This is a genomic window from Sphingopyxis sp. PET50, assembly GCF_025244705.1.
Lineage (GTDB): Bacteria > Pseudomonadota > Alphaproteobacteria > Sphingomonadales > Sphingomonadaceae > Sphingopyxis.
The window spans coordinates 905159-1016293 of sequence record NZ_CP104207.1 but is presented as its reverse complement, the minus strand read 5'-3'; the positions used below and the strand labels follow the sequence as shown (position 1 = coordinate 1016293).

The window sequence follows — 111135 nt, the reverse complement described above, 5'->3', positions numbered from 1 at the left end:
GCGATCGGCTATGACGAGCGGGTAGCAGGGCTGCCCGACCGGTCGGTGCTCGACGAATGGCTGCCCGGCCATCCGCTGCGGGTGCAGGACCGGACTGGCGGTTACTGGCTACTCAACAGTGCGGGGGTAGCGAAACTAGGCGAGCCGCCCTTCTCCGATTGCGTGGAACTGAGCACCGACAGGCAGCCGAACGGGCGCATCTGGCGCGGCGATGCCTGGTTGCGCGAGCGGATCGGCGGAGCGCCGCCGTCGCTGGCGGCACTGGGTGCGACGCTGGCGCGCTGGGGCGTCACCGGTGTGACCGACGCCGGGGCTTCCAACGGCGCGGCGGAAGCAAAGCTGCTGTCGGGCGCGATGCCGCAGCGGCTGGTGCTGATGGGGACCGAGGATTTGCCAGCGGGCGACGGCTATGCGCTCGGGCCGGTGAAGCTGTTGCTCGACGAGAATGACCTGCCGCCGGTCGAAGCCGTTGCCGCGCGGATCGCGGCGGCGCGGGCCTTGGAACGCAATGTCGCGGCGCATTGCGTGACGCTGGGCGAACTGGTGTTCTTTCTGGAGGCGCTTGTGGCGGCGGGCGGCGCCAGGCCCGGCGACCGAATCGAGCATGGCGGGATGATCGCCGAAAGCCTGATCGGCGATATCGCGGCGGCGGGGCTGACGGTGGTGACGCAGCCCAACTTCATCCACGACCGGGGGGATCGGTATCGGGCGCAGATGGAGGCGGACGAGCTGGGCGACCTGTATCGGCTCGGGTCGCTGCTGCGCGGCGGGGTGCGGATGCTCGGGGGGTCGGATGCGCCTTATGGGGATGCGAACCCGTGGGTGGCCTTGCGCGCGGCGACCGACAGGCGGACGCGTGCGGGCGATGCGATCGGGGCAAGCGAGGCGGTCGGGCGGGCGGACGCTTTGGCCCTGTATCAGGCGCCGCTTGCGATCGGGGATCCGGCTGACCTCATTCTGTACGACTGGCCGGAGGATGCGGGAGCCCTCGGAACGGTGGCGCTGACGCTGATCGACGGCGAGATTGTCTGGCAGCGATAAACGTCGCGATTCCCGCGAAAGCAGGAATCGAGCATTTTACCTTCTTCGTGCCTTTGTGCTTTTGTGCGAGACAGAAAAATCTCGCACAAAGGCACGAAGAAAAGACAAAGAAAAAGCCGGATTCCCACCTTCGCGGAAAGGGCGGAAAGGGGTGGGATCAGTCGCGCACCAGCAGCATCGCCCCCGCCAGCGGCCCGCCCGAGGTCGAGGTGGCGCACACCTGCGGATCGCCCTTCACCTGACGCGCGCCCGCCCTGCCCCAGAGCTGGGTGCAGGCCTCATGCACCGCGCCATAGGCGTGGAGGCGTCCGCCCGACATCGCGCCGCCGCCGGTGTTGACCGGCAGCTCGCCGTCGAGGGCGATGCGCTTTCCTCCCTCAATGAAGTCCTTTGCGCCATAACGCTCGCAGAAGCCGAAATTTTCGAGCCAGTTGATCGTGTGGAAGCTGAAGCCGTCGTAGAGCTGCGCGATATCGACGTCGGCGGGCTTGAGGTCGGTGCGGCTCCACATCATCTCGGCGACCTTCGGCTGTGCCTGGGTGTCGAGCGCGTCGAGCTGGGTCCAGCTGTTGCGGTAGCGCATCGACGAGCCGATCGCCTCGATACGGATCGGCGGGTTCCGCAAGGTGCGCGCGACGTCCATCCGCGACACGACGATCGCGGCGGCGCCGTCGATCGGCACGTCGCAGTCGTAGAGGCGCAGCGGGGTCGCGATGATCGGCGACGCGAGATAATCGTCGATGCTCATCGGGGTCTTGTAGATCGCCTTGGGGTTGAGTGCGGCGTTACGGCGCTGGTTGACCGCGATCTGGCCCACCTGCTCCGGGCGGATGCCGCTCTTGTGGACATAGAGGTTGAAGAAGAGCGCCTGCTGGAGCGCCGCGGCATAGGTGTAATAGGGCGCGTACCAGGAAAAGGGCCCCGCCTGCCGCTGGCCTTCGCGGAGCAGCGAATTGGCGTAAGCCGTCTTGCGCGCGGTCGCCTCGTACATGGTGCGGAAGATCAGGATATTGCGGCAGAGGCCCGCCGCGATCGCGCCGATGGCGTTGAAAACCGCGCCATATTGGCCGGGCGCCTCGCCGCCGCCGCCGTACCAGCCGACCTCGAGCCGCAGCGCATCCTGCAGCGCCGCGCAGCCGACCGGCGAGAAGCCCGATCCGTCTGCTTTCTCGCCGGGCCAGGTCGCGATGCCGTCGATGTCGGCGCGGGTCAGCCCCGCGTCGGCGATCGCTTCGAGCGCGGCATCGAGAGTCAGCGCCAGTGCGGATTGGGTGGCGCCGCGCGATACGTCGGACATGCCGACGCCGGTGATCGCGGTGTCCTTCTCGGCGAAGAGCGTCATGCGGTCACCGGGCGGAACAGCGGGATCCACAGATCCTCGACGGGTTCGAAGACGACCTCGACCTCCATGTTGAAATCGACCGCGTCGGGCGCGCAGTCGACGATGTTGCAGGGGATGCGCACATCGTCCTGCTCCTCGATGGCGACGAGCGCGAGCACATAAGGATCGGCGAGATCGGGCACCCACGCCTTGTGGTTGATCGTAAAGGTCACCACCCTGCCGCGCCCCGACACCGCCTGGGGCGCGACGTCGCGACTCTCGCAGCGCGGGCAGAAGGGCACCGGCGGATGGACGAAATATTCGCAATCGGCACAGCGATGGATCGCGAGCTTCCCCTCGCCTCCCCATGTCCAATAGGCCTGATTGTCGCGGTCGATGACGGGCAAGGTTCGGGCGGCCATATTTCTCTCCCACTTATTTAACCAGGTCATAATCCAAGAGTTGACACATCGTCAATTTTTGCGATGATGAGCCCAACAACAAATCATTCGAGAGGAGAGTCGCCATGCAGATGGACGACATGATCATCATCAGCGTCGACGACCATGCGATCGAGCCGCCCGAGGCGTTCATCCGCCATTATCCCGAGGGCAAAAAGGATCGCGCGCCGCGCATCGTCAACGACAATGGCAAGGATATCTGGCTGTGGAACGGCCAGCGTTTCCCGACCATCGGCCTCAACGCCGTCGTCGGCCGCCCGCGCAGCGAATATGGCATGGAACCGAGCGCGTTCGACCAGCTGCGCCCCGGCACCTTCGATCCGAAGCTGCGCGTCGACGACATGAACGCGAACGGCGTGCTCGCCTCGCTGAATTTTCCCACCATGCCGCAGTTCGCGGGCGGGACCTTCGTCGCCATGGCCCAGAAGGACCCCGACGAGGCTCTGCTCGCCTGCCGCGCATGGAACGACTGGCACGTCCAGGAATGGTGCGCGAGCGCGCCGGGCCGGTTCATCCCGATGTGCCTGATCCCGATGTGGAACATGGAGGACACGCTCGCCGAGTTGAAGCGGATGAGCGAGCTTGGCGTCCACGCCGTGAGCTTCTCCGACAATCCCGCGAACATCGGCCTGCCGAGCATCCACAATGAATATTGGGAGCCCTTCTGGGCCGCCTGCTCGGATTACAGGATGGTGATCAACTGCCATATTGGCACCGGCGCGCGGGCGATGCACCCGTCGAGCGAAAGCCCGATCGACGCCTGGATCACCGCGATGCCGATCTCGATCGCCAATTCGGCAGCCGACTGGACCTTCGCCAGCTTCTGGCAGCGCTACCCCGACCTGCGCATGGCGCTTTCCGAGGGCGGCATCGGCTGGATTCCCTATTTCCTCGAGCGCGCCGACTTCACGCACGAGCATCACCACGAATGGACCTACACCGACTTCCACGGCGAGCGGCCGTCGGACCTGTTCAAGCGGCACATCATCTGCTGTTTCATCGACGACCAGTTCGGGGTGAAGAACCTCGAATATATGAACACCGACATGGTCGCCTATGAATGCGACTATCCGCATTCGGACACGGTGTGGCCCAATGTGCCCGAATATCTGTGGGCGTCGGTCAACGGGCTGAGCAAGGGGACGATCGACAAGATCACCCACCTCAACGTGATGCGCGAATACAGCTTCGACGCCTTCGCGCTCAACGGTGGGCGGGAGAATTGCACGGTCGGGCATCTGCGCGAACTGGGCAAGGACGTGGATGTCAGCCCGCGGCATAACCTCGGCGGGCTCAAGACCGACAGCATGGACGCGATCGGCAAGGCGAGGCGTCCAGTGACGTCGGGCGATATCGAGCGCATGTTCGCTTCGGCCTGACCGATGACAAGCCTAGTCGATCGCTGCCCGGTCGCGCGGGCGGGCGCCGATGCCCCGCCGGTGCCCGCGCACGTGCCGCCCGAGCTGGTGCTCGATACCCGCTTCGCCGCGGGCATCGTGCCCAACGATCTGGTGGAGCCCTATACGCCGATGGACGTGGTGCGCGAGGAGGCCTTTCCGCGCATCCATTATTATCCCTGGCCGATCAGCGGCAACCAGCACGGCGCGTGGGTCGTCACGCGGTACGAGGATATCCGGCGCGTCTATGAGGACAACGACATCTTCTCGTCCGACACGGTGGCGCAGTTCCAGGCGCTGGCGGGCGAGACCTTCCCTTCGATCCCGCTCGGCATCGACCCGCCCGAGCATGGCAAGTACCGCAAGTTCCTGAACCCCTGGTTCACCCCCGTCGCGATGAACGACCGCGAGCCGCGCATCCGCGAGATCATCGGCGGGATGATCGACCAGTTCGCCGACAAGGGCGAGGTCGATATCGCCTATGATTTCGGACGCGTGTTCCCGGTGCGCGTCTTCCTCGACCTGATGGGTTTCCCCTTCACCATGTTCGAGCAGTTCCTCGACTGGGAATGGGCCATCCTGCACGACGACCGGATCGAGAAGAAGGCCGAGGCTGTGCGCGGCGTGCTCGCCTATCTGCGCGGCTTCATCGCCGAGAAACAGGCCAATCCCGACGAGACGCTGGGCAGCTATATCGCCAACGGGTCGATCGACGGCCAGCCGCTGACCGACGACGAGCTGATCGGGATCACCTGGTTCCTGTGGCTCGGCGGGCTCGACACGGTCGCTTCGACCGTCAGCCAGATGTTCCGCCGCCTCGCGATGCACCCCGATCTTCAGAAACAGCTTCGCGAGGACAAGTCGCTGATCAATTCGGCGGTCGAGGAATTCCTGCGCACCCAGCCGCTCGTCAATTCGGGGCGCAAGGTGAAGCGCGATTTCGAATGGCACGGGGTGCAGATCAAGGCGGGCGACTGGGTCAGCTGCTTCAACACCTCGGGCAATTTCGATCCGCAGCAGTTCGAATGCCCGCACCGCTTCGATCCGGCGCGCAGGAACAACCGCCATTTCACGCTGGCGGGCGGGGTGCACATCTGCCTCGGCGCGCATCTGGCGCGGCGCGAGTTGCGCGTGCTGCTCGACCTGTGGTTCGACCGGATTCCGCACGAATTCCGGGTGAAGGAGGGCGCCGACACGACCGTTGTGCCGAGCCTGCTGTCGATCCGCAACCTGCCGATCGTCTGGGACGCCAAATAAGGACAAGACCATGGCATTTCTGAAATATGCCGACGCCATCTATGTGGGCGGCGAATGGGAGAAGACCGACCAGCGCGAGGCGGTGATCAACCCCGCCGACGAAAGCCTTCTCATCGAGGCGCCGGTCGGCAGCGCGGCGCAGGTCGACGCGGCGATCGGCGCGGCGCGTACCGCCTTCGACAAGGGCGACTGGCCGCACCTGCCGGTTGCGGAGCGGCAGGCGGTGCTGACGCGTTTTCTGAACGCGCTTGACGCGCGCAAGGGCGCGATCGTCGACATGATCGTCGCCGAGGCGGGGGCGACGCGGATGCTCGCCGAATATCTGCAATATGGCATTCCGATGAAGCATGCGCGGCGGACGGTCGAGGTCGCGTCGCGTCCCGCCGTCACCCCGCTGCCGGTCGAGCTGACCCCCAATGCGCAGGGGCGCACGACGCTGGGCACCGGGGTGGTGAGCCGCGAGCCGGTCGGCGTGGTCGCCGCGATCTCGCCCTATAATTTCCCCTTCTTCCTCAATATCGGCAAGGTGATCCCCGCGCTCGCGGTCGGCTGCACGGTGGTGCTCAAGCCCTCGCCCTATACGCCGATGGAGGCGCTGATCCTGGGCGAGGTCGCCGACGAGGTCGGGCTGCCCAAGGGCGTGCTGAGCATCGTCACCGGCGATATCGAGACGGGCAAATTGCTGACCACCGACCCGCGCGTCGACCTGGTCCACTTCACCGGATCGGACAAGGTGGGCGCGATGATCCAGGCGCAGGCGGCGCCGACGCTGAAGCGCATCGTGATGGAGCTCGGCGGCAAGTCGGCGCTGATCGTGCGCGCCGACGCCGATATCGCGAAGGCCGCGGCGGCGGGCATCATGGGCTTCACGACGCACGGGGGCCAGGGCTGTGCGCTGACCACGCGCCATCTCGTCCACAACAGCATCCGCCCGCAGTTCGTCGCGGCGATGAAGGCGATGCTCGGGCATCTGAAGATCGGCAATCCGGCCGACCCTACGGTCAATTACGGCCCGCTGATCCGCGAAGTCGCCCGGAAACGCACCGAGGATTATGTCGCGATCGCACAGGACGAGGGTGCGACGCTCGTCGCGGGCGGCAAGCGGCCCGAGGGCTTCGACAAGGGCTTTTTCTATGAGCCCACGCTGTTCGACAATGTGAAGAACGACAGCCGCCTCGCGCAGGAGGAGGTGTTCGGGCCGATCGGCGCGGTGATCGGCTTCGACGACGATGCCGAGGCCGTCGCCCTCGCCAATGCCAGCGATTTCGGCCTGTCGGGCGCGATCTATTCGGCCGACGCGGGCGAGGCCTATCGCATGGCGCTGAAGATCCGCACCGGCGGGGTGTCGATCAACGGCGGCGCGGGGACGATGCAGTCCGACGCGCCCTTCGGCGGCATCAAGCGCTCGGGTTACGGCCGGGAATATGGCGAGGATGGCCTCAACGAATTCACCTATCAAAAGGTGATCGGCTTCCACGCCGAATAGGGAGAGACGGCGATGACAAAGGTCATGGAGGGCATCCGCGTCCTCGAGGTTGCGCAATTCACTTTCGTTCCGGCCGCCGGGGGCGTGATGACCGACTGGGGCGCCGACGTGATCAAGATCGAGCATCCGGTGCGCGGCGACGCGCAGCGCGGCATCCAGATGCTCCAGCGGCTGGCCGTCAACCCGCAGCGCTCGTCGCTGATGCAGCATCCCAATCGCGGCAAGCGCAGCGTCGGCATCGACATTTCGACCGAGGAAGGGCGCGAACTGCTCTACGAGATCGCGAAGACCGCCGATGTCTTCCTGACCAATTACCTGCCCTCGGCGCGGCAGAAATTGAAGATCGATATCGAGCATATCCGCGCCGCCAACCCCGACATCATTTACGTGCGCGGCAGCGCCTTCGGCGACAAGGGGCCCGAGCGCGACAAGGGCGGGTTCGACAGCACCGCCTATTGGGCACGCGGCGGATCGGCGGTGCTGGTGACGCCGAAGGAACTCGACGGCCCGCTGACGCAGCCTGGGCCGGCCTATGGCGACACGATCGGGGGCATGAACATCGCGGGCGGGATCGCCGCGGCGCTGTTCCACCGCGAGCGCACCGGCGAGGCGACCGAGGTCGATGTGTCCTTGCTGTCGTCGGGCATCTGGGCGACCGCCTGTTCGGTCGACGTCGCGATGGAGTTGGGCAAGGACCCGTTCGAGAATCTGATGCCCGGCGGCGGGCAGTCGGTCGGCACCAATCCCTTCATGGGGGTGTTCAAGACATCCGACGGCAAGTTCATCAACCTGACCGTGCTGTCGCCGGGACCCTATATCGAGGATGTATTCGGCCATCTTGGCATCCCCGAGGCGGCCAAGGACGAACGCTTCGCGACCGCCGAGGCGATCATGGCGAATGCGGCCGAGGCCTATCCGCTGGTCAGGGCAGCGATCGCGGCAAAGCCTTTCGATTACTGGACCCAGCATCTCAAGACGATGAAGGGGCAATGGGCGGCCTATCAGTCGGTGCACGATGTCGCGAGCGACGAGCAGGTGCTGGCGAACGATTTGATCTTCGAGGTCGAGAGCGCCGACGGCGGGCCGCCGATCCGGCTCGTCGCGAACCCGGTGCAGTTCAACCATGCGGGGGTCGAGAACACGCGCGCGCCGGAGGCGTCGGAGCATACCGAATTGTTCCTGATGGAACTCGGGCTCGAATGGGACCGCATCGAGGACCTGAAGAACAGGAAGGCGATCGCCTGAAGGCGGAGCGCGCAATGTCCCCTCCCCTTCGCGTCGGCATCATCAGCGCGGCCTGGGGCGCAAAGGCGCACCTGCCCGCGTGGCGCAGCCTCGACGGGGTTAAGGTGACGGCGATCTGCACCTCGCGCCCCGAGACGGCGGCGAAGGCGGCGGAGGAGTATCGCGTCGCGCGCGCCTTTCACGATTTCCGCGCCATGGCCGCCGATCCCGAGATCGACATCGTCGATTGCGGGACGCGCCCACCGCTCCGCCATGCGATGGTGATGGCGGCGCTGGGCGCGGGTAAGCATGTCTATAACGGCATTCCCTTCGCGAAGGACCTGCGCGACGCGCGCGACATGGCCGGCGCATGGCGCAAGGCCGGGACGGTCGCGGTGGTCGACGCCTTCATGCAGGCGGTGCCCGCGATGGCGCAGATGAAGGCGATGATCGACGCCGGCTGGATCGGCGAGGTCTTCGGCGCCGATGTCGCGTTCGAGGTGCCGCTGTTCAGCGCGGCGCGGACCAATGTTCCCGGCTATGTCTGGTTCGCCGACCCCGCGAACGGCGCGAGCGCGGGGCGCAACCTCGGTAGCCATATGCTGCATTTGCTGGTGCATGTCTTCGGGCCGGTGGCGTCGGTGACGGCGGATCAGTCGCTGGCGCTGAAGGAATGGCCGCTCGACGGCGAGATCATCCGGCCCGCGGTGCCCGACCGCGCGTCGCTGCTGCTGCGCCATGCCTCGGGACTGCCGACGCGGCTGGAGGCCAACTGGTGCAAGATCGGCGGCGAGGGTTTCCGCTTTTCGGTCTGGGGGTCGAAGGGGCGGCTCGAGGCGCGGGCGCCGGTCTTCCCGATGGCGCATGACACGCGGCTGTCCGGGACGCAGGACCCGGCGCTGGGGAGTGCGCGGATGGAAGAAATTGCGGTGGAGGCGGAGTATCTGGCGGTGCCGGGATGCCATGCCGTCGCCGACCGGCCCGAGACGGGGTTGCTGGCGCTGGCGTCGATCTTTGCGAAGATGCGCGATGCCATCAACGGCAAAGGGTCGGCGGCGCCCGATTTCGCGCAGGCGCTGCATGTGCAGGAAGTAGTCGAGGCGGCGGCGCGGGCTTTGGATGAAAGATGCTGGGTGGATCTTTGACTCCCCTCCCGCAGGCGGGAGGGGGATTCAATCCCGCCTGATCAGCATCGACCCCGCGATGAAGCCGCCGCCCATGCCGCAGGCGGCGACCCTGGCGTCGGCGACCTGGCGTCCTCCGCCCTGCCCCCACAATTGCGTGCACGCCTCGTGCAGCAGGCCGAAGCCGTGGAGCCGCCCACCCGACAATTGTCCGCCGCCGGTGTTCACGGGGAAGCGCCCGCCGGGGCCGATATTCCCTTCCGCGATGAAATCCTTTGCCTCGCCATGGCCGCAGAAGCCGAAGGCTTCGAGCCAATAGGGCACGAAAATGCTGAACCCGTCATAGAGCGCGAGCACATCGACGTCGGCGGGCTTGAGATCGGTGCGCGTCCACAAGTCGGCGCAGGCGTCGTGCGCGCCCATCGTCGTGAGGTCGGCGCGCTGGTCCCATGTTTCCTGCGAGCCGAGCGCGGCACCCATCGCCTCGATCGTCAGCGGGGCCTGCGCGCAATCCTTCGCGGCATCGGCGGCCGAGACGATCACGACGCAGGCGCCGTCGATCGGCACGTCGCAGTCGAACAGGCCGAGCGGCGACGAGATCATCCGCGCGCCGAGATAATCCTCCATCGTCAGCGGCGTGCGCATCACCGCCGCGGGATTGTGCTGCGCGAAGGCGCGCTGGCCGGTCGCGACGAGCCCGAGATGCTCACGCGTCATGCCATATTCGTGGAAATAGCGCGTCGCCATCCAGCCCGCCCAGTTCGACGCCGACATGGCGTTGGCGGGGACGAGATAGGAGTACCAGCCGCCGAGCCGCGCGCGGCCGGCGCCGGGGATGCTCGCGCGCCGCGTCGCGGTCTGCGACGAGCTTTCGGTGAGCGCGCGGAAGCAGAGGACATGGCGCGCCTGCCCGGTCGCGACCGCCATGGCCGCGACCTGGATGGGCGCCATCTGCGACGGGCCGTCGGGGACCGCGCTGTGCCAGCGCGTCTTGAGCCCGAGCGCATTGCGCACCTCGCCGGTGCCGAGCGGCGACATGCCGGGCGAATTGTCGGCCTTGCCCGGATAGGTCGAGATGCCGTCGATATCGTCCTTGGTCAGCCCGGCGCTGTCGAGCGCGCGGCGCGCGGCCTCCGCCAGGTGGAGGATCGCGGGGCGGTTCGTCTTGCGGCCGATGTCGGACATGCCGACGCCGGTGATGGCGGCATTCAGGGTCATTGCGCGGGCTCCCACCGCGGGAACCAGACATCGTCGATGTTGAGGAAGCCGACCTTCATCGTCTGTCCGATCGCCACGCTGTCCGGATCGGCGTTGACCACTTCGGCGGTGACGCGGACGCCGGGGGCGCCGTCGAGGTCGACCACCGCGAGGGCGAAGGGCACGGGCATGTCGGGCATCCAGGGCTGGTGGTTGACGGTGCAGGTGTAGACGGTGCCCGTGCCGGGGACCGCTTTGAACTCGACGGCTTCGGACCAGCATTTGGGACAGACGAGCTGGGGCGGGTGGATCGCGTGGGCGCAGTCGGTGCAGAAGGCGATCATCAGCCTGCCCTCGGCGCCGCCGGTCCAGAAGACGGTGTTTTCGGGGGTGAGTTCGGGGAGCGGTCTCATGCTTCTCTTTCGGTCGGATGTTGGCGCGGCAGCGCGAAAGCGGTCAGCACCGCGGCGAAACACAGCGCGGCGATGACGGCGACGGTGAGGTCGTAGGCGAAGGGCGACGGGTAGACCTCGTCGCCGCGGCGGACGATGTCGGCGGCGAGCAAGGTCGTCACCATCTGCGCGCCGATGCCCATGAAAAGCTGGCGGATGACGGTGAGCAGACCCGAAATCTCGCTGATCCGCTCGGGCGGCGAGGCCTGCGCGATGATCGTCGGCGCGACCGAGAAGAGCATCGTGGTGCCGAAGCTGATGACGACGAGCTGCGCGACAATTTTCGCGAAGCTGTCGACGTCGATGACGAACCACAGCAGCCAGCCGAGCGATGGTGACGACGCCGCCCGCGATCAACGCGAAGCGCCCGCCGCCGCGCGCCGCGAGCCAGCCGCCGAGCGGCCCGGCGAAGACCGAGCTGACGTTCGACGGCAGCTTGGCGAGCCCCGCGAGCGTCGCGGTGAAGCCGAGCCCGGCGAGGGTCCAGACCGGCGCCTGCATCAGCAGCGAGAAGAAGACGGTGATCTGGAGCGTGCTCATCGCGACAAGCGCGCTCACCAGACAGCCGATCGCGATGGTGCGGTTCGAGAAGCTGCGCACCGCGATCAGCGGATTAGGATGCGCGAGGCTGGCGCGCCACCACCAGAGGGTGAGAAGCAGCCCGGCGCCGAGCGCCGCGAGCGGCAGCGGCGCGGCCCAGCCCCAGTCCTTGCCCATCGAGAAATAGACGAGGATGAGCGCGACGCCGGGCGCGAAGGCGAGGCCCGAGAGCCAGTCGACGGGCTCGCGCGCCGACTGGCGCGGCGAGCGCGGCAGCAGCGCGAAGATCGCGAGCGCCGAGACGGCGCACAGCGCGGCGCTGGCGAAGAAGACGCCGTGCCAGCTGAAATTGTCGACGATCATGCCGCCGACGACGAGCCCCGCCGCGGTGCCGATCGACGCGCCCGAGATCATCAGCCCGATCGCCATCGGCGCGCGATCCCGGCCGGCTGTTCTCGTGCACGAGGCCGATGCAGAGCGGCAGGATCGCGCCGGTGACCCCCTGCATCAGGCGCCCGGCGAGCAGCACCGGGAAATTGGTCGACAGCGCGCTGATCAGCGAGCCGGCGGCGCCGATCAGGAGCACCGCGACGAGCACCTGCCGCCGCCCGAACAGGTCGCCGAGGCGGCCGACGACGGCGGCGATCGCGGCGCCGACGATCAGGTAGCCGGTGATCAGCCAGCCGACCATCGCGGGGTTGCCGAAATCCTCGATCAACTTCTTGAGCGCGGCGAGGATCATCGCGGTCTCGAACGAGCCGGTGACCTCGGCGATCCAGAGGGCGCCGATGATGAGCGGGAGGTTGCGGCGGGCGGTCATCTGCGCCGCTCAGACCTGCGTCGATTCCCCGAGCGAAGACGAGGGGCCATGCCGAGCGCAGTCGAGGCAGCAAGGGTGCAGGTTCTCGCTCCGCTCGAACGAGCCCCTCGCCTTCGCTCGGGGATTCGGATGTTTTCCGGCGGGTTGCGACGAGTTTCGGACATCGGATGCAATCGGCTCAACCCGCAACCGCCTTCGCGCCCTCGGGCACGCCGACCTGCGCGGCGCGGACTTCGATCAGGTCGACGCCGATGTCGGCGGGCAAGCCGATCACCGACAGCAGCGCCTGCGCCATGGACTCGGGCGTCGCCCCCTCGCCGGTCATCGACGCATGGCCCGTTTCGACGATCTTCCTGTAGAAGGCGGCGACGGTCTCCTGCGACCAGCTCTTGCCGCCCGAACCGCCCTTGACCGAACCCGAGCGCAGCACCGTGAAGCGGATGTCCTCGCTGCGCAGTTCGTCGCGCAGGCCGTGGCAGAGGGTTTCGACCGCCGCCTTGGTCGCGGCGTAGAGCGCGAGCATCGGGAAGGGCATGTTCACCGACTCGCTGCTGATCGCGATCACCTGCCCCTTGGTCCGGCGCAGGTGCGGGATCGCGGCGCGGACGAGCCAGGCGACGCCGAGGATGTTGATGTCGATATGGCTGCGGATCATCGCGTCGCTGCCATGTTCAAAGGCGAAAGGGTGGAAGATCGCGGCGTTTGCCACGACGACGTCGATGCGGCCGAAATGGTCGGCGGTCCGCGCGATGGCGGCGTTCACGGCATCCGACGAGGCGACGTCGCAGGCGATCGGCAGCACCGCATCGCCGAAATCGGCGGCGAGCGTGTCATACTCTTCGGACGGGCGCGCGAGGCAGGCGACGCGCGCGCCCGCCGCGACCAGCGCGGCGACGAAATGCCGCCCCATTCCCTTCGATGCGCCGGTGACGACCGCGACCTTGCCGCTCAGCCTTTCCATCCCGAATCCCCTGATTTCCGTTCTTTTCGTTTCATTTTTGACGATACGTCAATTTTTTGCCATATCGCAAGCCCGCTGTTAGGATGGCGGACGAAAACCGGGGCAGGATCATCTATTTGGCGCAGACACAGGCAATCAAGACGGCGGAAATCGCTCCCGACGCGGGCGGGCGCAAGCTGGGCGCGAAGGGGCAGCGGACCCGGCAGCAGCTGATCGAGGCGACGGTGGCGCTGCTCGAAACGCATGGCCTGCGCGACGTGTCGGTGGTCGATGTCGCGCGCGCGGCGCAGACCTCGCCCGCGACCTTCTATGTCTATTTCAAGGGAGTGCCCGAGGCGGTGCTGGCGGCGCTCGAACATGCGAGCCAGACCTCGCTCGGCGCTGGAGGCGATCATCGCGCGCGACTGGCTGGCGCCGGGCGCCGAGAAGGCCGCGGCGGCGTTCGTCGAGGAATATACCGGCATCTGGAACCGCAACCGGACGATCTTCGTCGTGCGCAACCTGGCGGCCGAGGAAGGCGACAAGCGTTTCTATGAAGCGCGGATGACGCAGGCGCGGCCGATGATGGACGCGATCAGCGAGCAAGTGATCCGCGCGCAGGCGGCGGGGCGCACGCCCGCGAACCTGTCGCCGCGGTCGTGCGCGGGCACGATATTGATGATCCTCGAGCGCTTGTCGGCGATCGGGCCGATGAGCAGCCATTCGGACGGGGTCGGCTATGCGGATCTGAAGGCGGCGGCGGCGCATAGTATCGCGATGATGCTGGGGGCGCGGGGCTGATCCCTCCTCCCTCCCGCAGGCGGGAGGGGTCGGAGGTGGGCCGGCTGACGGTGCAATGGCCCACCCCGCTGCGACTAGCGAGCAAGCTCGCAAGTCTCGCTGCCCCTCCCGCTTGCGGAAGGGGGATATTCACGCGCCCGCCGCCTCGGCGATCATCTTCTGGATGTCGAGCACGCCCGTCGCGAGGCCGCCCGCGAGGCCGGCTGTCGACCGGCAGGCACACCCCGCTGATGAAGCTCGCCGCATCGCTGTTGAGCAGGATCAGCGGCAGCGCCTGTTCCTCGGCGGTCGAATAGCGCCCCTTGGCCTTGGCGAAGGCGCCGAGCACCGCGTCGCCCGCGACCTTGCGGAACTCGCCGAGCATCGGGGTGTCGATCGGGCTGGGCATGGTGCAGTTGATGCGGATGTCGCGGGCGATCAGGTCGGGCGCGCGCACCTGCGTCCAGGTGTTGATCGCTTCCTTGGCGAGGCTGTAGGGGTCGCCGACCTCTTCGGCGCGGTCCAGATACCATTGGCGCGCCGCGGCGAAATCCTCGATCGCGATGAATTCGCGAAGCAGCGGCTGGCGCGTCAGCCATTTCATGCCGCCGAGCGACGAGACCGAAACGATCGCGGCGCCGGGGTTGAGGTGCGGAATCCAGCCCTCGGTCCAGGCGCGGATGCCGAGGAAGTTGACGGTGACGACATCCTCGCCGGGAAAGGTCTGCGGCAGGCCCGAGACGTTGAACACGGCGTCGATCGTGCCGCCGATGCTCGCGATGCCCGCGGCGATCGCGTCGGGATCCTTGAGGTCGACGGTGGTGAAGCTCGCGAGGTTCACCGGCGAGGGCTTGATGTCGGCGCCATGGACCTCCGCGCCGAGGTCGACGAGCGCGCGCGCGCACGCCTCGCCGGTGCCCGAGAAGCAGCCCATCACGACGACGCGCTTGCCCTTGTAGCCCAGAATATCCTTTGCCATGTCTCTCAACCTTTCCCGATTTCTATTGCAGCGGTGCGAATTTCGTCGGTGCGAGGCCGCCCATCGCATCGGCCATCAGCGCCGCCTCGCGCACCTCGTGCGCGTTGCAGAGGATGATCGCGGCGTCGGTCGCGATGCGGCCCTCCGCGACAGCGTCGCGGAAGGCGGCCCAGGCGGTGCGACAGTCCGGAAAAACGAGCGCCAGCGCGGCTTCGATCTCGGCCTTTTCAGCGGCGTGGAAACCGGGCTCGAAGCGTTCGATCGCGCGCCACCATTTGATGAGGCGCGCCATGCCCTTCGCCTTCACCGCCGCCTGCTGGTCGGCGAGGCGCGGGACGATGGTGTCCTTGATGTCGTCGAGCGCGATCGCGAAGCTCCTGTCGTGCGCGCCCGGCGGCGCGTCGGGAAGCGCGACGGCCGTGCAGCCGGACGCCCGCCGCGTCGGCGAGCGCCTCCGACAGGACGCGGCGGTGGATCGTCGAATAAACGAGGTTCATGCCGAGGTTCGGCGGCGGCGGCGCGTCGGGATCGTCGTAGCGCGAGCGGCGCGCGAAGCCGGTCTGGAAGAGCAGGCGCCAGTAGCGCAGCCGCGCGAGATCGACCGGATGCCCGCCCGCCGCCTCATAGGCCGCGAACGCCTGCGGAAGCGGCACGAAGCCCTGGAAGAGCATCCGCAGGCAGAGCATCGCGAGATCGGCCATCGGGTCGCCGTAATGGACGAGTTCCCAGTCGAGCAGCGCGGTGACGCGGCCCTCTTCGTAGAGGAAATTGCCGGGGCTGGCTGTCGCCGTGGACGATGACCGGCGCGGGCATGTTCGCGGGGATGTTCGCCTCCAGCCAGTTCAGCGACAGGTGGATCAGCGGGTCCCACGCCTTGCCTTCGTTGCCCGCGCGCAGCCCGGCGATGCGGCGGCGGATGAAGATGTCGGCGGATTCCACCGGCCCCATGCCCTCGACCGGGTTCGCCGCGACGTCGATGCGGTGGAGCGCGGCGAGCTGGCCCATGAAATCGGCGGCGAGCGTGTCGCGCTGCCCGGAGTCGGCGATGGCACCGAAGCGGTCCTTGCCGGACATCATGCCGCAGACGAGCGCGCGCTGATCGGGGACCGCGGCGTAGAAGGGCGCGACACGGACGCCAGCATGCCGGCGAGCGGTCCCGAAAGCGCGCGCAGCACCGCGGCCTCGCGCAGGAAGGCGGCATCATCGCCCGCCCCCGCCTTGTGGACGTCGTAGTTCATATAAGCGCTGGCGGCGCGGCCGTCGGGCCATAGGAGGTCGAGCTCAGCGCCCTCGCGCGAGGCGCCGCCGCCGCCGCGCGGGCGGACCGCGACGATATGCGCGCCGCTGGCGGTTTCGACCGCAGCGGCGAGGCCGGGGGGAGGAGATGGTGCGGATTGGTCACGCTGATCGCGCCTTCCCACCCCTGTCCGATTCCCCGAGCGAAGACGAGGGGCTTTGCCGAGCGAAGTCGAGGCCGCGACGCGGCGGTTCTCGCTGCGCTCGAACGGGCCCCTCGTCTTCGCTCGGGGAATCGGAACTGTTAAATGTCACGGCTAGCCCACGATCTTCGCTTCGCGGAACCCGGCGATCTCTTCGTCCGAATAGCCGATCTCGCGCAGTATCTCGTCGCTATGCTCGCCGACGGCGGGGCAGCAGCGCTTGAAGACGACCGGCGTCTCGCCGAAATTCCAGAAGGCGCCGGGCTGCTCGACGATGCCGTAGAGCGGCTGCGGCAGGACCGAGATCAGGTTGAGTTCGCGGTTCAGCGGATCGTCGAAGAAGCGGTGCATCGCATTTTCGAAATTGACCGCATCGGCGGGAGCGCCCGCGGCTTCGAGAGCGGCGAGCAGATCGGCGGCGTTACGCGCCTTCGCGCCGGCCTCGAAATCCTCGCCGAGCAGATTGGCGAGCGCGGCCTGCTGCTCGGGCTTGTGCGCGGCGACCGCCACCCAAGCACCATCGGCGCATTGGTAGATGCGGTGCCAGGGTGAAAAGCCCGTCTGGTCGCTGGTCAGGTGCCAGGTTTCGGTGAGCTCGCCGTCGGCGCCGATCAGCCGCTCGCCCTGGGTGAAGGCGGCCATGCCGAGCAGCGAGGTCTGCGTCGTGTAGCCGCGGCCGCTGGTGCGTTTCGCATAGAGCGAGGCCATCAGCGCGACGAGGCAGCTTTGCGCGGTCGAGACATCCATCGTGCCGGGGCGGTTGAACACCGGGCGGTTGCCCTCGCCCGCATTCTCGAACTCCCAGCCGACGAGCGCGTTGAAGATCGAGTCATAGCCCGGCCAGTTGCCGCGATTGCCGCGCTGGCCATAGGCGCTGGCATAGTTGAAGGCGACGTCGGGCTTGGCGGCGCGGATGCCCGCTTCGCTGAGGCCGAGCTTCGCGGCGCCCTTGAAGCGCATATTATGGTGGACGAGCTCGGCCCACTGGATGAGGCGTTCGAGGATCGGCTGCGCCTCGGGCCGGGTGAGGTCGAGCGCGAGGCTGCGCTTGCTGCGCGCCGCGGCCTGATAATAGCGGTGCATGAAGCGGATGCGGTCGCCGGTCAGCGCCTCGACCTTGATCACGTTCGCGCCCATGTCGCCCATCATCGACGGGCCCATCGGCCCGGCGAGGAACATGCCGAGGTCGAGGATGCGGACGCCCGCGAGGACTTCGGCGGGTGCGGTTCCGGGCGCGGGTGCGGCCTTGGCGGGCCAGGCCGCGTCGCTGCCTTCGCCAAGGCGCGGCGCCGGGCGGCCCTGCGGCAGGTCGGCGTCGCTGTGGAAGGGGGTGTTGGGCTGGCGCGTCGGGCCGAGGTCGGGATCGTCGACCTCGATGACATAGGCGTTCGCCTCGACATCCTCGTGGCGCAGAACTTCGCCCATCGGAAAGGCGGGTTCGGCGGCGATGTCGGCGGCGCGCAGGTCGGCGAGCCAGTTTGCGAGCGGGCGGCGTTTGAAGGCGGCCGCCTGGCCGGCCTCGGTTTCGAGATCGACCTCGGTTTCGGCCATCACGTCCCACATGGTGGGCATGGTGGCGTAGTCGAACTGGCGGGTCGGATCCATGATCTGGAGCCAGTCGCCGTCCTTGCACTGGAAAAGCTGCTGCGCGATCGCGCGCGGCTTGTCGGGCGGATAGGTGACCGGGTTCGGCATCGGTCCTTCGCTGTTGCGCGCCCAGACGAGCGGCAGCGTCGCGAGGAAACCCTGGAAGATCGAGGTATGCGCGGCCCCGCCCTTCCCGCTTTGCAGCCGCATGACGAGGCGCGCGAGCAGGCCGGCGGCGGCGAGGTGGGCGGCGGACCAGCTGCCCTGGCGGTAGCGGTAGACGATCGGGCTAGGCGCGATGGCCGTCATTCTCGTATAGCGCGCCGACGCGCGCGGCGACGAGCAGGTCGTCGTCGCTGCGTTCGACGTCGGGATGGTTCGCGGGCGATCCGGTGATCGCGGTGACGACGAGGTGCGGGTGGCGCGCCGCGAGGCTCGCGTCGTCGAGGCCGAGCGCGCTGGCCCGCGACGGGGTGAACTGGTGGAGCAGCGCGTCGGCGCCGGCGAGACGATCGTCGAGCGCGGCCAGCCCCCCGGGCGTGTCGAGATCGAGGACGACGCTTTTCTTGCCGCGGTTCCAGTTGGCGAAGGGCGCGGTGCCGCGCGCGGGGTCGCCGCCCGGACGCTCGACCTTCAGCACATCGGCACCGAGTTCGGACAGCATCAGCCCGGCGACCTGGACCGCCATGCCCTGCCCGATCTCGACGATGCGAAGGTCGCCCAGCACCCGCGTCAGGCCTTGAAGTTGGGGAGGACCCAGCCGTCCTGGATCGGGGTCCAGTCGACGCTGACCTTCATCCCGATATGGACCTGCTCGGCATCGCAGCCCGAAACGTTCGCGTTGAGGCGCGTGCCCGGCGCGCCGTCGAGATCGACGACGACGGGGACATAGACATAATCCTCGCCATTCTTCGGATTCTTGTTGCAGATCGCGAAGCTGAAGATCGTCGCGGTGCCGGGGAGCGTCGGCCAGTTCTTGGCGCGGCTGCCGCATTCGGGGCAGACCGCGGTCGGCGGCATGCGGAAATGACCGCATTCGCTGCACTGGCAGGCGGTCAGCCGGCCCTCCTTCGCCGCCTGCCAGAAGGGCTCGGTATCGGGGTTGGTGGTGATGCGGATCTGGTCGCCGGGGAGCGCGCGGGCGGGGCCATAGGTCATGTCGGTCAGTCCTTGCGCAGGATGAGGCTGGAGACGGGGAGCGACGCCGGACCGCCCGAGACGAGCGCGAATTCGGCGTCCCGGACCTGGTTGATCGCGGTGCCGCGCACCTGTTCGACGCCCTCGACGATGTGGGTCATGCCGATGATATAGGCTTCGTTGAGATTGCCGCCGTGGGTGTTCACCGGCACGCCGCCGTTCACGCCCCTGCCGGTCGCGGGATCGTAGCGCAGCTTGCCCGCGAGGACATAGTCGTTGCCCTCGCCCTTTTCGCAGAAGCCGTAATCCTCGAGCTGCATCAGCACCATCGGGCTGAAATGATCGTAGATCAGCGCGACATCCATGTCCTTCGCGGTCAGGCCCGATTGCGCCCAGACGCGGTCGGCGGTGAACTTGTGGCCCGAGCTCGCGAAGTGCGGGTCGGGCATGCCCATCCAGGCGAAGGCGCGGCCCCATTCGCGCTGGCCGCCATGCGCGGCGGCGTGGACGATGGCGGGCTTGTGGCGGCAGTCGCGAGCGCGGTCCATCGTCGTCGTGATGACCGCGACCGCGCCGTCGGTTTCGAGGCAGAAATCGAGGCGGCGCAACGGATCGGCGAGCATCACCGAGGCGTCGTACTGTTCCTTGGTCAGCGGCTCCTTGCGCACCGCCTTGGGGCGGTTGTGGGTGTTGGCGCGCGTCGCCATCACCACCTCGCCGAAGGCGTCCTGCGTGGTGCCGTAGAGGTGCATGTGACGGCGCGCGAGCACCGACATCAGATGGCCGGGACCGACGAGGCCCGAAGGCTGGAGGAAGCTGTTTTCGGGATTGGGCGCCGCCGCGCCGAAGACGACGCCGAGGCGATGCTGCGGCAATTGCTGCAGCGCCATCAGCGTCACCGAATAAGTGCAATCCTCGTTCATCAGCCCTGCGGTCGCGAGGCCGATCGCGCCGGGGCAGCCGCCGCCGCCGCTGGTCAGCGTCGCCGACCAGTTGATGTGCGGCATACCCAATGTTTCCATCAGCGACGCCGTGTCGAACTTGTCGAGATAGCCCGCGCCCGCGGTCGAATAATAGGAGAAACCGTCGATCTGCTTGTGGCTGATCCCCGCATCGGCGCAGGCGTTCATGATCGCCTCGGCCGCCATGTCGTTGATCGTGCGCGGCCAGCTTTTGCCCCGCACATAATAGTCGGTCGCCCCGACCCCCACGATCGCGCATTTGTCCTGATTGACCCAGGCCATCCGCCTCTCCTCCGATTCTAGTTATATAACTAGGTTGGATATGATGCTGGCGGCTGCTTGTCCAGCCGTCAAGCGAAATGGAGTTTGCGATATTTGCCGCGGAAGTAGAGCAAGGGGTCGCGGCGCGGCTCGAAGATGGCTTTCAGGACGCGGCCGACGAGGATGAAATGGTCGCCGCCGTCGTGCACCGCGTCGCGCGCGCATTCGAAGCTCGACAGCGAACCGGTGAGCACCGGCGTGCCATATTCGCCGACCTCCCACGGGGTGAGGCCGAAGCGGTCCTCGCCCTTGCCCGCGAAGCGGTTCGAGGTCGGCTGCTGGCCGATCTGCAGCACATTGACCGCGAAGCGTTCGGCGGTGCGCAGATAGTCGGCGCTGCCCGAACTGTTGGCGATGCAGACGAGCAGCAGGGGCGGGTCGAGCGACACCGAGGTGAAGCTGTTCGCGGTCAGCCCCACCGGGCTGCCGTCAGGGCAGATGGCGGTGACGACGGTGACGCCGGTCGCGAAGCAGCCGAGCGCGTCGCGGAAGGTGCGCGCGTCGCTGCCCGCGCGAAACTCGGGCGAGCCGCGCGGCGCGCGGCGTTCGAGAAAGTCGATGAGGTAACCGCCGAGCGCGTCGGCGCGGTCGTCGGTGACGACGAGCGCGCTGTTCTCGACCTCGACCAGCTCGCCATCGGGAAGCTGGGCGACGAAGGCGGCGGCATCGCCTTGCGAGACGAGTTCGCTGATCGCGCCGCGCACGTAAAGCGTCGGCAGCGCGATCTTGGCGGCGACGCCGTCGAGCCGGTCGGCCATGGCGGCCGTATCGAGCGTGTCGAACAGGCGCACGTCCCATTGCGCCTGTCCCGGCGCGAGGGTGGCGGCTTCGCGCAGCCGATCGCCGACGCGCCGCGCGAGCGCGGGATCGACCTGCACCGGCAGATCGACGAGCACGAGGCCCGAGGCGAGCACGGCGGCGTCGCGTTCGAGCGCGGCGCTGGCGATCCAGCCGCCCAATGTCGAGGCGACGACGACCGGGCGCGTCCCCATCTGCGCGAGCACGGCGCGCAGATCCTCGACCAAAGCCTCGAAATCGTAGCGCGCATCCTCGGGCCATTCGCTGCCGCCGTGGCCGCGCAGGTCGAGGCTGATGACGCGGCGGCCCGCCTGTTCGAGCGCATTGGCGACGCCGCTCCACACCGCGCGGGTCTGGCTAGGCGCCGTGGACGAGCAGCACCGCGGGATCGTTTTCGGCGCCGATCACCTCGGCCTCGAGCCGGACACCCGCGAAACCCCGATATTCGACGATGCTCATGCCTGATCCCTCTTCGCCGCATCGCCGGGATGCAGCCATATATCGAACTGGTCCGACCGCCGCCGCATCATCAGCCGCGCGATGTCGGGATCGCCGTCGATGATGGCCGTACACAGGCTGCGCTGCAGGGCGCGCGTGCGTTCGCGGCGGTCGGGATCGGCGTAAAGGTCGCTGCCCTCCTCGTCGAGCCCGAAGCTGTAGCCGATCTCCATGATCAGTTCGATCACCGGATTACCGCTCATCGCCGAGATCAGCCGCGCCATCTCGACCTCGGCGGCGATCAGCTCGCGCGGGGTATCGCGCGCGTCGATCGCGGCGACGAAGGCCCGCAGCCGCTCGCGGTCGTCGGCGCTCCGGCGCTCGGCCGCCGCGACCGCCGCCTCTTCCCATATCGGGCGCGTGACCTGGACGACGTCGCTCAGCCGGGCGCCCTTGATGCGCAGGAAGCGCGCGAGCGACTGGATCGCGTCGCGCGCGTCGGGACGCTCGGCATAATAGCCGCCCTGCGCGCCACGGCGGATGCTGATCAGGCGATCGCGTTCGACGAGCTTCGCAGCCTGGCGCAGCGTCGGACGGCTGACCCCGAAGCGCGCGATGAGGTCGTCCTCGGCGCCAAGGTGCGTGCCGGGATCGACCGCGAGGCTGAGCTGCGAGAGCTGGCGGGCAGTACGGCTGGCCAGCGTTTCCGAACCCTCTCCCCTCACCCGTTCGTGCTGAGCTTGTCGAAGCACCGTTCTTCCTTTCGAGGCCCAAAGACAGGACGGCCCTTCGACAAGCTCAGGGCGAACGGAAATTGGGCATTTGCGTTCAATTAGATATCTATTTATGCGCCAAGATGTACATTGTCCATCCCATACAGCTCTTGACTTATATAACTAGGTATCTTTTAATCGCGCAAAGACCGACAGCGAGTCGAGAGGAGACTGCCATGAAGCCCTTTGTGTTCAGCGCCGACAGCCACATCATGGAACCGGCCGACATCTTTCTCGACGGCCTGCCCGCATCGCTCAAGGACCATGCGATCCACGCCCGCAAGGAGGGCGAATATCTGATCACCGGCACCAAGGACAAGATCATCTATCGCCTGCGCGTCGGGCAGCATCGCGAGAAGGAACTGGGCGACGCGCAGCGCCGCGGCATCCGCGAAATCCCCGGCAGGCTCGAGGATATGGAGCTGGAAGGAATCGACGCCGAAATCTGTTTCCCCTCGCTCGGCCTGTGGCTCTATTGCCTCGACGATCCCGAGGCCGAAGCGGCGTCGGCGCGGCTCTACAACGACTGGAACGACAGCTTCCTGGGCGGGCATCCGAACCGCTTCGTGCGCTGCGGGATGCTGCCGGTGCTCGATTTCTCGAACACGCTCGCCGAACTCGAGTATCTGGCGGCGAAGGGCTTTACCGCGGCGATGCTGCCGGCCACGACCCCGCCGGGACTGCCCAAGTACAACAACGAAGCCTGGGATCCGATCTTCGCCAGGGCGGCGGCGCTGGGCATCGTGTTCGTGATGCACACCGGCACCGGCCTCGAAAGCGTCATCGTCGAGCGCGGACCGGGTGCGGGGATCATCAACTACACCAACCAGATGAACGACGCGCAGCACAGCGTCATGTATCTGACCGTCGGCGGGGTACTCGACCGCAATCCGGGCGCGAAGGTCGCCTTCATCGAGAGCGGCGCGAGCTGGCTCGTCGCGCTCGCCGAGCGGATGGACGAGGTGTCGGTCGCGCATGCGAACTTCGTCTTCCCGAAACTGACGCGTTCGCCGAGCCAGATCGTCGACGACCAGATATGGGCCAGCTTCCAGCACGACCGCGCGTGCATCGCCTCGGCGGCGGCGGGGCTGCCGGGGGCGAAGAATGTGATGTGGGGGTCGGACTATCCGCACGCCGAGGGCACCTTCCCGATCAGTCGGCGGATCGTCGACGAGCTGTTCGAGGGGATGGAGGTTAGCGACGAGGTACGGCGGAATATCCTGGGGCTGAACGCCGCGCGGCTGTTCGGGGTGACGCCCGAGGTGGCGACGAGCGAGCGGGTGGCGGCCTGACCCCCTCCCGTAAACGGGAGGGGTTGTGAGACCTGGTCCGGCGTAGCCGGGCCTTTGGTCGAGCGGGGTGGGCATTTGCCAACCTTGCGGACCAGCCCACCCCGCTGCAACTAGCGAACAAGTTCGCAAGTTTCGCTGCCCCTCCCGCTTGCGGGAGGGGTTTTGCGTTACTCCTCCAGCGGTTTCGCGGTCCTACCCGCCATGATCGCCGCAATGCCGCCGACGAGCAGGCAGCAGGACAGGATCGCCAGCGACGGCTGCAGCGACAATTCGCCATAGCCGGGCGTGAAGGCCTTGCTGAGATAGCCGGCGACCGTGCCGCCGAGCCCGACCCCCGCCAGCCCGATGAACATGTTGATCGTCGCCGACATCATCGCGCGCATCTGCACCGGCACCTGCGCGAAGCAGAGCGCGATGATCGGGCCGAGGTGCAATGTCATCATGAACTTCACGACGACGAAGCAGGCGAGCGCGACATAGGCGTTGTCCGCGAGCGCGAAGCCGACCCCGAAGGGGAAACTGACCAGCAGGCCGAGTCCCGCGAACCAGCCGTTGAAGCCGGGCTTCGCCTGGCCGTAGCGGTCGCTGACCCAGCCCGCGACGAGATTGCCGATGACGAGCCCCGCCGCCATCGCGCCGCCGAGCCAGAAGCCGGTTTCGGTCTTGTCCATGCCGTGGACACGCTGGAAGAAGGAGGCGCCCCACAGGATGAAGGCGAAACCGGTGAGCGGCACCATGCAGAGCAGCAGCCCGACCCAGCGCAGCGAGGCGCTGGAGGCCATGGTGCGGAGGACCTCGCCGAGGCTGGTCTGCGGCGGCGCGACCGGTTCGGCGACGCCGCGGCGGCGCGGTTCGGCGGCGAGCAGATAGACGGCGAGCCCGACCGCGATGCCCGGCAGGCCGACGATCAGGAAGACGCTGCGCCAGCCATACCATTGCGACAGCCACCCCGCGAGCGCGAGCCCGCCCGACAGCCCGACGGCATTGGCGGCGAGCATCACCGAGATGATCGTCGTGCGGCGGTCCCTGGGAAAGATGTCGGTGAGCAGCGACATGCCCGCCGGACCCGCCCCGGCTTCGGCCGCCGCCAGGCCGATGCGCGCGAGCAGCATCTGCCAGAAGCTGTGCGCGAAGGCCGAGAGCGCCGTCGCGGCGCTCCAGATCGCGACGCACACCGCGATGACGAGGCGGCGGTCGCCGCGGTCGGCGTAGCGCGCGATCGGAAAGGCGGCGATCGCATAGAAGGCGGCAAAGGCGATGCCGGTGAGCAGCCCGAGCTGGCCGTCGTCGAGCCCGAGTTCGGCCTTGATGTCGTCCTGGAACAGCGTGAAGACTTGGCGGTCGACGTAGCTGAGGATCGCGACGACGACGAGCAGGCCGAGCGTCAGGCCGCGGCGGCTGGAGATTTCCGGAGACATGTGCTTCCTTTCGCGGGGGAACGAAGGTCAAAAAAGAGGGAGGTCCGGCAAGCCGTCCCTCCCCCAATGCTCCAGTGGAGCGCCCTGTGGTCCTCAGAATTTGAAGGTTCCCGTCACACCGTAGCTGCGCGGTTCGTTGTACGAGGTGCCGACGTAGATGTTGCTGAGCAAAAGCGTGTATTGCTGTTCCTGATCGTTGGTCAGGTTCTTGCCCCACAGCGCCAGCTCGAAGTTCTTTTCCGGTCCGAAGCTCAGCGCGACGCGCGCGTTGAGGATGCCGAGCGAACCCGATTGCGCGACAGCCGCGAGCTGTTCCGCCTGCGCGGGGGTGAGGCCGAGGCCGCCCGGCCCGGTCGAGGTAAACATGTTCACCGGAATGTCGATCTGCGGCATCTTGCCCTGCCAAGCATACACGATGTTCGCGTCGAGGCCGACGCCGCCGAAATCCTGGCGGTAATTCGCGCCAACCGAGAATTGCTTCTTGACGATGTCGGCGAGCAGATAGTCGCTCTTGTCGACCGTCACGATCGTCTGGTTCGGCGGCACGCCGTCGAGCGCCTTGCCCTCGTAGCGGGTATATTTGGGATCGGTCAGCGCGCCCGAAGCGAAGAGGGTGAAGCCGTCCACGACCTCGATCGACGCATCGGCCTCCACACCCCAGGTTTCGGTGTCGGCATTTTCGATCACCGTCTGGCTGATGCCGTTGGGGGCGAGCACCGGGCTGCGCTGCGCACCCTTCACCTTGTTGTGATAACCCGCGATGTTGAAGGTGCCGCGCCTGTCGAGGAAGCTGGTCTTGATGCCGACTTCCTGTTCATAGACGATTTCGGGATCCGACGGGATAGAATCCTCAAGCGTCACCGTGCGCAGCTGCATCGCGCCCGAGCGATAGCCCTTGCTGTGCTTCGCATAGACGAGGATGTCCTCGGTCAGGTCATAGTCGAGCCCGATCGTATAGGAGAGGTTGGTGAAGGTCTTTTGCCGCGAGCGCAGGCAGGGCAGCGCCACCGTCGCCGGGGTGCAGCGCGCGAAGACGTCGCTGTTGTCGACGACGTCGCCGGTCTGGGTGATCACGCGCCGGTCGTCGATCGAATAGCGCAGGCCCGCGGTGATGCGGAAGGCGTCGGTCAGTTCGTAGTTGCCCTGGCCGTAGATGCCGAAACTGTCGTTATCGAGCGTGCCCGAGAAGTTCGACCAGTTGGTCAGCCCGACGAATTCGGGCGGCACCGTCGGACCCGCGGCGAATTTGCCGTTGAACAGGTTCGAGCGCGACTGGTCGAAGCCGGTTTCGCGGAAATAGGTGAGGCCCCCGGCGAAGTTGAAGCGGTCGGCGAAGGCGGTGCCGGTCACCTGAAGTTCGGTCGAATACTGTTTCAGATCCTGCGTGCCTTCGGTGAAGTGGTCGGCGAAGCTCGACCCGTCGAGGTCGATGATATTCTCGCTCTGGACACCGCGATAGCCGTTGATCCAGCGGACCTGGCCAAAGCTGGTGTCGAGGATGAATTTGGCGAGATAGGTCTGCGTCTGCGTCTTGTTGAACGGCCCGCGCGGATCGGCGCCGACCACGGCCGACGGCGGCGTCAGCGCGGCGAGATTCGGATTGCCGCCGAAGGCCGCGCGTTCGGCCGCGGCGATCCCGTCGACCACCGGCTTGGCGGGACCGAAGGCGGCAGGCGCATTGAAGAACAGGTTCTGGCGAACCGGACCGTCGATATAGGTGTCGTACCATTCGCCCGACAGGATGATTTCGAGCGTGTCGGTGGGTTTCCAGCCGAGCTTGACGCGGCCGTTCCACGTCTCGCGCCCTTCATATTTGGCGCCGGTGTTGATGTCGGTCTTGTAGCCGTCGCGCTTCTGATAATAGAGCGCGCCGCGGATCGCGAGGCTGTCCGACAGGCCGAGGTTGAGCACCGCCTGGCCGGTGCGCTCGTCGAAGCGGCCATAGGTCGCGCTCACCCGGCCCGAGATCTGGTCGTAGCGCGGGTTGGCGGTCTGGATCAGCACCGCGCCGGCGGAGGTGTTGCGGCCGAAAAGCGTGCCCTGCGGCCCCTTCAGCACCTGCACGCTTTCGACGTCGACCAGTTCGACGTTGAGGCCATAGGCGCGCGCGATGTACATTTCGTCGAGATAGGTGCCGACCGAGGGTTCGAGCGTCGCGATATTGTCGTTCTGGACCTGGCCGCGCATCGCGAGCGAAAAGGCGGTCGGGTTGTTGCCAGCGCCGCGGATGTTGAAGCCGGGGGTGAAGGTCGCGATATCCTCGACCTTGTCGATGCCCTGCTCGGTCAGATTTTCGCCGCTGAAGGCGGTGATCGCGATCGGCGTGTCCTGGATGTTGGCGTTCTGCTTGGTCACGCCGATGACGACGATATCGTCATTCTGATATTCGGTTTCGTCGGCGGGTGCCTTGTCCTGCGCGAAGGCCGGCACCGACGACAGCGCCAACGCGCCGATCGAAACCGCGACGAGCAGCCGGGACGAATCGCGCTTTTGCTTGAAAATCATGGTCAACATCCTCCCCGCGAGGCTTCCTGGCGTCCTCGCTTGGTCAGTTATATAACTAAGTCTAACACGTCAGACAAGTGGATTGCGTCACTTTGCCGCGGAACGCTGAGGAAACCGCGTCAATCGTTGCTTTTCGGCAACATCGCGGCGAGCAGCCGGCACATCGGCCAGCGCGCGCAGCACGTCGTTGAGGTGGGTGCAGCCGATCGTGCCGGCGAGCGTGTCGAGCACCGCCTGGCGGAATTCCGCGACATTCTGCCCCACCATGCGCGCCGCCTTCATCGACGCGCCGGGGCATTCGCGGAACGGGAGGATCAGCGGCAGCGCCTGCAGCGACAGCAGGGTGCCGCTCGCCTCGTCGATTTCGGCATAGACGCGATATTCGTGGATCGCGGTGCGCGTGCCTCCCGGATTGGGGCCGCTGTCCTGGAACCCCGCGTCGACCTTCAGCACCCCCTCGGCGCGCCAGAGGTCGATGCGGCGGGCGCGGCGCGCGAGCGGCCGGCCTTCCTGTTCCGGCATGTCGTGCCATCCGGCGGGGTCGTCGGGATTCACCAGCGGACCGACCTCGGTCGCGGACTGGTCGCTGTGATCGACGCTGCCGTCCTCGGTCAGCGAGCTGCCGCCCTCGGTGAAGCCGGTGCAGATATTGACCATGCGGCCCTTGTTGCCCGCGGTCGACTGGGTGCGGCTCGCGCGCATGCGATCGTGCCAGTCGGGGGTCCAGCGCGACCAGATCCACCCCGCGACGAGGCTGGCCCCGGCGAAATCGTCGAGCAGCTGGAACAGCGGCGTGCCGCGCAGGTCGCCGAGCGTCGCCGCGAGCGCCTGCCGGCTTGCCCCCCCTGCCCGCACGCCCACCATCTCTTGCGCGCGCGCATGATAGGGCGCGACGTCGATTTCCATGATCTCGCGGATCGGCGAGGTGCGGATGCGGAACTCTCCGCCGTCGAGCACGACGGGCTCCCCCGCGACCGGCGTGAGCAGGTCGCGCACGCGGCCCGTCATCATCCACGGCTGGCCGAAACCCTCGGGCCAGTCGGAATCGATCGAACTGGTGCGGCGGATCGACCCCGGGCGGCGGAGCGGCGCGGGGCCCGCCGACTGGCGCGCGAAGGGAAATTGCTGGGGAGCGTTCAAATCAAAGTCCTATTTGGGCGGCATGCGGATCGCGCCGTCGAGGCGCAGGTTCTGGCCGTTGAAATAGCCGTTGCGCGCGAGTTCGAGCACGAGGCTGCCGAATTCGTGCGGATGGCCGAGGCGTTTCGGGAAGGGCACCGATGCGGCCAGCCCTTCGAAGATCGCCGGCGCCTTGTCCTTGACGGCAAGCATCGGCGGGGTCGCGAAGATGCCGGGCATGATCGAATTGACGCGGATGCCGAGGTCCATCAGATCGCGTGCCATCGGCAGCACGAGCCCGTTCACCCCGGCCTTCAGCGAGCCGTAGCCGACCTGCCCGATCTGCGCGTCCTGCGCCGCCGCGGAAGCCGTCAGCACGATCGCGCCGCGCTCGCCGTCCTCGTTGAGCGGCTCGGCATTCGCCATGCCGAGCGCGGCGAGCGACGCGAGGCGATAGCTGGCGATGAGGATGCCCTGCGCCGAAAAGGCGTAATCGTCGGTCGCATAGCGGACGTATCCGCCGCTCGCCTTGTCGTAGCGGACGGTCTTGCCGCCCTTCGAGATCTGCGCGCAATGGACGAGGATGCGTTCCTGTCCGTGCGCGGCGCGCGCGGCTTCGTAACCCGCGACGACGCTGTCCTCGCTGGTGATGTCGACCTTGCAGAAAATACCGCCGATGGCGTCGGCGACCGCCTTGCCGCCTTCCTCGTTGACGTCGAAGATGGCGACCTTCACCCCCTCGCCCGCCAGCGCCTCGGCGCTCGCGCGGCCAAGGCCCGAGGCGCCGCCCGTCACCACCGCGGCAATGTCACTTCCCAGTTTCATGTCGTTTCCCTTTGGTTGCTATCATTGCAGAACTTCGAGGTTGCCGCCATCGACGACGAGCACCTGCCCGGTGATGTAGCCGGCGCGGCCGGAGCAGAGGAAGGCGGCGGCGGCCGCCATGTCCTTTGGCGTGCCCATGCGGCGGACCGGCCATTGGCCGACGCGCTCCGCGATATGCTCCTCATAGGTCTGGCCCTGCGCCTCGGCGATCTTGGTGAACACTTCCCTGAACTGCGGCGTCGCGATCGCGCCGGTGCCGAGCGTGTTGACGGTGATACCCATCGGGCCGAGCTCGGCCGACAGCGTCTTCGACAGCGCGAGCGCGCCGACGCGGTAGGTGTTCTGCGCCGCGCGCGCGAGCTTGCGGTGTGGCGCCTTCACCGAATTGGTGCCGATGGTGAGGATGCGGCCCCAGCCCTGTTTTTGCATATGCGGGACGACCGCCTGCACCGCCCAGCGGAAGGCCATGACATTATTGTTGTTCGCAGCGGCGAAGGTGTCGTCGTCGACCTCGAGGAAACTGCCCTTCGGGCCGGAATCGACGTTGAAGATCAATATGTCGGGCGGGCCGAAGGCATCGGTCGCGGCCTTTACGGCTTTGGCGATACCGTCCTTCGTCGTACAGTCGGCGGAGACGCCGATGGCGTCGCCGCCCGCCGCTTGCACCTCTGTCACCGCATCGTCGATCGTCGCTTGGGTGCGCGCCGCGATCACCGTCCGGCACCCCTCACGCGCGAACTCGTGTGCGCAGCCGAGGCCGATGCCCTTCGACCCGCCGAAGACGAGCGCGACCTTGCCCGATATCCCAAGGTCCATCAGGGCGCCTTTCCGTGCTGCAGCTTCAGCCGTTCCTGCAATATGTCATTGCGGCCCGGCGACGCCGCGACGGTCGAGCCGCCGTCCATCTTGATCGTCGTGCCGGTGATGTAATCCGAGCGCGCGGAAGCGAGGAACAGGGCGGCGTGCGCGATATCGGCGGGGGTTCCCGCGCGTCCGACCGGGACCGTCGCGCCATAGGCGGCGAGGCCCTCGTCGCCGAGCACCGCCTTCGCCCGGTCGCTCGCGACAAGGCCGGGGTTGATCGCGTTGACGGTGATCCGGTCGCCGACGACGTCGCCCGCCGCGGCGCGGACGAAGGCGTCGAGCGCGGCCTTCGCCATGCCATAGGCGGTCATGTTGGGGACGACGTTGAAGGTGCCGTTGACCGAGCCGATCGCGATGAAGCGCCCGCCGTCGCGGGCCTGCGCCAGATAAGGGCGCGCGGCGTCGAGCAGCCACCAGGCCGCCTTGGCGATGCTCGCGAAGCCCGCCTCGAGCCGCTCGTCGTCGACCTGGCCGAGCCCGCCGTGCGGGATGTCGGCGGCGGCGTGGACGACGATGTCGACCCCGCCAAAGGCCTCGACCGCGGCCGCGACGAGCGCGCGGCAATCGGCGTGCTTCGCGATGTCGGCGGCGCAGCATTCGGCGATGCCGTCGGCCTTTTCGATCCCGGCCTTTACATCCTCGGCAAAGGAGATGGTCCGGGCGCCGAGCATCACTTCGGCGCCCGCCGCCGCGAAGGCCTCCGCGATGCCGCGCCCGACGCCCTTGCCGCCGCCGGTGACGATGACCGATTTTCCGGCAAAGCTTTCCATCAGCCTTCTCCTGCAAAGAGCGCGCGCAGGCCCGGCGCCGAGGGTTTCATCGACGGGGTGCGCGGAAAATCGTCGACGATGCGGATATGGACCGGCACCTGATAGGCGATCAGCCGCTCCTTGAGCCACGCCTTGAGGTCGTCGTCCTGCGGCGCGGTCGCGCCCTCCTTGAGGATGATCGCGGCGGCGGGGACGGCGCCGAGGCGTTCGTCGGGGACGCCGACGACGGCGGCCTCGCGGATGGCGGGATGGTCGCCCAGCACGGCGGCGACGTCGTCGGGATGGACCTTGAAGCCGCCGCGGATGATCGCATTGTCGGCGCGGCCCTTGATGAACAGGAAGCGGTCGGCGTCGAGTATGGCGCGGTCGGTGGTGCGCAGCCATTCCATGCCGTTGCCGAGCTGCCCGCCCTTGAGTTCGAGCAGGCCCTCGGTTCCGGGCGGCAGTTCGGCGCCGCTATCGGGATCGACGACGCGCGCCTCCATATTGGCGTGCACGCGGCCGACCGCGCCGCGCTTTTCCGCCCAGTGGCGATGGAAATCGTCGATCGTCCAGCCCGCGACGGCGCCGGCAAATTCGGTCGCGCCGTAATTGCTGCAGATCGGAATGCCATATCTGGCGTAGAAGGCGTCGACCAGATCGGGCGCGAGCGGCGCGGTGCCCGATATCAGCGATTTGAGGCTGGAAAGATCGGCCGGATCGACATCGGCGTCGAGCAGCATGCGCACCGCCGAGGGCACGGCCGAGGCGACGGCGGGCCGGTGGCGGCGCACGGTGGCGACCCAGGCATCGACGCTGAACCGTTCGAGCAGCGCGATCTTGCGCCCCGCCATCAGCGCCCCGATGCAGCCATAGATGCCGCCGATATGAGTGAGCGGGTTGACCACCATGGTGCAGCCCGTCGCCAGCCGGGGTGGGTCGTCGAAGCTCTTGCCGCGCTCATATTTGGCGAAGCCGCGAAAGCTCGCGTCGAAGGCGGCGCGGCTGAGCGGTACGCGCTTCGGCGTCCCGGTGGTGCCGCTGGTCAGCATCTCGATCGCGACGCCGGGCGAGGTCTGCATCGCGGTGCGCACCTGCCCCTCGATCACGCGCGCACCTTCGAGGCGCGGGCCGATCTCGATCACCGCCGAACCGGCGCGCGCCAGCGCCTCGGCGAGGCCGGGCCGCGCGAGATCGGTGGCGTCGGCGATCACCGCCGGCAGGCCCAGACCCTCGACATCGGCGAACAGCCTCGCGTCGGGCAGGATCGGATTCAGCGTGACGAGGCAGCGGTCGGTCGAGAGCACCGCAGCGATCGCCGCGACATGGCCGGGACGGTTGCGCAGCATGATGCCGACGCGCGCATCCTGCGGCAGGCCCATGGCATCGAGCGCTGCCTCGATCGCGCGGACATTGTCGGCGATCCGGCGCCAGCTATAGTCGACGCCCTCGAAGTCGATCTGCGTCCGCTCGGGATCGAGCGCCATGATCGCGCGCAGCTTTTCGGTCATCAGGGCCATCAGAGCGCGAGCCCCCCGCTCGCCTCGATCACCTGCCCCGTCACCCAGCGCGCATCGTCGCCGAGCAGCATCATGACCGCCCCCGCGATATCCTCGGGCTCGCCGAGGCGGCCCATCGGGGTGTGCTTCGCGGTCGTCTCGTCCCATCCCTCCTTCGCGCGCAGTTCGGCGATGAAGTCGGTCGCGACCGCGCCGGGGGCGATGCAGCTGCAGGTGATCCGGCGCCGCGCGACCGCGAGCGCGGTCGAAAAGGTCAGGCTCTGCACCGCGCGCTTGGTCATCGCATAGCTCGCCGCGAAGGGCTGGCCGACCTTGCCCGACATCGAGCCGATGTTGACGATGCGCCCGCCGTCGCGCAGCCGCGGCAGCGCGGCCTGCGTGACGAAATGCGGCCCCTTCACATTGACCGCGAACAGCTTGTCGAACAGCGCCTCGTCCGCGCCCTTCAGCGACCCATCGCGCCCGCCGCGGCCGACGCCGGCATTGTTGATCAGAATGTCGAGGTTGGGCGTCCCGCCGAAGGCCGCGTCGCAGGCCGCGAACAATGCGTCGATGCCGGCGAGCGTCGAGACGTCGGCCCGCACGGCGAAGGCCTTGCCGCCCGCGCCCTCGATCTCGGCGACCAGCGCGTCGGCGGCATCCTTGCTACCGGCATAGTTGATCGCGACATGCGCGCCCGCCTGCCCCAGCCGCCGCACGATCGCCGCGCCGATGCCGCGCGAGCCGCCGGTGACGAGGGCGGTCTTTTGGGCAAGCTGGCTCACAGGAACAGCCCCCCGCTCGCCTCGACGATCTGGCCGGTGACCCAGTGCGCCTCATCGCGGCAGAGCATCATCACCGCGCCCGCGATATCCTCGGGCACGCCCAGGCGCTTCATCGGGGTGAGCTTCGCGGTCGCTTCGGCCCAGCCGGGCTTTTCGGCGAGCGTCTTGTTGAACTCGGTATCGACCGCGCCGGGCGCGACGAGGTTGCAGGTGATGCCGCGCGGGCCGACGACGACCGCGGTCGATAGGGTGAGGCTCTGCAACGCGCGCTTGGTCGCGGCATAGGCGGCGAAGGGCGGCAGCGCCGAGCGCCCGCCGAGCGAGCCGATATTGACGATGCGGCCCTTGTCGCGCAGGCGCGGCAGGCAGAGCTGGGTGATGAAGTGCGGCGCCTTCTGGTTCACCGCGATCATGCGGTCGAACAATTCTTCGCTGCACTTGGTCAGGCTGCCCGTATCGCCCTCGCCGCCGACCCCGGCGTTGTTGACGAGGATGTCGAGATTGGGGGCGCCGCCGAACGCATCGTCGCACGCGGCGAGCATCGATTCGATGCCCGCCATGGTGCCGACGTCGGCCCGCACCGCGAAGGCCCGGCCGCCGGCAGCGGCGATTTCGGCGACCAGCGCCTCCGCCGCCGGTTGGCTGCCCGCATAATTGACCGCGACATGCGCGCCAGCGTAGCCGACGAGTCGCCGCGCGATCGCGGCGCCGATGCCGCGCGAAGCGCCGGTGACGAGCGCCGTTTTCCCGCCCAGTTCCATCGTCTATGCTCTCCCGATATCGTTCAACATAATTGACTTAGTTATATAGGTGGTGCAAGCCCCACGGCAAAGAAAATGGGAGTGGAAATGGCGGAAACGATCCTGAGCGAGCGCGATGGGGCCCTGCGCATCCTGACGCTGAACCGGCCCGAGCGGCACAATGCGCTGGACGACGAGACGTCGGCGCTGTTCCAGAAACGGCTCGGCGCGGCGCTCGAGGAAACGGAGAGCAGCGCGATCCTGATCCGCGCGGCGGGCAAGAGCTTCTGCTCGGGCCGCGACACCAATGTGCTGGGGCATCGGGCACGCGACGAGAGCGACTTCCATTTCGTCCGCCGCGCGCAGGAAGGGCGCCTGCGCATGCAGGAATCGACCAAGCCGATCGTCGCGGCGCTGAAAGGGGGCGCAATCGGCGGCGGGTGCGAACTCGCGCTCGCCGCCGATATCCGCATCAGCGACACGACGCTGAAGATGGCGCTGCCCGAGATATTGTACGGCGTGCTGCCCGACACGGGGGGCACGCAGATGATGACCGCGCTGATCGGCCCGTCGCGGACCAAATATATGGTGATGTCCGGTCAAGTCATCGACGCCGCGACGGCGCTCGAATGGGGCGCGGTCGATTTCGTCGTGCCGCCCGAGGAGCTGGATGCGAAGGCGCTGGAGATCGCCCGCGACATCGCCGCCAGGCCGCCGATCCACCTCGCTATGGCGAAGGAGATGATCAACCTGATGCACGGCCCGACGATCCGCACCGGCACCCGCGCCGAGCTTTATGCGCAATCCTATCTGTTCCAGACCGAGGATTATCAGGAAGCCCGCGCCGCGCTCCGCGAGAAGCGCGCGCCTAGCTACAAGGGGAAATAAGGATGGGGATGCAAGCGATCCTCCCCCGCAGGGGGAGGGGGACCATGCGAAGCATGGTGGAGGGGCACGTGCGGTCGAACGCCTCGCCGACACGTCGCGCAAACCGATGGTACCCCTCCACCACCCTTCGGGTGGTCCCCCTCCCCGTTCCGGGGAGGATCTAAATGGGCCTTCCTTCCCCTCCGCCTTTGGGCGCCAAGGCGCTGCCCGACGGCACCTACGATGGCCAGGTCGTCGCGGTGACCGGCGGCGGCACCGGGCTCGGCAAGGGCATGGCGGTCGAATTCGCGCGGCTCGGCGCGAAGATCGCGGTGCTGAGCCGCAAGCCCGAGCATCTCGACGCGGGACTTGCCGCGATCCACGCGGTCGGCGCCGAGGCCATCGCCGTCGCCTGCGACGTTCGCGACCCCGACGCCATCGCGCGCGCCTTCGACGAAATCGAGGCAAAGCTCGGCCCGATCGACGTGCTGATCAACAATGCCGCGGGCAATTTCCCGGCCCCCGCCGAGGAGATGACGCCGAACGGATTCCGCACCGTCGTCGATATCGTGCTGAACGGCACATACAACTGCAGCCGCGAATTCGCGGTGCGGCGGCTTGCGGCGGGAAAGCCCGGCGCGATCCTCAACATCGGCGCGACCTACAGCTGGACCGGCGGTCCCGGCACCGCGCATTCGGCGGCGGCCAAGGCGGGGGTCACCAACCTCACCCAGAGCCTGGCGGTCGAGTGGGCGCCCGACGGCATCCGCGTCAACTGCATCGCGCCGGGGCGCTTTCCGCACGACGACCTGCCCGCGCATATGACGCGCCACCGCGAGGGCGAGCGCGGCGACAATACGATACCGGGGCAGCGCGTCGGCGAGGTACGCGAGTTGGGCTGGGCGGCGACCTTCCTCTGCTCGCCCTATGCGAGTTACATCAGCGGCCACACTTTGGTCGTCGATGCCGCCAACTGGCTGCGCCGGTCGCTGGTGATGCCCGAGTTCGTGCCGATCCGCGAGCAATTCGGCCGCCGCGCGGTCGAGAGCGGCAGCGCGAAAGATGCGATCGCCCGCACGCGCGGGGACGGTTGATGGACATCGGATTCTCGCCCGAGGAGACGCGCTTTCGCGAGCAATGCCGCGACTGGCTGCACGACAATGTGCCGAAGGAAAAACGGCCGCTCCACGCCGCCGACGCGATCGGTTTCGACAAGGCGTGGCAGCGGCAATTGTTCGACAGCCGGCTGGGCGGGGATCAACTGGCTAGGCCGACTATGGCGGGCGCGGGCTGTCGATCGTCCAGCAGGTCATCTGGCTGGAGGAATATGCAAAGGCGCACGGGCCGTGGATCGGCGCGAACTTCGTCGGCATCAATCACGGCGGCCCGACGCTGATCCTCAACGCCAGCGAGGAGCAGAAGGCGTATCACCTGCCGCGCATCCTGTCGGGCGAGGCGATCTGGTGCCAGGGCTTTTCGGAACCCGGCGCGGGGTCCGACCTTGCGGGGATTCGGACGCGCGGGCGGATCGAGGGCGACGAACTGGTCATCAACGGGTCGAAGATCTGGACGAGCTTCGCGCATGTCGCCGACTGGCAGGAGTTGGTGCTGCGCACCGAGGAAGGATCGCGGCGGCACAGCGGGCTGTCGTGGGTGATCTGCGACATGCACGCGCCGGGGATCGACATCCGCCCGATCCGCAAGATGTCGGGACAGGTCGAGTTCGCGCAGGTCTTCTACGACGACGTCCGCATTCCGCTGTCCAACGTCGTCGGCGGGCTCGGCAACGGGTGGAAGGTCGCGATGTCGACGCTGGGCTTCGAGCGCGGCACCGGCTTCATCGCCGACCAGGTCAAGCAGAGCCAGGAGATAGAGGATCTGATCGGTCGCGCGCGGGCGAACGGCATGATCCGCGACCACCGCATCGCGCACGATCTGGCGCAGATGCGCGCCGAGGTCGCGGCGCTGCGCGCGATGACCTATCGCAACATTTCGATCGTGGTGCGCACCGGACAGCCCGGCGCCGAAGCCTCGCTGATCCGCCTGTTCACCGCCGAACTCGGCCAGCGGCTCGACCGCATGGCGGTGGCGCTGATGGGCCCCGAGATGCTCGATTTCACCTATGGCGAGGACAATGCGGTCGGCGACTATCTGCGCGGCTTCGCCGAGCACCATCGCGGGCGGCAGCGCGCAGATCCAGCGCGATATCATCGGCGAGCGGCTGCTCGGCCTTCCCAAGTCGCGATGATCGCGCAGCGGGCATCGCGCCCCGGCGCAGGCCGGGGCCCAGGAACGAAAGACGTCCCATGGACCTGACCCCGAACGACGACCAGAGCGCCTTCGTCACCGCGACCATCGACTGGTGCCGCGACACCATGCCGCTGGAGGGCGCGCGCGAGCGGCCAGCGAACCTGTGGGACCAGCTCGAAGCGATGGGCCTGTCGCGCATCACCGCGCCCGAGGCGAGCGGCGGGCTCGCGCTCGACCATGCGACCGAGGCGCTGGTGTTCGCCGAACTCGGGCGTTTCCTCGCGCCGATCGGCCTGCTTTCCTCCGCGGTCGCCAACCGCTGGTTCGACGAACCGTTCGACGGCAAGGTCGCGCTGGCGGTGACCGTCGAGGAGCCCGGCCCGCTACGCGTGCTCGACCCCCTGGATTCGGCGGCGGTGCTGATGCTCCAGCCGGGGTCGGTGCGGGTGTTCGACATTCCCGACAGCTTCACCAACCAACGGACCGGCGAGCGTCACGTCACCGAACATCGACCGTCGCTCGATCCCTCCACGACACAGGCGTGGCAGGAATGGACGACAACCGCGGTGTGGACCGAGGGCGATCCGCGCCCGCCGCTGCACCTGCAACTGCTCGCCGCCGCCTTCGCGGTCGGATGCGCCGACGCGGCGCGCGATATGGCGGTGGACTATGCCAAGGTGCGCGAGCAGTTCGAGCGGCCGATCGGATCGTTCCAGGCGATCAAGCATATGTGCGCCGACATGGCGGTGCGCGCCGCGGTCGCGCGCTCGCAGCTCTATTATGCCGCCTGCGCGCTCGACGCGGCGGACGCCGAGATGGCGTTCCACGTCGCGGCGGCGAAGCGGCTCGCGGACCAGGCGGCGCTCGACAATGGGCGGGTCAATATCCAGGTGCATGGCGGTATCGGCATGACCGACGAGGCTTACCCGCATTTCTGCCTCAAGCGCGCGCACCTGCTGCAATTCGTCGCGCCCGCCGATCCGGCGGCACTGCTTGCGGGGTAAACGAGCCGGTGCCTCACCTCGCGACCATAACGACCGCAAGGACATATAGCCGTGTGCTCCCGCGAAGGCGGGAGCACATCTCCGGTCGGTGCTATCTTGAACCCACCGGAGATGGGTTCCCGCCTTCGCGGGGACACAGGCTCTATAGGACCGGCGAGTGCACGGCTTCCGGTTCAGTCGTCGACGATGGCCTGGAACGCGTCTTCCAGCCATTGACGCAGGCGCGGTTCGACCGGCCCGGAAAATTCAGCGAGCGGCAACAGGTCGCGATAGGTGAAGAAACCGGTCGAGACGATCATGAAGCGCGCCGCGCGCGCGTCCGCCTCCGCTCCGCCCAGCCATCCGGACAGCGGCGCGAGCACCCGGTCGCGGAGCAGCCGCAACGCGATCGCGCGCGCCTCGCTGTCGGCCGTGGCGCCGAGCAGCACCGACAGCGGCTGCGCCCGGTCGCGGCGCGGATCGGTGAAGATCGCGACGATGCGCCTGCCGAAATCCTTTCGCGACAGGTCGGTCATCAGCCGCGCGTCGAGCAGGTCGGCCAGTGCCGCCTCGAACAGCTTGAGCTTGCCGCCGAAATAGCGGCTGACGAGCGACTGATTGACGCCCGCCAGCGCGGTGATGTCGCGCACCCCCGCCTCGACGAACCCCTTTTCCGCAAAGATTTGCTGCGCAGCAAAAAGGATCGCCGCGCGCGTCCTGTCGGCATCCCGCCCCGGCGTGTCGACGCTCGTCGCCATATCATCTCCCCGTTGACTCGTGATGTAAACATGCGTTTACATCACTGCAAGAGGAGAGGATAGATGAGCGAGTCGCAGACGCAACCGGCGCGTTCGCCGGTGTTCGAATTCGACTATATCACCGATCCCGGCGTGCGCGCCGACTGCCACGCGCGCTATTGGGAGCTGAAGGAGACGGCGCCGCCCGTTTTCTGGACCAATGCGCACGGCGGGCACTGGGTGTGCAACACCGGATCGTCGGTGCAGCATGTCGTGCGCCATCCCGAAATCTTCTCCAGCCGTTATCTGGCGATCCCGCCCAATCCGAACCAGCCGAAGATGATCCCCGAGATGCTCGACCCGCCCGAGCACCGGCCGTATCGCCAGATGCTGCGCCCCTTCTTCGAATCGAGGGCGATCGAGCCGCTCGACGCCCGCATCTCGGCGTGGACCGACCAGCTGCTCGACGAGGTCGCGGGCAAAGGCGAGTGCGATTTCGTCGAGGCCATCGGTTCGCGCCTGCCCGTCGCGGTGTTCATGGAATTGTTCGGCTTTCCGATGCAGAAGTTCGAGGAATTCCGCGCGCTCGTTACCGGCTTTTTCCATTCGCAGGCGAGCAACGAGAACCGCAACCAGCTGGCGCAGGCGATCGTCGGGCATCTCGCGGCGCTGATCCAGCAACGCATGGCCGAACCCCGCGACGACATGATCTCTAAGATCATCGGCAGCGATGTCGACGGCCGCAAGCTGAGCTTCGAGGAGCTGATGTCGATCGGCTTCCTGATGTTCCTCGCAGGGCTCGACACGGTGACCAACGCGATGAGCTTCGGCATGCGCCACCTCGCGCACGACGAGGCGCTGCGCCGGCGCGCGATCGACGATCCGGCGGTGATCCCGGACATGGTCGAGGAGCTGCTGCGCCGCTACGCCTTCGTCGCGACCCCGCGCTATGTCGTCGAGGATATCGAGCTGGAGGGCGCGCAGCTGCGCGCCGGCGATTCCATCCTCGCGCCCCTGCCCCTCGTCGGCTGGGACGAGGCGCTCAATCCCGACCCCGCGACCGTGTCGGTCGAGCGCCAGTTCTTTCGCCACGCCGCCTTCGGCTCGGGCATCCACACCTGCCTCGGCCTGCATCTCGCGCGGATGGAGCTGACCATCTTCTACCGCGCCTGGTTCGCCCGTGTCGGCCATTTCCGGCAGGTCGAAAAGGGCGACGAGACGTGCCGCGGCGGCAGCGTGATGGCGCTCGAACATCTGCATCTGGCGTGGGGGTGACGACGATGGATCAGGCCTTGCATATGCTGATGGTGCCCGCGGGCGACGTGGCGGCCCTGCGCCGATTCTATGTCGATGGACTCGGCTGGCAGCCATGGGGTCCCGACGCGCCGGGTTCGCTCATGCTGCGCGCCGGAACGGCGGTCATCGTCTTTGTCCCGCGCGACTATCTGGCGGCGGAAAGCGGCATCGACCTGTCGGCGGTCCCGCGCGCCCTGAACGCGGTCTTCGTCGAGACGAAGGCCGACGTCGATGCGCAATTCGCCGGGGCGATCGCCGCCAGCGCCACCGTCACCAGCCCGATCCGCGACCGCGATGGCGGCCTCTATTCGGGCTATTTCGCCGACCCCGAAGGCAATGGCTGGGAAATCGTCTGGAGCCCGGCGATGCGGCCGGGCGCCGACGGCGGACTCGTCCTGGCGATGCCCGAAAACAGCTGAAACAGAAGAGGATCCTATCATGGCAAGCGCGGCACCCGCAGTGCATCTGCATCTGGGGCACGAACAGCGAGCGAGCGGCAGCGGCGGGACGCATCCGCATCTGCACCCGGTCAGGCAGGAGGTGCAGGCCGAGATTCCGCTCGCTCGGCGCGGCGGAGGTAGAAGAGGCGGTCGCCAAGGCCGAAGCCGTGCGCGAGGCGTGGCGCCGCACCCCGCCCGAGGCGCGGCGCGACATTTTGAACCGCCTCGCCGACCTGCTCGAGGCGAACAAGACGAAGCTCGCCGAAATGGCGGCGCTCGACGGCGGCACGACGCTGATGGTCGGCGAGCGCGGGGTCGACACCGCGGTCGGCTGGACGCGATACTATGCCGGCTGGTGCGATAAGGTTTCGGGCGAGCTGATCTCGACCTTCGATACGCGCGGCGAGCTGAGCTACACCGTGCCCGAGCCGATCGGCATCGTCGGCATCATCATCACCTGGAACGGGCCGCTGATCTCGCTCGGCATGAAGGTCGCGGCGGCGCTCGCGGCGGGCAATTGCGTGATCTGCAAGCCCGCCGAGATCACCCCCTTCGCGCCCGAGATGTTCGCGCAATTGTGCAAGCAGGCCGGAGTTCCCGACGGGGTGCTGTCGATCCTGCCCGGCACCGCCGAGGCGGGCGAGGCGATCGTGCGGCACAAGAATATCCGCAAGATCAGCTTCACCGGCGGCCCGATCACCGCGCGCAGGATCCTCGCGGCGTGCGCCGAGGAGATCAAGCCGAGCGTGATGGAGCTCGGCGGCAAGTCGGCGAGCCTCGTCTTTCCCGACTGCGACCTCCAGGCGGCGGCCGAGCGCGCGGTGTTCTGGACCGTCGGCTGCCTGTCGGGCCAGGGCTGCGCCCTCCCCACCCGCCAGCTCGTCCATGCCGACGTCTATGATGATTTCGTCGCGCGGCTGAAGGCGATCATCGGCCAGTTCAAGGTCGGCGATCCGATGGACCCGACGGTCGCGGTCGGGCCGGTGATCAACAGGGCGGCGGTCGACCGCATCCTCGGCATGTTCGAGCGCGCGAAGGCCGACGGCGCGGCGAAGTTCGAGCTCGGCGGCGGACGCTGCGGCGGCGACCTCGCCGAGGGCAATTTCATCGAACCGACGCTGATCGTCGATGCCGACCCCGATCACGAGATCAGCCAGGTCGAGATTTTCGGCCCCGCGGTGGTGGTGATGAAATTCCACGACGAGGACGAGGCGGTCGCCATCGCCAACAACAGCGAATATGGCCTCGCCGCCTATATCCAGTCGAACGATCTGCAGCGCGTCCACCGCCTGTCCGAGCGGCTCAACGCCGAGCGGCGTCTACAACAATGGCGGGTTCCAGATCAATCCGCACACCCCCTTTGGCGGGATCGGCATATCGGGCTTCGGCAAGGAGGGCGGCAAGGCGGGGATCGACGAATTCCTGCACTACAAGACCGTCACCATCGGCGTCGGCGCGCCGATCTTTCCGAAATAGGCGTTCTCCTCCCGCTTGCGGGAGGGGTTAGGGAGGGCTTGTTTCCTCCCTTTTGTTGGATACGGGACAGGCCCTCCCCGGCCCCTCCCGCAAGCGGGAGGGGAGATAAATGCCTGATTTCACCAATGACCGGTTCCGCCTCGACGGCAAGGTGGCGATCGTCACCGGCGCGGGCGGGCGCGGTAACGGCATCGGGCGCGCCTATGCGGTCGGGCTCGCCAATGCGGGCGCGCGCGTCGTCGTCGCGGACCTCAACAAGGAAGGCGCCGAACGCGTCGCGGGCGAGATCGAGGCCGCGGGCGGCAGGGCGATCGCGGTGCGGGCCGATATCGCCGACGAGGCGTCGGTCGCGGCGATGATGGAGGCGACCGTCGCGGCCTTCGGCGGGCTCGACATCCTCGTCAACAATGCCGCGCTGATGGTCGAGGCGGTGGGCACCCCCGCGATCCAGACGAGCATCGCCGATTTCGAGCGGCTGATGCGCGTCAACCTGACCGGCGCGCTGATCTGCTCCAAGGCGGCGGTGCCGCTGTTCCAGGCGCGCGGCGGCGGCAAGATCGTCAACCAGCTGTCGGCGGGCGGTTTCCCGGCCCAGACGACCTACGGGATCAGCAAGGTCGCGCTGCTCGGGCTGACGACGACGCTGGCGACCGAGCTCGGGCGGATGAACGTCAACGTCAATGCGATCGCGCCGGGGATGACCATGTCCGACGCGGGCAAGGCGCTGACCCCCGAGGACAGCCCCTTCGTGCAGGCGGCGATGGCGCGCGTGGTCAAGCAGCCGCGCGGCGAGCCGCAGGATCTGGTGGGAGCGCTACTGCTGCTCTGCTCGCCCGCGGGGGACTGGATCACGGGGCAGGCGCTGAACGTCGACGGCGGGTTCATCATGCGGAATTAGAACCGCTACCAACATCCGTTCGCCCTGAGCTTGTCGAAGGGCCGTTCTTTCCTTGGACGTTAGGAAGAAGAACGGTGCTTCGACAAGCTCAGCACGAACGGAGTTTAGGCGAGCATGGCAATTAAGCCGTCCGCCGCAATTCCTGCTTCAGCACCTTGCCCGACGCGTTGCGCGGCAGTTCCGCCAATATCGTCAGCCGCTCGGGCGTCTTCTGCTTCGCGATCCCCGCCGCGAGGAAGTGCGCGCGCACGTCATCCAGCGTCAGCGTCGCGCCCGGCGCCAGCACGACGCAGGCGCGCACCACCTCGCCCATGCGCTCGTCGGGCGCCGCCACCGCCGCCGCATCGGCGATCGCCGGATGCCGCAGCAGCACCGCCTCGACCTCCTTCGACGCGATATTCTCGCCGCCGCGGATGATGATGTCCTTCTTGCGGTCGGTGATCAGCAGATAGCCGTCCTCGTCGAGGCGGCCGACGTCGCCGCTGCGGTACCAGCCGCCGGGCAGGAAGGCCGCTTCGTTCAGCGCCGGGTCGAGATAGCCCAGGAACAGTTCGGGTCCGCGCGTGCAGATTTCTCCATCCTGCCCCGGCGGCACGTCCCTGCCCGCGTCGTCGACGAAGCGCATTTCGGATCCCTCGATCACGCGGCCCTCGGTATCGAGCTGCTTGTCGAGCGGGTCTTCGGCGACCCCCGACGTCACCGTCGGATGCTCGCTCGACCCATAGCAGTGAAAGACGGCGAGTCCCTGCGCCTGGCAGCGTTCGATCAGCGACGGCGGCACCGGCGCGGCGCCGACCATATAGTGCCGGAGCGACGACAGGTCGCGCCCCGCCGCGTCGGCGGCGGCCATGATCCCCGACAGATGGAAGGGCGTCCCCGACGTGAAGGAGATGCGATGGCGTTCGATCAGTTCGGCGGCGAGTGCGGCGTCCCACTGGTCCATCAGCACGAGCGGAGTCGCCTGGCAGAGGAAGCGGTACATCGACAGCGCGCCCGCGACATGCCCCGGCGGCCACGGCGAAATCACCGTCTCGTCGTCCGAACCGCCGCGCATGTCGCGCATCGACTGCAGCTCGGCGAGGATCGAGCGCGCATTGTGCATCACGCCCTTGGGATCGGCGGTGGTGCCCGAGGTATAGACGAGCAGCGCAAGGTCGTCCGCGTCGACCGGCACCGGATCGGCGATCGGTCCGTCGGCCTCCAGCGCATCGAAATCGGGCCCGATGACGATGTGGCGGTCCAGCGCGGGCAGCTCGCCGCAATCGGCCACGACCCGGGCATGATCGACACCCCGGAAGCGATCGGGCGTGAACAGCCATTTCGCTCCCGACTGGCGCAGGATGAAGCCGAGTTCCTTCGCGCCATAGATGGTGACGATCGGCAGCATCACCGCCCCCGCCTGCGCCGCCCCGGCCGCGACGACGAGCCATTCGCGCCAGTTGGGAAGCATGCAGGCGACGATATCGCCGCGCCCGATCCCGGCGGCGCTCATCCGCGTGCCCATACGGCGGCCCGCCGCGACGACTTCGCCGAGCGTCGTTTCAGCCGGGTGCGTGTCCGACGCGACGGTCAGCGACGCGCCGGGCATGCGCGCCGCGGCGGCCATCATCGCGTCGGCGAAATTCATCCGTGCAGGGAGTCGACCACCCGCTCGCCCTCGCCGCGCGCCGCCCAGGTGTCGTTGGCGTTGCGCAGGTGAAGCCGCCAGTGCGCGACCGCGCCCTCGACATCGCCGGCCTCGATCATCGTGACCAGCTTCTCGAAGGATTTGAAGCCCGCGCGCAGGCTCTTGTACTTGTCCTCGGTCGTGCGCGGGTGGCGGCGCTGATAATCATTCTGGTGATGGCGGCCGAGGTTGAGCAGCATGCGGTTGAGCAGGCTGAGCGTCTTGTTGCCGGTGGCCTCGACGAGCGTCTGGTGGAAATGCGACACATTGTCGACGAATTCGGCATAGGCCTCGGTACTGAGCATATTGTCGAGGTCCGCGAGCACCTGCCGCACCTTCGCGAAACCCGGTGTCTGGCCCTTGGCGGTGGCGAGCCAGCGCACGACGGTCGGCTCGATCGCGAGCCGCGCGGCATAGAGATCGGAGATCGTCGTCCCGCCCGCCTCGAGCAGATAGCCCGCATAGCGCGACACGAGTTCGACCGACGGCTGATGCACGCGCGCGCCGCTGCGCGACCCGCGCACGACGCTGATCAGGGCCTCGGCCTCGAGGATGCGAAAGGCTTCGCGCAGGGTCGGGCGCGAAATGCCGAGGGTCGACATCAGCGTGCCTTCGGGCGGCAGCGAGTCGCCCTCTTTCAGTTCGCCGCGCACGATCTGGGCCCTGATCTGGTCGGCGACCAGTTCCGATGTCTTGGGTACCCTGATGCGCGCCGCGCTATTTTCCATATTCACAAATCCTGCCCCTGCCCGGAGTTTGTTTCATTTCCAGTAGCTGCGTCTTTAGGACCTTTGACGCAACCTAGCAATGTTGCCCTATTTCCTTCATTTAGGCGCCGAATGCCAAACCTTCGTTGAGCGTCCATTTGCCGTTTCTTCCACGCACCCAGCCCGACGCGCCCCAGGTGCCGCCATCGACGGGAAGCAATACGCCGGTGATATAGCTCGCCATTGCGCTCGACAGGAAAACCGCCGCGTCGCCGCATTCCATGTCGATGCCTTCGCGGCCCAGCGGGATCAGCCGGTTCATCGCGTCGATTTCTTCGGCACTGTGCCGTTTCCAGGTCGCGGGGTCGACCGGCCCGGCGCGATTGCCCTGATTGCCCGGCGTGACCGTATGGTCGGGCGCGATGCAATTGACGCGGATGTCATGGTCCGACAGCTCGACCGCCATCGACCGGGTGAAGCTGAGCATACCCGCCTTGCACGCCGCATAGACGGCGAAATTGGGCGCCGCGCGGCTCGCCTCGATGCTCGCGACATTGACGATCGAGCCGCCACGCCCGCCCGCGACCATATGCTTGGCCGCCGTCTGCGTCGCGATCAGCATCGACATCAGGTTGATGTCGATATGCTTGCGCATGCTGCGCTCGCTCTGGTCGAGAAAGGGCCGCGCCGACACGCCGCCGGCATTGTTGGCGAGGATATCGAGGCGGCCGAATTCGGATGCGGTGCGGTCGATGGCCGCGCGCAAGGCGTCGCCGTCCATCACGTCGCCCGGGATCGCCAGCGCGCGCCGCCCCGTCTCGCGAACGCGCGCCGCTGCTTCCTCGGCGCGTTCGGCGAAGATGTCGAAGATCGCGACATCGGCGCCCGCCTCGGCCAGCCGGATCGCGATCGCGCGCCCGATGCCGCCACCGCCCCCCGTGACGAACGCCGCCTGCCCGTCGAGGCGGATGCGGTCAGTCATCGAGCGCGATGCCGACCACCGCGCCGGTGACATAGGCGGCATAGTCGCTGGCGAGATAGGCGGCGAGATGCCCGAGCGTATCGCCCGTTTCGCGGGTGAGAATGCTGTTCACGCGGATACCGTCGCGGGCCCATTCGACGCCGAGCGTCTTGGTGAGATTGCCGAGCGCGCCCGCCGCCGCGGCCTGATCGGCGCCGAGCGCCTGCTCGGGGGCGCCGACGAACAGCACCGCCCCGCCCTGCCCGCGCGCGCGGCAGCTTGCGGCGAAGTCCCTGGCGCCGAGGAACCGCCGGTCGAGACCCGCGTCGAGGCTGGCGCGCCATTCGGCGTGGGTCAGCTCGTGCGCGGCCTTGACCTTCGGCGGCGGGGCGATGTGAACCCAGATATCGGCCTCGCCCCCGACGAGCGTCGCGCCCGCCGCCTCGAACGCGGCGGCGATCGCCGGGCTGTCGCCCTCGATCCGGGCGCGCTTGCCCGCCAGCCAGCCGCTCATTTCCACGCGCTTCATTTCCATCCCCAGGGGCCGTCGGCGCGCTCGCGCGGCGGCACATAGTCGGGCATGATGAGCGAGCGGCGCAGGCTTTCGCCGCCGTCCTGCACGATCACCTGCCCGGTCATGGCGCCGAACAGCGGCGTGCAAGTCATCGCCGCGAGCCAGCCGAATTCCCAGATGCTGCCGGTACGGCCGGCGGGGATCATTGCCTGAAGCTCCTCGATCCCGCCCTCGCGCTGTCCGGCATTCGAGGTCGCGTGCGGGAAGAAACCCGCCGCGACGGCGTTGACGCGGATGCCGTGGGGCGCCCAGTCGGCGGCCATTTTCCTCGTCATCGTCGCCTGCGCGGTCTTGGCGGCGGCGCTGTGCGCGTCGCCGGGAAAGCCGGTCCAGATATATTGGGCGCTGTTGTTGACGATCGCCCCGCCCTCTCCCGCCGCGATGTGGCGGCGGGCATATTCGGCCGAGCAGAGGAAGGTGCCGTCGATCGCGATCCGCGTCACCGCGCTCCACGCGTTCGGCGAAATATCCTCGGCGAGCACCGGGAAATTGGCGCCGGCGTTGTTGGCGAGGAGGCCGACCGGGCCGAGCGCCGCCTCGGCCTCGTCGAAGGCGGCGGCGACGGCTTCGGGCAGGCGGACGTCGCAGCTCATCGCATGGGTGCGCACGCCCAGCGCCGCGATCTGCGCCGCGCCCTCCCGCGCGCGGTCGAGGCTGCGGCCCATGACCGCGACATCGGCGCCGCCCTGCGCAAAGGCCCTGGCCATCGCCAGCCCCATGCCCGACCCGCCGCCGGTGACGAGCACCACCTGTCCCGCGAAAATGCCGGCCGGATAGGGCGGCACGTCGAAGGGTGGCGGCGTCGCCACGATATGATGGGCTGGTACGGCCATTGTCTCTCCCTCCGCGCAGGGTTGCGCGCTCGTCCCCCGCGTGTCAAGACATGGATAACTAAGTTATACAGGAGAGGCGCATGATCGAGATCGTCGCGGAAGGGCTCGCCTTTCCCGAAGGGCCGGTGGTGATGGCCGACGGGTCGGTGATCGTCGTCGAACTCGCGGGCGGGCGCATCACGCGCTGCTGGAACGGACGGACCGAAACGGTCTGCGAGATCGGCGGCGGACCCAATGGCGCTGCGATCGGACCCGATGGCGCGCTCTATGTGTGCAACAATGGCGGGCTCGACCTCGTCAAATTCCAGAATGCGCGCGGCGCCGGGCACGAGGGACGCGTCGAGCGCGTCGATCTGTCCACCGGCAAGTTCGAGCGACTTTACGATGCCTGCGATGGCGTCGCACTCGAAGCGCCCAACGACATCGTCTTCGATGCCGAGGGGCGGCTGTGGTTCACCGACCTCGGCAAGACGCACGACGGCATCCGCACCGCGAGCGGATTGTTCAGCGCGCTGCCCGACGGATCGTCGATCGCGGCGATCAATCGCCATGCGGTCTCGTACAACGGCATCGGCCTGTCCCCCGACGGGCGCCACATCCATGTCGCCGATACGCATCAGGCGCGGCTGTGGCGGTATGAACGGGAAGTCGCGGAACAGCGCCCGACCTGGGTCGCGACCGCGCCGGGACCGGTCGGGTTCGACAGCCTCGCGGTGACGGCGGCGGGGAACATCTGTGTCGCCACACTCTATGACGGCGGGATCACGACGATCACGCCCGATGGGGCGGTGAGCAAGCTCGATATCGCGGGCGAACCCTATGTGACCAATATCGCTTTTGGCGGCGCCGACATGCGCGATGCCTATATCACCCTGTCGCGGACCGGGCGGCTGGCAAAAATGCGCTGGGACGAGCCCGGGCTGGAGCTTTGCTACAATGGCTGATCTTGCCGCCGACCGCGACGCGATCCGCGACCTGCTCGCGCGCTATACCTATCATGGCGACCGTGGGCGGCTGGACGCGATGACCGCCTGTTTCGCCGCAGACGGCGTGCTCGAATATCTCGGCAAGGCGCCGCGCGGGCCGGCTGGCGATCGCGGCGGCGCTGGCGTCGGGCACGCGCGATGCGCGGCTGACCTTCGTGCGCCACCATATCACCAACCCGCTGATCGCGGTCGATGGCGATACGGCCACGGCGCGCAGCTATTTCACCGTGCACAGCAATTTCGGACCCGATCACAGCGGCACCTATGACGACCGGCTGATCCGCACCGCCGACGGCTGGCGCTTCGCGCACCGGCGGGTGCGGATCGACTGGCAGGCCGAAGGGTCGCTGTTCGAGCGGATGGCGACGCGCTGAAATAAATTGACACCATAGTGTCAATTTGACATCGAAGTGCCATGTCTGACCGTTTTCCCGAGTTCGAACGATTCGCCGACGAGGTCGCGCGGCTGCGTGGGCGGATGCGGGCGCTCTACGCCGACACGCGCGCGAAAAGCGGGCTGCCCGAAATGGAGCTGACGGTGCTCACCGCCGTGGTGAACGCCGCGACACCGCCGACGGTCGCGCAGATCGGGCGCAGCCTGGGGCATCCCCGTCAGGTGGTGCAGCGCGCCGCGAACCGGCTCGCCGAACTGGGACTGGTCGCATTCGCCGACAATCCCGGGCACAAGCGCGCGTCGCTGATCGTCGCGACCGAGGCGGGACGGGAGTTGAAAGCGGCCGACCACGAGCGCGCGCAGGCGGTGACGCGCGCCGTGCTGACCCACGTCGATGCGCAGAGCTTTGCCGAGGCGGCCGAACGGATGCACATAATCCGTACCGGCATCGAAGCCTATTTGCGGGAGCGCGACGGATGAGCGACGATGTGAAGGCGCTGGCCGATCCCGAACGGTTGACCGCATGGCTCGACGCGAACCTTCCCGCGCTCGGCGACGGACCGCTGGCGGTGGAGAAAATTCACGGCGGCACGTCGAACGTCATCCTGTCGCTCGATCGCGGCGGCAAGACGCTCATCCTGCGCCGTCCGCCCGCGGTGCCGCCTCCCGGAAGCGAGAAGAGCGTGCTGCGCGAGGCGCGGGTGCTCACGGCGCTGAACGGCACCGGCGTGCCGCACCCGGTCTGTCACGGAAGCTGCGCCGACGCCGAGGTCATCGGTGCCCCCTTCTATGTCATGGATCTGGTCGAGGGATGGCCCGCAGACCTGCGCGACGGGCGCATTTACGACCGGCCGCCTTTCGACAAGCCGCCGCACGCGCGCGAGGTGCCCTTTGCGATGGTCGACGGGCTGATCGCGCTCGCCAACGTCGATTACAGGGCCGTCGGCCTCGAAGACTTCGGGCGGCCCGACAATTTTCTCGAACGGCAGGTCGACCGCTGGGAAGGCCAGATCAGGAGCTACAGGCAGCTTTACGATTTCGAGTGGCGCGAACTGCCGGGCTATGCGCTGGCCCGCGACTGGCTGCGTGCCAATATCCCGGACGATTTCCGGCCCGGCATCATCCACGGCGACGTCGGCACCCCCAATGCGCTCTTCGCCTTCGATCCGCCGTGCCGGCTGACCGCGCTGATCGACTGGGAACTGTCGACGATCGCCGATCCGCTGCTCGACCTCGCCTGGTTCTGCAACGGCATATGCGACGACCGCTTCCCCGGCCATGTGCCCGAAAAGGCGCTCTATAATGTCGGCGACTGGCCGAGCCGGCAGGAGCTGATGGCGCATTATGCCGCGGGCACCGGGCGCGGCATGGACAGCTTCGACTATTATCTGATCCTCGCGATGTTCAAGGGCGGCTGCATCCTCGAGTACAAGGTCGCGCAGGCGGCCAAGGGCATATTGAACGCCGAGACCGGGCGCTTCTTCGACCGGCTGGTGCGCGGCAATTTCGCCGAAGCCGAAAAACTCATCCGCCTGATCGGCTAATACAAGGACGACGACATGATCGATTTCCGCATCGAGCCCGAATTGCAGGCCAAACTCGACTGGATGGCGACATTCGTCCGCGAGCAATGCGAGCCGATGGACCTGCTCTTCCCCGGCCATGGCGCGCCCTATGACGTCGCCAACCGGGAATCGCGCGCCTATATGAAACCGCTGCAGGAGCAGGTGAAGGCGCAGGGGCTGTGGGCGTGCCACCTCGGCGCCGAACTCGGCGGGCCGGGCTATGGCCAGCTCACCCTCGCGCTGATGAACGAAATCCTCGGGCGCAGCTATTGGGCGCCGACCGTGTTCGGCACCGCGGCGCCCGATACCGGCAACAGCGAAATCCTCGCGATGTTCGGGACCGAGGAGCAGAAGGCGCGCTATCTCCAGCCGCTGATGGACGGCACGATCGTCTCCTGCTTCTCGATGACCGAGCCGCAGGCGGGCGCCGATCCCAAGGAATTCACCTGCCGCGCGTGGCAGGAGGGCAACCAATGGGTGATCGAGGGCGAGAAATGGTTCTCGTCCAACGCGCGCTTCGCGGCCTTCCTGATCGTGATGGTCGTCACCAACCCCGAGAATCCGCCGCACCAGCGCATGTCGATGCTGATCGTCCCCACCGACACGCCGGGAGTCGAATATATCCGCCATTCGCAGACGATGGGCGACAGCAAGGGCGCGGACGACGGCACCCACGCCTATATCCGCTACAACAAGGTGCGCGTGCCGCTCGACGCGATGCTCGGCGGGCCCGGCGAGGGATTCAAGGTGGCGCAGGCGCGGCTCGGCGGCGGGCGCGTCCACCACGCGATGCGCACCGTCGGCAAGTGCCAGCGCGCGATCGACATGATGCTCGAACGCGCGGTGTCGCGGCGGACGCAGGGCAAGCCGCTCAGCGAGCATCAGTTCGTGCAGGGGGCGATCGCCGATTCGATCATCGAGCTCGAACAGTTCCGCCTGCTGGTGCTCAAGACCGCGTGGATCATCGACAACGAACCCCACGGCGCCGCGCGCACCCATATCGCGATGTGCAAGGTGCAGATGGCGAAAGTCTATCACGACATCGTCCAGCGCGCGATCCAGCTGCACGGCAGTCTGGGCATGACGCTGGAACTGCCGCTCGCCGATATGTGGATGGGCCTGCCCGCAATGGCACTCGCCGACGGGCCGACCGAGGTGCACAAGGTGCAGGTCGCCAAGGCCTATCTGAAGAATGCGACGCCCGCGCCGGGACTGTTCCCGAGCGAGCATATCCCGACGCGGCTGGAGACGATCCGGGCACCGAGCTGAAAGGAGAATTTTGAATGACCACCCGCCATCTGGTCGACCGGCAGATCGCACCGCTGCTCAACATGTTCCCGCAGGTCGAGCTTGCCGGATCGCTGATCGCCGAGGTTCGGGAAAAGGCCGACGCCGCCTACGCCTTCCTGCCGCCACCGGCGATCACGCCCGAGGTTATGACCATATCGTCAGCGCATGGCGGGCCCGACATCGCGGTCTATCTTTATCGGCCGTCGGCGACGAAGCCCGGGAGCGGCGCGATCCTGTATATCCACGGCGGCGGCATGGTGATGGGATCGGCCCGGCGGATTCAGACCAGCCCGGCGACGCTCGCGGCATCCATGCCGGCGTACCCGTCGCATCGGTCGAATATCGCCTGGCGCCCGAACATCCCTTCCCCGCGCCGCAGGAGGATTGCCATTCGGCGCTGGTGTGGCTCGCGGGACAGGCCGGGGCGCTCGGTTTCGACGCGAACCGGATAATTGTCGCGGGCGAGAGCGCGGGCGGCGGTCTGGCGGCGGCGCTGGCGATCATGGCGCGCGACCTCGGCGGGCTCGGCGATCGGGGGGCAATTGCTCACCTATCCGATGCTCGACCATCGCACGGGGGGCGAAGCCTGCCCCTATGACAATCCGAACACCGGCGAGTTCGTCTGGACGCGCGCGAGCAACCGGTTCGGATGGGCCGCGCTGAAAGGCGACTATGCCGCGGACGACCACCGCAAGGGCTGGTTCTCGCCCAGCCTTGCCGACGATCTGTCGAACCTGCCGCCCGCCTATATCGCGACGGGCAGCCTCGACCTCTTCTTCGACGAAAATCTCGATTATGCGCGGCGGCTGACCGCATCGGGGGTGCCCGTCGAGCTGCACAGCTATGCGGGGGCGGTCCATGCCTTCAACGCGGTGGCCGACGCCGATATCGCGCAGCGCTGCAACGCCGGGCTGATGGCGGCGGCAGCCGCGATGACCGCCCCGACGGGAGACTGACATGCCCCCCGATCCGCTGTTCGATTTCACCGGCAAGGTCGCGCTCGTCACCGGCGGGTCGCGCGGGCTCGGCTACCGCATGGTCAAGGCGCTCGCCGAGCGCGGCGCCGACGTCATCGTCGCGAGCCGCAAGCGCGAGAATTGCGAGGAGGTGGCGGCGGAGTGCCGCGCGCTCGGGCGTCGCGCGCTGGCGCACAGCGTGCATTGCGGGCGCTGGGACGAGATCGATGCGCTGATCGCCGCGGCCTATGCCGAATATGGGCGCGTCGATATCCTGATCAACAACGCCGGCATGTCGCCCGCCTGCCCCAGCCACGAAATGCCCGAGAGCCTGTTCGATTCGGTGATGAACCTCAATTTCAAGGGGCCGTTTCGCCTCGCAAGCCAGGTCGCGCACCGGATGAGCGAGGGCGACGGCGGCTGCATCATCAATATCAGTTCGACCGGCGCGCTGATGGCGCTGCCGATGGTCGTGCCCTATGGCGCGGCGAAGGCGGCGCTCAACGCGATGACCGTATCGCTGAGCCGCGAATATGCGCCGAAGGTGCGCGTCAACACGATCAGCCCTGGCCCGTTCCTGACCGACATCGCCGAGGCGTGGGACCCGAGGAAGCGCGAGACGCAGCCGGTGGCGCTGGGACGGCCGGGGCGGCCCGAGGAGATCGTGACAGCGGCGCTGATGCTGGCGAGTCCGGCGTCGTCCTATACCACCGGCGCGCTGGTGCGGGTCGATGGCGGGCAGCGGTGACTCTGTTCCCCTCCCTGCAAGGGAGGGGTTAGGGGTGGGTGCGAGCGGAGCGAGCGGCAGCGCCAGATCGCATACCCACCCCCGGCCCCTCCCTAAAAGGGAGGGGAGAAATAGCTCAGTGCCGAAACCCCGCCAGCCGCTGGTCGAGGATCGCCTCGGCCTCGGCAATGATCCGGTCGATCAGTTGCTGACAGGTCGGGATGTCGTGGATCAGCCCCTGCACCATGCCGGCCCAGAAGACGCCCTTCGACAGATCGCCGGTCTTGAGCAGCTCGCGGCCCGCGGTGCCGGCAACCAGTTCCTGCACATCGGCGAATTTGGCGTCGGGCTGCGCGAGGCGGCGGACCACCTCTTCACTGACTTCGCTCTTGCCGACGCGCGCGGTGTTCTTGAAGTTGCGGAAGATCAGGAAGCTGCCGCGCTCGTCATTGTCGAGATAGGCCTGCTTCACATTGTCGTGGATCGGCGCTTCCTTCGTCGCGCAGAAGCGCGTGCCCATGTTGATGCCCTCGGCGCCGAGACTGAGCGCCGCGATCAGGCCGCGGCCATCACCGAAACCGCCCGAGGCGAGCATCGGGATCGTCACCTTGTCGGCGGCGGCGGGGATCAGGATCAAGCCGGGGATATCGTCCTCGCCCGGATGCCCCGCACATTCGAAACCGTCGATCGAGATGATGTCGCAGCCCGCCTTTTCCGCCGAAAGCGCATGACGGACCGCGGTGCATTTGTGGAGGATGGTGACGCCGTGCGGCTTCACCCGCGCCCAGATCTCGCGCACCGCGGGGGTGCCGGCGGTCTCCATGACCTTGACGCCGCTTTCGACGACCGCATCGGCATAGGCGTTGTAATCGGGCGAGTTGATCGTCGGGAACACGGTCAGGTTGACGCCGAAGGGCTTGTCGGTCATCGACCGGCAACGCTCGATCTCGTCGCGCAGCGCCTCCGGGCTCGGCTGGGTCAGCGCGGTGATGATGCCGAGGCCCCCGGCGTTCGACACCGCGCTCGCCATGTCGGCGGTGCCGACGGCCTGCATGCCGCCCTGGACGATCGGATGTTCGATGCCCAGCATTTCGGTGATCCGCGTCTTGAAACCCATTGGCTTTCCCTCCAGTAGTTATATAACTTGGTTATACTTCTAAATTGCTGATGACAAGAGGTGTCCGATGACCGCTCCCCTGCCCCGTGCCGTCCGCGCCGACGAACTCGGCCCACCCGAAAATTACGTGCTTGTCGACCATGATCCGGGTCCGCCGTCGCCCACTCAAGTAAGGATTTCTATCAGGGCGGCGGGGATCAGCTTCGTCGACGTGCTGACCGCGGGCGGCGGTTATCAGGTGAAACCGCCGGTGCCGTTCATTCCAGGGAGCGAGTGCGTTGGCGTGGTCGAGGCGGTCGGGGCCGAGATTACGGGGCTGGCGGTAGGCGACAAGGTGGTGGCGAGCGGCTGGGGCGGGATGTTCGCCGAGGCGGTGAACCTGCCCGCACGGGTGGTGCGCAAGATGCCCGAAGCGCTGTCGTTCGAGGAGGCAGCGGTGTTCCCCGTGAGCTATGCCACCGCATGGCATGCGCTCGTCGATCGCGGGCGGCTGGCTGCGGGCGAGGCATTGCTGGTGCTCGGCGCTGGCGGCGCCACGGGCTATGCGGCGGTGCAGATCGGCAAGCATCTGGGCGCGCGGGTGATCGGGTCTGCGTCGAGCGAGGAAAAGCGCGCGCTGGCGATCGCCGGGGGCGCCGATGCCGTGGTCGATGCGCGCGGCGGCGACTGGCGCGAGGCGGTCAAGGCGGCGAACGAGGGCAAGGGGGTCGATGTGGTGTTCGATCCGGTCGGCGGCGAGGCGACCGATCCGGCGTTCCGCTCGCTGGCGTGGAACGGGCGGCATCTGGTGATCGGCTTTCCGGGCGGGATCGCTGCGCTGCGGACCAATTTGCCGCTGTTGAAGGGGGCAAGCCTGGTCGGGGTCGACGTGCGGCAGTTCGGGATTTTCGAGCCAGAGAAGAGTGAAGTCAATCGGGATACGGTGTTCGCGCTGGCGGGCGAAGGCAAGCTACGGCCAGCGGTGGCGCGGACTTACAACCTGGACGATTTTCGCGCGGCGATGGAAGATGCGGCGGCGGGCAAGAGCGCGGGGCGGGTGGTGCTGGTGATGGAGTAGTGGCCAGAAATCCGAATATCCCCTTCCCCGTTCGTGCTGAGCTTGTCGAAGCACCGTTCTTCCTGCAACGTTGAAGGATAGAACGGCCCTTCGACAAGCTCAGGGCAAACGGCTTTTGGGTGGCTTTGTTCAGGCCCAACCCGCCGCCGCCTTGTCGATCCGCCCTCGCCAGTCTAGCCCGCCCGGCAGCGCCTCGAACGCGCGCGTCAGCCGCGCCACCAATTCCGCCACCGGCTCGACCGCGTCGATCAGTCCGACGCTCTGCCCCGCGCTCCAGATATCGCGCCACGGTATCACACCCTCGGGCATCGGCGAGCGAACGCTCGGCAGCGTTTTCGCATCGAGCCCGACCGCCTCGATCGATGGCCGCATCCAGTGCGCGGGCACCCCGTTCATCGCCGCCGAGGCGACGATGTCGTCGGCGCCGACCGCGGGGATCATGCTGCGGTGCCCCTCAACCACGCCGCTCTCGGGCGTCGCGATGAAGCGCGTGCCCATGCAGGCGATGTCGCCGCCGAGCGCGAGCGCCGCCGCGATGCCGTGCGCGTCGGCAATGCCGCCCGCGACGATCAGCAGGCCGCCGAACATCCGCCGCACCGCGGGGACGAACGCCATCGGGGTCAGGAAACCCGTATGCCCGCCTGCCCCGGCGCAGGTGAGCATCAGCCCGTCGGCGCCCGCCGCGATCGCCTTTTCGGCGTGCTTCATCGTCGTCACGTCGTGGATCACGCGCCCGCCCCAGCCATGCACCCGCTCGACCAGTGCAGAGGGATCGCCGAGGCTCGACAGCACGAGCGGGACGCGGTGGCGTTCGAGCAGCGCCAGCCGGTCGGCGGCCGCGGGATCGGTGCCCCAGCGGGCGGGCATGTTGACGATCGGCGGCGCGCCGTCCTCCACGGCATCGAGCGCGGTCAGATATTCCTCGAACAGCTTGAACGGGGTGACCGTCCCGCCCTGCCACCCGCCGATCACCCCGGCGCGGCAGCAGGCGGTCGCGAGCGGCACCGACGAGGCGAAGCTCATCGGCGCACACATCAGCGGCAGCGAGAGGCGGGAGAGCATCGCGGTCAGGCGGTCGCCTTGAGCGCGTCGAGCATGCGGACGAAATGAACCGGATTCCATACGTCCTGATCCTCGCCCCAGCCGATGCCGCCGTCAATGTCCCAGCGCATCAGCTGGTTCACGCCGTAACCGGCCTCGCTCATCGTGCTGACGGTGAAGCCTTCGCTCTTCATCGCGCGGCCATGCTCGTCGGTGAGATCGACCTGCATATGCGTACTCCAGCCGGTCCTGGGGCTGCGGAAGACGCGCATCCGCGATTTGCCGGAATCCAGGCTGCCGAACTGGCCGTCGCGGCGAATCCAGCTCGGCGTTCATGGGCGACCAGCCATCGGCATCGCCGTCCTGCACGCGCGCGAAGCCGAGGAAGCCGGTGCCGTCGCGGCGGTGGCCGAAGATGTACTGGATACGCCCCCTGCCCCGCTCGCGCTCGATCTCGCGCCAGCGCGCGCCGCCGGGATGCTTCACCCGGTCCATGTCATCGGCATAGACTTTGGGGCTCGCCGCATAGGGGCCGCCGCGCGGGCCCCAGGTGCGGTCGCGCACGCCGATCCCGTCGATGCGGATGCGCTCGCCGCGCAAGGTCATCCAGCCTTCGACATGGCCGAGCTGGTCATAGTGCGGCGTCGCCATGAAGGGCGGCTTGCCCGGCGGGAAGCGGTGCGGTTCGTGCAGGCCGGTGTGGGTGAAGTCGAGCGCGAAGCCGCGCGCGGGATCGTCATATCGCAGATGATATTTCATGCCCGGTTCGAGCATTTTGAGGCTGTAGCCGCCGCCGTTCCTGTCGCCCGGGAAGGTGATGTCGGTGAGGTCGGGGGCATCGGGCATCGGCGCTTCCTCGACCTTGCGGTAATAGGCCATGCGCGCCTGATCATAGCCTTCATCGTCCCAGGCGAAGATGCGCCAGCTCACCGCCTTGCGGTTGGGATAATAGGGCGCGTGGATCCAGCAGCCGACCTTGCGTTCGGGGATGTTGAACGACCACCAGTTGGTTTCGGTCTCATAGGGGTCGTCGGAGAGCTGGTGATAGCGGTCGTCCTCGGGCTTGAAGGCGAGGTCGTCGGTCATGCGAGGTGCTCCAGTTCGTCGAGCGCGGCCACGAAGAGCCGCGCGATGCGGCCGACGTCGGCGACCTTTTCGGCATCGGCGATCACGCCCATGTCGAGATTGTCGCCGCTGCGCCGCGAGGTGATGTTGAGGAAGCGGCCCGAGCCGATGATCGGCACGGGATAATTATGAAGCTGGGCGAAGCCCGCATAGCTGCGGGGCTCCGCGGGGCCGGGCACGTTCGACAGCGTCAGATTGCCGGGGATGAGCCGCTTGCCGCCCGCCATGCGATCGGCGAAGGCGGCGCGGCGGTCGCGCGCGCCGAACGGCTTTTCGGCGGCGTCGAGCAGGGCCTCGTCATGACCGGTACGCCGCATTTCGGCGGCCATCGAGGTCTGGATCGCACGCAGCCGTTCGACGGGACCCTCGAGATGCGTGGCGAGATGCGGGTGAAGTGCGACGATGCGGTTGCCGAAATCGCCATGTTCGGGTCGCAGCGGTAGGAGCGCGCCGAATTGACGACGAGCGGCGCGTCGGGGAGGTCGCCGGTCTCGAGCAGGTAATTGCGCAGCGCGCTGCTGGCGAGGGTCAGGAAGATGTCGTTGATCGTCGCGCCGAGCGCCTTGCCCGCCGCCTTCACGCGCGCCAGCGGCAGGCTGATCGTCGCATAGCGCCGCGCGGCCGAGGTCGGGCCGGAGAGCGCGAATTCGGGGGTCGGTTCGCGGTCGCCCTTATGGGCTTCGAGCGCGGCGAGCGCCTCCTTGCGCCGCGCCGATTGTGCGGCGCGCAATTCCGCGTCGGCCGCGAAACGCGCATCGGCCCTTTCGCGCCATTTCTCCGGCTCGGGCAATCGCGCATCGGTGAAGCGCGCCGTTGCCACGGGCGTCGCGTCGCTGAGGAGGTGCATGACGGTCTGGAAGCCTATGCCGTCGGCGACACTGTGGTGCATCTTGAGGTAGAAGGCGCTGCCGCCGTCCGCGAGCCGTTCCAAGACATGGACGGCGAAGGGCGGGCCCGACAGGTCGAGGCGGCGCATGTTGAGCCGGGCCACCGCGGCGTACAATTCGGCTTCGCTCCACGCGCCATCGTGCGGTTCGACGGCGATCAGGCTTTCAAGGTCGGCGCCGGCGATATCGGCCCAGACGTCGCTGTCATAGCCGTCGGGCGCCTCGTGCAGCCGCACGAGCAGCGGCGTCGCGGGCAGGCGTTCGGCGAACTGGCGGCGGATCGCCGCGGCGACGCCGTCCCGCCGCTCGTCGGGCACGTCGAGCAGGATCAGCGCGCCGACATGCATCGGCGACGCGTCGGTTTCGGACAGGATCATGAAATGATCGTCGGGGCGCAGGCGGCGGACGCCCGGCGCGAGTTTCAGCGGATCGGCGGCGCTCATGCCCTACCAGCCCGCCAGCGCCGCGGCGCGCGCGCGATGCTCGGCGGGACTGCCGAGCCAGACGCGATCGGCCATCGCGCGGCGGAACCAGTAATGGAGCCCATATTCCCACGTATAACCGATGCCGCCATGCGCCGCGATCGCCGCGCGCGTCGCGCGGACATAGATATCGCACAGATGCGCCTTCGCCATCGCGGCGGCGCGCGGGGCGTCGGGCAGGCCCGCGTCCCAGGCGTAGGCCGCATACCAGACCAGCGCGCGCGCGGGTTCGACGTCGAGCGCCATATGCGCGAGCTGGTGCTTGAGCCCCTGGAAGCGCCCGATCGGCTGGCCGAACTGCTCGCGCTCCTTGGCGTAGGCGACGCTCATGTCGGTAACCTTCTGCGCGCCGCCGAGCGCGTCGGCTGCGACGAGGACGAGCGCGGCGTCGGCAAGGCGCGCGGTCATCGGGTCGGCCGCGGCGAAGAGGGTTTCGCCGGCACCGTCGGCAATCGCAACCTTCGACATCGGGCGGGTACGGTCGGCGGCTTTCACCGGTTCGATGGTGGCTTCGGCAGCGGGCACGAGGCGGACGCCCGTGGCGCGATCGACGATCAGGAACAGGTCGGCGGCGCGGGCGCTCGGCACATAGCCGCTGCCGCCATGGACCAGCGTCGCGACGGTTTCGCCGCTCGCCAAGGCGGCAAGGACAGATTGCTCCCCGACGAAAGCCGGGCCCCATTTTGCGAGATCGCCTTTGCCTTCTGGACCCCGGCTTTCGCCGGGGAACGGGTTGCGCAAATAGTCATGGGGACTGGCTGCCACTGCCGCGACCGTCAGCAGTTGCCCGATCAGCGGTCCCGCCGCCGCCGCCTCGCCCGCGACCTCGCAGACGAGCGCGGCGTCGAGCAGGCCCATGCCGCTGTCCGGCGCGAGCATGCCGCCGAGCCCGAGCGCCATCAGCGCGGCCCAGCTCTGTTGGTCGAAATCCGCGTCGCCGTCGGCGAAGGCGTGGATGCGCTCCATCGGCCAGCTGTCGGCGAGCGTGCCGCGCACCGCGTCCTGGATCGCCTGCTGTTCCCCGGTCAGGTGAAAATGCATGGTCAGCGTTCCCCGCTCATCGCGAGGTCGCGCGGCAAGCCGAGGCCGCGTTCGCCGATGATGTTGCGCTGGATGTTCGACGCGCCGCCGGCGATCGAATTGCCGAGGCTGCCCATGATCTGGTCGAGCCATTTCTCGGGCCCGCGCGGGCCGCGATTGCCGCGTCCGCCCGCGCCCGCGGGTTCGACGAAGCCATGCTCGCCGATCAGGTCCTGCGCGAGCAAGGCCATCTCGTGGCCGATTTCGGTGAGCAGCAATTTCATCATCAGCGCGACCGGTCCGGGGTCTTCGCCCGCCGCGGCGCAGCTGAAGATGCGATAGCTCGAATAGCGATGCGACAGCACCGAGCCTTCGATCTGCGTCAGCTTGTCGCGGACGACCGGATCGTCGATGCGGCCGACCTCCTTGGCCAGATCGACCAGCTTGGCGAATTGCCTGCCCAGCCCGTCGGCGCCGCCGATGCTCGCGCGTTCATGCTTCAGCGTGGTGCGGCTGACGTACCAGCCCTGGCCGCGCTCGCCGACCTGCCAGCTCACCGGGGTTTCGGCGTTGTCGAAGAAGAATTCGCAGAAAGTGTGGTCGCCCTCCTCGCCGGTCATCTGGCGGATCGGGCGGCGGGTGACGCCGGGCTGGTCGAGGTCGATGAGGAGGTAGGTGATGCCGTCGTGCTTGGGCGCATCGGGCTCGGTGCGCACGAGCATGAACATGTGCGTCGCCTGCATCCCCTGCGACGTCCAGATCTTCTGGCCGTTGATGATCCATTTTTTGCCGTCGACGGACAATTCGCCCTTCGTCCGCACGCTCGCGAGGTCGCTGCCCGAGCCGGGTTCGGAATAGCCCTGCCCCCAGACATAATCGCCCTCGACCGTCTTGCGGATGAAAAGTTCCTTCTGCTCCTCGGTCCCCTTTTCGAGCAGGGTCGGCACGGTCATGTTCATGCCGTTGCCGCCGACCTCCATCGGGGCGCGGGCGCGGGTGAATTCCTCGCGGATCACCTGCGCCTTGATGACATCGACCGGCTGTTCCGAGCCGCCGTACCGCTTCGGGATGGCGCGATAGAGATAGCCCTCTCCGGTCGCGAGCGCGCGGAAGGTGCGGATGAAGGCCTTGAGATCGGACCCGCGCGTGTCCGACGGCGGCGGCCAGTGCAGCGACAGGAAGGCGCGCACCTCGGCGCGAAAGGCTTCGGCCGCCTCGCCATAGCTCAGGTCCATCGCTCGTTCTCTCCCTGGGTTGTCGGCGATTCTATGCCCGAGTTATATAACTACGTCAAACATGTTGTGCAAAGCATGGCCGCCGGATAGGGAGGCCGCCATGACCGGCCCAAGCGACCCGATCCCGCATTATTTCGTCCGCGACGGCGAGGGTTTCGTCCCCTCGGGACTCGCGCGCAACCCCTGGTTCGACAATGCCGTCGCGGGCGGCCCGATCGCCGCGCTGATCGGCCATGTGATCGAGCAGGCCGGGTTCGACGCGCGTTTCGAGATTTGCTCGAGCTGACGATCGACATATTGGGCATCGTGCCGCGTGCGTTGCTCATCCCGCGCATCGTCGCGGTGCGGCAGGGGCGGCAGGCGCAGCTTCATCGCATCGAATTGCTGGCTAGGCGACCGGATCACCGCGCAGGCGCATCTGTTGCTCGCACGCGATCTCGACACACCGGCCTTTCCGCCCGCACAGCCGCATCCGTCGCCCGACGAGGTAACCGATGCCGATTTTCTCGTCGGCGCCAGCATGGCCGGCGCGATCCGCACGCGGCCGATCATGGGCCGGGTCCGCGAGCCGGGCCGCGGCGTGGCGTGGATGCGGATGGATGGCGAGGTCGTGCTGGGCGTGCCGGCATCGCCCTTCGTCAAGGCGTGCCTGTTCGCCGATTTCGGCAACGGCGTCGGCAGCGCGACCCATGCGCACGAGTGGAGCTATGCCAACCTCGACATCAATATCCACTTCTTCCGGATGCCGCGCGGCGCGTGGCTGTTGCTCGATTCCTTCACCGAAGGCGCGGGCAACGGCCATGCGCTGACCCAGACCCTGTTCGCCGATGCCGAGGGCGTCTATGCCAAGGGAACGCAGACGATCTTCGTGGCGCCGGGACAGCCGATCGACGGCCCGCCCTAATTGCCGGTGAAATGCGGCGCGCGCTTTTCGGTCACCGCGGCCAGCCCCTCGCGATGGTCCTGGCTGCCGAGCAGCAAAGCCTGATTGGGCAGGTTCGCCTGCCATTCGGCCTCCATGTTGCTTTCGAGCGCGCGCTGGATCGATTGCTTGACCGTCGCATAGGCGAGCGGCGCCGACGCCGCGAGTTCGTGCGCCAGGTCCATGCCGCGGGCCGCCAGATCATCCCTGGCGACCACCTCGCTCACCAAGCCGATGGTCAGCGCTTCGTCCGCGCGGACCTGACGCCCACGCAGGCACATTTCCATCGCGCGCCCGAGCCCGACGATGCGCGGGAGCAGGAAGGTGCCGCCGAGCGGGGGCATGATGCCGAGCCTGATCCAGCTTTCCTGAAACATGGCGCTTTCGGCGGCGATGCGGAAGTCGCAGGCGAGCGCGAGTTCACAGCCCACCGTCACCGCCGCGCCCTGCACCAGCGCGAGCGTCGGCTTCGGGCAGCGGTAGATGGCGCGCGCGGCGCCCTGGAAATTGGCGTAGACCGTGTCCTTGATCTCGCTCGCCGTCATGCCGGTCAGCCTTTGCAGAAAGGCGAAATCGGCGCCGACCGAGAAATGCCGGCCCTCGGCGGCGAAGACGATCGCGCGCACCTCGCGGTCGGTCGACAGCCTGGCAAAGGCATCGCGAATCTCGCCGAGCATCTCGGGCGACGAGGCGTTGCCGATGTCGGCGCGCGCGACGACGACTGCGGCGATGCCGCCGTCGTGACGGTCGATGCGGATATGGTCGAACTCAGCCACCCCGTTCTTCCTGCTTCTTCTTCTCGCGCCAGATCATCGCCGTCGCGCTGGTCGACAGGGTCATGTTGAGCGCCTCGGCATCGAGCACGGCCTCGAAGGCCCAATCCTCGGCGTTGTTGAGGTTCGCCTTCATATAGCGATAGCCCATGCGCGGACCGTCGGCGAGGCGGCGCGCCGCCTTCATCGTCTCCTCGCGCAGGACTGCATCGTCGAACAGGCGGGTGTAGAGCCCCTTGGCGAACGCCTCCTCCGCCGACAGTTTCTCGCCGAGGAAGAAAAGCTCGCGCGCGACGCCGGTGCCGACGATTCTGGTCCAGAACCAGGTCGAACCGAAATCGCCGCTCGCGCCGATGCGGTCGAACGCGGTGAGGAAGGTCGCGCTGCGCCCTGCGAAGCGCAGGTCGCACGCCCCCGCAATGCCGATGCCCGCGCCCGCGACCGGCCCGTTGACCATCGCGATCGCCGGCTTGGGCATTTCGTGGAGCAGCCGCGCGGTCTCCATGAAGGCGCGGAGCCGCGCGAAACCCTGTTCGGTGCGGCCGCCCACATCGGCGTTGGCCGGAACCACCGCCTTGTCGGCGGCGCCCTCCTTGAGGTCGCCGCCGGCGCAAAAGCCCCTGCCCGCCCCCGTCACCACGACGCAACCGACCGACGCGTCGCGCGCCGCGTCGGCGCAGGCGTCGGCGAGCGGCGCCATGATCGAGCCGGTCAGCGCATTGAGCCGGTCGGGCCGGTTGAGGGTGATGGTGCGGATCCCCGCATCATCGTCGATCAATATTTCGTCGCTCATAAATCCTCCCCGCCCGTCACGATGCTGTTGTGAGCTTACGGGTGGTGGGCAGCCCTTCTCAACCCCTCCTCTTCAGAGGAGGGGCAGCGAGACTTGGTTCGGCGCAGCCGGACCTAGTCGCAGCGGGGTGGTAGCCGAAGGCGCACGCCATGTCTCACCCACCACCCCGCTGCGACTAGGCAGCAAGCTGCCAAGTCTCGCAGGCCCCTCCTCTGAAGAGGAGGGGCTTGGCGCCTGCCGTCCGGTCAATCCCCGCCGAGCTCGCGGTGGCGCGCCAGCATCCGAACCGCCTTCTCCGCCAGTTCCTCGGGAACCTCGGGATAAAGCGGCAGCGGGCGGTCCTTGTTCGGCAGCGCGATCGTCGCGGTGGCGCGCACCGTTTCCTCGTCGCGCTGGTTGGTGAATTTGACCGCGACGTCGACCAGGCTCTGCTTGCCCTCCTGCCGCTTGGCGAGCACCTCGCCGGTCACGCGCTGGACGTCGCCCATGTAATTGAACTTGCGGACCTCGTCGTGGATATGGATGATGACGGCGTCGTCGCCCGCCCAGTCGCTGAGATATTGCCACAGGTAATTTTCGCGCATGACTCCATAGTCATAGGCCATCGGATTGCCGATCGCCTGCGCCCACACCGGGTCCCAGTGCAGCCGCTGCGCGACGTCGGGGATGCCATGCTCGTTCTTGACGTAGAAGGCGGGGATGCGCTGGCGGTTCTTGTGCGCGAGGCGGTTGGCGGTCGGCGCATAGGGCACGAAGCCGTAACCGTCGGCATGGAAACAGATGACGTCGGTGACGGTCAGCGGCCCTTTCGCCTGCAATCCCAGCAGATCGCCTTTCTCGACATTCTCGAACCAGCGTTTTTCGGCGCCCTGGACCTGCTCGGCGGCATAGATATCCTCGATCGCCTGCATCTCCTCGTCGGTGTAGCTGGCGGGCTCGATCGCCGAATATTTGCCCTTCTTCGCCGCGGTCTTGCGCTCGGTCAGCACGCGCAGGATGCGGTAGACCGCGACGACCTCGCCGCGCTGGTTGAACTTCACGTCGCGGCGCACCGTGATGACCGAGCGGCAGGCGAATTCGGACTGCTTGACCTCGCAGCTCTCGTCGCCGTTGAAGCTGTAGATGGTGTCGCCGGGAAAGATCGGGCGATAGAAATCCCATTGCGACCCCGACACGAAGACGTGGATGCCGCGAAACAGGCTTTTCTTGAGTGCCTTGATCTCGTCGGGCACCGGATCGCCCTTCAGCGGCCGGTTGATGATTCCCGCCATCATCCCCGGCGCGATCACGCTGCCCCAGCGGGTCTTCTTGGCATAATGGGGGTCAGTGTAGAGCGGCTTGTCGTCGCCCATGCCGTGCGCGAAGTTGCGGATATTATCCTCGGTCGCGGTGGTGATATATTCGCGCGTCTTCGCCGCCTGGTCGAAGCCGAGCAGCTTGCGCTGCCGTTCGATATCCGCGTCGGTAATTTCGTAAGCGACGGCCTTCTGCCACTCTTCGCTCTCTTTGATGTCGGTTTTCGCCTCGGCCATCGCATATCTCCCTTGTCACGAGTTATATAACTAGGTAATACATGCTCAACAGTGACGCAAGGGGATAAAGCCGCAATGGAAGTTCGCCGCATCAGCGATGCATTGAAGGTGCGCGCCTCGCACCAGGCCAATGACATCGCCCACGACGATATCCGTCGGCAAATCACCTTCGCCGAATGGGACCGCGAGGCGGACGAAGTCGGCGGCGGGCTGGCGGCGGCGGGGCTGGTTCCGGGCGACCGCGTCTTCCTGCCGATCAGCAATGCACATGCGGTCGAAATGGCGATCGCGGTGTTCGCGGTGTTCCGCGCCGGCGGCATCGCCTGCCCGATCAGCCCGCGCCTCAATCCGCGCGAGATCGCGGATTATGCGGCGCTGTGCGAGCCGCGCTTCTGCATCACCGACGCGCCCGAACTGGTCGCGGGGCTGGATCTCGCCGGATGCTGGCATGTCGCCGACATGCCGCGCGATATTGCGGCGCTGCCCGACCAGGCGAGCCTCGACCCCGAAGCCGACGCGGAAATCCTCGGCACCTCGGGCACCACGGGCAAGATCAAGGGCGTCGTCGTGTCGCACCCCGACCTGATGAGCAATGTCACCGGTTACAATATGGACCGCTCGCGTTCGACGCTGAACGCGCTGCCGCTCACGGGGTCGGGCGGCAATATCGGCATCGTGATGCTGCCCGCACGCGGTGGCGCGACCGCGATCACCCAGCAGAAATTCGACCCCAAGGGCTTCCTCGAACTGGCGAAGCTCAAGCGCCCGAACCTCGTTTATCTGGTGCCGTCGATGCTGCGCCTCGTGCTCGATCATCCCGAGGTCGGCAATTACGACATGGACGGGGTCAAATATCTGATGACCGGCACCGCGCCGCTGCCGCATGATTCGGTGAGGCGCGCCGCCGAACTGTGGCCGCACCTGCGCATCCGCAACAGTTACGGCATGTCCGAAGGCGGCGTGGGGCTGGGCACGACCAGCCAGGAACAGGTGCTGAAACCCGGCTGCGTCGGCAAGCTGCCCGCGCACATGCAAATCCGCGACGGGGACGGCAATGTCGTCACCGAACCCGGCGTCGTGGGCGAAATCTATGGCTGGCAGAAGCATCCGCGCCGCTACTGGAACGACCCCGAGGCCACGGCTATCAGCTTCAAGGGCGGCTGGACCAAGACCGGCGACCTGGGTTTCGTCGACGAGGACGGCGATCTGATCATGGCCAAGCCGGTCGAAGGAGCTCATCATCCGCGGCGGCTACAACATCACGCCGCTCGAGATCGAAACGGTGCTGCATCTGCACCCGGCGGTGCAGCAGGCCGCGGTCGTCGGGGTGCCGCACGAGGTGCTGGGCGAGGATATCGCGGCGGCGGTGACGCTGCGCCCCGGCTGCGGCGAAGCGACGGCGGACGACATCATCGCTTTCTGCAAGGCGCATCTGGGCGACAACAAGGTGCCGCGGACCTTGGTGGTGATGGACCAGATGCCGCTCAATCCGAACGGGAAGATTTTGAAGAAGGATCTGGCGGAGCCGCTGGCCAAGGCGGCGGAGGCGCGGCGTAGGGCGGCTTGATTTACGCCCTCCCCTTCAGGGGAGGGCAGCGAGACTTTCCAGCTTGCTGGTTAGTCGCAGCGGGTGGGGTCCATCGGCCTCGCGCAAGGCCGATGGACCCCACCCCAACCCCTCCCCTGAAGGGGAGGGGCTTTTAACCCTTCAACGCCTCGAACGGCACATCCTTGTCCATCCGCACCTCGCCGGGCATGCCGAGCACGCGTTCGGCGATCTGGTTGCGGAGCACCTCGTCGGCACCGCCCGCGATGCGCATGACGGTCGAATAGATATAGTCGTACTGGACGTCGCCGGTCGTCGTGTCGCCCGCCTCGGGCGCTATCCCTGAAAGCCCGCGCAGTTCGAGCGCGAGGCCGTTGGTCTTCTGGTAGCGCGACGCATAGGCGAGCTTGACCATGCCCGCCAGCGCGCCGGGATTCTCGCCCTTCGACACCATCGTGCGCAGCCGCGCCTGGAAGAAGCGCTCGCCCTGCTCTTCCGCCAGTGCTTCGGCGAGCTGCTGGCGGATCGCGCGGTCGTCGAGCATCGTGCCGCCATGGCCGTCGGGGGTCGCGGCGGCATAGTCGAGCAGCGGTTCGATCCCGCTGCGATGCGCGCCCGAGCCGAGCCGTTCGCCCATCAGGACGGTCATGCAGCAGGCCCAGCCCTCACCCTCGGCGCCGAGGCGGTTGGCGTCGGGAATGCGCACGTCGGTGAGGAAGGTCTCGTTGAACTCGCTCGCGCCGGAAATCTGGCGGATCGGGCGCGTCTCGATCCCCGGGGTCTTCATGTCGACGACGAAGAAGGTCAGCCCCTTGTGCTTGGGCACGGTGGGATCGGTGCGCACGACGAGGATGCCCCAGTCGGTCAGATGCGCCCAGCTCGACCAGACTTTCTGGCCGTTGACGATCCAGTCGCCCGACCCGTCATCGGCGCGCACCGCCTTGGTGCGCAGCCCCGCGAGGTCGGAGCCCGCGGCGGGTTCGGAGAAGAGCTGGCACCAGGTGATGTCGCCCTTCAGCGTCGCCTCGATGAAGCGCGCCTTCTGCTCGTCGGTGCCGTGCTTCGCGATGACGGGGAGCGCCATGCCGGTGCCGATCGAGGTGAAAGGCCCCTTGGGGAGGTGATATTTCCCCTCCTCCTCGGCGAAGATCACCGCTTCGATCCCCGACGCGCCGCACCCGCCGAGCGCCTTCGGGAAGGTCAGCCCCGACCAGCCGCCGGCATAAAGCGCGCGCATCCAGGCGCGGCCGCGATCGGCCTCTTCGGTGTCGGGCATCTTGACGCCCGTCGGCAGTTCGTGCGGGGGCGCATGTTCGGCGAGCCAGGCGCGCGCCTCGGCGCGGAAGGCGGCTTCTTCGGGGCTGTCGTTGAAATCCATCTTACGCTGCTTTCGCCTGGCTGCCCGGCTGCGCGTTCAGCAGCCGGTCGGCCCAATAGCCCCGCCCGCCGAGATGCACCGCGAGCATCCGTTCGCGCCGGTAATAGAAATGGCAGTTCGCCTCGAAGGTATAGCCGATGCCGCCATGCACCTGCAGATTCTCGCGCGCCGCCATCTCGAAGCATTTGATCCCCGAAAGCCGCGCCGCCGCCGCCGCCGCGGGCAGATCGTCGGGTGAGGATTCGGCGGCCCAGCCGCCATAATAGGCGTTCGAGCGCGCCAGTTCGGTCGCCACCGCAACGTCGGCGAGCTTGTGCTTGATCGCCTGATAGCTCGCGAGCGGGCGGCCGAACATCTGGCGCTCCATCGCATAGTCGCGCGCCATGTGGAGGCAGGCATCGGCGGCGCCCACGGCCTCGAACGCCGCCTGCACGGCCGCCTGGTCGATCAGCCGGTCGAGTTTGCCCACGCCGGACATCGGCTCTGCGGCGGCATCTGCGAAGTCGAGGCGATAGTGCGGGCGAAGCTGGTCGAAGCTGTCGAGTTTCGTGCGGATGACGCCGGGCTGGTCGAGTTCGACGAGTGCGAAGGCGCCGCCCGCGGCGAGCACCACCGCGATGTCGGCGATGCCGGCATCGGCAACCGGCGCCTTGCTGCCATTGAGCTTGCCGCTCTCCAGATTCGCGCCAGTCGCGAACACCGGCCCCGGCCCCTCGGCGTAGGCGAAGGTGGCGACCGCCTCGCCGCTCGCCAGCCTGGGCAGCCACGCCGCCTTCTGTGCCTCGCTGCCCGCCAGCCGGATCGCCTCGGCGGCGAGGACGATCGAACTCATGATAGGCACCGCCGCATTGGCGCCGCCCAGCGCCTCCATGATCACGCCAAGATCAAGCGCGCCGAGCCCCAGCCCGCCATGCTCCTCGGGGATCGCGGCGCCGAGAAAACCCATTTCGGCGAGCGCGCGCCACAAGGGCTCGTCCCATTCGGCGCCCGAATCGATCAAGGTTCGCAGCCGGTCGAAGGACGACAGGTCCGAAAGCAGCGCGCGGGCTTGCTCGCCGAGCATTTTCTGTTCATCGCTAAGGTCGAAATTCATCGCAGGCCTTGCCCCTCCATATCGGTCTGTGTCATAGCGAGTTGTATAACTAGGTCAACCATGACAAGCGCCGGGAGAGGAGCCGCAGGCCATGCATTATGAAACCATCCTGGTCGATGTCGCCGACCATGTCGCGACGATCACGATCAATCGCCCGGAGGCGATGAACAGCTTTACCAGGCAGATGATGGACGAATTCGCGCATCTGTGGAAGTGGGTCGGCGGCAACGACGATATCCACTGCAGCGTTCTGCGCGCGGCGCCGGGCAAGGCCTGGTGCACCGGGGTCGACGTCAAGGAATCGCAGAAGGAAGGCGGCACCGTCGTCGACCTCGCCAACATCTGGCATTGCGAGGATCCGGGCAATTACCTGGGCCCCAAGTCGATGAAATGCTGGAAGCCGGTGATCGCGGCGGTGCACGGCATGGCCATGCCGGCGGCGCCTTTTACTGGCTCAACGAGAGCGACATCATCATCTGCTCCGAGGACGCGACCTTCTTCGACCCGCATGTCACCTATGGCATGACGAGCGCGCTCGAGCCGATCGGTATGACCTATCATATGCCCCTGCACGACGTGCTGCGCATGGTGCTGCTCGGCAATGACGAGCGCATCGGCGCGGGCACCGCGCTGCGGATCGGCCTGGTCAGCGAGATCACGACGCTCGAGGATTTGTGGCCGCGCGCCGCCGAACTGGCAGCGACGATCGCCGCCAAGCCGCCCGCCGCGACCGCGGGGTCGGTCAAGGCGATCTGGGAATCGCTCGATCTTCCCCGCTCGGTCGCGCTGCAACAGGGCCTCAAATATTGCCAGATCGGCAATCCGGTCGGCGTGCCGCAGGTCGACCGCGCCGCGCTGATGGCCGACAAGGCGAAGAAATATACGGTGCGGTAGAGGCAGAGGGATCGAACATGCATCGTCGGTGCGAGGAAAATAGGGACAGTCCCCACTATCGGACAGGAAGCGCGTTTCCGGTGGTGGCGCTTTCTATCTTGGAGGGGACTGTCCCTATTTTCCCATCCACCGCCGTTTGTTCGATCCCTTTTTCCAAGGGACGTAGCGTCAATTCTACTTGACGTTTACGTCAACGTCCGGTTGGGTGTTTCCATAAAATAGGGTGAGGACTCGAACGCGCATGTCGATTCTGTACGACGAAGGCCAGCAAGCGATCGCGACCGAATCGCGACGCGTGCTCGAAGCCCGGGTGAACAAGGACGAGCTGCTGGCGCTGCTCGAAACCACCGGCCAATATCATGACGCTTTCTGGACGACGGCGAAGGAACAGGGATGGACCGCCCTCGCCCTGCCCGAAGCCTATGGCGGGCTCGACCTTGGCCTCGTCGAACTGGGGCTGATCGCGCATCAGGCGGGCCGTTCGCTGAGCGGCGCGCCCTTCCTGACCTCCGGCTTCGGCGCCGCCAAGGCGATCGAGCTATACGGAACCGACGCGCAGAAGGCGAAATGGCTCCCCGGCCTCGCAAGCGGCGAGACGATCGGCGCCGTCGCCTTCGCGTCCGGCCCCGACGCCCTGCCCGCCCGTCCGGCGGTGACGCTGACCGGCGACCGGCTCGACGGGACCGCGACCGGCGTCTCCGGCGGGCTCGCTGCGGACATTGCGGTGGTGTTCGCCAACGGACCCGGCATCGCCGGCGCTCGTCGTCGCCGAACTCGCGGGCGTGGAGCGCAAGGCGATCGGCAGTTTCGACAACAGCCGCCTTTTCGCCGACATCGTCTTTTCGCGGACGCCGTCCGAAACGCTCGTCGGGGGCGCCGCCGCGCGGGATGCCGCGCTCCATATCCTCGCCCTGCAGGCGGTGATCACCGCGCATGAACAGACCGGCGGCGCCGAAGCGATGATGGAGATCGCGCGCGACTATGCCGTCACCCGCCGCGCCTTCGGCCAGCCGATCGGCGCCTTCCAGTCGATCAAGCACCGCATCGCCGAGCTTTACGGACTCGTCGAACTGGCGCGCGCGAACTGCATCCATGCGGCCTCGCGCGAAGGCCAGGCCGATTTCATCACCGCCGCAGCCGCCGCGCGCATCTCGGCGACCGAGGCCTATGACAGCGCGTCGCGCGACTGCGTGCAGATTCATGGCGGCATCGGCGTGACGTGGGAGCTGGGGCTCCACCTTCATACGCGCCGCGCGCGCAGCCTCGCGATCGAGCAGGGCAACCTGCTGTTCTGGGAAGACATATTGGTCGATCGCCTGACAGGAGCAGCCGCATGAGCGATCTCGAAGCCTATCGCGCCAGGGCGGACGCCTGGCTGCGCTCGATGGTGCCGGCCTATGGCAAGGACGCGCGCAAGGGCCTGTCCGAAGCCGACGACCTAGCCCTCGCGCGCCAATATCAGCGCGCCAAGTTCGATGCGGGCTATGCCGGGATCAACTGGCCGACCGAATATGGCGGCCAGGGTCTCGGCCACCTCGAAAAGGTCACCTTCGATACCGAGGAGATGAAGCACGGCTTCCCAAGCTTCTATTTCGGCATCTCGCTCGGCATGCCGATCCCGGTGCTGATGCAGTTCGGCAGCGACAAGGCGTTCGTCAAGGAACGGGTGCTCAAAGCGCTGAAGGGCGAGGAAATCTGGTGTCAGCTCTTCTCCGAACCCGCGGGCGGTTCCGACCTTGCGGGCCTGCGCACCCGCGCCGAGCAGGACGGAAACGGCTGGAAGATCAACGGCCAGAAGGTGTGGACGAGCTGGGCGCAGTACAGCGACTATGGCGTCATCGTCGTGCGCACCGACCCGAATGTGCCGAAGCACAAGGGGCTCACTTATTTCTGGGTCGACATGAAGGCGCCGGGCGTCACCGTGCGCCCGATCAAGCTCGTCGGCGGCGACAGCCACGTCAACGAGGTGTTCTTCGACGATGTGAAGATCAGCGACGATCATCGCATGTCGCCGGTCGGCGGCGGCTTCGCGGTCGCCATCGCGACTTTGATGATCGAACGCTATGTCGCGACCGACAGCGCGGGTTTCGGTCCGCACCTCGACCTGTTCGTCGATCTCGCGAAAGAGACCCGACTCAACGGCAAACCCGCGATCGCGGACGGGCGTATCCGCCAGCAGATCGCGCGCAACTATGCGATGCGCAGCGGCCTCCAGTCGATCACCGCGCGCGCGATGGCGATGATGCAGGCGGGCATGACGCCCGGCCCCGAAGGCTCGCTCAACAAGCTGGTCGCGGTGCGCTCGCGCCAGAAACTGTCCGAACTCGCGATCGACCTCCAGGGATCGGGCGGCTTCCATTACGACGACCACGCCTCGCAGAAGGAGGATTGGACGGCGAGCTGGATCAACGCCCCCACCGGCCGCATCGCGGGCGGGTCGGACGAGACCTTGCTCAACACCATCGCCGAAAAGATTCTCGGCCTGCCGCAGGATCACCGCCCCGACAAGGGCGTGCCGTTCAACCAGATTCCGGCCTGAGGAGGAGCGCCATGAAGATCGATTCCAGCACCGCCGCCGTCGTCACCGGCGGGGCTTCGGGCCTCGGCCGCGCCACCGCCGAAGCGCTCGCCGCATCGGGGGTCAAGGTTGCGATCTTCGACATCAACGACGCGCTCGGTGAAGAAGTCGCGGCGGCGATCGGCGGGCTGTTCGTCCATGTCGATATCACCGACGAACAGTCGGTGCTCGACGGCTATGCCACCGCGCGCGCCACGCACGGGCAGGAACGTGTGTGCGTCCACTGCGCGATGACCTCGCGCCGGGGCAAGACGCTGGCGTTCGACAAGGCCAGCGGCACCTTCCGCCGCACCCCGACCGAGGATTATGCCTATGGCGTCGCGGGCATATTGACCGCCAGCTACCGCATCGCGTCGATTTCGGCCGAAGGCATGGCGACGCTGCCCGAACTCGAAGACGGCGAGCGCGGCGCGATCATCCTCACCGCGTCGGTCGCGGCGCAGGACGCACAGATCGGCCAGGTCATCTATGGGTCGGCGAAGGCGGGCGTGAACGGCCTCGTCCTGCCGATGGCGCGCGACCTGATGGACCTTGGTATCCGCGTCAATGCGATCATGCCCGGCGTGTTCAAGACGCCGCTGGTCGCCGACCTGCCCGAACCCGTGCTCGCCAGCCTCGGCGCCTCCGTTCCCTTCCCCAAGCGGCTCGGCAAGGCAGAGGAATATGCCAGCCTCGCGATGGAGATGGTCCGCAACAGCTATTTCAACGGCCAGGCGGTGCGCCTCGACGGCGCGATCAGAATGGCCCCGCGTTAATCCTCAAACTCCCCTCGAAGAAGGAACCTGTGATGTCCGAAGCCTATATCATCGACGCCGTCCGCACCCCGCGCGGGATCGGCAAGCCCGGCAAGGGCGCGCTGTCGCATCTTCACCCGCAACATCTCGCCGCGACGGTGCTGAAGGCGATCAAGGAGCGCAACAATCTCGACACGTCGACCGTCGACGACATCATCTGGTCGACCTCGACGCAGAAGGGCAAGCAGGGCGGCGACCTCGGCCGCATGGCGGCGCTCGCCGCGGGCTATGACACCACGGCGTCGGGCACGACGCTCGACCGCTTCTGCGGCGGCGGCATCAGCACGGTGAACTTCGCCGCGGCGACCGTGATGTCGGGCATGGAGGATTGCGTCATCGCCGGCGGCACCGAGATGATGAGCTACACCGCGCAGATCGGCGCCGAGGAAGCCAATGCGGGCCTCAAGCCGCTCGGCATGGGGTCGGGCAACGCCGCGCTCGACGCGATCCATCCGCAGTCGCACCAGGGCGTGTGCGGCGACGCGATCGCCGCGCTCGAAGGCATCAGCCGCGAAGCGCTCGACGCACTCGCGCTCGAAAGCCAGCGCAAGGCCGACATCGCGATCAAGGAAGGCCGCTTCGCCAAAAGCCTCGTCCCCGTCTATAACGAGGACGGTTCGGTCGCGCTCGACCGCGAGGAATTTCCGCGCCCCGAAACCACCGCCGAAGGCCTCGCCGCGCTGAAGCCGAGCTTCGAGGCGCTCAAGGACTTCGACCTCGGCGGCGGGGTGACCTTCGCCAAGCAGATCCAGCGCCGCTACCCGGACCTGACATGGACCGGCGTCCATCATGCGGGCAATTCGTCGGGTGTCGTCGACGGCGCCGCCGCGGTTTTGATCGCGTCGAAGGATTATGCCGACAAGCACGGCCTGAAGCCGCGCGCGCGCGTCGTCGCCTATGCCAACCAGGGCGACGATCCGACGCTGATGCTCAACGCCCCCGTCCCGGCGGCGAAGAAGGTGCTGGAAAAGGCCGGCCTGACCAAGGACGACATCGACGTCTGGGAAATCAACGAGGCCTTCGCCGTTGTCGCGGAAAAATTCATGCGCGATCTCGATCTCGACCGCAGCAAGGTGAACATTAACGGCGGCGCCTGCGCGCTCGGTCACCCGATCGGCGCGACCGGATCGATCCTGATCGGCACCGCGCTCGACGAACTCGAACGTTCGGGCGGCCGTTATGGGCTCGTCACCATGTGCGCCGCGGGCGGCATGGCGCCGACGATCATCATCGAACGGATCTGACGACCAATCTCCCCTCCCGCTTGCGGGAGGGGGACAGGTTCAGAACGGCCCGCGTACCGCGATCGTCCGGGCCGGATTGTATAGGTTCAGGAACATCGTCTTGCCGTCGGGCGCGAAGCAGACGCCCGAAACCTTGGTCGCCGCGCTCACCCGGGCGAAGGAATAGACCTTCCCCTCGGGCGTCACGCCGCGCAGCCAATTGTCGGGCCGGCTACCGCGCCGGTCCTCGCAGACGATCAGGTCGCCGTTGGGCGCGATGCTGAGGTTGTCGCCGAAGCTGAAATGTTCGGGATCGCTTGTTTCGAGGAACAGTTGCAGCTGTCCCGGATGCGCCGCCTCTTCCACCCTGCCCTCGACCGGCGACGGACGATAGCGCATGATCTGCCCGCGCCGCGCCGGACCGCCCGAGGTGCAAGTGAAATAAATCTCGCCGTCGCCGCCGTGGATACCCTCGCCGCGCGCGAAGATCGTCGCGCCGGCGCGTGCGCCGCGCTTGCGCAGATCGTCCTTCGGGCTTTCGACCTTGTCGAGGTCGATCCAGCGCACATCGTGCCAGCCGCCGCTCGCCAGCACCGGGCGTGTCCAGTTGCGCGTGTCGGCAAGCGCCGGGTCGAGCAGCGCGAGCCGCCTGCAGCCAGCCGCCCTTGTGGAGCTGGCCCGGCACCGCGGGAAGGAAGCGGTAGAAGAGGCTGTCCTGCCGGTCCTCGGTCATATAGACCGCTCCGCTCGCCGGGTCGACGACCGCTGCCTCATGGTTGAAGCGCCCCATCGCCTTGATCGGCTCGGCGGCGACCAGCCCGCCGGGCGCGACGGGCATTTCGAACACCCAGCCATGGTCTTCCTTGTGCAACCCGCCACCGCGCGAGACATCCTCCTCGCAGCTCAGCCAGGTGCCCCAGGGGGTGATGCCGCCCGAGCAATTATGGATCGTGCCGACGAGCGACAGATATTGCTCCTCGACCGCGAGGCTCGCGGGGTCGAGGATAATCGTCGACACGCCGCCCGGCAGGGCCTCGCCGCTGCCTGCGCGGTAGCAGTCGAACGCCGCCGCGTCGCCGCTGGTCCCGACCGGACAGGCGCCGTGCTTCAGCTCGTCCGCGCCGAGTTCATGGTTGCGCATCAGGCACAGCCGCCCATCGGGCAGCGCCATGCAGCCCATGCCGTCGGCGCTGTTGGGCACCTGCCGTCCGTCGCTCATCGTCTGGCCGAACTGCGAAACGATCTTGTACGAAAAGCCGCGCGGCAGGTCGAGGATGCGCGCCGGGTCGGGGACCGGTGCCCCGAAGCGGTTTCCTTCGGCAAGGATCGCGGCGGAGACATGGCGGCTGTGAAGGGCGAGGCCGGCAAAGGCTGCGGCCATCAGCCCCTTGGCAAAGCCGCGGCGATCGAGTGCGATGGAGGCCCGTTCCATGGCCGCGCGATAAGGTCATCAGGTGACAGACAGGCTGCGGAAGTCTGACAGTTTGGCGACATTTTGAAGTTGGCTGGCACATTAGTGCAATATTCCAAAAGGCGCCGTTGGTGCCGAGGCTGTGGGCCGCGATTATGTTCCTTGCAAACATGTTGGCCGAACGGCCGAGGGCGGGCGGGAGGGGAAATAAAGCCCCTCCCCTTCAGGGGAGGGGTTGGGGTGGGGTCCATCGGCCTTGCGCAAGGCCGATGGACCCCACCCGCTGCGACTAGGCTCAGGACTCATTAAATCCAAAAGAGGAAGATGGCGGCGAAGGTGATGGCTGCGAGGAAGATGTCGGCGCATCGGTCGTAGCGGGTGTGGATGCGGCGCCAGTCCTTGAGGCGAGCGAAGAGGTTTTCGATTTTATGTCTCTGGCGATAGAGATTTTTATCGTAGCAGTTCTGGACCTTATGGCTGCGATGGGGCGGGATGCAGGCCGCGATGCCCCTGTCGGCGAGAGTTTTGCGGAACCAGCGCGAAGCATAGGCTCGATCGCCGATGAGGCGTTCGGCTTCGGGCATGATCTTGACCAGAGCCTCCGCACCTTTGTGGTCGCTGCGCTGGCCTTCGGTGAGGTGGAGCCGCAAGGGACGTCCCCGGCCATCGCACAGCACATGCAGCTTGGTGGTCAGCCCGCCCCGGCTGCGTCCGATACATCGGGGTAGAGCCCCTTTTTGAGCAGGCTGGCGGCGGTGCGATGCGCCTTGAGGTGGGTCGCGTCGATCATCAGAACCCCGTCGCCATCCCTGGCCAGTTCGGCGAAGATACGGTTGAACACCCCTAACCGGCTCCAGCGGATGAAGCGGTTGTAGATCGTCTTGTGCGGCCCGTAGCCCGCCGGCGCGTCGCGCCAGCGCAGACCGTTGCGGATCACGAACAAGATCCCGCTCAATATCCGACGGTCATCGACCCGCGGCACTCCATGCGACAGCGGAAAATACCCCTCGATCCGGCGCATCTGCGCCTCACTCAGCAGCAACAAGTCACTCATGGCAGCACCTCCGGCCACCTTGAATCAAACCCGAACCTAACGCGCAAGCATTTTAATAGGTCCTGAGCCTAGGCAGCAAGCTGCCAAGTCTCGCTGCCCTCCCCTGAAGGGGAGGGCGTGGCGTTTATCCGAACGTCCGCCTTCCACCCCGATCCTGCCGTTCGACGGTCGCATTGCAAAGGACATAAACGCCAAAGAAATCCTATCCCGTCATGAGGCGGGTTGGCACTTGCGCTGCCCCTTCCGCGTCGGCATGGCCGAGGAAAGATAACGGGAGAAGACAGACATGGCAGGTCCGCTACAGGGTATCCGCATCATCGAATTCGCCGGCATCGGCCCCGGCCCCTTCTGCGGCATGATGCTCGCCGATCACGGCGCCGAAGTGATCCGCATCGACCGCCCCGGCGGCTTCATGGACCCGCGCGATCCGCTGTCGCGCAACCGCACCTCGATCTCGCTCGACATGAAGAATCCCGAAGCCGTCCAGGTCGCCCGCGACCTGTGCAAAAGCGCCGACGGCATCATCGAGGGCTATCGCCCCGGCGTGATGGAGCGGCTTGGGCTCGGCCCCGATGTGCTGCTCGGCGACAATCCGAAGCTCGTCTATGGCCGCATGACCGGCTGGGGCCAGTTCGGCCCCTATGCGCAGGCGGCGGGGCACGACATCAACTATATCTCGCTGTCGGGGGTGCTCCACACGGTGGGCCGCGCGGGCGAGAAGCCGGTGCCGCCGGTCAATTATGTCGGCGACTTCGGCGGCGGCGGGATGATGCTGGCCTTCGGCATGTCGAGCGCGCTGCTCCACGCCGCGAAGACGGGTCAGGGTCAGGTGATCGACTGCGCGATGACCGACGGTTCGGCGCTGCTCGCGGGCATGACATGGTGGTTCCACGGTGCCGGGATGATCAAGGACGAAGCGGGAGTGAACCGGCTCGACGGCGGCGCCCCCTATTACGACACCTACACCTGCAGCGACGGCAAGTTCATCTCGATCGGGTCGATCGAACCGCAATTCTATGCACTGCTGCGCGAAAAGACGGGGCTCGATGCCGACCCCGCGTTCGACGTGCAGGACGATCAGGAAAATTGGCCCGCCAAGAAGGCCAAGGTCGCGGCGCTGTTCGCGACCAGAACGCGCGACGAATGGTGCGAGCTGATGGAAATGACCGATGTCTGTTTCGCGCCCGTGCTGTCGCTGAGCGAGGCGCCACATCATCCGCACAATGTCGAGCGCGAAACCTTCGTCACCGTCGCCGGCGTGCCGCATCCGGCGCCAGCGCCGCGCTATTCGGCGACCGTCAACGACACACCGCGCCCCGCGCCCACCGTGGGCGGCGACGGCGATGCCGTGCTCGCCAAACTCGGTTACGACGCCGGGAAGATCGCGGCGCTGCGCAGCGGCGGCGCGGTGCGCTGAACTTGCACGCGGCGGGAGCGAGGCGTAGCCTGCGGCCGCCGGTAAGGAGAAGAAGATGGGCGAATTTCTGAGCGTCGAGCGGCGCGGCAAGATCGCGATCCTGACGATGATCAAGCCCGAGAGCATGAACGCGATCGGCACCCACGCGGATTGCCAGGACATCATCGACACGCTGCGCGACCTCGGCGACGACCGCGGCGTCAGCGCGATCATCCTGACCGGCAGCGGCAAGGCGTTCAGCGCCGAGCGGCAACCTGAAAGGGATGCAGGACCGCACCGGCATCGGGGTGCTCGACCAGCCCGATCTGACCCGCGCCAATTACCGCAAGGGCGTGCAGGCGGTGATCCGCGCGTTGATGGACTGCGAGGTGCCGATGATCGCCGCGGTCAACGGCCACGCGATCGGCCTCGGCTGCGACCTCGCCTGCACCTGCGACATCCGCATCGCCGCCGAGAGCGCGAAATTCGCGTGCAGCTTCATCAAGGTCGGCATCGTCCCCGGCGACGGCGGTGCGTGGCTGCTGCAACGCGTGCTCGGCTATCCGCGCGCCGCCGAGTTGTTCCTGACCGGCGACCGGTTCGACGCGGCGCAGGCGAAGGACTATGGCCTCGTCACCGAAGTCGTGCCCGACGGGGAATTGCTCGACCGCGCCATCGCGATCGCCGAACGGATCGTCTGCAATCCTCCCCGCGCGCTCCGGCTCACCAAGCGGCTGATGCGCGAGGCGCAGCACAGCCGGATGAGCGACATCCTCGAACTCAGCGCCGCCTATCAGGCGATCGTCCACGAAACCGCCGACAACCGCGAGGCGATCAACGCCTTCGTCGAGAAACGCCCGCCCGTTTTCACAGGAGACTGACCATGCTCGCCGAGCGCGTCCTGCCGCTGTCCGGCATCCACAATTTCCGCGACTATGGCGGCTACGACGTCGAGGGCGGTGGGACATTGCGGAGCGGCGTGCTGTGGCGTTCGGCACATCACGAGGCGGCGACCGACGACGATCTTGCCGCATTCGACGCGCTGGGGATCGAGACGGTGATCGACCTGCGCGGCGACGACGAACGCGAGATGCATCCGTGCCGCCGCAGCGGCAATTTCAGCGCCCGCGTCCTGTTCGCGGGCGGCCAGACCGCCGGGCTGGCGCCGCACCTGCAGGCGGCGGGCGGGGCGATCGACGTCGAGACGGCGCGGGCGCGGATGATCGACACCTATGCCGGCATGCCGTACCGCCCGGCGCTCGTCGCGACGCTGCGGCTCTATCTGTCGGCGCTCGCCGAATATGATGCGCCCAGCCTCGTCCACTGCGTCGCGGGCAAGGACCGCACCGGGTTTGCGGTGGCGGTGGTCCACCGCCTGCTCGGCGTGCATGAGGACGACGTGATGCAGGACTATCTGCTCACCAACAGCGCAGGCAAGATCGACGAACGGATCGCGCAGGGCGCGGCGCATATCCGGGCGCGCTATGGTGCCGAGATCCAGGAAGACGCGATCCGCGCGCTGATGTCGGTGAACCCCGCCTTTCTCGACGCCGCGCTGGCGACGGTGCGCCGCGACCATGGCGATGTCGCGAGCTATGCCGAGGCGGTGCTGAACCTGACGCCCGAGATGCGCGAGGCGATGGTGGACAGGCTGGTGGTTTGACGGTCGTCGCCAGTTTCCAAAGAATCCGTTTGCCCTGAGCTTGTCGAAGGGCTGTTTCCTTCGAGCGACACAAAAAAGGACGGTGCTTCGACAAGCTCAGCACGAACGGGTCAGGGTTGGGCCGGAAGCGATCAGCCGCCCCCCTTCACCAGCACCCCGCCCTTGACCACCGCATCGACGCTTTCGAGTTCGCGCACATTGGCAAGCGGGTCGCCGTCGACCGCGATGATATCGGCATAGCGGCCGACCGCAATCACCCCGACATCCTTTTCGCGGTCGAGCGCCTCGGCGGCCACCTTGGTCGCCGCCTGGATCGCCTGCAGCGGCGTCATTCCATATTCGACCATCACACGGAACTGGCCGCCGACCTGGCCGTGCGGCATGACCCCGGCATCGGAGGCGAAAACCATCGGCACGCCCGCTTTCACCGCCTTGCGGAAATTGTCGCGCTGGATCTGCGCGATCTCGCGGTCCTTGCGCAGATTATCCTCGAGCACGCCGTTCTTCGCGCCCTCCGCCTGCGTATATTCGGTGTTGTAGATATCCATCGCGAACCACACCGGCTGCTTGCGCGCGAGCGCCATGCGGATGCCCTCGTCGTCGAGCAGGCTGACATGCTCGATCGTGTCGATCCCCGCCGCGATCGCCGCCTTGATCCCGCTCGTGCCATGCGCGTGCGCGGCGACGCGGAGGCCCCACTGGTGCGCTTCGTCGGCGATCGCCTTCAGCTCGTTTTCGGGCACCTGAAGCTGCCCCGGTTCGGTGTTGCGCGAAAAGACGCCACCCGTCGCGCAGACCTTGATGACCTCGGCGCCATATTTGCGTTGGCGGCGCACCTGATAACGCAGTTCGTCGGGCGTATCGCCGATCCCCTCCAGCTTCGCGTCGGGCTTTTCGAAACTCGGCGGGAAATAGGTCGAATCGCAATGCCCGCCGGTCGCGCCGAGCGCATAGCCCGCGGGAACGATGCGCGGGCCGACCGCATAGCCGGCCTCGATCGCCTGCTTCAGCCCGATATCGTTGCGATTGTCCGACCCGACGTTGCGGACCGTCGTGAAACCGGCGTCGAGCATGTCGCGGGCATTCTTGACCGCGGTCATGCCCCAGAAGCTGTCGGTGAATTCGAGGCCGTTGTAGCCGCCGATGTCGGCGGGGCCGTCGAGGTGGACGTGCATGTCGATCAGCCCGGGCAGCAAGGTCCTGTCGCCAAGGTCGATATGCTTGACGTCGGCGCCCCAGCGCACCGTGCGCGCATCGGCGATGCCGGTGATGCGGCCGTCGGCGCCGACGAAGATCGCCGGATAGTCGACCGTCTTGCCGATCAGCACGTCGATGTAGCGCGCGGCGGTGATGACCGTGCTGCCGCTGCCCTGCGCCTGCACCGAGGCCCCTAGAAGCGCGGCGGCGCCAAAGGCGATTCCGCGCAGAAAAGTCCCGAACTTTACACTGGATTGCATGTTTGATCCGCCCCGTTTGTGTGCCCTGACAGGGTGATGGCAAAGGCGGAGAAATTAGGACAGCGGAAAATGCAGCATCGCTTGCCCGGCCTGCCGTAGGCGAGGCTTTCGAGAGGTCAGCCGACCTTGCGCCCGAATTGCGGACGCGGCGCCGGCGGCGGCGCCTCTTCGAGCGCCGGCGGTGCTTCGGCGCGCTGGGCCATATAGCGGGCCAGCGCGGCGTCGGCGTCGAACCCTTCGGTCGCGGGCGGATCAACGTCGATCCTGACGCCGGCACCCGGAACGCGGCTAGTGCCCGACGCGGCGCGGATCAGCTTGAGCAGCGGGCCGATCAGGAAGAGCAGACCGACGATCGCGAGACCGGCGACGGTGGGGCCGAGCCCGATGCCGACGACCTCATCCATCGAATTGCCGCCGACGCGCATGAAATGCCACAGCAGATAGCCGATCCAGGCGACCGGGATCAGGGCGGCGAGCCAGCCGAAGACACCACGCATCCGAAAAATCCTCCACCGTTCGAGCGGCGTGTAGCGCCGGGCGGTTAGGATTTCCTTATGCCGCGGCGCGGCCCCTGCGCACGAACGCGGCGCCGAGCAGCGCGAAGACCGCACCGAGCATCGTCCCCCCGGCAATGTCGCTCGCCCAATGGACGCCCAGCATCATGCGCGACACGCCGTTCAGCACGATCATCGCTCCGGCGAGGCTCCACGCCGCGCGGCGCCAGCGCGGCGGGACCAGCCAGGCGAGCATCAGATAGACCGCCGCGGCGCTGGTCGCATGGCCGCTGGGGTAGGAAAAGCTCGTCTGATGGTCGAGGTGCGGGATGAGGTCGGGGCGCGAGACGCCGAAGCCAAGCTTGAGCAGGCTGGAGGCGAGGTTCGACAGCAGCGACGCCCCCGCCAGCGCCACCGCGCAGCGCGGCCCGCTCCAATGCCAGACGAGCGCCGACAGCGCGATGACGATGATCCAGCGCGGCAGCCCGCCGCCGATCCAGCTCACCCCCTGCATGAAGGCGATGAAGGCGGGGTCGCTCTTGCCGACCTGCAGCACGAGATCGGTCGAGATGCGCAGGTCCATCGCCTGCGTCCACCCCGAGACGACGGCAAAGCCGAGCAGGACGACCGCGGCAAGCAGGACGGCGGCGGCGATGAAGTGGCGCGAGGATTGGGTTATGGGCTTGTCCCTTAAGCTCTGGAAAATCCCGCACAAAGCCACGAAGCCACAAAGATGTCCTGCCCCCGTTCGCCCTGAGCTTGTCGAAGGGCTGTTTTGTTCTTCGACGGTGAACAAGAGCGGTGCTTCGACAAGCTCAGCACAAACGGGTGAGGGAAAATCTCTTTGTGGCTTCGTGGCTTTGTGCGAGTCAAAATCAGATATGCAGCGGCCGCCCGAACGCCGCCAGCACGCCCTCGTGCATCGTCTCGCTGAGCGTCGGATGCGGGAAGACGGTGCCGATGAAGTCATCCTCGACCAGTTCGGCGGTCTTGCCGATCGTATAGCCTTGGATCAGTTCGGTGACCTCGGCGCCGATCATGTGCGCGCCGAGCAGTTCGCCCGTCCTGGCGTCGAACACGGTCTTGGTGAAGCCCTCGGCCTCGCCGAGCGCGATCGCCTTGCCGTTGCCGATAAAGGGGAAGGTTCCGGCCTTGACCTCGTAACCCAGTTCCTTCGCCTTCGCCTCGGTCAGGCCGACGCTGGCGATCTGCGGGCGGCAATAGGTGCAGCCGGGGATGTTGCGCACGTCCATCGCGTGTGGATGATTGCCCGCGATCGCTTCGACCGAAATGATCGATTCATGCATCGCCTTGTGCGCAAGCCACGGCGGCGCGGTGACGTCGCCGATCGCCCAGATGCCGGGCACGTTGGTGCGGCACATCGCATCGGTGTCGATATGGCCCTTCGTGGTCTTCACGCCCAATGTCTCGAGGCCGATATTCTCGGTGTTCGGGACGATGCCGATCGCGACGATCGCGTGGCTGAATTCGGCGGTCTCGACCTTGCCGTCCTTCGCCTTGATCTTTGCGGTCACGCCGTTGGCGGTCGCCTTCAGTTCCTCGACGCCTGGCGCCGGTGTGGATGGTCATGCCCTGCTTCTTGAGCGCCTTTTCGAGGAAGGCCGACACATCGGCATCCTCGACGGGGACGAGCCGGTCGAGCATTTCGACGACCGTCACCTCGGCGCCCATGTCGCTGTAGAAGCTCGCGAATTCGATCCCGATGGCGCCCGAGCCGATGACGAGCAGCTTCTTCGGCATTTCGGGCGGCACCAGCGCATGGCGATAGGTCCAGATGCGCTTGCCGTCGGCGGGCGCGAAGGGCAGATCGCGGGCGCGGGCGCCGGTCGCGACGATGATGTTCTTGGCGGAAAGGGTTTCGGTGCCCTTCTCGCCCGTCACCTCCAGCTTGCCCGGCGCGGTGAGCTTGCCGGTGCCCATATGGACGGTGATCTTGTGCTTCTTCATCAGGTGCGTGACGCCCTGATTGAGCTGCTTCGCGACCCCGCGCGACCGTTTCACGACCGCGTCGATATCGGCGCTGATCTCCGCCGCCTTCAGGCCGTAATCGCCCGCATGCTGCATATAATGATAGATTTCGGCCGAGCGCAGGAGCGCCTTGGTCGGGATGCAGCCCCAGTTGAGGCAGATGCCGCCGAGCAGTTCGCGCTCGACGATCGCGGTTTTCAGCCCGAGCTGCGCCGCGCGGATCGCCGCGACATAGCCGCCGGGGCCGGAGCCGAGGACGATGAGGTCGTATGAGGTGTCAGCCATTATGGGCTCCTTCAAAAGCCCCTCTCCCCTTGCGGGAGAGGGGTTGGCGTGTGGGGTCGGCGCGCGTCTGCGCGCCGGAAGACTCGATGGCGTGCAATATGGCCTCGGCTATGCCCTCGCCGTTAGCGAGCACGGCGTTGTTCCAGAAGCGGAGGATACGAAATCCCTGCGTGGTCAGATAGGCGTCGCGTTCAGCATCATGCCGGTTTTCCACGTGCTGGCTGCCATCGGCCTCGACGATCAATCGGTGTTCGAAACAAATGAAGTCGGCAATGTAGAGGTCGTCGATGACGACTTGCTTAGCGCCAACGGAGCCCGGCCAGCCGCTTTGCTCTCAAGATCGACCAAAGGCGGCGTTCGGCATCGGTGGGATTGGAACGCATCCGGCGGGCGCGGTCCAGCAACAGCGATTTTCGGGCGAGCACGTCGGAAAGAGTCTTGTGCGCCGCAGACGCGGCGCGGACCCCACTCCCCAACCCCCTCTCCCGCAAGGAGAGAGGGGCTATTGCCCCTCTCGGGCATGTTACGCCACCAACCCCAGCGGGCTTTCCACCAGTTCCTTGAAGGTCTTCATCAGCAGCGCCCCATCGGCGCCGTCGATCGCGCGGTGGTCGAAGCTGCCGGTGGCCGACATGACGGTCGCGATCGCGAGCGCGTCGTCGACCACATAGGGCCGCTTCTCGCCCGCGCCGATCGCCATGATCATGCCCTGCGGCGGGTTGATCACCGCGGTGAACTGCTTGATTCCCATCATGCCCATGTTGGAGATGCTGGCGGTGCCGCCCTGATATTCCTCGGGCTTGAGCTTGCCTTCCTTGGCGCGCCCCGCGAGTTCGGCCATTTCGGTCGAGATCTTCGACATCGACTTGCCGCCCGCGTCGGTGATGATCGGGGTGATGAGGCCGCCCGGGATGCTGACCGCGACCGAGATGTCGGCGCGCTTGTAGAAGCGCATCACGTCGCCGCCGAAGCTTACGTTGCACTGCGGCACGCGTTCGAGCGCGACCGCGAGCGCCTTGATCAGCATGTCGTTGACGCTGAGCTTGACGCCGCGGCTTTCGAGGCTGGCGTTCAATTCGCCGCGGAGCTTCAGCAGCGCGTCGAGGCGGATGTCGACGGTCAGGTAGATGTGCGGCGATTCCTGCATCGACTGGGTCAGGCGGCGCGCGATCGTCTTGCGCATGCCGCTGAGTTTCTCGTCCTCGTGCGGGATGCCGAAATCGGGAAGCGCGGCGGGTACCGGAGCTGGCGCGGAAGCCGCGGGAGCCGCGGTCGCAGCCGCTGGGGCCTGCGGCGCGGCAGCGGGCGCGCTCGCCGGGGCGCCGTCGAGGTCGTCCTTGACGATGCGGCCGCCGGGGCCGCTGCCCTTGAGCGTCGACAGGTCGATGCCGCGCTCGGCGGCGAGGCGCCTGGCGAGCGGGCTGGCTTTCACCCGTTCACCCTTTTCCGTTTGTTCTGAGCCTGTCGAAGGACCGTCCTTTTTCTCTTCCGTTACCGAAGAAGAGGACGGCGCTTCGACAGGCTCAGCGCGAACGGGTTCGGAGGTGGGTGCGGGAGCGGCAACCGGGGCCGGCGCCGCCTTCGCCGCGCTCGCATCTTCGCCCTCGCCCGCGATCGTCGCGATCACCGTGCCGACTTTCACATTATCGGTACCCTCGGCGACCAATATCTGCGCGATCACGCCCTCGTCGATGGCTTCGAATTCCATCGTCGCCTTGTCGGTCTCGATCTCGGCGAGCAGGTCGCCCGACTTGACGCTGTCACCCTCCTTGACCAGCCATTTGGCGAGCGTCCCCTCCTCCATCGTCGGCGAGAGGGCGGGCATTTTGAGTTCGATCGGCATCTTCCGGCTTGTCCCTGTCAGTCTTGCAGGCCGCGCCTGCCGCTACGGATTGTTCCTCGCCATAAGCATGTTCGCGGTCAAGGTCCATCGGGGCAAACTTGCCTTTCATACGAATGTGACGCACTCTCCGTCCGCAAAAGCATAGCGGGGTCGAGCCATGCGCACATATCTGGTGGTGATCGACGACAGTCCCGAAGCGAGCCTGGCGCTGCGCTTCGCGGCGCGGCGGGCAGCGCGCACCGGCGGCGGGGTCGCGGTGCTGGCGATCATTCCACCGCAGGATTTCGTCGCCTTCGGCGGGGTGCAGGCGACGATCGAGGCCGAAGCGCGCGAACATGCCGAGATGCTGGCGGCGGCGGCGGCGGACACCATCGCGCAGGAATGCAGCGTCACGCCGCAGATCCTGGTCAAATCGGGCAAGCCCGCCGAGGTGGTGTGCGACGTGATCCGCGACAATGACGAGATCGCCGCACTGGTGCTCGCGACGGCGGCGAGCGGCGCGCCGGGGCCGCTGGTCGCGCATTTCACCGGACAGGATGCGGGAACCCTCCCCTGCCCGGTGATGCTGGTGCCGGGCGGGATCGACATCGCGCGGCTGGACGCGTTGAGTTAGAAATCAGCCAAGTTGGAGAGTGCGCAAAAGCCCTCCCCCTTGAGGGGGAGGGTTGGGTGGGGGTGTTCCAGCGTCAGCAGTGACGCGCGGCCTGGCGGCCTCGCTCCCCCACCCCAACCCCTCCCCGCCGGGGAGGGGCTTTCCAATGGCGTCAGACCGCCACCACGCGCCCGCCCGCACCAGCGCCTTTCCATTCGGCGATCGCGAAGACGAGCACGGCAGCCGCCTGTGCCAGCACGACGACGAGGCCGAGGCCGGTCATCGCCGCGCCGAAGGCTGCGACAACTCCCAGACTCGCCGCAACCCAGCCGAGATTGCCGAGCGCGATCAGCTTGACGAGCGCCGGGCTGGGCACCGCCTGCCGCGCGGCGACAATCATCAGCAGCGCCGCGGCCAGGCAGATCCAGCCGCCGATCACGACAATGTTTGCGGGGAGGCCGAGCAGCGCCGCGACGGGCGCGGCGGCGAGCAGGCCGATGGCGAAGACGCCGGTGCAAGTGACGGCGTCGAGGACGAGAATGGTCTTCAGAGTGCGGATCGACATGGGGTTCTCCTTTCGAACCCGGTCCAGATATGCGCCCGGTCGCCGCGCGTCGATTACGCCCGAGGTAATGGAAATCGCGAAAGCCGGGGTATAGCTCCTGCCGAGAAGGAGACGCATGATGCAGGTCGCACCGCTGGGCGAACAACTCCGCGAATGGCGCACGCGGCGCCGGATGAGCCAGATGGACTTGGCGCTCGACACCGATATATCGACGCGGCACCTGAGCTTCATCGAGACCGGCCGCTCGAAGCCGAGCGCCGCGATGCTCCAGCGGATCGCCGACTGCCTGGAGGTGCCGCACCGCGCCCGCAACGCGCTGCTGCTCGCGGCGGGCTATGCCCCCGATTATCAGGAGCGCCCGCTCGACAGCCCCGAAATGGCGGGAATGAAGGCGATCATCGAGCATGTGCTGAAGGGGCACGAGCCCTATCCCGCGCTCGCGGTCGACCGGCACTGGAACATGGTCGCGGCGAACGACGCGATCGCGATATTGATCGAACAGGTGTCGCCCGCACTGCTGGCCCCGCCGGTCAATGTGCTGCGCATCGCGCTCCACCCCGACGGCCTCGCGCCGCAGATCGTCAATTACGGCCTGTGGCGCGCGCATATCCTTCACCGGCTCGACCTGCAGATCGAGGCGAGCGCCGATGCGGGGCTGATTGCGCTGCGCGCGGAGATCGCCGCCTATCCGGGGCCGGCGAACGACAATGGCGACGGGCCGCTGAGCAGCATCGCGGTGCCGCTGCTGCTGGATACGATCGCGGGGCAGATTTCGTTCGTGTCGACGGTGACGATCTTCGGCACGCCGGTCGATATCACGCTGTCGGAGCTGGCGATCGAGGCGTTTTTTCCGGCGGACGCGGAGAGTGCGGCACTGTTGCAGCGGTTGGCGGGCAGATGATCTCCCCTCCCTGAAAGGGAGGGGTCGGGGGTGGGTCGGCGACGTGTGTAGAAAGCAGCAATGTCGGCGCGGCTCGCTTCGCTCGCACCCACCCCTAGCCCCTCCCTTGCAGGGAGGGGGATTCAGCGGCGCTTGCCCTTGTGCTTGATATTCGCGGGCCGGCCGCGCTTGCCGACGACATGTTTGCCTGCCTTCTTCACTCCGTCGCGGCGCGGCGGGCTGCCCCGAAAACCGCCCTCGGGCGCATCGGGCAGTTCGAAGCGCAGCGCGCCGCTGACGGGATTGGCCTCCATCAGCCTAAGGTCGAGCCGCTGGCCGACGGTATAGCTCACCCGCCCATGCTCGCTGTCGAGCGTCCGCGCCGCCTCGTCGTAGAAGAAGCGCTCGCTGCCCAGCGTCGACACCGGCACCAGCCCGTCGCCGCCGAGCCCGTCGACCGTCGCGAAGAAGCCGAAGGGCTGCACCCCCGTGATCCGTGCGGGCACGATCTCGCCCGTCTTGTTGGCGAGATAGGCCGCGACATAGCGGTCGATCGTCTCGCGCTCGGCCTCCATCGCGCGGCGTTCCAAGGCGCTGATCGCCTCGCCGATACGCGACAGTCCCTTGGCATCGGCCTCACCCAGCCCGGTGCGCGCGGGCAGGTCCTTCGCCTTTCCCGGGACTTCGAGGCGATAGCTGTCGACGAGCGCGCGGTGAACGATCAGATCGGCGTAGCGGCGGATCGGCGAGGTGAAATGCGCGTAAGAGCCGAGCGCGAGGCCGAAATGGCCGGCATTGGCGGGGCCGTAATAGGCCTGCGTCTGGCTGCGCAGGATCGCCTGCATGATCTCGGGCAGCCGGTCGTCCTCCGAAAAGCCGTCGATCAGCCGGTTGAACACCGCGGGGGTGATGACCTGCCCGAGCGCGAAGCTCTGGTCGAAGGTTTCGAGATAATCCTTGAGGCTGACGAGCTTTTCGCGGCTCGGCGGTTCGTGGATGCGGTACATCACCGGCGATTTCTTCGCCTCGAGCGCCTTCGCCGCCGCGACATTGGCCGCGATCATATAATCCTCGATCAGCCGGTGCGCGTCGAGGCGGTCGCGCACGCGGATCTCGGCGATGCCGCCCTGTTCGTCGAGGATCACCTGCCGCTCGGGCAGGTCGAGGTCGAGCGGCGAGCGCGCATCGCGGGCCTTGGCGAGCAAGGCCCAGCTCGCCCACAGATTCCGTAGCGCGGGAAGCACCTCCTTGTCCCCCTCCCACTTGTGGGAGGGGTTAGGGGAGGGCATGCCGGATGGGGCGCTTTCGGAAACAGGCCCTCCCCCGACCCCTCCCGCAAGCGGGAGCGCGGAATTTCCGTCGATCATCGCCTGCGCATGTTCATAGGCGATGTTCGCGCGCAGCCGCACCAGCGCGCGGGTGAAACGCCATGACGTCACCTTGCCGTGCCTGTCGATGACGAGGTGGCACGCCATCGCGGCGCGATCTTCCCCGGCTTTCAGCGAACAGACGCCCGCCGACAGGGTTTCGGGCAGCATCGGCACGACGCGGTCGGGAAAATAGACGCTGTTGCCGCGCCGCCGCGCCTCGCGGTCGAGCTCGCCCTCGGGGCGGACATAGTAGCTGACGTCGGCGATCGCAACGATCGCCCTGAAGCCGCCCTTGTTGCCCGCGTCCTCATCGGGGATCGCCCAGACGGCATCGTCATGGTCGCGCGCGTCGATCGGGTCGATCGCGACGATCGGCAGGTCGCGCAGATCCTCGCGGCCCCCGGGAGTGAGCGGCAGCTTCGCGGCCCTTTCGGCCTCGGCGAGCGTGTCGGCGCCGAAGACATGCGGAATTTCGTGGCGCGCGATCGCGATCATGCTCAGCGCCCTGGGCGCGAAGGGATCGCCGATGCGTTCGACCACCTTGGCCCTGGTCGCGGGGCCGCGCCCCGTCAGTTCGGCGCGGACGAGGTCGCCGATGCCGGCATCGCCCATGTCGGCGACCGCAAAGTCGAAGCGCGCGCGCTTGTCGGCGGGGCGCAGCCAGGTGATCGGTTTGCCGCCCGGCCCGGTGTCGCTCACGAGCACGCCGATCACCAGTTCGGCGCTCGCCTGCAGCCGTTTCATCGGGTGCGCGACATGGCCGCCGCCACGCTCTTCGGTGCGCGCGAGGATGCGGTCGCCGACGCCGAGCGCGCCTTTACGTCCCTGCTCCATCACGCGCAGCCGCGGCGGCGGGGCATTGCCCTCCCAGCGGTCGGGCACCGCCCACACATTGCTGCCCTCGATCGCGACGACGCGCAGCACGGTGACGCGCGGCAACCCGCCATGTTTGTGGAACGCCCGTCCCGGCGCCATATCGACGAGCCCCTCGTCGGTCATGTCCTTGAGCAGCGCCTTCAGCGCGACCTTGTCGGCGCCGTGGAGTCCGAAATGCTTGGCGATCTCGCGCTTGCCGACCGCACCGGGGCTGTCGGCGACGAAGCGCATGATCTGGTCGGACGTGGGTAGTCCGGGCTGCGGCTTGGGCTTTTTCATTCTGTGTTGCCAAATTTGTTCGCACGAAGACACGAAGACACGAAGAGGCTCGGGTCATTGAGCAGGCGCCGGATGCCATCTTTGAAGGTGGGAGTTCCGAAATTCATAACAAATCCATGGGTGAGACCCATCAGGCGCAAATAGGTGACAACTTGCTTCGCATGAACAGGCAAGGTCGCTTCCGTAGACTTAATCTCGATGATCAGTCGATGGTCAACGAGCAGATCGAGACGGAAAGCGTTCGGAATCGCTACGCCATCGTAAAGCAGATCAATCGGCACCTGCCGATCGACTTTCAAACCCATAGCCCCGAGTTTAGCCGCGAGCATCGTCTCGTAAGCCGATTCCAGCAGCCCCGGCCCAATATCTTTGTGAAGGTTGAATCCCGCATCGACGACGATGGAGCAGAGCTGTTCGATGTCCATGCCCTGCCCCCTTCGTGTCTTTGTGTCTTCGTGCGAACCTTATATCTCGCAACCTCGATATCAATAGGTCCGCCCCACCAGCACGCGCTCAACCGCCGGTTCGCCGGTGAAGATGCACGCGCCGTCCGCTCGGCGCGGCGTCGAGCGGGGTGTTGCGCATCGTCAGCTTGAGCGCCTTCAATTGCTCGACGATCCCGTCGAGCACGGCGCCGGTCGGGCGCGACCATTGCACCTCGGCCCAGCCCACGAACTTGTCGTCGCCGGCGAAATGCGCTTTCAGATCGGTGATATCGCGGGCGATGTTCGCATCGAGGCGCGCCTTCGCTTCGGTGTAGAGATTGACCTGAATCTCCTCGAGCGTCGCAACGGCGCTTGCGACAAAATCGGCCTTGGCGACGAACGCCGTGTCGAGCTTGCCGCTCTCCTGATAGAGGCGGTCGCGGCGGATGACCGCGACATTGCCGCTGGCGACGTCGCGGGGGCCGATCTCGACGATCACCGGGGCACCCTTCTTGACCCAGCCCCAGCGCTTGGTCTGCGCCTTGGCCCCGCTCGTGTCGAGCAGCACGCGGACGGGTTCGCGGAAGGCGTCGAGCGCCTTCAACTGCGCTTCCAGATCGCGGCAATAATCGAGGATCTCCGCGTCCTCGTCATTGTCGCGCAGCATCGGCACGATCACGATCTGGTGCGGCGCAATGCGCGGCGGGCAGCGCAGGCCGTCGTCGTCGCCATGCGTCATGATGACGCCGCCGATCATGCGCGTCGAGGTGCCCCAACTCGTCGTGTGGCACAGGCTGTGGCCGCCATCCTTGTCCTGGTAACGAATGTTCGCCGCTTCGGCGAAGCCGGTGCCGAGATAATGCGAGGTGCCGGCCTGCAGCGCCTTGCCGTCCTGCATCATCGCCTCGATCGAATAGGTCGCAACCGCGCCCGGAAAGCGCTCATTCTCGGGCTTCTCGCCCGCGACCACGGGCATCGCCAACACATCCTCTGCAAAGGCGCGGTACATTTCGAGCGCGCGCAGCGTCTCGGCCATCGCATCGTCGCGGTCGGCGTGCGCGGTATGGCCCTCCTGCCACAGGAATTCGCTGGTGCGCAGGAACATGCGCGTGCGCATTTCCCAGCGCACGACGTTCGCCCACTGGTTGACCTTGAGCGGCAGGTCGCGCCAGCTCTGCACCCAGCGGCTCATCGCATTGCCGATCACCGTTTCCGAGGTCGGACGCACGATCAGCGGCTCCTCGAGTTTTGCCTCGGGATCGGGCACCAGCTTGCCCTTGCCGTCGGCGATCAGCCGGTGGTGGGTGACGACCGCCATTTCCTTTGCGAAACCATCGACATGGTCGGCTTCCTTCTCGAAGAAGCTCAGGGGAATGAAGAGCGGGAAATAGGCGTTCTGGACCCCGGCCTCCTTGATCGCGGCGTCCATCACCGTCTGGATGCGTTCCCAGATGCCATAGCCCCACGGCTTGATGACCATGCAGCCGCGCACCCCCGATTCCTCGGCGAGGTCGGCTTCGGCAATGACATCCTGATACCAGGCCGCGAAGTCGGCCTGCCGCGTTACGCTGAGCGCATGTTTGACCATGTTTCCTGATTTCTGTGCTGGGGGCGGGAGAGCGGCCCCGGATTGTCTCTGCGGCTATTTTTTCCGGGCAAGCTCGGCCTTGAGTTCGGCGACCTCGGCCTTGAGCGCCGCGATTTCGGCGTCCTTCGCCTTGCTGCCCCCGGCGCCCGGGATGAAGGCGCCCGCCGCCTGCTGGAACATTTCGAGGTTGCGGCGCGTCAGTTCGGCGAGCGGGTTCGCGCCGAGCGCGCCTTCGAGCGCGGCGCGAACATCCTGCTGGTTCTTGCGGAAGGTCGCCATCGACGCTTCGAGATATTGCGGCACCATCGACTGCATCTTGTCGCCGTAAAGACCGATCAGCTGGCGCAGGAAATTGACCGGCAGCAGCGTCTCGCCGCGCGTTTCCTCATCCATGATGATCTGCGTCAGGACATTATGCGTGATGTCCTCGCCGCTCTTGGCATCGACCACGCGGAATTCGCGCCCGTCGCGCACCATCGCGCCCAGATCGTCGAGCGTGATGTAGCAGCTGCGTTCGGTGTCGTAGAGGCGCCGGTTCGCATATTTCTTGATCGTCACCGTCTCGCCGTCGGCGGGCGCCTTGGATTTTGCCATGCTGTCACTGCTCCCTGGGCTTGCGGCATAGACGACCCCGCCGCGCCGGGTTTGATTTGGAAGCGCCGTACTTAGCATCAATCTATGATGCATCGCAACATAGCCGCCGCGACTCCCTTCCCGATTCGGTGCATGCCCGATCCGCGGAGGCGCGATTCGGGGACGCCGAAAGAAAAATGGCGCGAAGGATGCGGCCGCGGTTCGACTGGTGCCGATTCGCCCGAAAGCAATTTCGTTTCACAGGAAACCTCATTCTCGACATTTCAACGGGCACGGACGCAGCGACGCCATTGCTTCCTGTCGCAAGGCGACAAGCTTCTTGCCCGGCGCAAATCCGGGAATGGCCCGTCCACTGTTGCTAAAATGACACATTGTCATGGCGATGCGGTGAAGCAGTCAGAAAATTGCCACGAAGGGGTTGTGCGCGTTCCGTTTTCCGTCTTTCTTGTCTCCCAATCCGTTCATCTCCATTTTTGAACGGGCAACCGGGGAGTTACCACATGAACAAGTCGCACCTGCTTATGGGTGCTGCTGCCTTTGCAGTGGCGATATCTGTAAGCCAACCTGTCCTTGCGCAAAGCACTGCCGATTGCGTCGATGCCAATGAGAACGGCGTCTGCGATTCGGACGAGAATACCGACCGCGCCATCGTCGTCACCGGCTCACGCATCGCGCGCCCGACGCTCGAATCGTCGGTTCCGCTGACCTCGGTCGATGTCGGCGAACTGACCGACACCGGCGACGTCTCGCTGGGCGATGCGCTGAACGACCTTCCGTCGCTGCGCTCGACCTTCAGCCAGGGCAACTCGACCCGCTTCATCGGCACCGCCGGCCTGAACATCCTCGACCTTCGCGGTCTCGGCATCTCGCGCACCCTGGTGTTGGTCAACGGCAAGCGCCACATCACCGCGCTGCCGGGCGACTATCTGGTCGATGTCAACACCATCCCGGTCGATCTGCTGGAGCGCGTCGACATCGTCACCGGCGGCAACTCGGCGATCTACGGCTCGGACGCCGTCGCCGGCGTCGTCAACTTCATCACCAAGCGCAACTTCGACGGCATCAACCTGCGCGCGCAGGGCGGCGTCTCGTCGCGCGGCGACCGCGGCAACGTCTTCGTCAGCGGCACCTGGGGCAAGAATTTCGCCGACGGCCGCGGCAACGTGGCGGTTTCGGCTGAATATGCGCGTTCGGAAGCCTTGTACTTCAGCGACCGCGACAGCCTGACCGGCGCCTATTCGGGCCGCTGCCAGTATCAGCTGGTTGCTGGTGGTGCCTTTGAAAACGAATTCCTTTGCGGCATCAAGAACGCCTCGATCAGCGATGGCGGCACGGTCGGCGCACTTGACCCTGCTTCATCCGCCATTCGCCGTTATCTTCGCTTCGCGCCAAACGGCGATCTGTTCATCGACGTTCCCGATCGCAGCTTTTCGAACGCGGCGTCGGGCAATCAGCAAGGCGGTCAGGGGTCAACGCTGCGAAACACTGGCCAGTTGGCGGCAGGTCTGCAGCGCTATGCGGTCAACCTGCTTGCGCACTATGACGTCAGCGACGCCTTCCGCCCGTTCGTCGAAGCGAAATATGTCCATGTCGATGCCGTCCAGGAAGGCCAGCCAAGCTTTTTCCAGGGCAGCATCCCGGGCTTCTTCGGCGGCGGCACCAACCTGCGCTGCGACAACCCGTTCCTGACAACGCAGGCGTTCCAGACCCTTGCCGGATTTGGGGTCTGTAACGCTACCCCGGACGCACGCGCCTTTGCGATTTCGCGCTTCAACACCGACTTCGGCGGTCGCGGCGAGTTGCATGATCGCGACACCTATCGTGTCGTGGCCGGTGTCGAAGGCACGTTCAACGACGACTGGGGCTACGAGCTGTCGCTGAACTATGGCCGCCTCGAAACTCGGCTGCGTTCGTTGAACAACCTGGTCCTGTTCGATGAGCAGGGCAATGACGACGGCTTCCTGCTGGCGCTTGATGCGACGCGCAACGCCGCTGGCGAGATCGTCTGCCGCGTCAACGCGGTGACCGTAACGCGCCCGGATTGCGTTCCGATCAACGTCTTCGGCTCGGGCGCTCCGAGCCAGGCCGCGCTCGACTTCGTCAACACGACGGCCATCCGCAAGGAAAAGGCTGAACAGTTCGTGGCGCTGGCAAGCATCAATGGTGACCTGTCGCAGCTGTTCGAACTTCCTGGCGGCCCGATCGGTTTTGCTCTCGGTGCCGAATACCGCGAGGAAAAGGCATATTCGGCGTTCGACAGCCTGACGGCCAGCGGCGGCACCTTCCTAAACGCGATCCAGCCTTTCGACCCCGCGAAGTTGACCGTCAAGGAAGCGTTCGGCGAACTCAGCGTTCCGCTGCTCGCCAACATGCCCTTTGCCGAGGAACTGTCGATTAATGCGGCGGCACGCGTTTCCGACTATAATTCGTCGGCTAAGCACGGTCTGGGCATACAACATTCAGGGCCTCTATGCACCGATCCCTGATGTCCGGTTCCGTGCGGCCTATGCGAAGTCGGTACGCACCCCGACCCAGAGCGATCTATTCTCGCCGCAGTCGCAGAATTTCGCATTCATCGCCGACCCCTGCGACAGCCTGAATATCGGAAACGGACCGAACCGTGCGGCGAATTGTGCCGCAGCCGGTGTCCCGACCACGGTCAATGCCGCGGTCCAAACAGCTTGCGCTCGGCACCGCCTTCAACGGCCCCGTTGGCTCGCCCTGGGTCAACTGCTCGGCGCGGACTTCGTCGACCAGCTTCCTTTCAGGCGGTAATCCGACCCTGAAAAATGAGATCGGCAAAAGCCTCACGCTCGGCGTCGTCGTCGAACCGAGCTTCCTGCCCGGCTTCAACTTCACGGTCGACTATTACAAGATCAAGGTGGAAAGCCTCATCGCCACGCTCGGCGCGCAGACGATCATCAATCTGTGCTATGATGATGCAGGGGGTATCAACAACCAGTTCTGCGCCACGGTCGCACGCGACCCGGCCACCGGCTTGTTCGGTGATTTCGCGGTCGTTTCGGGCGGCGTTAACTTCGCGGCGCAAAAGACCGAAGGCATCGACTTCGACATCCAGTATCGCCGGACGTTCGACAATGGCCACCGCGTCTCGTTCCGCGCGATCGCGACGCACCTGCTGAAGCTCGACAACTTTACCAACCCGCTCAATCCGGCTGACCCGAACCGTCAGATGAGCGAATTGGGGGATCCGCGCTGGGCTGCCAACGCGAGCATAAACTACGACTTCGGCGAATTCGACCTGAGCTGGACGGTTCGTTACATCGGCAAACAGACGATCGGTACGTGGGAGGCTCAGAATCCCTATCTGGATCCGTGTCCGGCCAGCGGCACGAACCCGAACGGCGGGACTTGCACGCCGGGGGATATCATCACTTTCCCGCCGGCAAATGCCGACCAGTTCCCGCGTGTCTACTACCCCGATGCGCTGTACCACAGCTTCCGGGCAAATCTCGAAATCGACAAGAAGTTCAACTTCTACGTCGGCATCGACAACGCGTTCGACAAGAAGCCGCCGCTGGGTCTGCTCGGTACGGCCGCTGGCGATCCGTACGACACTTTCGGTCGCTACTTCTACGCCGGTATCCGCGCCAACTGGTAAGCCAGTCGGCACGGGCCACGGAAACGGGCCGCCTTCCCTCGGGAAGGCGGCCTTTTCTTTTGCGAACCTGACGGCTTTGGGGTGGGGAGCGGACGATTCGCCATAACCCGCTCCCCGGCAAAGACCGGGTTCCAGAGCGTCACAACGCTATGTCGGCTTTCTACCGCTCCGGACCCCGGCCTTCGCCGGGGATCAGATCGGATATGTGCGCTCGCGCCCGCCAACCGGACGTCACTGTCAGTCCCAGTAGCGCTCGAAACGCGATCCGAGGCTGGTCAACAGCTCATATTGCGACAGGCCGCCCTGCGCGGCTGTCGCTGCAAGATCATAGTCGAGCGCCAGCCAGTCGCCCTCGCCCAGCCCGGCCGCTGCGCCGGCATCGAAAGCAAGCAGATCCATCGACACGCGCCCGACCAGCGGCAGGGCCGCGCCGTTCCAGGTCGCCCCGCCGCGGCCCGCGTGACAGCGCAGATAGCCATCGGCGTAGCCGAGATTGACGATCGCGATGCGGCTGTCCGCGGGCGCAATCCAGGTCGCGCCGTAACCGACGCTTTCGCTCGGCCGGGACGGTGCGCATTTGCAGCACGCGTGCCTCGGGAAAGGCGACCTGACGGATATGCCCGGCGGCCTCGGCGCGCGGCGTGCCGCCATATAGGGCGAGGCCGGGGCGGGTGAGATCGAACGCATAGTTGGTGCCGAGGCAGATGCTCGGCGCTGTTCGCAAGGCTGTAGCGCCGCGCTGGAATGGCCTCGCGAAGCGCGCGAAAGGCCGCGAGCTGGCGCGCATTCTGCGCGCTCTCCTCGTCGGCCGAGGCGAGGTGGCTGAGCAAGGTCTCGATCGCGAGGCCATCCAGCGCGCCACCCACCGCCTCGGCGGCGGTCAATCCCAGCCGGTTCATCCCCGTATCGACCATCACGTCGCACGGGCGCCCTTCCCCGGCATGGCGCCAGCGCGCGACCTGTTCGATGCTGTTGAGCACCGGACGCGCCGGCAGCATACGCGCCGCCACCATGTCGGCCTCGCCGACGCCGTGGAGCACCGACAGCGATACCCCCCGGGGCAGCGGCATCAGCGCCGCGGCCTCGGCCCAGGTCGCGACGAAGAAGAAACGGCATCCGGCGTCGGCGAGATGGTGCATGACCGCACGCGCGCCAAGGCCATAGCCATCGGCCTTGATCGCCGCGCCGCAGGCCGCCGCGCCGCTCGCCCGAGCCAGCCAGCGCCAGTTGGCAACGAGCGCTTGCCTGTCGAGGCGAAGGCGGAGCGGAGCGGCGATCTCGATCATCCCCCGCCCCTAGCCGCGAAAACCCGCAGCGCCAATGGGGGCGATCAACCCGCGGGCGATGCCTTGCCCCATTGTCCCTCGACCGGCTCCTTCAGCATGAAGGCGGCGATAAGGAAGGCGACCAGGACCACGCCCCAGGTGTACCACAGCCCCGCATAGGCATCGCCGGTCTTGGCGATGATGAAACTGGCGATCAGCGGCAGGAACCCGCCGAAATAGCCGGTGCCGAGATGATAGGGGATCGACAGCGACGAGTAGCGCACATGCGGCGGGAACATTTCGGACAGCAGCGCCGCGACCGGGCCATAGGTGAAGCCCGACAGCGCGCTGAGCCCCAGCAGCGCCGCGACGATCACCGCGATGCTCAGCGGCCCCGGAATCTGCTTTTCGAAATCATAGCCCATCGCCTCGAGCGCCGGACGCAGCACCGCCGGGTCCTCGCCCGCGACCTCACGGCCGCCGACCGTGATCGTCACGCTGTCGAAGCCGCTGCCGCTGTCCTTGACGGTGTAGGGGACGCCGAGCCTGGTGAGCTCGCCGAGCGTCTTGCCGCACGCCGTCGCCTGCACCTGCGCAAAGGGATCGAAGCTGCACTGCGACCCGGCGACGACGACGGGCGCCTTTTCGGCCGCCGCGGTCAGCGCCGGATTGCCGACGCTGCCCATCAGCCAGAAGAGCGGGAAGAGCAGCACGAGCGTCGCGGCATAGCCCCAGACGATCGGCTTCTTGCGCCCGATGCGGTCGGAAATGGCCCCCGCCCACAGGAAAAAGCCCATGCCGAGCGCCGCCGCGACCCCGACGATGATCTCGGCGGCGGTATCCTCGATCTTCATCGGCCCTTTCAGGAAAGCGAGGCCGGAGAACATGGCGGTGTACCAGATGACGGTGAGGCCCGCGGCAATACCGAACAGCGCGACGAAGATGCGTTTGGGGTTTCCGGGGTAGGTGAAGCTTTCCTTGAGCGGATTTTTCGCCAGCTCGCCCTCGGCCTTCATCGCCTGGAAAACCGGGCTTTCGGAAAGTTTGAGCCGCATCCACAGCGAAATCGCAAGCAGGCCGAGCGACAGCAGGAAGGGCACGCGCCAGCCCCAGCTCTCCCAGATCGCGTCGGACATCACCGCCTTGCACCCGAGCACGACGATCAGGCTGAGCACGAAGCCCCCGACGACGCTCGCCTGGATGAAGCTGGTGTAGAAACCCCGCTTTTCGGGCGGCGAATGTTCGGCGACATAGACGGCCGCGCCGCCATATTCGCCGCCGAGCGCCAGCCCCTGCAGCACGCGCAGCAGGATGACGATGATCGGCGCCGCGATGCCGATCGTCGCGGCGGACGGGATCATGCCGACGCCGAGCGGTCGCGATACCCATCAGGGTCACGGTGACGAGGAAGGTATATTTGCGCCCCAGCCGGTCGCCGAGGAAGCCGAACAGCACCGCGCCCAGCGGGCGGAAGCCGAAGCCGACCGCGAACCCCGCCCAGACGAGCAATATTTCGAGCGTCGCATTGTCGCTGGGGAAAAAGGCCTTGCCGATGATCGCCGCAAGCGTGCCATAGATGAAGAAATCATACCATTCGAAGATCGTCCCCGCCGACGAGGCGGCGATGACGAGGCGGATGTCCTTCGCGGTCGGCTGATAGGCGGCGCCTTCACTCATAAACCCGATATTCCCCCAAATGCCGTTCGTCCTGAGCTTGTCGAAGCCTGTCCTGAGCGCCTGCAAGGAAGTCGAAGGGGACCGTTCTTCCTTCGGTCCTCGCAAAAAACAGGACGGCCCTTCGACAAGCTCAGGGCAAACGGTGTTGTTTATCCGTTACGTCATAGCTGCTGTTCGGCCTTGCACAAGCGGGTGCGTGGGCGCAGCATCGCGGCATGACCCGGTTCATCGACCTCTCGATCCCGATCACCAACGAGGTCGTGTCCGACCCGCCGGTGATGCGCCCGCAGATCACCTACATGACCCACGAAAATACGTGGCAGCAGATCGCGATGTTCTTTCCCGGGCTGACGCAGGACGACCTGCCCGACGGCGAAGGCTGGGCGGTCGAGAGCCTGACGCTCAGCACGCACAACGGCACGCACATGGACGCGCCGTGGCATTTCCATTCGACGACCGACAGCGGCGCGACGCCGGCCCCGAGCATCGACGAAGCCCCGCTCGACCTGTTTTTCCGGCCCGGCGTGAAGCTCGACTTCTCGGCCAAGCCCGCGGGCCATGTCGTGACCGGGGCCGAGGTGGAGGCCGAACTCGCGCGCATCGGGCACGAACTCCAGCCCTATGACATCGTCCTCGTCCAGTCAGGCGCGGTGTACGGCACCGACAATTTTACAGACCAGGGCTGCGGCATGGGCGAGGAGGCGACGCTCTACCTCACGGCACGCGGCGTGCAGGTCGTCGGCACCGATGCGTGGAGCTGGGACGCGCCGTTCAGCCACACTGCGCGGCGCTGGGCCGAAACGCGCGATCCCTCGATCATCTGGGAAGGCCACAAGGCGGGGCGGATCAAGCCCTATTACCAGATCGAGAAGCTGACCAACCTCGCCGCCCTGCCCCCGACCGGCTGGACGCTGAGCTGCTTCCCGGTGAAGATCGAGCGCGCCAGCGCGGGGTGGATCCGGGCAGTGGCGCTGGTCGAGGATTGAAGGCCGCGCGGCGGCGCCGAAGGGCCGCTATCGGGCGGAAGCGGCGCTCCCCGGCGCAAGCCGGGGTCCATGAGGAGAAGGCTGCGTTCGCCATCTGGACCCCGGCTTGCGCCGGGGAACGGGAAGGGCTGAAACGAGGCAATCGCGGTCAAGCCGCCCTATGAATCCCGTTCGTGTCGAGCGAAGTCGAGACACCCCGAAGGCGCACGCGACCGATGGGTGTCTCGACTTCGGCCAAGGGCCGAAGTTCATCCTGAGCGCCTGCAAGGCAGTCGAAGGGCTCGACACGAACGGACATAGAGGACGGTCCGCCTTCCACGCCCAAAACCGCCCTACAGATTCACCATCGCCAATATCCACAAGGTCCAGCCGCCCAGCACCAGCAGGCTGGCAAAAGTCGCGAGCACCCCGACCTGACGGCCGAGCGGCGCCTTTCCGGGCGGCGACGGCGTGTAGAGCCCGACGACATGCGCGACCCGCCCGATCAGGAAGACCGCGCCGATCACCATCAGCGCCATATGGTTCGCGCGTGCGCTTTCGAGCAGGCCGAGCAGGATCACGACGATCGGCGCATATTCGGCGAGATTGCCGTGCGCGCGGCTGGCGCTGATCAATTTGGCATCGCCGTGGTCGCCGAACGCCGCGCCGAGCCGCAGCCGCTGGCGGACGGTGTCGATCGCCGTCGCGAGCAGCAGCAGCGCGCAGACGGCGGCCACGAAGGCGGTTACCGGTAACGTCATTGTGCGTCTCCCCCGCTTCCCCGTTCACCGTCATTGCGAGCGTAGCGAAGCAATCCAGGGCGGTTTACTCCACTCTGGGTTGGTTGGCCATCACGATGGCCGCCTTCGGCCCGCTACGCTCGCAAGGACGGCGCTAAAATAAGCGCGATCCGTCGGGCACGGGACGGTCGGGCGCGAAGAGGATCACCGCGCCGTCCGCGTCGGCAAAGCCCAGCGTCAGCACCTCGGACATATATTTGCCGATCTGGCGCGGCGGGAAATTGACCACGGCGGCGACCTGCCGCCCCGGCAACGCGTCCAGCGCATAGCGGTCGACGATCTGCGCGCTGCTTTTCTTCACCCCGATCGCGGGGCCGAAGTCGATCTTCAGCTTGAAGGCGGGTTTGCGGGCTTCGGGGTAGGGTTCGGCCTCGACGATGGTGCCGATGCGGATGTCGACCTTCAGGAAATCGTCGAAGTTTATTTCGGGTGCGGCGCCCGCGTCGGCATCGTGATTGACGTGCATTCAAACACACTCCGTTCGCCCTGAGCCTGTCGAAGGGCTGTTCTCTCTCCGGCTGCCGTAGAAGGAAGGACGGTGCTTCGACAAGCTCAGCACGAACGGATTTTTTGCGGATTATTCCATTTCGAGGATGACAGCATCGACCGCCAGGCTGTCGCCCTGCGCGGCGTTCACCGTCTTCACCACGCCCGCCTTCTCGGCGCGCAGGATATTTTCCATCTTCATCGCCTCGACCGTCGCGAGCGGCTGGCCGGCCTCGACCTTGTCGCCTTCGCCCACATGCAGCGCGACGAGGAGGCCCGGCATCGGACAGATGAGGAATTTCGACAGGTCGGGCGGCACCTTCTCGATCATGTGCGACGCCAGCGGCGCGATGTGCCACGGCAGCACGCGCACGTCGTGGATGCGCCCGCGCGCCGTCATGCGCCAGCCGGTGCGCGTCCTGGCGACCTTTACCGCCAGCTCGCTGTCGTCGATCCCGGCGACGACGAGCCGGTCGCCCGGCGTATATTCGAGCGCGATATCAACCTTGTCGCCGTCGACCTTGATATGTTTTTCGCCGACCTTCACCTTGTGCGGCGTTCCGCCGGTCGTCACCTGCCATTTGGCGGGCGGGTTCAGCCGGTCGCCGAGCTGGCCGTCGGTGCGCCGCGCGCGGTCGGCTTCGGCGCTCGCCATGAAGCCCGCGATCGCGGCGAGCGCGCGCGTCACATCCTCGCCCGTGTCGGCGCCATGGAAGCCTTCGGGATATTCCTCCGCGATGAAGCCCGTCGTCAGCTCGCCGGCGCGGAAACGCGGATGCTGCATGATCGCCGACAGGAAGTCGATATTGTGGCCGAGCCCTTCGAGTTCGAAGCGGTCGAGCGCCGCGATCTGCAGATCGGCGGCCTCGTCGCGTGTCGGCGCCCAGGTCACCAGCTTGGCGATCATCGGGTCGTAGAAGATCGACACTTCGCCGCCCTCCTCGACCCCCGCATCGACGCGGACGCCATCCTCGCCGCGCTCGTCGCCCGCCCATGCCGGAACCGGGGTGCGATAGCGCACCAGCCGCCCGGTCGAGGGCAGGAAGCCGCGATAGGGGTCCTCGGCATAGACGCGGTTCTCGATCGCCCAGCCGTCGAGCTTCACATCGTCCTGCGTGAACGCCAGTGCCTCGCCCGCCGCGACGCGGATCATCTGTTCGACCAGGTCGACGCCGGTGATCGCCTCGGTCACCGGATGCTCGACCTGCAGCCGCGTGTTCATTTCGAGGAAATAGAAGCTCTCGCCCGTCGGGTCGGCGCCCGAGACGATCAGCTCGACCGTGCCCGCGCTGTAATAGCCGACCGCGCGTGCGAGCGCGACGCACTGCTCGCCCATCGCTTTCCGCATCTTGTCGGTCACGAAGGGCGACGGCGCCTCCTCGACCACCTTCTGGTGGCGGCGCTGGATCGAGCATTCGCGCTCGTTGAGGTAGAGAATATTGCCGTGCTGGTCGCCGAGGATCTGGATCTCGATATGGCGCGGGTTGAGGATGAATTTCTCGATGAACACGCGGTCGTCGCCGAAGCTGTTGAGCCCTTCGCGCTTGGTGGCCTCGAACCCCTCGCGGACGTCCTTCTCGTCATAGGCGAGCCGCATCCCCTTGCCGCCGCCGCCGGCCGAGGCCTTCATCATCACCGGATAGCCGATCTCGTTCGCAATCTCGACCGCATGCTCGGTGTCGCGGATCTCGCCGACGAAGCCGGGAACGACGTTGACCCCCGCTTCCTTCGCGAGCTTCTTCGACTCGATCTTGTCGCCCATCGCCGCGATCGCGTTCACCGGCGGGCCAATGAAGGCGATACCTTCCTTGGCCAGCGCCTCGGCGAAGCTGGTGCGCTCCGACAGGAAACCATAGCCCGGATGCACCGCCTCCGCGCCCGTCGCCTTGCAGGCGGCAATGATCCTGTCGGCGATCAGATAGGATTCCGCCGCGGGCGAAGCGCCGATATGCACCGCTTCATCCGCCATCTGGACGAAAGGCGCGCGCGCGTCGGCGTCCGAATAGACGGCTACGGTCGCGATGCCCATGCGCCGCGCGGTCTTGATGACGCGACAGGCGATTTCGCCGCGATTGGCGATCAGGATTTTCTTGAACATCTTACTGTTTTGACTCCGAAGCGAGGCCATAATCTTGGCGATATTGTTTCATCATGCTGACGATCTCTTCGCCGCGCGTGGCGGCGATTCTGCTCGCGCAAATATTCCAGAGGAAATGGGCTCCGTAGCCCCCGCGCTGCCGAAGGGACTCGGAGTCGCACTGCGTTTCCCGATACTCCGTCCAAGCATGCTGCGAAGCCTGGAGATGTCCTACTAACGCGTTTTCGCCGACGCCGTCGCATCCTCGCCCAGATTGGCGCATGCTGTCGTCGCAATCCGCAGCACCACGCTCGTCAATTTTGCGAGCGTCACGAACAGCATTTCGAAGCTCTTCAGCCACATACTTGTCTGCACGATCTAAAAGGTTCGTTGAGCATTGGACGATCTTTGGGTCGTTCCGGCAGCTCAGCTCCGCTGCGCGAACGCGCTCCGAAAATGACAAATCGGCTCTGCTGAAAATGGCGAGCGGATCGGCAGCTTCGTTTTCGGCGTTCGTCGCAGAAGCCGAGCATCCCGCCATTAGCGTCGCAATAGGAATAAGGATTGGAAGAGCTGCACGCGCGTGCATCAGTTCTCACCCGCCAGCTCTTCCAGCTCCGCCGTCCGTTCCTTGGTCAGCCGCGCCATGCAGCCGCTGTGCAGCATCGGCGCCATGCTCCCGCCGCGTGCGGCGAAGCTTTCGGAAAGGCAGTGCTGGTCGCGATAGGTCAGCCACGCGCGCTGCGACGCGATCAGCGTATCGTAATGCGTCGGCTGGGTGTCGTAGCTGCGGTCGATATCCTTGTCGCGCGCCTTCAACGCCGCGACGGTCAGCTTCCACTGCGCGTTCAACTCGGCGTCGGCGGCGTCATAGTCGCGCCCGGCGCAATAGTTCATTTCGACCTGATATTGCGGGTTCTCGCAGTCGATCTCGGGTTCCTGCGCGGCGACTGCCAGCGCGAAAAGCATCGCGGCGATCATTTGCCCTCTCCCGCCGGGACAAAATGCACATAGTCATAGGCGTCGATGAAACCGTCCTCACCGTCATCGGGATCGGGATCGTCATGCTCCAGATAGAATCGCCCCTTATCGCCATCGTTCACGTAGTAGTTTGGAAATCCGCAGTTGATCTCGGGAACAAAGGAGGTGCGATATCGTTCGACCCGCTTGCCGCGAAGCGCTTCGATATAGCCTGTCATGCGATAGCCGCTGTATTCGTCAGCACCTTCTTCGAGCAGATGCCAAGTGCCTGTCACCACTTTGTCGCTATTCTTGCGAAGCCAGCTTTTCTCGCGCTTCCGCTCCTGCGCCTCGCCGGCGGGCGTTTGTTTCCAGCATGCCGACGCCGGTCGGGCAGACGCGAAAGCGAGGACGAGCACTGCGCCGAGGACGATCCCTCTGATCATTCGCCCGTCTCCTTCGCGGCTGGCTTCGGTCCGATAGCTTTTCGACACCTGCCGCGCCCAAACCAGCATCAGCCCCAGCGCGCCGATCCACAGCATATTCTCGGTCCACAAAGGTGACGCCGTGCCGCCTTCGGTCCCCAGCCGCACGCCCTGCATCCGGTTCGCCGTGTAGCCGCACGCGCAGGACGCGGGCAGCAACAACACCGAAGTCAGAAGAAGGAGCAGCGCCTTTCGGGTCATTCGCTATGCTCATCTCGGCCGGTGCGCATCCTGAGGATCACGAGTCCGACGGAGGCCCACATCACGAAAAAGACCGCGATCACGCCCGACGACCAATTGTCGTAGGATTTCATGCACGCGGCCTCTTCCTGCTCACTTTGAACGATATTTTCCTGCAGCAGGCAATCATTCGATCCTACGGCGAGCGGCGTCAGGGGAAGCATCGCCGCAACAAAGACGGCGAATGTCCAGCCGATCAGCATCAGGGATTTACCGCATCGGCTCACCCGAAGACTTCCTCTGGCCCCGGCATGCTCACTCCACCGCCTCCATCCGCATCGGCTCTTCACTCTCCATCGGGCGCAGCCCCAGCTTCGCGAACAGCGCCGCGTCCTTGCTGTCGCCCGCATTCGCCGTGGTCAGCAGCTTGTCCCCGGTGAAGATGCTGTTCGCGCCCGCCATGAAGCAGAGCGCCTGCGTCGCCTCCGACATGCTCTCACGCCCCGCCGACAGGCGCACCATGGACAACGGCATGGTGATGCGCGCGACCGCGACGGTGCGGACGAACTCGATATCGTCGATCTTCGCGAGCGGGGTATCGGCGAGCATGTCGCCGAGCACGGTGCCCTTCACCGGCACCAGCGCGTTGATCGGCACGCTGCCCGGATGTTCGGGCAGCGTCGCGAGCGTGTGGATGAAGCCCACCCGGTCGCTGCGCGTCTCGCCCATGCCGACGATGCCGCCCGAACAGACGTTGATCCCCGCCTGCCGCACTTCCTCCAGCGTATCTAGCCGCTCCTGGAACGTCCGCGTGGTGATGACATTGCCGTAATTCTCGGGGCTCGTGTCGATATTGTGGTTGTAATAGTCGAGCCCCGCGACCGCGAGCGTCTGCGCCTGGTCCTTGCTGAGCATGCCGAGCGTCATGCAGGTTTCCATGCCCATCTGGCGCACGCCCTCGATCATCTCGACGATCGCGGGCATGTCGCGGTCCTTGGGGTTGCGCCACGCCGCGCCCATGCAGAAACGCTGCGACCCCGCATCCTTCGCCTGCGCCGCCGCCTGCAGCACCGCGCGCACGTCCATCAGCTTGGTGGCCTTCAGCCCCGTTTCGGCATGCGCCGACTGCGAGCAATAACCGCAATCCTCGGCGCAGCCGCCGGTCTTGATGCTGAGCAAGGTGCATAGCTGCACTTCGCCGCGCGCATGATGGCGGCGATGGACGCCCTGCGCTTCCCACATCAGCTCGTCGAACGGCAGGTCGAACAGCTCGGCGATTTCCGCGCGGGTCCAGTTGCGACGAACTTCCTCGTCGCACCCCGGCGAAAGCCGGGGCCCAGTGCTGTCCAGAATCGACGGCTCTGCTCCGCTCTCGACCCCGGCTTTCGCCGGGGAGCAGTTCTGATTGATATTCATGCGGCATCCTCCAACGGCGGCATATTATGCCCTAGCAACCGCAGCACGTCGGCGGCGCATTCGACGACATTGCTGCCCGGCCCGTAAATCCCCTGCACCCCCGCATCGCGCAGATAATCATAATCCTGCGGCGGGATCACCCCGCCCGCGATCACCTTGATGTCGTTGCGGCCGGCCTCGCGCAGCTTGGCGATCAGTTCGGGGATCAAAGTCTTGTGCCCCGCCGCGAGGCTCGAGGCGCCGACGACATCGACTCCGCTCTCCAGCGCCAGCACCACCGTTTCCTCGGGCGTCTGGAACAGCGGCCCCGACACGACGTCGAAGCCCATGTCGCCGAAGGCCGAGGCGATGACGTTCGCTCCGCGGTCGTGTCCGTCCTGCCCCATCTTGGCGACGAGCAGCTTGGGTTTGCGTCCCATGCGGCGTTCGACCGCCGCGACGCCGTCGAGCACCTGCTGCCAGCGCGCATCGCCTTCGTAAGGCGCGGCATAGACGCCCTTCACCGGGGTCGGCTGGGTCGCATAGCGGTTGAAGCTTTCCTCCATCGCCGACGAAATCTCGCCGAGCGTCGCGCGGGCGCGGGCGGCCTCGACCGCATGCGCGAGCAGATTATTCTCGATCGACTGCTCGCCCGCCGCGGCATCGCGCAGCGCCTTCAGCGCCGCCTGGCACGCCGCCTCGTCACGGCCCGCCTTGGTCTTGTTGATGCGCGCGATCTGCGCCTCGCGTACCTTCGTATTGTCCACTTCCAGCGTTTCGAGCAGGTCTTCGTTGGCGAGGCGATATTTGTTCACGCCGACGATCACATCATCGCCGCGGTCGACGCGCGCCTGCCGCGCCGCCGCCGCCGTCTCGATCATCGCCTTGGGCCAGCCCGCGGCGACCGCCTTGGCCATGCCGCCTTCCTTCTCGACGCGCTCGACGATCTCCCACGCCTTGTCGACCAGCTCCTGCGTCAGCGCCTCGACATAATAGGAGCCGCCGAGCGGATCGACGACCTTGGTCATCCCGGTCTCTTCCTGGATGACGATCTGCGTGTTGCGCGCGATACGCGCCGAGAAATCGGTCGGCAGCGCGATCGCTTCGTCGAGTGCGTTGGTGTGGAGGCTCTGCGTGCCGCCGAGCATCGCCGCCATCGCCTCGATCGTCGTGCGCATGACATTGTTGTACGGATCCTGCTCGGTCAGCGAGACGCCCGACGTCTGGCAATGCGTCCGCAGCATCTTCGACCGCTCGTCCTTGGCGCCGAGATTGGTCATCACGCGGTGCCACAGCACGCGCGCGGCGCGCAGCTTGGCGATCTCCATGAAGAAGTTCATGCCGATCGCGAAGAAGAAGGACAGGCGCCCGGCAAACTTGTCGATGTCGAGCCCCGACGCGACGCCGTACCGCACATATTCCGCCCCGTCGGCGATGGTGAAGGCCAGCTCCTGCACCTGCGTCGCGCCGGCTTCCTGCATATGATAGCCGCTGATCGAGATGCTGTTGAACTTGGGCATCTCGCGGCTGGTGTAGCCGAAGATGTCGCTGATGATCCGCATGCTCGGCTCGGGCGGGTAGATGTAGGTGTTGCGGACCATGAACTCCTTGAGGATGTCGTTCTGGATGGTCCCGTCGAGAAATTTGCGATCGACCCCCTGCTCCTCGCCCGCGACGATGAAGAAGGCGAGGATCGGGATCACCGCGCCGTTCATCGTCATGCTGACCGACATCTGGTCAAGCGGGATGCCGTCGAACAGGATCTTCATATCCTCGACGCTGTCGATCGCGACCCCCGCCTTGCCGACATCGCCGACGACGCGCGGATGGTCGCTGTCATAGCCGCGGTGGGTGGCAAGGTCGAAGGCGACCGACAGCCCCTTCTGCCCCGCCGCGAGGTTGCGGCGATAGAAGGCGTTCGATTCCTCGGCGGTCGAAAAGCCCGCATATTGCCGGATCGTCCACGGGCGTCCCGCATACATCGACGCGCGCACGCCGCGCGTGAAGGGCGCGAAGCCGGGGAGGCCGGGGTCGGTCTGGACGTCCTCCGCCGTGTAGAGCGGCTTGACGTCTATCCCCTCGGGCGTGTGCCAGGTGAGGTCCTTGCCCTTCACTTCCTTGGCGGCGGCTTCGGCCCATTGGTCGCGGGTGGGTTTGTCGGTCATAATTCGTCTCTTGCCTCATTCCCCCTCTCCCCTTTGCGGGAGAGGGTTGCGGAAACTTGGCGGCTTGCCGCCTAGTTGAAGCTGGGTGAGGGGTTGCGGTCCAAAGGACCGCGCGAGCTTCGCTCGCAACCCCTCATCCAACTGCGGCTAGTTCGCTTCGCTCACAAGCCTTCGTATCCTTCTCCCGCAAGGGGAGAAGGTTTTAGTGGTCGCCCTTCGGCGTCTCCATGATTTCGGTCAGCACCCCGCCCATGTCGCGCGGATGGACGAAGAAAATCAGCGTCCCATGCGCCCCGATCCGCGGCTCGCCCAGCACGCGCTTGCCCAGCGCCTCGAACGCGGCCTTGGCGGCGTGGATGTCGGGGACTTCGTAGCACATGTGATGCTGCCCCCCCGCCGGGTTCTTCTCGAGGAAGCTGGCGATGGACGTGTTCCCCGGCAATGGTTCAATCAGCTCGATCTGTGTGCCGTTCAGCGCGCCGTCGGCGCCGGGTGTATCGACGAAACACACCTTCACCCCCTGCTCGGGCAGGTCGAACGGCTCATGAATCGTCGTCGCGCCCATTATATCGCGGTAAAAGACGATGCTGTCGGCAATCGACGGCGTCGCAACGCCGATGTGGTTTAAACGTCCCAGTTCCATAGCTTTTCCTTCATTCCTCCCCCGCTCGCGGGGAGGTGGCAGCGCGAAGCGCTGACGGAGGGGGGTGGCGTCCTCTCGCAACACCGCGCAAGGCCGACCACCCCCTCCACCATGCTTCGCATGGTCCCCCTCCCCGTTCCGGGGAGGATTTGGTTGGGGCGGCTTGGTTTCATTCAAACGTTCTCCAATTTCGTCATGCCGGACTTGATCCGGCATCCCGCTTTTCGCGCGTCGGATAGCGGGACCCCGGATCAAGTCCGGGGTGACGGTGAAATCTCACAACGGAAT

The 111135-nt window shown here is 66.7% G+C and carries 107 protein-coding genes and 14 pseudogenes (2 of these 121 only partly in view); 49 read left to right on the top strand and 72 right to left on the bottom strand.

Translation table 11 applies throughout. From position 1 onward, the window contains the following. Positions 1–1041, top strand: the 3' portion of a protein-coding gene (locus N0A20_RS05250) for an amidohydrolase family protein (protein ID WP_260582922.1). 294 nt of this gene lie to the left of the window's left edge; only the last 1041 of its 1335 coding nucleotides appear in the window; its start codon lies off the left edge, out of view; its stop codon occupies positions 1039–1041. Positions 1042–1198: 157 nt separating this feature from the next. Here N0A20_RS05250 and N0A20_RS05245 read toward each other — a convergent pair whose 3' ends face one another. Next, positions 1199–2383: a thiolase family protein gene (locus tag N0A20_RS05245; protein WP_260582921.1), complete on the bottom strand. Its 1185-nt coding sequence runs from the start codon at positions 2381–2383 to the stop codon at positions 1199–1201. Next, entirely contained in the window at positions 2380–2784 is a 405-nt protein-coding gene (locus N0A20_RS05240) for a Zn-ribbon domain-containing OB-fold protein (RefSeq protein WP_260582920.1), read from the bottom strand. Before N0A20_RS05240 ends, N0A20_RS05245 begins: the two co-directional genes overlap by 4 nt. A gap of 104 nt (positions 2785–2888) precedes the next feature. Here N0A20_RS05240 and N0A20_RS05235 point away from each other — a divergent pair, with 104 nt between their 5' ends. From N0A20_RS05235 to N0A20_RS05215, 5 genes are read left to right on the top strand one after another with little or no spacing between them, the layout of a single operon-like run. Next, positions 2889–4202 carry an amidohydrolase family protein gene (locus tag N0A20_RS05235; protein WP_260582919.1) on the top strand — a complete coding sequence of 438 codons (1314 nt, stop codon included), beginning with the start codon at positions 2889–2891 and terminating at the stop codon, positions 4200–4202. Between the two features lie 3 nt (positions 4203–4205). Beyond that, on the top strand, positions 4206–5477 hold the full coding sequence (locus N0A20_RS05230) for a cytochrome P450 (protein WP_260582918.1): 1272 nt from the start codon (positions 4206–4208) through the stop codon (positions 5475–5477). Between the two features lie 10 nt (positions 5478–5487). Continuing rightward, complete coding sequence (locus N0A20_RS05225; protein WP_260582917.1) at positions 5488–6963, top strand: aldehyde dehydrogenase family protein; 1476 nt, start codon at positions 5488–5490, stop codon at positions 6961–6963. Positions 6964–6975: 12 nt separating this feature from the next. After that, positions 6976–8208, top strand: coding sequence for a CaiB/BaiF CoA-transferase family protein (locus tag N0A20_RS05220; protein WP_260582916.1), 1233 nt, complete (start codon positions 6976–6978; stop codon positions 8206–8208). A gap of 14 nt (positions 8209–8222) precedes the next feature. Then, entirely contained in the window at positions 8223–9332 is a 1110-nt protein-coding gene (locus N0A20_RS05215) for a Gfo/Idh/MocA family protein (protein ID WP_260582915.1), read from the top strand. A gap of 27 nt (positions 9333–9359) precedes the next feature. Here the strand turns inward: N0A20_RS05215 and N0A20_RS05210 are convergent, their stop codons facing one another. The 4 genes and pseudogenes from N0A20_RS05210 to N0A20_RS05195 form a co-directional block, all read right to left on the bottom strand. Continuing rightward, positions 9360–10529: a thiolase family protein gene (locus N0A20_RS05210; protein WP_260582914.1), complete on the bottom strand. Its 1170-nt coding sequence runs from the start codon at positions 10527–10529 to the stop codon at positions 9360–9362. Then, complete coding sequence (locus tag N0A20_RS05205) at positions 10526–11914, bottom strand: MFS transporter (protein WP_260582913.1); 1389 nt, start codon at positions 11912–11914, stop codon at positions 10526–10528. Before N0A20_RS05205 ends, N0A20_RS05210 begins: the two co-directional genes overlap by 4 nt. 94 nt (positions 11915–12008) lie before the next feature. Further along, positions 12009–12242: pseudogene (locus N0A20_RS05200) on the bottom strand (MFS transporter); the annotation flags it as partial. A gap of 256 nt (positions 12243–12498) precedes the next feature. Continuing rightward, positions 12499–13281 (bottom strand): SDR family oxidoreductase, encoded by a 783-nt coding sequence (locus N0A20_RS05195; protein ID WP_260582912.1) that lies wholly within the window; start codon positions 13279–13281, stop codon positions 12499–12501. Positions 13282–13364: 83 nt separating this feature from the next. Here N0A20_RS05195 and N0A20_RS05190 point away from each other — a divergent pair, with 83 nt between their 5' ends. Both N0A20_RS05190 and N0A20_RS20555 read left to right on the top strand, forming a co-directional pair. Next, a complete protein-coding gene (locus N0A20_RS05190) occupies positions 13365–13817 on the top strand; it encodes a TetR/AcrR family transcriptional regulator (protein ID WP_409574728.1) in 453 nt (150 codons plus the stop codon). Then, a pseudogene (locus N0A20_RS20555) lies at positions 13732–13974 on the top strand (hypothetical protein); the annotation flags it as partial. The gene N0A20_RS05190 and the pseudogene N0A20_RS20555, both read left to right, overlap by 86 nt. Here the strand turns inward: N0A20_RS20555 and N0A20_RS05185 are convergent. The 11 genes from N0A20_RS05185 to N0A20_RS05135 all read right to left on the bottom strand — a co-directional run bounded on the left by N0A20_RS05185 (position 13856) and on the right by N0A20_RS05135 (position 22453). Then, entirely contained in the window at positions 13856–14974 is a 1119-nt protein-coding gene (locus N0A20_RS05185) for a coniferyl-alcohol dehydrogenase (RefSeq protein ID WP_409574769.1), read from the bottom strand. The pseudogene N0A20_RS20555 and the gene N0A20_RS05185 overlap by 119 nt on opposite strands. A 67-nt stretch (positions 14975–15041) precedes the next feature. Continuing rightward, positions 15042–15311: a hypothetical protein gene (locus N0A20_RS05180; protein ID WP_260582909.1), complete on the bottom strand. Its 270-nt coding sequence runs from the start codon at positions 15309–15311 to the stop codon at positions 15042–15044. Next, on the bottom strand, positions 15247–15756 hold the full coding sequence (locus N0A20_RS05175; RefSeq protein ID WP_260583829.1) for a hypothetical protein: 510 nt from the start codon (positions 15754–15756) through the stop codon (positions 15247–15249). Before N0A20_RS05175 ends, N0A20_RS05180 begins: the two co-directional genes overlap by 65 nt. Next, on the bottom strand, positions 15641–16096 hold the full coding sequence (locus N0A20_RS05170; RefSeq protein WP_260582908.1) for a phosphotransferase: 456 nt from the start codon (positions 16094–16096) through the stop codon (positions 15641–15643). Before N0A20_RS05170 ends, N0A20_RS05175 begins: the two co-directional genes overlap by 116 nt. Next, the gene (locus tag N0A20_RS05165; RefSeq protein WP_260582907.1) at positions 16093–16440 is read right to left on the bottom strand and encodes a hypothetical protein; all 348 of its coding nucleotides are present in this window, start codon (positions 16438–16440) and stop codon (positions 16093–16095) included. The genes N0A20_RS05170 and N0A20_RS05165 overlap by 4 nt, the downstream gene beginning before the upstream one ends. 132 nt (positions 16441–16572) lie before the next feature. Further along, on the bottom strand, positions 16573–18354 hold the full coding sequence (locus N0A20_RS05160) for a CoA transferase (RefSeq protein ID WP_260582906.1): 1782 nt from the start codon (positions 18352–18354) through the stop codon (positions 16573–16575). Next, positions 18335–18772: a CoA transferase gene (locus N0A20_RS05155; protein ID WP_260582905.1), complete on the bottom strand. Its 438-nt coding sequence runs from the start codon at positions 18770–18772 to the stop codon at positions 18335–18337. The genes N0A20_RS05160 and N0A20_RS05155 overlap by 20 nt, the downstream gene beginning before the upstream one ends. A 5-nt stretch (positions 18773–18777) precedes the next feature. After that, positions 18778–19203, bottom strand: coding sequence for a Zn-ribbon domain-containing OB-fold protein (locus N0A20_RS05150; protein WP_260582904.1), 426 nt, complete (start codon positions 19201–19203; stop codon positions 18778–18780). A 5-nt stretch (positions 19204–19208) separates the two neighbouring features. After that, complete coding sequence (locus N0A20_RS05145) at positions 19209–20426, bottom strand: thiolase C-terminal domain-containing protein (RefSeq protein ID WP_260582903.1); 1218 nt, start codon at positions 20424–20426, stop codon at positions 19209–19211. 68 nt (positions 20427–20494) lie between these two features. Then, positions 20495–21607, bottom strand: coding sequence for an alpha/beta fold hydrolase (locus N0A20_RS05140; protein WP_260582902.1), 1113 nt, complete (start codon positions 21605–21607; stop codon positions 20495–20497). A gap of 111 nt (positions 21608–21718) precedes the next feature. Beyond that, the gene (locus N0A20_RS05135) at positions 21719–22453 is read right to left on the bottom strand and encodes a FadR/GntR family transcriptional regulator (RefSeq protein ID WP_260582901.1); all 735 of its coding nucleotides are present in this window, start codon (positions 22451–22453) and stop codon (positions 21719–21721) included. A gap of 197 nt (positions 22454–22650) precedes the next feature. Here N0A20_RS05135 and N0A20_RS05130 point away from each other — a divergent pair, with 197 nt between their 5' ends. Then, a complete protein-coding gene (locus N0A20_RS05130; protein WP_260582900.1) occupies positions 22651–23766 on the top strand; it encodes an amidohydrolase family protein in 1116 nt (371 codons plus the stop codon). A gap of 167 nt (positions 23767–23933) precedes the next feature. Here N0A20_RS05130 and N0A20_RS05125 read toward each other — a convergent pair whose 3' ends face one another. The 9 genes from N0A20_RS05125 to N0A20_RS05085 all read right to left on the bottom strand — a co-directional run bounded on the left by N0A20_RS05125 (position 23934) and on the right by N0A20_RS05085 (position 34291). Further along, positions 23934–25184, bottom strand: a complete 1251-nt coding sequence (locus tag N0A20_RS05125; RefSeq protein ID WP_260582899.1) for an MFS transporter — start codon at positions 25182–25184, stop codon at positions 23934–23936. Between the two features lie 93 nt (positions 25185–25277). After that, positions 25278–27689 carry a TonB-dependent receptor gene (locus tag N0A20_RS05120; RefSeq protein WP_260582898.1) on the bottom strand — a complete coding sequence of 804 codons (2412 nt, stop codon included), beginning with the start codon at positions 27687–27689 and terminating at the stop codon, positions 25278–25280. A gap of 87 nt (positions 27690–27776) precedes the next feature. Further along, positions 27777–28829, bottom strand: a complete 1053-nt coding sequence (locus N0A20_RS05115) for a DUF2889 domain-containing protein (protein WP_260582897.1) — start codon at positions 28827–28829, stop codon at positions 27777–27779. 9 nt (positions 28830–28838) lie between these two features. Continuing rightward, positions 28839–29633: an SDR family oxidoreductase gene (locus N0A20_RS05110; RefSeq protein ID WP_260582896.1), complete on the bottom strand. Its 795-nt coding sequence runs from the start codon at positions 29631–29633 to the stop codon at positions 28839–28841. 21 nt (positions 29634–29654) lie between these two features. Further along, entirely contained in the window at positions 29655–30449 is a 795-nt protein-coding gene (locus N0A20_RS05105; RefSeq protein WP_260582895.1) for an SDR family oxidoreductase, read from the bottom strand. Then, positions 30449–31267: an SDR family NAD(P)-dependent oxidoreductase gene (locus N0A20_RS05100; protein WP_260582894.1), complete on the bottom strand. Its 819-nt coding sequence runs from the start codon at positions 31265–31267 to the stop codon at positions 30449–30451. Before N0A20_RS05100 ends, N0A20_RS05105 begins: the two co-directional genes overlap by 1 nt. Next, positions 31267–32766 (bottom strand): class I adenylate-forming enzyme family protein, encoded by a 1500-nt coding sequence (locus N0A20_RS05095; RefSeq protein ID WP_260582893.1) that lies wholly within the window; start codon positions 32764–32766, stop codon positions 31267–31269. Before N0A20_RS05095 ends, N0A20_RS05100 begins: the two co-directional genes overlap by 1 nt. Continuing rightward, entirely contained in the window at positions 32766–33530 is a 765-nt protein-coding gene (locus N0A20_RS05090) for an SDR family NAD(P)-dependent oxidoreductase (RefSeq protein ID WP_260582892.1), read from the bottom strand. The genes N0A20_RS05095 and N0A20_RS05090 overlap by 1 nt, the downstream gene beginning before the upstream one ends. Further along, entirely contained in the window at positions 33527–34291 is a 765-nt protein-coding gene (locus tag N0A20_RS05085) for an SDR family NAD(P)-dependent oxidoreductase (RefSeq protein WP_260582891.1), read from the bottom strand. Before N0A20_RS05085 ends, N0A20_RS05090 begins: the two co-directional genes overlap by 4 nt. Positions 34292–34378: 87 nt before the next feature. Between N0A20_RS05085 and N0A20_RS05080 the strand changes: the two genes are divergently transcribed. The 5 genes from N0A20_RS05080 (at position 34379) to N0A20_RS05060 (ending at position 38391) form a co-directional block, all read left to right on the top strand. Next, the gene (locus N0A20_RS05080) at positions 34379–35158 is read left to right on the top strand and encodes an enoyl-CoA hydratase/isomerase family protein (protein ID WP_260582890.1); all 780 of its coding nucleotides are present in this window, start codon (positions 34379–34381) and stop codon (positions 35156–35158) included. Positions 35159–35322: 164 nt separating this feature from the next. Continuing rightward, the gene (locus tag N0A20_RS05075; protein ID WP_260582889.1) at positions 35323–36231 is read left to right on the top strand and encodes an SDR family oxidoreductase; all 909 of its coding nucleotides are present in this window, start codon (positions 35323–35325) and stop codon (positions 36229–36231) included. Next, the gene (locus N0A20_RS05070; protein WP_260582888.1) at positions 36231–36533 is read left to right on the top strand and encodes a hypothetical protein; all 303 of its coding nucleotides are present in this window, start codon (positions 36231–36233) and stop codon (positions 36531–36533) included. The genes N0A20_RS05075 and N0A20_RS05070 overlap by 1 nt, the downstream gene beginning before the upstream one ends. Next, complete coding sequence (locus N0A20_RS05065) at positions 36428–37453, top strand: acyl-CoA dehydrogenase family protein (protein ID WP_312846636.1); 1026 nt, start codon at positions 36428–36430, stop codon at positions 37451–37453. The genes N0A20_RS05070 and N0A20_RS05065 overlap by 106 nt, the downstream gene beginning before the upstream one ends. Beyond that, entirely contained in the window at positions 37444–38391 is a 948-nt protein-coding gene (locus tag N0A20_RS05060; protein WP_260582887.1) for an acyl-CoA dehydrogenase, read from the top strand. The genes N0A20_RS05065 and N0A20_RS05060 overlap by 10 nt, the downstream gene beginning before the upstream one ends. 173 nt (positions 38392–38564) lie before the next feature. Here N0A20_RS05060 and N0A20_RS05055 read toward each other — a convergent pair whose 3' ends face one another. Further along, positions 38565–39128, bottom strand: coding sequence for a TetR/AcrR family transcriptional regulator (locus N0A20_RS05055; RefSeq protein ID WP_260582886.1), 564 nt, complete (start codon positions 39126–39128; stop codon positions 38565–38567). Positions 39129–39191: 63 nt separating this feature from the next. Here N0A20_RS05055 and N0A20_RS05050 point away from each other — a divergent pair, with 63 nt between their 5' ends. From N0A20_RS05050 to N0A20_RS05035, 5 genes and pseudogenes are all read left to right on the top strand, one after another. Beyond that, entirely contained in the window at positions 39192–40382 is a 1191-nt protein-coding gene (locus tag N0A20_RS05050; protein WP_260582885.1) for a cytochrome P450, read from the top strand. Between the two features lie 5 nt (positions 40383–40387). Continuing rightward, positions 40388–40822, top strand: coding sequence for a VOC family protein (locus N0A20_RS05045; protein WP_260582884.1), 435 nt, complete (start codon positions 40388–40390; stop codon positions 40820–40822). A 188-nt stretch (positions 40823–41010) separates the two neighbouring features. After that, positions 41011–42093, top strand: a pseudogene (locus N0A20_RS05040) (aldehyde dehydrogenase family protein); the annotation flags it as partial. After that, complete coding sequence (locus N0A20_RS20550) at positions 42083–42319, top strand: aldehyde dehydrogenase family protein (RefSeq protein WP_409574768.1); 237 nt, start codon at positions 42083–42085, stop codon at positions 42317–42319. The pseudogene N0A20_RS05040 and the gene N0A20_RS20550, both read left to right, overlap by 11 nt. A 109-nt stretch (positions 42320–42428) precedes the next feature. Then, on the top strand, positions 42429–43217 hold the full coding sequence (locus N0A20_RS05035) for an SDR family oxidoreductase (protein ID WP_260582883.1): 789 nt from the start codon (positions 42429–42431) through the stop codon (positions 43215–43217). Positions 43218–43338: 121 nt separating this feature from the next. On the opposite strand, the gene N0A20_RS05030 is transcribed toward N0A20_RS05035, so the two are convergent. From N0A20_RS05030 to N0A20_RS05010, 5 genes are all read right to left on the bottom strand, one after another. Then, positions 43339–44844 carry an AMP-binding protein gene (locus N0A20_RS05030; RefSeq protein WP_260582882.1) on the bottom strand — a complete coding sequence of 502 codons (1506 nt, stop codon included), beginning with the start codon at positions 44842–44844 and terminating at the stop codon, positions 43339–43341. Next, a complete protein-coding gene (locus N0A20_RS05025) occupies positions 44841–45611 on the bottom strand; it encodes a FadR/GntR family transcriptional regulator (protein WP_260582881.1) in 771 nt (256 codons plus the stop codon). Before N0A20_RS05025 ends, N0A20_RS05030 begins: the two co-directional genes overlap by 4 nt. A 100-nt stretch (positions 45612–45711) precedes the next feature. After that, positions 45712–46572, bottom strand: a complete 861-nt coding sequence (locus N0A20_RS05020) for an SDR family NAD(P)-dependent oxidoreductase (RefSeq protein WP_260582880.1) — start codon at positions 46570–46572, stop codon at positions 45712–45714. Then, on the bottom strand, positions 46565–47080 hold the full coding sequence (locus N0A20_RS05015; protein ID WP_260582879.1) for an SDR family oxidoreductase: 516 nt from the start codon (positions 47078–47080) through the stop codon (positions 46565–46567). Before N0A20_RS05015 ends, N0A20_RS05020 begins: the two co-directional genes overlap by 8 nt. Continuing rightward, positions 47077–47958, bottom strand: a complete 882-nt coding sequence (locus tag N0A20_RS05010; RefSeq protein ID WP_260582878.1) for an SDR family oxidoreductase — start codon at positions 47956–47958, stop codon at positions 47077–47079. The genes N0A20_RS05015 and N0A20_RS05010 overlap by 4 nt, the downstream gene beginning before the upstream one ends. An 80-nt stretch (positions 47959–48038) precedes the next feature. Between N0A20_RS05010 and N0A20_RS05005 the strand changes: the two genes are divergently transcribed. From N0A20_RS05005 to N0A20_RS04965, 9 genes and pseudogenes are all read left to right on the top strand, one after another. Beyond that, complete coding sequence (locus tag N0A20_RS05005; protein ID WP_312846601.1) at positions 48039–48902, top strand: SMP-30/gluconolactonase/LRE family protein; 864 nt, start codon at positions 48039–48041, stop codon at positions 48900–48902. Beyond that, positions 48817–49318 (top strand): annotated as a pseudogene (locus N0A20_RS05000) (nuclear transport factor 2 family protein). Before N0A20_RS05005 ends, N0A20_RS05000 begins: the two are co-directional and overlap by 86 nt. A 41-nt stretch (positions 49319–49359) precedes the next feature. Next, on the top strand, positions 49360–49818 hold the full coding sequence (locus tag N0A20_RS04995; RefSeq protein ID WP_260582877.1) for a MarR family winged helix-turn-helix transcriptional regulator: 459 nt from the start codon (positions 49360–49362) through the stop codon (positions 49816–49818). Beyond that, positions 49815–50882 carry a phosphotransferase family protein gene (locus tag N0A20_RS04990; protein WP_260582876.1) on the top strand — a complete coding sequence of 356 codons (1068 nt, stop codon included), beginning with the start codon at positions 49815–49817 and terminating at the stop codon, positions 50880–50882. Before N0A20_RS04995 ends, N0A20_RS04990 begins: the two co-directional genes overlap by 4 nt. 15 nt (positions 50883–50897) lie before the next feature. Next, entirely contained in the window at positions 50898–52172 is a 1275-nt protein-coding gene (locus tag N0A20_RS04985; RefSeq protein WP_260582875.1) for an acyl-CoA dehydrogenase family protein, read from the top strand. A 14-nt stretch (positions 52173–52186) separates the two neighbouring features. Then, positions 52187–52645, top strand: a complete 459-nt coding sequence (locus N0A20_RS04980; RefSeq protein ID WP_260583996.1) for a hypothetical protein — start codon at positions 52187–52189, stop codon at positions 52643–52645. Beyond that, positions 52540–52791: an alpha/beta hydrolase fold domain-containing protein gene (locus N0A20_RS04975; protein ID WP_260583826.1), complete on the top strand. Its 252-nt coding sequence runs from the start codon at positions 52540–52542 to the stop codon at positions 52789–52791. The genes N0A20_RS04980 and N0A20_RS04975 overlap by 106 nt, the downstream gene beginning before the upstream one ends. After that, positions 52751–53149: an alpha/beta hydrolase gene (locus N0A20_RS04970; protein ID WP_260583825.1), complete on the top strand. Its 399-nt coding sequence runs from the start codon at positions 52751–52753 to the stop codon at positions 53147–53149. The genes N0A20_RS04975 and N0A20_RS04970 overlap by 41 nt, the downstream gene beginning before the upstream one ends. Position 53150: 1 nt before the next feature. Beyond that, on the top strand, positions 53151–53897 hold the full coding sequence (locus N0A20_RS04965) for an SDR family NAD(P)-dependent oxidoreductase (protein ID WP_260582874.1): 747 nt from the start codon (positions 53151–53153) through the stop codon (positions 53895–53897). A 115-nt stretch (positions 53898–54012) separates the two neighbouring features. Here N0A20_RS04965 and N0A20_RS04960 read toward each other — a convergent pair whose 3' ends face one another. Next, on the bottom strand, positions 54013–54993 hold the full coding sequence (locus tag N0A20_RS04960; RefSeq protein WP_260582873.1) for an NAD(P)H-dependent flavin oxidoreductase: 981 nt from the start codon (positions 54991–54993) through the stop codon (positions 54013–54015). Positions 54994–55060: 67 nt separating this feature from the next. Between N0A20_RS04960 and N0A20_RS04955 the strand changes: the two genes are divergently transcribed. After that, a complete protein-coding gene (locus N0A20_RS04955) occupies positions 55061–56050 on the top strand; it encodes an NADPH:quinone oxidoreductase family protein (protein ID WP_260582872.1) in 990 nt (329 codons plus the stop codon). Between the two features lie 129 nt (positions 56051–56179). Here the strand turns inward: N0A20_RS04955 and N0A20_RS04950 are convergent, their stop codons facing one another. From N0A20_RS04950 to N0A20_RS04925, 6 genes and pseudogenes are all read right to left on the bottom strand, one after another. Continuing rightward, positions 56180–57112 carry an NAD(P)H-dependent flavin oxidoreductase gene (locus N0A20_RS04950; protein ID WP_260582871.1) on the bottom strand — a complete coding sequence of 311 codons (933 nt, stop codon included), beginning with the start codon at positions 57110–57112 and terminating at the stop codon, positions 56180–56182. A 93-nt stretch (positions 57113–57205) separates the two neighbouring features. Continuing rightward, the gene (locus N0A20_RS04945) at positions 57206–58177 is read right to left on the bottom strand and encodes a hypothetical protein (RefSeq protein WP_260582870.1); all 972 of its coding nucleotides are present in this window, start codon (positions 58175–58177) and stop codon (positions 57206–57208) included. Continuing rightward, positions 58174–58620, bottom strand: coding sequence for a WS/DGAT domain-containing protein (locus N0A20_RS04940; protein ID WP_260583824.1), 447 nt, complete (start codon positions 58618–58620; stop codon positions 58174–58176). The genes N0A20_RS04945 and N0A20_RS04940 overlap by 4 nt, the downstream gene beginning before the upstream one ends. Positions 58621–58811: 191 nt before the next feature. Beyond that, positions 58812–59450, bottom strand: a pseudogene (locus N0A20_RS04935) (wax ester/triacylglycerol synthase domain-containing protein); the annotation flags it as partial. Positions 59451–59549: 99 nt separating this feature from the next. Next, positions 59550–60626, bottom strand: a complete 1077-nt coding sequence (locus N0A20_RS04930) for an acyl-CoA dehydrogenase family protein (protein ID WP_260582869.1) — start codon at positions 60624–60626, stop codon at positions 59550–59552. 2 nt (positions 60627–60628) lie between these two features. Next, on the bottom strand, positions 60629–61840 hold the full coding sequence (locus N0A20_RS04925) for an acyl-CoA dehydrogenase family protein (protein WP_260582868.1): 1212 nt from the start codon (positions 61838–61840) through the stop codon (positions 60629–60631). Positions 61841–61940: 100 nt separating this feature from the next. Between N0A20_RS04925 and N0A20_RS04920 the strand changes: the two genes are divergently transcribed. Next, complete coding sequence (locus N0A20_RS04920; protein ID WP_260582867.1) at positions 61941–62126, top strand: hypothetical protein; 186 nt, start codon at positions 61941–61943, stop codon at positions 62124–62126. 135 nt (positions 62127–62261) lie between these two features. Next, positions 62262–62744, top strand: coding sequence for a thioesterase family protein (locus N0A20_RS04915; protein WP_260582866.1), 483 nt, complete (start codon positions 62262–62264; stop codon positions 62742–62744). Here the strand turns inward: N0A20_RS04915 and N0A20_RS04910 are convergent. The 3 genes from N0A20_RS04910 to N0A20_RS04900 all read right to left on the bottom strand — a co-directional run bounded on the left by N0A20_RS04910 (position 62741) and on the right by N0A20_RS04900 (position 65860). Continuing rightward, positions 62741–63538 (bottom strand): enoyl-CoA hydratase/isomerase family protein, encoded by a 798-nt coding sequence (locus N0A20_RS04910; RefSeq protein WP_260582865.1) that lies wholly within the window; start codon positions 63536–63538, stop codon positions 62741–62743. The genes N0A20_RS04915 and N0A20_RS04910 overlap by 4 nt on opposite strands. After that, positions 63531–64328 carry an enoyl-CoA hydratase-related protein gene (locus N0A20_RS04905; RefSeq protein ID WP_260582864.1) on the bottom strand — a complete coding sequence of 266 codons (798 nt, stop codon included), beginning with the start codon at positions 64326–64328 and terminating at the stop codon, positions 63531–63533. The genes N0A20_RS04910 and N0A20_RS04905 overlap by 8 nt, the downstream gene beginning before the upstream one ends. Positions 64329–64573: 245 nt before the next feature. Next, on the bottom strand, positions 64574–65860 hold the full coding sequence (locus N0A20_RS04900; protein WP_260582863.1) for a MaoC family dehydratase N-terminal domain-containing protein: 1287 nt from the start codon (positions 65858–65860) through the stop codon (positions 64574–64576). Between the two features lie 75 nt (positions 65861–65935). Here N0A20_RS04900 and N0A20_RS20545 point away from each other — a divergent pair. Further along, positions 65936–66892 (top strand): annotated as a pseudogene (locus tag N0A20_RS20545) (class I adenylate-forming enzyme family protein); the annotation flags it as partial. Positions 66893–67142: 250 nt separating this feature from the next. Next, the gene (locus N0A20_RS20540; protein WP_409574727.1) at positions 67143–67427 is read left to right on the top strand and encodes an AMP-binding enzyme; all 285 of its coding nucleotides are present in this window, start codon (positions 67143–67145) and stop codon (positions 67425–67427) included. Between the two features lie 133 nt (positions 67428–67560). On the opposite strand, the gene N0A20_RS04890 is transcribed toward N0A20_RS20540, so the two are convergent. Together N0A20_RS04890 and N0A20_RS04885 are read right to left on the bottom strand one after the other, a co-directional pair. Then, positions 67561–68784: an acyl-CoA dehydrogenase family protein gene (locus N0A20_RS04890; RefSeq protein ID WP_260582861.1), complete on the bottom strand. Its 1224-nt coding sequence runs from the start codon at positions 68782–68784 to the stop codon at positions 67561–67563. A 1-nt stretch (position 68785) separates the two neighbouring features. Next, a complete protein-coding gene (locus N0A20_RS04885; RefSeq protein WP_260582860.1) occupies positions 68786–69877 on the bottom strand; it encodes an acyl-CoA dehydrogenase family protein in 1092 nt (363 codons plus the stop codon). A gap of 91 nt (positions 69878–69968) precedes the next feature. Here N0A20_RS04885 and N0A20_RS04880 point away from each other — a divergent pair. The 6 genes and pseudogenes from N0A20_RS04880 (at position 69969) to N0A20_RS04855 (ending at position 75387) form a co-directional block, all read left to right on the top strand. Then, positions 69969–70771: pseudogene (locus N0A20_RS04880) on the top strand (enoyl-CoA hydratase/isomerase family protein). A 241-nt stretch (positions 70772–71012) separates the two neighbouring features. Beyond that, a complete protein-coding gene (locus N0A20_RS04875) occupies positions 71013–71708 on the top strand; it encodes an acyl-CoA dehydrogenase family protein (RefSeq protein WP_260582859.1) in 696 nt (231 codons plus the stop codon). Beyond that, complete coding sequence (locus N0A20_RS04870) at positions 71692–72108, top strand: acyl-CoA dehydrogenase family protein (RefSeq protein ID WP_260582858.1); 417 nt, start codon at positions 71692–71694, stop codon at positions 72106–72108. The genes N0A20_RS04875 and N0A20_RS04870 overlap by 17 nt, the downstream gene beginning before the upstream one ends. Further along, complete coding sequence (locus N0A20_RS04865; protein WP_260582857.1) at positions 72105–73310, top strand: acyl-CoA dehydrogenase family protein; 1206 nt, start codon at positions 72105–72107, stop codon at positions 73308–73310. The genes N0A20_RS04870 and N0A20_RS04865 overlap by 4 nt, the downstream gene beginning before the upstream one ends. Positions 73311–73321: 11 nt before the next feature. Continuing rightward, the gene (locus N0A20_RS04860; protein ID WP_260582856.1) at positions 73322–74104 is read left to right on the top strand and encodes an SDR family NAD(P)-dependent oxidoreductase; all 783 of its coding nucleotides are present in this window, start codon (positions 73322–73324) and stop codon (positions 74102–74104) included. A gap of 32 nt (positions 74105–74136) precedes the next feature. Further along, positions 74137–75387, top strand: a complete 1251-nt coding sequence (locus tag N0A20_RS04855) for an acetyl-CoA C-acetyltransferase (protein ID WP_260582855.1) — start codon at positions 74137–74139, stop codon at positions 75385–75387. A 39-nt stretch (positions 75388–75426) separates the two neighbouring features. Here the strand turns inward: N0A20_RS04855 and N0A20_RS04850 are convergent, their stop codons facing one another. The 3 genes and pseudogenes from N0A20_RS04850 to N0A20_RS04840 form a co-directional block, all read right to left on the bottom strand. Then, a complete protein-coding gene (locus tag N0A20_RS04850; RefSeq protein WP_260582854.1) occupies positions 75427–75933 on the bottom strand; it encodes an alkaline phosphatase PhoX in 507 nt (168 codons plus the stop codon). Positions 75934–76060: 127 nt separating this feature from the next. Next, a pseudogene (locus N0A20_RS04845) lies at positions 76061–76747 on the bottom strand (alkaline phosphatase PhoX); the annotation flags it as partial. Between the two features lie 335 nt (positions 76748–77082). After that, a protein-coding gene (locus N0A20_RS04840; RefSeq protein WP_260581104.1) for an IS5 family transposase occupies positions 77083–77831 on the bottom strand; the annotation gives its coding sequence in 2 pieces (ribosomal slippage) (positions 77083–77504 and positions 77504–77831; 750 coding nt in all). Positions 77832–78117: 286 nt separating this feature from the next. On the opposite strand from N0A20_RS04840, the gene N0A20_RS04835 reads away from it, so the two are divergent. The 4 genes and pseudogenes from N0A20_RS04835 to N0A20_RS04825 all read left to right on the top strand — a co-directional run bounded on the left by N0A20_RS04835 (position 78118) and on the right by N0A20_RS04825 (position 80890). After that, complete coding sequence (locus N0A20_RS04835; protein ID WP_260582853.1) at positions 78118–79248, top strand: CaiB/BaiF CoA transferase family protein; 1131 nt, start codon at positions 78118–78120, stop codon at positions 79246–79248. A gap of 55 nt (positions 79249–79303) precedes the next feature. Continuing rightward, a pseudogene (locus tag N0A20_RS20010) lies at positions 79304–79432 on the top strand (enoyl-CoA hydratase); the annotation flags it as partial. Between the two features lie 79 nt (positions 79433–79511). Further along, entirely contained in the window at positions 79512–80108 is a 597-nt protein-coding gene (locus tag N0A20_RS04830; protein WP_312846600.1) for an enoyl-CoA hydratase-related protein, read from the top strand. A 2-nt stretch (positions 80109–80110) separates the two neighbouring features. Then, positions 80111–80890 carry a tyrosine-protein phosphatase gene (locus tag N0A20_RS04825; protein WP_260582852.1) on the top strand — a complete coding sequence of 260 codons (780 nt, stop codon included), beginning with the start codon at positions 80111–80113 and terminating at the stop codon, positions 80888–80890. Positions 80891–81021: 131 nt separating this feature from the next. Here the strand turns inward: N0A20_RS04825 and N0A20_RS04820 are convergent, their stop codons facing one another. The 7 genes and pseudogenes from N0A20_RS04820 to N0A20_RS04790 form a co-directional block, all read right to left on the bottom strand. After that, entirely contained in the window at positions 81022–82347 is a 1326-nt protein-coding gene (locus N0A20_RS04820) for a metal-dependent hydrolase family protein (RefSeq protein ID WP_260582851.1), read from the bottom strand. A 116-nt stretch (positions 82348–82463) separates the two neighbouring features. Continuing rightward, complete coding sequence (locus tag N0A20_RS04815; RefSeq protein WP_260582850.1) at positions 82464–82844, bottom strand: hypothetical protein; 381 nt, start codon at positions 82842–82844, stop codon at positions 82464–82466. A 55-nt stretch (positions 82845–82899) separates the two neighbouring features. Continuing rightward, positions 82900–83556: a phosphatase PAP2 family protein gene (locus N0A20_RS04810; RefSeq protein ID WP_260582849.1), complete on the bottom strand. Its 657-nt coding sequence runs from the start codon at positions 83554–83556 to the stop codon at positions 82900–82902. A 160-nt stretch (positions 83557–83716) separates the two neighbouring features. Beyond that, positions 83717–85115, bottom strand: a pseudogene (gene lpdA / locus N0A20_RS04805) (dihydrolipoyl dehydrogenase). Next, the gene (locus N0A20_RS04800; RefSeq protein ID WP_260582848.1) at positions 85108–85359 is read right to left on the bottom strand and encodes a DUF559 domain-containing protein; all 252 of its coding nucleotides are present in this window, start codon (positions 85357–85359) and stop codon (positions 85108–85110) included. Before N0A20_RS04800 ends, lpdA begins: the two are co-directional and overlap by 8 nt. 55 nt (positions 85360–85414) lie before the next feature. Then, positions 85415–85540 carry a DUF559 domain-containing protein gene (locus tag N0A20_RS04795; protein ID WP_409574726.1) on the bottom strand — a complete coding sequence of 42 codons (126 nt, stop codon included), beginning with the start codon at positions 85538–85540 and terminating at the stop codon, positions 85415–85417. Between the two features lie 98 nt (positions 85541–85638). Then, a complete protein-coding gene (locus N0A20_RS04790; protein WP_260582847.1) occupies positions 85639–86958 on the bottom strand; it encodes a pyruvate dehydrogenase complex dihydrolipoamide acetyltransferase in 1320 nt (439 codons plus the stop codon). A 157-nt stretch (positions 86959–87115) separates the two neighbouring features. Between N0A20_RS04790 and N0A20_RS04785 the strand changes: the two genes are divergently transcribed. Next, a complete protein-coding gene (locus tag N0A20_RS04785; protein ID WP_260582846.1) occupies positions 87116–87571 on the top strand; it encodes a universal stress protein in 456 nt (151 codons plus the stop codon). A gap of 151 nt (positions 87572–87722) precedes the next feature. Here the strand turns inward: N0A20_RS04785 and N0A20_RS04780 are convergent, their stop codons facing one another. After that, positions 87723–88115 carry a hypothetical protein gene (locus N0A20_RS04780; protein WP_260582845.1) on the bottom strand — a complete coding sequence of 131 codons (393 nt, stop codon included), beginning with the start codon at positions 88113–88115 and terminating at the stop codon, positions 87723–87725. A gap of 115 nt (positions 88116–88230) precedes the next feature. Between N0A20_RS04780 and N0A20_RS04775 the strand changes: the two genes are divergently transcribed. Further along, positions 88231–89016, top strand: a complete 786-nt coding sequence (locus N0A20_RS04775) for a helix-turn-helix domain-containing protein (RefSeq protein WP_260582844.1) — start codon at positions 88231–88233, stop codon at positions 89014–89016. 122 nt (positions 89017–89138) lie between these two features. Here N0A20_RS04775 and N0A20_RS04770 read toward each other — a convergent pair whose 3' ends face one another. The 4 genes and pseudogenes from N0A20_RS04770 to phaR form a co-directional block, all read right to left on the bottom strand. After that, positions 89139–91520 carry a ribonuclease R family protein gene (locus N0A20_RS04770; RefSeq protein WP_260582843.1) on the bottom strand — a complete coding sequence of 794 codons (2382 nt, stop codon included), beginning with the start codon at positions 91518–91520 and terminating at the stop codon, positions 89139–89141. Next, the gene (locus N0A20_RS04765; RefSeq protein ID WP_260582842.1) at positions 91517–91945 is read right to left on the bottom strand and encodes a GxxExxY protein; all 429 of its coding nucleotides are present in this window, start codon (positions 91943–91945) and stop codon (positions 91517–91519) included. The genes N0A20_RS04770 and N0A20_RS04765 overlap by 4 nt, the downstream gene beginning before the upstream one ends. A gap of 60 nt (positions 91946–92005) precedes the next feature. Further along, positions 92006–93533: pseudogene (gene proS / locus N0A20_RS04760) on the bottom strand (proline--tRNA ligase). A gap of 54 nt (positions 93534–93587) precedes the next feature. Continuing rightward, positions 93588–94127, bottom strand: coding sequence for a polyhydroxyalkanoate synthesis repressor PhaR (phaR, locus tag N0A20_RS04755; RefSeq protein ID WP_260582841.1), 540 nt, complete (start codon positions 94125–94127; stop codon positions 93588–93590). An 84-nt stretch (positions 94128–94211) separates the two neighbouring features. On the opposite strand from phaR, the gene N0A20_RS04750 reads away from it, so the two are divergent. The 3 genes from N0A20_RS04750 to N0A20_RS04740 all read left to right on the top strand — a co-directional run bounded on the left by N0A20_RS04750 (position 94212) and on the right by N0A20_RS04740 (position 97749). Continuing rightward, positions 94212–94604: a hypothetical protein gene (locus tag N0A20_RS04750; protein WP_260582840.1), complete on the top strand. Its 393-nt coding sequence runs from the start codon at positions 94212–94214 to the stop codon at positions 94602–94604. Positions 94605–94627: 23 nt separating this feature from the next. After that, complete coding sequence (locus tag N0A20_RS04745) at positions 94628–96613, top strand: TonB-dependent receptor plug domain-containing protein (RefSeq protein WP_260582839.1); 1986 nt, start codon at positions 94628–94630, stop codon at positions 96611–96613. A 176-nt stretch (positions 96614–96789) separates the two neighbouring features. After that, complete coding sequence (locus N0A20_RS04740) at positions 96790–97749, top strand: TonB-dependent receptor domain-containing protein (protein WP_260582838.1); 960 nt, start codon at positions 96790–96792, stop codon at positions 97747–97749. Between the two features lie 237 nt (positions 97750–97986). Here N0A20_RS04740 and alr read toward each other — a convergent pair. Both alr and N0A20_RS04730 read right to left on the bottom strand, forming a co-directional pair. Beyond that, positions 97987–99035 (bottom strand): annotated as a pseudogene (gene alr / locus N0A20_RS04735) (alanine racemase). A 44-nt stretch (positions 99036–99079) separates the two neighbouring features. Continuing rightward, a pseudogene (locus N0A20_RS04730) lies at positions 99080–100691 on the bottom strand (MFS transporter). A gap of 215 nt (positions 100692–100906) precedes the next feature. Here N0A20_RS04730 and N0A20_RS04725 point away from each other — a divergent pair. After that, entirely contained in the window at positions 100907–101677 is a 771-nt protein-coding gene (locus N0A20_RS04725) for a cyclase family protein (protein ID WP_260582837.1), read from the top strand. A 332-nt stretch (positions 101678–102009) separates the two neighbouring features. On the opposite strand, the gene N0A20_RS04720 is transcribed toward N0A20_RS04725, so the two are convergent. From N0A20_RS04720 to N0A20_RS04670, 11 genes and pseudogenes are all read right to left on the bottom strand, one after another. Then, the gene (locus N0A20_RS04720; RefSeq protein WP_260582836.1) at positions 102010–102417 is read right to left on the bottom strand and encodes an MAPEG family protein; all 408 of its coding nucleotides are present in this window, start codon (positions 102415–102417) and stop codon (positions 102010–102012) included. A gap of 133 nt (positions 102418–102550) precedes the next feature. Further along, positions 102551–102922: a tRNA-binding protein gene (locus N0A20_RS04715; protein WP_260582835.1), complete on the bottom strand. Its 372-nt coding sequence runs from the start codon at positions 102920–102922 to the stop codon at positions 102551–102553. 111 nt (positions 102923–103033) lie between these two features. Next, entirely contained in the window at positions 103034–105040 is a 2007-nt protein-coding gene (locus N0A20_RS04710) for an acetyl/propionyl/methylcrotonyl-CoA carboxylase subunit alpha (RefSeq protein WP_260582833.1), read from the bottom strand. 1 nt (position 105041) lies between these two features. Continuing rightward, positions 105042–105560: a lysozyme inhibitor LprI family protein gene (locus N0A20_RS20535; RefSeq protein ID WP_409574767.1), complete on the bottom strand. Its 519-nt coding sequence runs from the start codon at positions 105558–105560 to the stop codon at positions 105042–105044. Between the two features lie 47 nt (positions 105561–105607). After that, positions 105608–106000 (bottom strand): lysozyme inhibitor LprI family protein, encoded by a 393-nt coding sequence (locus tag N0A20_RS04700; protein ID WP_260582831.1) that lies wholly within the window; start codon positions 105998–106000, stop codon positions 105608–105610. Further along, positions 105997–106665, bottom strand: coding sequence for a hypothetical protein (locus N0A20_RS04695; RefSeq protein ID WP_260582829.1), 669 nt, complete (start codon positions 106663–106665; stop codon positions 105997–105999). The genes N0A20_RS04700 and N0A20_RS04695 overlap by 4 nt, the downstream gene beginning before the upstream one ends. Continuing rightward, positions 106662–106907, bottom strand: coding sequence for a hypothetical protein (locus N0A20_RS04690; RefSeq protein WP_260582828.1), 246 nt, complete (start codon positions 106905–106907; stop codon positions 106662–106664). Before N0A20_RS04690 ends, N0A20_RS04695 begins: the two co-directional genes overlap by 4 nt. Positions 106908–106959: 52 nt before the next feature. Further along, positions 106960–108060 (bottom strand): biotin synthase BioB, encoded by a 1101-nt coding sequence (bioB, locus tag N0A20_RS04685; protein WP_260582826.1) that lies wholly within the window; start codon positions 108058–108060, stop codon positions 106960–106962. Next, positions 108057–110204, bottom strand: coding sequence for a methylmalonyl-CoA mutase (scpA, locus tag N0A20_RS04680; RefSeq protein WP_260582824.1), 2148 nt, complete (start codon positions 110202–110204; stop codon positions 108057–108059). Before scpA ends, bioB begins: the two co-directional genes overlap by 4 nt. 202 nt (positions 110205–110406) lie before the next feature. Further along, positions 110407–110847, bottom strand: a complete 441-nt coding sequence (mce, locus tag N0A20_RS04675; RefSeq protein ID WP_260582822.1) for a methylmalonyl-CoA epimerase — start codon at positions 110845–110847, stop codon at positions 110407–110409. A gap of 276 nt (positions 110848–111123) precedes the next feature. Next, a pseudogene (locus N0A20_RS04670) lies at positions 111124–111135 on the bottom strand (acyl-CoA carboxylase subunit beta); it runs 1522 nt beyond the window's last position.

What these genes read in the sequence shown, in the direction of transcription:
- N0A20_RS05245 (WP_260582921.1), bottom strand. Translation starts at nt 2,383, where the DNA reads ATGACGCTCTTCGCCGAGAAGGACACCGCGATCACCGGCGTCGGCATG.
- N0A20_RS05240 (WP_260582920.1), bottom strand. Translation starts at nt 2,784, where the DNA reads ATGGCCGCCCGAACCTTGCCCGTCATCGACCGCGACAATCAGGCCTAT.
- N0A20_RS05235 (WP_260582919.1), top strand. Translation starts at nt 2,889, where the DNA reads ATGCAGATGGACGACATGATCATCATCAGCGTCGACGACCATGCGATC.
- N0A20_RS05230 (WP_260582918.1), top strand. Translation starts at nt 4,206, where the DNA reads ATGACAAGCCTAGTCGATCGCTGCCCGGTCGCGCGGGCGGGCGCCGAT.
- N0A20_RS05225 (WP_260582917.1), top strand. Translation starts at nt 5,488, where the DNA reads ATGGCATTTCTGAAATATGCCGACGCCATCTATGTGGGCGGCGAATGG.
- N0A20_RS05220 (WP_260582916.1), top strand. Translation starts at nt 6,976, where the DNA reads ATGACAAAGGTCATGGAGGGCATCCGCGTCCTCGAGGTTGCGCAATTC.
- N0A20_RS05215 (WP_260582915.1), top strand. Translation starts at nt 8,223, where the DNA reads ATGTCCCCTCCCCTTCGCGTCGGCATCATCAGCGCGGCCTGGGGCGCA.
- N0A20_RS05210 (WP_260582914.1), bottom strand. Translation starts at nt 10,529, where the DNA reads ATGACCCTGAATGCCGCCATCACCGGCGTCGGCATGTCCGACATCGGC.
- N0A20_RS05205 (WP_260582913.1), bottom strand. Translation starts at nt 11,914, where the DNA reads ATGATCTCGGGCGCGTCGATCGGCACCGCGGCGGGGCTCGTCGTCGGC.
- N0A20_RS05195 (WP_260582912.1), bottom strand. Translation starts at nt 13,281, where the DNA reads ATGGAAAGGCTGAGCGGCAAGGTCGCGGTCGTCACCGGCGCATCGAAG.
- N0A20_RS05190 (WP_409574728.1), top strand. Translation starts at nt 13,365, where the DNA reads ATGGCGGACGAAAACCGGGGCAGGATCATCTATTTGGCGCAGACACAG.
- N0A20_RS05185 (WP_409574769.1), bottom strand. Translation starts at nt 14,974, where the DNA reads ATGGGCTGCTTCTCGGGCACCGGCGAGGCGTGCGCGCGCGCGCTCGTC.
- N0A20_RS05180 (WP_260582909.1), bottom strand. Translation starts at nt 15,311, where the DNA reads ATGGCGCGCCTCATCAAATGGTGGCGCGCGATCGAACGCTTCGAGCCC.
- N0A20_RS05170 (WP_260582908.1), bottom strand. Translation starts at nt 16,096, where the DNA reads ATGATGTCCGGCAAGGACCGCTTCGGTGCCATCGCCGACTCCGGGCAG.
- N0A20_RS05160 (WP_260582906.1), bottom strand. Translation starts at nt 18,354, where the DNA reads ATGACGGCCATCGCGCCTAGCCCGATCGTCTACCGCTACCGCCAGGGC.
- N0A20_RS05150 (WP_260582904.1), bottom strand. Translation starts at nt 19,203, where the DNA reads ATGACCTATGGCCCCGCCCGCGCGCTCCCCGGCGACCAGATCCGCATC.
- N0A20_RS05145 (WP_260582903.1), bottom strand. Translation starts at nt 20,426, where the DNA reads ATGGCCTGGGTCAATCAGGACAAATGCGCGATCGTGGGGGTCGGGGCG.
- N0A20_RS05130 (WP_260582900.1), top strand. Translation starts at nt 22,651, where the DNA reads ATGAAGCCCTTTGTGTTCAGCGCCGACAGCCACATCATGGAACCGGCC.
- N0A20_RS05125 (WP_260582899.1), bottom strand. Translation starts at nt 25,184, where the DNA reads ATGTCTCCGGAAATCTCCAGCCGCCGCGGCCTGACGCTCGGCCTGCTC.
- N0A20_RS05120 (WP_260582898.1), bottom strand. Translation starts at nt 27,689, where the DNA reads ATGATTTTCAAGCAAAAGCGCGATTCGTCCCGGCTGCTCGTCGCGGTT.
- N0A20_RS05110 (WP_260582896.1), bottom strand. Translation starts at nt 29,633, where the DNA reads ATGAAACTGGGAAGTGACATTGCCGCGGTGGTGACGGGCGGCGCCTCG.
- N0A20_RS05105 (WP_260582895.1), bottom strand. Translation starts at nt 30,449, where the DNA reads ATGGACCTTGGGATATCGGGCAAGGTCGCGCTCGTCTTCGGCGGGTCG.
- N0A20_RS05100 (WP_260582894.1), bottom strand. Translation starts at nt 31,267, where the DNA reads ATGGAAAGCTTTGCCGGAAAATCGGTCATCGTCACCGGCGGCGGCAAG.
- N0A20_RS05095 (WP_260582893.1), bottom strand. Translation starts at nt 32,766, where the DNA reads ATGGCCCTGATGACCGAAAAGCTGCGCGCGATCATGGCGCTCGATCCC.
- N0A20_RS05085 (WP_260582891.1), bottom strand. Translation starts at nt 34,291, where the DNA reads ATGGAACTGGGCGGGAAAACGGCGCTCGTCACCGGCGCTTCGCGCGGC.
- N0A20_RS05080 (WP_260582890.1), top strand. Translation starts at nt 34,379, where the DNA reads ATGGCGGAAACGATCCTGAGCGAGCGCGATGGGGCCCTGCGCATCCTG.
- N0A20_RS05075 (WP_260582889.1), top strand. Translation starts at nt 35,323, where the DNA reads ATGGGCCTTCCTTCCCCTCCGCCTTTGGGCGCCAAGGCGCTGCCCGAC.
- N0A20_RS05070 (WP_260582888.1), top strand. Translation starts at nt 36,231, where the DNA reads ATGGACATCGGATTCTCGCCCGAGGAGACGCGCTTTCGCGAGCAATGC.
- N0A20_RS05060 (WP_260582887.1), top strand. Translation starts at nt 37,444, where the DNA reads ATGGACCTGACCCCGAACGACGACCAGAGCGCCTTCGTCACCGCGACC.
- N0A20_RS05055 (WP_260582886.1), bottom strand. Translation starts at nt 39,128, where the DNA reads ATGGCGACGAGCGTCGACACGCCGGGGCGGGATGCCGACAGGACGCGC.
- N0A20_RS05050 (WP_260582885.1), top strand. Translation starts at nt 39,192, where the DNA reads ATGAGCGAGTCGCAGACGCAACCGGCGCGTTCGCCGGTGTTCGAATTC.
- N0A20_RS05045 (WP_260582884.1), top strand. Translation starts at nt 40,388, where the DNA reads ATGGATCAGGCCTTGCATATGCTGATGGTGCCCGCGGGCGACGTGGCG.
- N0A20_RS20550 (WP_409574768.1), top strand. Translation starts at nt 42,083, where the DNA reads ATGGCCTCGCCGCCTATATCCAGTCGAACGATCTGCAGCGCGTCCACC.
- N0A20_RS05035 (WP_260582883.1), top strand. Translation starts at nt 42,429, where the DNA reads ATGCCTGATTTCACCAATGACCGGTTCCGCCTCGACGGCAAGGTGGCG.
- N0A20_RS05030 (WP_260582882.1), bottom strand. Translation starts at nt 44,844, where the DNA reads ATGAATTTCGCCGACGCGATGATGGCCGCCGCGGCGCGCATGCCCGGC.
- N0A20_RS05025 (WP_260582881.1), bottom strand. Translation starts at nt 45,611, where the DNA reads ATGGAAAATAGCGCGGCGCGCATCAGGGTACCCAAGACATCGGAACTG.
- N0A20_RS05020 (WP_260582880.1), bottom strand. Translation starts at nt 46,572, where the DNA reads ATGACTGACCGCATCCGCCTCGACGGGCAGGCGGCGTTCGTCACGGGG.
- N0A20_RS05015 (WP_260582879.1), bottom strand. Translation starts at nt 47,080, where the DNA reads ATGAAGCGCGTGGAAATGAGCGGCTGGCTGGCGGGCAAGCGCGCCCGG.
- N0A20_RS05010 (WP_260582878.1), bottom strand. Translation starts at nt 47,958, where the DNA reads ATGGCCGTACCAGCCCATCATATCGTGGCGACGCCGCCACCCTTCGAC.
- N0A20_RS05005 (WP_312846601.1), top strand. Translation starts at nt 48,039, where the DNA reads ATGATCGAGATCGTCGCGGAAGGGCTCGCCTTTCCCGAAGGGCCGGTG.
- N0A20_RS04995 (WP_260582877.1), top strand. Translation starts at nt 49,360, where the DNA reads ATGTCTGACCGTTTTCCCGAGTTCGAACGATTCGCCGACGAGGTCGCG.
- N0A20_RS04990 (WP_260582876.1), top strand. Translation starts at nt 49,815, where the DNA reads ATGAGCGACGATGTGAAGGCGCTGGCCGATCCCGAACGGTTGACCGCA.
- N0A20_RS04985 (WP_260582875.1), top strand. Translation starts at nt 50,898, where the DNA reads ATGATCGATTTCCGCATCGAGCCCGAATTGCAGGCCAAACTCGACTGG.
- N0A20_RS04980 (WP_260583996.1), top strand. Translation starts at nt 52,187, where the DNA reads ATGACCACCCGCCATCTGGTCGACCGGCAGATCGCACCGCTGCTCAAC.
- N0A20_RS04970 (WP_260583825.1), top strand. Translation starts at nt 52,751, where the DNA reads ATGCTCGACCATCGCACGGGGGGCGAAGCCTGCCCCTATGACAATCCG.
- N0A20_RS04965 (WP_260582874.1), top strand. Translation starts at nt 53,151, where the DNA reads ATGCCCCCCGATCCGCTGTTCGATTTCACCGGCAAGGTCGCGCTCGTC.
- N0A20_RS04960 (WP_260582873.1), bottom strand. Translation starts at nt 54,993, where the DNA reads ATGGGTTTCAAGACGCGGATCACCGAAATGCTGGGCATCGAACATCCG.
- N0A20_RS04955 (WP_260582872.1), top strand. Translation starts at nt 55,061, where the DNA reads ATGACCGCTCCCCTGCCCCGTGCCGTCCGCGCCGACGAACTCGGCCCA.
- N0A20_RS04950 (WP_260582871.1), bottom strand. Translation starts at nt 57,112, where the DNA reads ATGCTCTCCCGCCTCTCGCTGCCGCTGATGTGTGCGCCGATGAGCTTC.
- N0A20_RS04945 (WP_260582870.1), bottom strand. Translation starts at nt 58,177, where the DNA reads ATGACCGACGACCTCGCCTTCAAGCCCGAGGACGACCGCTATCACCAG.
- N0A20_RS04930 (WP_260582869.1), bottom strand. Translation starts at nt 60,626, where the DNA reads ATGCATTTTCACCTGACCGGGGAACAGCAGGCGATCCAGGACGCGGTG.
- N0A20_RS04925 (WP_260582868.1), bottom strand. Translation starts at nt 61,840, where the DNA reads ATGGACCTGAGCTATGGCGAGGCGGCCGAAGCCTTTCGCGCCGAGGTG.
- N0A20_RS04920 (WP_260582867.1), top strand. Translation starts at nt 61,941, where the DNA reads ATGACCGGCCCAAGCGACCCGATCCCGCATTATTTCGTCCGCGACGGC.
- N0A20_RS04905 (WP_260582864.1), bottom strand. Translation starts at nt 64,328, where the DNA reads ATGAGCGACGAAATATTGATCGACGATGATGCGGGGATCCGCACCATC.
- N0A20_RS04900 (WP_260582863.1), bottom strand. Translation starts at nt 65,860, where the DNA reads ATGGCCGAGGCGAAAACCGACATCAAAGAGAGCGAAGAGTGGCAGAAG.
- N0A20_RS04890 (WP_260582861.1), bottom strand. Translation starts at nt 68,784, where the DNA reads ATGGATTTCAACGACAGCCCCGAAGAAGCCGCCTTCCGCGCCGAGGCG.
- N0A20_RS04885 (WP_260582860.1), bottom strand. Translation starts at nt 69,877, where the DNA reads ATGAATTTCGACCTTAGCGATGAACAGAAAATGCTCGGCGAGCAAGCC.
- N0A20_RS04875 (WP_260582859.1), top strand. Translation starts at nt 71,013, where the DNA reads ATGTCGATTCTGTACGACGAAGGCCAGCAAGCGATCGCGACCGAATCG.
- N0A20_RS04865 (WP_260582857.1), top strand. Translation starts at nt 72,105, where the DNA reads ATGAGCGATCTCGAAGCCTATCGCGCCAGGGCGGACGCCTGGCTGCGC.
- N0A20_RS04860 (WP_260582856.1), top strand. Translation starts at nt 73,322, where the DNA reads ATGAAGATCGATTCCAGCACCGCCGCCGTCGTCACCGGCGGGGCTTCG.
- N0A20_RS04855 (WP_260582855.1), top strand. Translation starts at nt 74,137, where the DNA reads ATGTCCGAAGCCTATATCATCGACGCCGTCCGCACCCCGCGCGGGATC.
- N0A20_RS04835 (WP_260582853.1), top strand. Translation starts at nt 78,118, where the DNA reads ATGGCAGGTCCGCTACAGGGTATCCGCATCATCGAATTCGCCGGCATC.
- N0A20_RS04830 (WP_312846600.1), top strand. Translation starts at nt 79,512, where the DNA reads ATGCAGGACCGCACCGGCATCGGGGTGCTCGACCAGCCCGATCTGACC.
- N0A20_RS04825 (WP_260582852.1), top strand. Translation starts at nt 80,111, where the DNA reads ATGCTCGCCGAGCGCGTCCTGCCGCTGTCCGGCATCCACAATTTCCGC.
- N0A20_RS04820 (WP_260582851.1), bottom strand. Translation starts at nt 82,347, where the DNA reads ATGCAATCCAGTGTAAAGTTCGGGACTTTTCTGCGCGGAATCGCCTTT.
- N0A20_RS04815 (WP_260582850.1), bottom strand. Translation starts at nt 82,844, where the DNA reads ATGCGTGGTGTCTTCGGCTGGCTCGCCGCCCTGATCCCGGTCGCCTGG.
- N0A20_RS04790 (WP_260582847.1), bottom strand. Translation starts at nt 86,958, where the DNA reads ATGCCGATCGAACTCAAAATGCCCGCCCTCTCGCCGACGATGGAGGAG.
- N0A20_RS04785 (WP_260582846.1), top strand. Translation starts at nt 87,116, where the DNA reads ATGCGCACATATCTGGTGGTGATCGACGACAGTCCCGAAGCGAGCCTG.
- N0A20_RS04780 (WP_260582845.1), bottom strand. Translation starts at nt 88,115, where the DNA reads ATGTCGATCCGCACTCTGAAGACCATTCTCGTCCTCGACGCCGTCACT.
- N0A20_RS04775 (WP_260582844.1), top strand. Translation starts at nt 88,231, where the DNA reads ATGATGCAGGTCGCACCGCTGGGCGAACAACTCCGCGAATGGCGCACG.
- N0A20_RS04770 (WP_260582843.1), bottom strand. Translation starts at nt 91,520, where the DNA reads ATGAAAAAGCCCAAGCCGCAGCCCGGACTACCCACGTCCGACCAGATC.
- N0A20_RS04765 (WP_260582842.1), bottom strand. Translation starts at nt 91,945, where the DNA reads ATGGACATCGAACAGCTCTGCTCCATCGTCGTCGATGCGGGATTCAAC.
- phaR (WP_260582841.1), bottom strand. Translation starts at nt 94,127, where the DNA reads ATGGCAAAATCCAAGGCGCCCGCCGACGGCGAGACGGTGACGATCAAG.
- N0A20_RS04750 (WP_260582840.1), top strand. Translation starts at nt 94,212, where the DNA reads ATGATGCATCGCAACATAGCCGCCGCGACTCCCTTCCCGATTCGGTGC.
- N0A20_RS04745 (WP_260582839.1), top strand. Translation starts at nt 94,628, where the DNA reads ATGAACAAGTCGCACCTGCTTATGGGTGCTGCTGCCTTTGCAGTGGCG.
- N0A20_RS04740 (WP_260582838.1), top strand. Translation starts at nt 96,790, where the DNA reads ATGCCGCGGTCCAAACAGCTTGCGCTCGGCACCGCCTTCAACGGCCCC.
- N0A20_RS04725 (WP_260582837.1), top strand. Translation starts at nt 100,907, where the DNA reads ATGACCCGGTTCATCGACCTCTCGATCCCGATCACCAACGAGGTCGTG.
- N0A20_RS04720 (WP_260582836.1), bottom strand. Translation starts at nt 102,417, where the DNA reads ATGACGTTACCGGTAACCGCCTTCGTGGCCGCCGTCTGCGCGCTGCTG.
- N0A20_RS04715 (WP_260582835.1), bottom strand. Translation starts at nt 102,922, where the DNA reads ATGCACGTCAATCACGATGCCGACGCGGGCGCCGCACCCGAAATAAAC.
- N0A20_RS04710 (WP_260582833.1), bottom strand. Translation starts at nt 105,040, where the DNA reads ATGTTCAAGAAAATCCTGATCGCCAATCGCGGCGAAATCGCCTGTCGC.
- N0A20_RS20535 (WP_409574767.1), bottom strand. Translation starts at nt 105,560, where the DNA reads ATGGCGGGATGCTCGGCTTCTGCGACGAACGCCGAAAACGAAGCTGCC.
- N0A20_RS04700 (WP_260582831.1), bottom strand. Translation starts at nt 106,000, where the DNA reads ATGATCGCCGCGATGCTTTTCGCGCTGGCAGTCGCCGCGCAGGAACCC.
- N0A20_RS04695 (WP_260582829.1), bottom strand. Translation starts at nt 106,665, where the DNA reads ATGACCCGAAAGGCGCTGCTCCTTCTTCTGACTTCGGTGTTGTTGCTG.
- N0A20_RS04690 (WP_260582828.1), bottom strand. Translation starts at nt 106,907, where the DNA reads ATGCTGATCGGCTGGACATTCGCCGTCTTTGTTGCGGCGATGCTTCCC.
- bioB (WP_260582826.1), bottom strand. Translation starts at nt 108,060, where the DNA reads ATGAATATCAATCAGAACTGCTCCCCGGCGAAAGCCGGGGTCGAGAGC.
- scpA (WP_260582824.1), bottom strand. Translation starts at nt 110,204, where the DNA reads ATGACCGACAAACCCACCCGCGACCAATGGGCCGAAGCCGCCGCCAAG.
- mce (WP_260582822.1), bottom strand. Translation starts at nt 110,847, where the DNA reads ATGGAACTGGGACGTTTAAACCACATCGGCGTTGCGACGCCGTCGATT.